Below are 113,018 nucleotides of genomic sequence, written 5' to 3' on the forward strand. Positions count from 1 at the left end.
CCGCGGCTGGCGATCGAGGAACGCCTCAGTCCGCAGGCCATCACCTCGGCGCTGCGCCAGGCGGTGTCCTCCGGGTGGGTGGTGAAGAACCTGCGGTACCCGCGCAGGCTCCGCGCGCTCAACGGCGCGATCGGTACGCGGTTCGCCCTCACCAACCCGGAGGTGGTGGCGGAGGGCACCGGGGCGGGTACCGAGACGTTCCTGCTCGGCGGCCACCAGATGACCGGGCAGGAGGGCAGTGGTATCTCCACGACCGTGCAGGGCGGCGCCCTCGGATCGGAGAACGGCGCCGGCTGGCGGCTGGGCGAGGGTCTGTCGGCCGCCCGGAACCTCGGCCGGAGCGCGGCGACGGCGACGACGCTGAGCGGCACCGTCGAACGCAACGCCCACACTCCGCGCACCCGGCCCCTCTACCTGGTCCACTGCGACCTGGTGGTCCGGATGGTCAGCGAGGTCAAGGTCACGGGAGGCGGCCCGTACGTCGCGAAGGGCGAGCGGACGCTGCCCGCCGCGGCCGCCGTCTGGCTCACCCATGAGCAGCTGGCGGCGGCGGGCCTGCGCGTTCCCGGAGCCGCCGGACAGACGTCCTCGCAGGGGGAATCCGCACGCCTGGGCGCGGAGTCCAAGGGCCCGGAGTCCAAGGGAAAAGAGTCCAAGGGCGAGGGGAAGGCCACCCAGAAGCAGTCCGAGGCGTCCCGGAGCGGGGAATCGTCGAGCACGACCGCCCCGGCGGCGCCCGCCCTCGCCCAGGAGTTGCCGCTCGGCTTCGGCATGATCGAGGAACTGCCCGACTTCGTTCCCCTGCTGGAACGGTTGCGCGCCGACGTCGGGCGGCGTGACCGGTCCCTCGCCGACGAACTGCTGCCGAAGCGGCAACTGGCCGATCCGCACGACAACATGCAGCGGCTGCTGCGCGTCCTGGACCGGGACGGGTCGGCCGGACTGCTCTCCGGGGCCATGGACGGCGGGGTGCCCGTCGAACTGTTCCGCGGCCGCGACGCACCGTACTGGGCCGTGTTCCGCGTGCGCCGCACCCGGCAGGGCACGGCCGAGGGCGAGGCGAGGGACGGCCGCGACATGGAGTACATCACCTCGGCCGCCACGCAGCGGGCGGACACCCGCGAGACGAGCGACACGCGGACCGTCGAGGGGGTCGTGGCCGGTGCGGGCAAGCCGGAGGGCGGCGGTGGTCCGCTCAAGAGCGTCGGCGGCTCCGGCGGCCTCGGTGTCGGCGTCAGCGATGTCACGAAGTCTGCCACCGTGGGGCGCGGTCAGCTCGGCATGAAGACCGTCGCCGAGGCCTCCGCCCGTTCCGTCAGAATGCGGGTGCCGATCGAGGCGACCCTCGAACTGCACTCGTCCCGTGGGCGGGTGGGCCTCGCCACCCTCGGCGGCCAGTCCCTGGTCCACCGCATTCTGGTCAAGGACCTGGAGGCGCTGTCGCGGCTGCGGCCGGTGCCGCGCGCGGAGGCGGGACAGGCGTTCCTGCGGCAGGACGACGCCGAAGCGAGCCGGCTGGGGCCCTGGCACGGCCGCGGGGTGAGCCTGCCGATGGAGGCGCAGGTCAACGGGTTCCGCGGTGCTCCCGGGATCCGCCGAGTGATCGACGACGCGGTGCGGGCGGCGCACGGCGGGGAGCGCTACCGCAGGACGGGCGACGCGGCGGCGTACGCGCAGCGCGAGGCGGTGTCCACCGAGTGGCTGATCTCCGCCCTGCCGCTGCTCACCGTGGCGGGAGCCGACCTGCCGGTCGTGCACGCCTCCGGCGCGCAGGGGCAGGATCTGCGGACCTCACTGCACGCGCGGCTGCGCGCCGGCCGCGTGCTGGGTGTCGGCGACAAGATGACCTTCGAGACGGTGGCGCAGAGTGCCCTGGACGCGCCCCGGCCCACGGGCACGGACCACCAGCAGGCGGTGGAGCACAACAAGTCGGTACGGGGGCTGGGCGGCGCCGGTGTGCTCAACGCGGACGAGTTCCGGATGAACCAGCTCCTCGGCAACGTCGACCAGGTCGGCGGCGCCACCGACACCTCGGCCCACGGGTCCGGCTCGATGCCTCTGCACAAGCCCAAGTCCGAGGCGACGCTGGTGCAGTTCACGCTGGACGTGCGGGTGGTGGCCCGGGTGCGCGACCGGGGCCGCTCCGGCGCTTCCTCCGTCGCCGTACGGGACTTCACCGTCCCCACTCCGGTGGTCGTGCGGATCCCGGCGCCCGTCGCCCGCCGTATGCTCCAGGACCCCTCCAACCACACCAAGCTCCACGACCCGGACGGCCGCCTCACGTCCTGATGTCGGGGGCGTGTCAGCCGCCCGGCTCCTCCACCGGCTCCGCCGGCCGCTCGCCGATCACCGCGGTCAGCTCCGTCCTGCGGCGGATGCCCAGCTTGCGGTAGGCGCTGGTCAGATGGGTCTCGACGGTGCGTCGGGCCAGGTGCAGGAGTTCGGCTATCTCGGCGTTCGTCCGCCCGTCGGCCGCGAGGGCGGCGATCCGGCGTTCACTGCCGGTCAGCGCCTCCCATCCGGTGAGCGCCGTCGCCGAGGTACGGGAGCGGCCTTCGGGGAGGACCTCCTCGGCCAGCGCCCGCATCCGTACCGCGCCCAGCCGTTCGGCGTGCTCGGCCGCCTCGCGCAGCGCCTCGCGGGCCCGGCTCCGGTCTCCCGCCGCGACGAGCTGACGCCCCTGTCCGATCAGGGCGGGGATCAGCTCGGTCTGCGCGGAGGCGTCCCGCAGAATGCGTACGGCACGGTCGGCGAGTTCCAGACCGCGACGGCCTCCGGTCGCGGTGGCGAGCCCGCGCAGCGCCCGGCCCACCAGCCGGGGGGTGTCCCACACCTGGGCGAGCCGCAGTTCTTCACGGGCCAGCGTGAGGGCCTCCTGCGGTCGGCCGAGCGCGCTGCGGCACTCGGCCGCCGCGGTCCGCCAGGGGGTGACCACGGGGCTCACCACGTCCCGTGCCGTCTGCCGGCGACCGCATTCCAGGAAGTCGTCGAGCGCTCCGGCGTGATCCCCCTGCGCGGACCGCAACACGCCCCGGGCGTAGAGGAATCGGTTGAGCTCCCAGGAGTCGTGCGCGTCGCCCAGGGCGAAGCTGTCCGCGAGGCGGGCCGCCTCTTCGGTACGGCCCGTCTCGACCAGGGCGATCACGGCGTGTCCGTGCGCGTTGGCCGGATCGGGCCGGTGCCGGGTGGCTTCGGTGACCTGCCAGTCCGCCGGTTCGGCGAGCAGATCGGCGTACTGTCCGCGCGTCGCGGCGATGTCCGCCCGTACGTTGAGCAGCGCCAGGTGCATGGGGTGCAGCAGGGACGGGCTCTGCCGGTCCAGTCCCCGGCGTACCAGCCCCTCGGCCTCCACCAGTTCGTCGGCCCATTGCGCGACGGCGGCGGCCGTACCCAGCAGGAAGGGTTCGGCGAGCGCGTCGACCGGTTCGTCCAGCAGGGCGTGGATGCGCTTCATGGCCGTGGCGGCGGGGATCAGGCCCGCCGTCGCGTCGTAGCGGACCAGAAGGGCCTGCCCTGCCGTTCCGACCAGGTCCCCGGACCGCTCGGCGGCGCCGTGCAGCCAGCGATACGCCTCCTGACGGATGCTCTGGTCGTGGTCCGACAACAGCGCCGAGGCGGTCTGCAGCAGCCGTATCAGGTCCGGATGGTCGGTCAGTTGCTCGTCCAGGCCCCGCAGGACGTCCATCGCGGCGCGCGCCTTGCCGCGCCGGGCCAGCACGGTGCCCAGGGCCACGGCCGCCCGTACCCGGTCCTGCGGCATGCCCGGCAGCCGGGTCGCCTCGGTCAGCCGCGGTATCCCGGCCGAGGAACGGGCGGCGGCGAACTCCAGGGAGCCCAGCTCGGTGAGGACCATGGTCCGGCGGGCGGGCGTCAGCGGCTCGTCCAGCGCACGACGCAGATACGACACGCCGTCGTCGGGCCTGTCGTCCCGCACCGCCACGGACGCGGCGTCCAGCAGCGTCACGCTGGCCCAGGCCGCGCCCACGGCCGGGGTCCGCAGCAGCTGTCCGGCCACCGCTTCGGCGCGGTCGCCGCGGCCCAGCATCGCTTCGGCCGCCGTACGGTGGGCCGCCTGCCGCCGGACGGTGGGCCAGCCGCTGAGCACCGCGTCCCGCAGCAGCGGGTGGGCGAAGCGCGGCCGCCCGTCGGGATCGGGCCGCAGCAGGCCGAGGCGGGTCATGGCGGTCAGCCAGCCGGGCACCCGGGCAGGGTCCGCGCCCGCCGTCTCGGCGAGCAGTTCGGCGAACTCTTCCGCATGGCCCTCCTCCCACCCGTCCGCGTCCAGCACCGCGAGGGCGCGGGCCACCCCCGCCGTCGCCTCTCCGGCGCTGTCCAGCCACCAGGAGACGGCGGCCGGATAGGCACCCGGGTAGAGGGCGGCACAGGTGTCCGGCACGCTCCTCGGGGGCGCGCCGTCCGGTTCCTGTGCGCGGAGGTCGTCGAGCAGGGCGCGCAGCAGCAGGGGGCTGCCCGCGCCGGCCCGGACGCAGTCGTCCACCCAGGCGGGCGTGGCGGCACCGACGTCCGAACGGACCAGCTGCGCCGCCGCGTTCGCGCTCAGCGGGGCGAGGGTGTGGGTGCGCACCAGGGTGGGCGAGAGCGCGTGCGCCAGACCGGCGGACGGCGGGTCGATGTCGTACTGGCTGCGCTCGGTCGCCACCAGGAGGACGGGCAGTGCGTCGATCCGTCGGGCGGCGTCGACGAGCCAGCGGCGCGAGGATTCGTCGGCGCAGTGGACGTCGTCCACCGCCAGCAGCAGCGGGGCGTCGGCGGCGTAGGAGCGCAGCCGCCTCCACAGGTGTTCGGCGTATGACCAGTGGTGCGGATTGTCGTCGAAAATGTCCGGAAACTGCTTGGTTCCGGCGTCGAATTCGCCGCCCGATGACAGAAGTTGGAGGACCGCCGCGAACTCCCCGGCCTCCCCGTCCGGCGAGCAGCGGGTCCGCAGCACCCGCATGCCACGGGCCGCCGCTCGCTCGGTGACGGCCTCCAGGAGGGCGGTGCGCCCCGTGCCGGTGGCCCCTTTGAGCAGCACCAGACGGCCGGACCCGGCGCAGGCGCGGTCCACCTCGGCGGCCACCAGCTCCAGGGCCTCCCGTCGTTCACGCAGCGCCTCGGTCTCGCCCATCGATGTCTCCTGTCGTGGACGTTTCATGATCCATCTCGTGGTCAGTCTCGTGGTCCTCCACGATTGCGCGAGGCACGCCAAGCACAGAAGTCTGGGACAAGCCCTTCGGCCACTGGCGACACAGGGGCGACCAGCACGTGGATTTGGGAGAAGCGGTTGCGCAGTTCATTACGGACCACTGACGCAGGCGTGTCACAGCGGCCCGCCGACACCGGTGCGGTGGATTCCGGAAACCGCATACCGGTGGTGGTCCAGGCACCCGACCCGATCTCCCGGGCCGGGGTGCGCAGCCAGTTGGGGCAGCACCCGGTGATCGACCTCCTCGACAGCGCGGAGGCCGGGCCCGGCACCGTGGCCGTCCTGGTCAACGAGGGGCCGGACGAGACCACGCTGTCCCGGCTGCGCCGACTCGTACGCAGCGACGGCGCGCGCGCCGTGCTGGTGGTGAACGCGATCCGCGAGGCCGAACTTCTCGACGTCATCGAGTGCGGTGTCGGGGCCATCGTCTGGCGCCACGAGGCCAGTGCGCACCGGTTGGTGCAGGCCGTACTCGCGGCCGCGCGGGGCGACGGGGATCTGCCCGCGGATCTGCTGGGACGCCTCATCACTCAGGTGGGATCGCTCCAGCGCACCGCTTCCGGCCAGCCCGGTGTTCCGCTCTCCGGCCTGGTGCCGCGCGAAATCGATGTGCTGAGGCTCGTAGCCGAGGGGCTGGACACCGGGGAGATAGCGAGCAAGCTCTCCTACTCCGAACGTACCGTCAAGAACGTGATGCACGGCCTGACCACCCGGCTCCATCTGCGCAATCGCGCCCACGCCGTGGCCTATGCGCTCAGGGAAGGCTACATCTGAGGCGGCCGGCCGTTCGCACGGGGCCTGTCGAACGGGGTACCGGGCGGATCACAGCAGACGGGTACGGAGCGGGTACTCAGCCGGCCCAAGGCTGGTACGCGGCAGAACGTGACGGCACGGCGGGAGCACGACGGTGATTCACGAGGTGGACGAGGTCCTCAAAGGGCTTCTCAGGAGCGGAGCGCTGGCCGGTTCCGGCATCGAGGTCGCCTTCGACGCGCCGAGTCGCGAGTGGGCCGCCCGCCGCAACGCGCCCGCCATCAACGCCTACTTGTACGACATCCGCGAGGACGTGCGGCGCCGTGAACGTGGTGCCATGGCTGTGCGGGACGAACGCGGCATCGTGCTGCGCCGCCGCCAGCCGCCCCGCTGGTTCCGGCTGTCGTATCTCGTGACGGCCTGGACCAAGCAGCCGCAGGACGAACACCGACTGCTGTCCGCGGTGTTGGCGACACTGCTCCCCCACGAGATCCTGCCCCCGCACGCACTGCCCGGCGCGCTGGCCGCGCTGGGGCTGTCCGTGCCGCTCTCGGTGGCGAACCTGCACACCGAGTCCCGGTCCCTCGCGGAGATCTGGTCCGCGCTCGGCGGCGAGCTGAAGCCGTCGCTGGACCTGGTGGTGACCGCGCCGTTCCCGTCGTTCCCGGAGTACGACGCCGGGCCGCCGGTCACGGAGGGTGCCGGCGTGCGCGTACGCGGGATGGACGGAACCCTGGAGGGCTCGCCCGAACGGCGCCACCGGGCCCGGCACTTGGCGTCCACGACCGCGGCCGACACGGCCCCGGGCACGGATCTCCCGGCCGGGGACCACCCGGTCGCGGAGGATCGAAACGGAGAGAAGCGAGCGAAGTGACCCCGCACGTCCCGGCGTCGGCCGCCACCGACACCTCGTCATCCACCGACGGCACTTCGTCCGCCATCGCCTTCGAGGGATCGGCCGATGCGCTCCTGGTCCGGCTGTCCCGGCTCCGCGAGCGTGTCGCGTTCCTGGTCGAGCACCGCAGCGCGACCGATCCCACCGCGGCCGATCCGCTGCGCGGCCTGTATCTGTCCGAGGACGCGGTACGGCATCTCCTGGAGCCGGCCGGTCAGGACCCCGCCCCCGAGAGCTGGGGCTCCGAGCGGGGCGACCGGCTGGATCTGCTGGCCGGGCGGCTCGGGCTGAGCGAGCTGGACGTCCGGGTCCTGCTCACCGCGCTGGCCCCGGACCTCGACCGCACCTTCGAGCCGCTGTACGGCTACCTCAACGACGACGTCAGCCGCCGCCGGGCCACCACCGGGCTCGCGCTCGACCTGTGCGGACTTCCGGCACACCGTGCCGAGGCACGGGCCCGGTTCCATCCCTCGGCTCCGCTGGCCGCGATGGGCCTCGTCGTGGTCGAGGAACCCGAACGCCCGTTTCTGAGCAGGTCGTTGCGCGTACCCGACCGGCTGATCGCGCACCTTCTGGGCGACGAGACCCTGGACGCCGCGCTGACCGGCCATGTCCACCGGCTCCGGGCGCCGGCGCGGGGCGAGCAGTACGACGAGGTCTTCCTGCGCAGGCTCGCCGACCGACTGGCGGCCGCCCCGCTCACCGTCTATCTGCGTGAACACCGGGCGGGAGACGGTCTCGCCTGCGCCGCGGGCGCACTGCGCGACGCATCGGGGCAGGAGGCGCTCCACTTCGCTCCGGACCAGACCGCCGGGCAGGAACCGATCGCCGACCTGCTCCGCGAGGCCCGACTGCGTGACTGCGCGATCGTCGTGTCTCCGCTGCCGGAGGATCCCGCCCCGTTGATGCGGGCACTGGCGGTGGACGATGTGTCCGTGCTGTTCACCGATCCGCGTCCGTACGATCCGCACTGGTGCGACCATCGCGATCCGCTCGTCCTGGACGCGCCCCGGCTGCGCTCCGGAGCGGTGGACGCGTGGGCGGTGGCGCTCGGCACCGGGGTCGACACCGGGGCTTGCGCCCGTGTCGCACCCGTACCGGAGGCCGGCCCCGGCTTCGACCTCGCTCCGGTGGTCGCGCCGTACCGGCTCGGTGGCGACCGGATCCTGCGCGCCGCCCGCGCAGCGCAGCGCCTCGCCGCGTTCGACGGTACCGCGCTGACCCCCGCTCATCTGCGGCTGGCCGCCCGGCAGCAGTCCGCCTCCGGGCTGGAGCGGCACGCCCGCCGGATCCGTCCGGACGTCGGCTGGGAGGATCTCGTCCTGCCCGACAAACCGCTGGTGCAACTGCATGAGCTGGCGTTGCGCGCCCGCCACCGTGACCAGGTGCTCGGCGACTGGCGGCTGAGCGCGGGCGGCGGGCGCGGGCGGGGCGTCCTCGGCCTCTTCGCGGGTGATTCGGGCACCGGCAAGACCCTGTCCGCGGAGGTCGTCGCCGCCGAACTCGGCCTCGATCTCTACGTCGTACAACTCTCCTCGATCGTCGACAAGTACGTCGGCGAGACGGAGAAGAACCTGGAGCGCATCTTCACGGAGGCGGACCGCACCGACGCCGTGCTCCTCTTCGACGAGGCGGACTCCGTGTTCGGCAAGCGCTCCGAGGTCAAGGACTCGCACGACAGGTACGCCAATATGGAGAGCTCCTATCTGCTCCAGCGGCTGGAGTCCTTCGACGGCATCGCGCTGCTCACGACCAATCTGCGCGCCAACATCGACGAGGCGTTCACCCGCCGTCTCGACCTCGTGATCGACTTCCCGTTCCCGGACGCCGGCCAGCGGCTGGCCCTGTGGCAGCACGCCCTGACCCATGTGCCGTGCGCCGAGGACACCGATCCGCGGGCCGTCGCCCGTGACTTCGAGCTGGCCGGTGGTTCGATCCGCAGCGCCGTGGTCACGGCCGCCTACGGCGCCGCCGGCCGCGGTGCGCCGGTCGACACGGCCGACCTCCTGGAGGGCGCGCGCCGCGAGTACCGCAAGGCGGGCCGGCTGGTGCCGGGCGAGGGCACCTGGTAACTCCTCGCCGGGCTGCTCGCGCGGACGACCCTGCCCGTCCGACGCCTGTCGGACGGGCAGGGTCGCTTCACACGGTGAACTTGACGGCCTCGAGCCAGAGCAGGTTGCTCAGGGTCCCGCCGAAGATGTAGTTGTCCCCGCCGGGCTCGTCGCAGCCCAGGCCGTGCCAGCCCTCGTTGTGGACGTGCGTGGTCTGGCAGACGACGCTCTTGCTCTGGCCGACGTTCATGGCGAAGCCCAGCATGTAGGGGTCGTCCTTCTTGGTGCTGCCGATGTAGAGGTCGGCGCCGTCGACCACGCCCTTCCACGGCCCGTTGTAGTGCCCCTTGCCGTCGGTCGACTGGGGGTAGTAGACGAAGGCGGTGGCGGCGGTGCCGTCGGTGTCGGACGTGGCGAGGTTGAGCGACTTGATCGGCCGGTTCTGTCCCACCGTGCCGGCCATGGCGCCGTCGCACACCGGTTTGGTCCAGCCCTCGTCCGACAGATAGGCCCGGTAGCAGATGTGCCGTCCGGGGTCCTGTGCGGCCAGTTGCGTGACGGCGGTTGCCGCCGTGTCCTCCTGCGGCTCGGCCGACTCCTTCGGCTTGGCCTCGGACGACGCGCCGCCGCCTGCGGCACCGCTCGTGTTCTGTGACTCGGTCGCCGCAGGCGCGGCCGGGGCCTCGGCACTGGGTGAGGGAGGCGTGGGCGGCGCGACGGAGGCCGAGGGGCTGGGCGGCAGCGTGCTGATGCCGGCTTCCTGGAGCTTCTCCGTGGCCGACGTGCGCACTTGGGGCTTGTACGCGATCCACAACATCACGAACGTGATCGCGAGCGCCATGAACACACCCAGGAACGTGGCAAGCCAACGCGGCAGGAACCCGCGCTGCACATACGTACCCTCCACCGACTGCGGCCCCGTACCCGAACGCTGAATCGCCAGCGCGTACGGCCGCTGCTCCTTCGACCCGAACCAGATGATCTGCCGAGGCTTCAACGTCGCCTTCACGAACACCGCACGACCCGGCTCGATCTGAACATTGCCGGGATGGATGTCATACGACAGATGATCACCGTTGTCACTGCCACTGACCGACGCCGTCAGCTTCGTATTACCCAGATTGTCCACCGCGAGCTTCGGCCGCCCACGAAAACGCCCCTTCACCGTCGGCGGCACCAACTCCGCCCGCACCTCAGTGAACGGCGTGATCGTCAGATTCCCCTCAGGAACCGTCGTGGCCTGCGGATGCTCCGTCGGCGTGATCCGCACCGCAAACGGATTCGGACCCGCCACCGCATCCGGACTCCGCGGCGGCGAGAACGTCAACTCCACCGTCCCCGTCGTCCCGGGATACAACCGCAACGTCTGCGGCTCCACCACCGTCCACGGCGCCACATCACCCACCGGCTCGAACCGGTACTCATCCACCACATCACCGGTGTTGCGCAACCGCAACCGCACCCTGACGCTGCCACCGGGATCCACAGTGCTGGAGGCAGGCTCCAACGAAGTCCAAAGGCTCACCCCATCGACGCTATGGCCGAGGTACCGCTCCCGTCAGCAGGCGTCGGGGCATGACGGCTGCCCAAAGAGCTGCGGCGCACTGCCCTTTGTGGGTCAGGACGGGTGGACGATGTCCCACTCCTGGTCGTCGGTGTTGCTGCAGTAGTAGATGGTGAGCGGGGTGTCGTTGCCGCCGGTGCTGAAGCCGGCGACGTCCAGGCACAGGTGGTTGCTGGAGTAGTTGCGGATCCAGTAGTGGCCGTCGTCCTGCTTGTCCAGCCACCACAGCTGGTTGTCGGCGGTCGTGCCGTCACACTGGAACTCGAACACCCCGGTCTGCGCGGGCTTGGCGCCGTAGTCGGGCAGGTCCATGCACAACTGGTCCTTGACGTTGCGGATCTGGAAGAGGTCCGACTTCTCCGGACCGCCGCCCTTCACACGCACTTCGAGGTTCCAGAGCTGGTTGTCATGGGTGGTGCCGTCGCAGGTGAACTCCCTGACCGGGCCGTTCACCGAACCCTTGTCGTAGCCCGGGATGTCGGCGCACTTCTTGGTCGTGGGGTTCCTGAGCACGATGTCGGTCGCGGGCAGCGGCCCGGTCGCCGTCTTCTTCGTCGCCTTGGGACTGGCCACCGCTCCTCCGCCGCCACTGCCCCCGCCGCTCTCGGGCGACTGCTGCGCCTGGGACGGAGCCGGGACCTCCGCCGGCGGCGAGCTCGGCGCCGCCGACAACGACGGGGTAGGTGCCGGGAGCGTGCTGATGCCGGCTTCCTGGAGCTTCTCCGTGGCCGACGTGCGTACTTGGGGCTTGTACGCGATCCACAACATCACGAACGTGATCGCGAGCGCCATGAACACACCCAGGAACGTGGCAAGCCAACGCGGCAGGAACCCGCGCTGCACATACGTACCCTCCACCGACTGCGGCCCCGTACCCGAACGCTGAATCGCCAGCGCGTACGGCCGCTGCTCCTTCGACCCGAACCAGATGATCTGCCGAGGCTTCAACGTCGCCTTCACGAACACCGCACGACCCGGCTCGATCTGAACATTGCCGGGATGGATGTCATACGACAGATGATCACCGTTGTCACTGCCACTGACCGACGCCGTCAGCTTCGTATTACCCAGATTGTCCACCGCGAGCTTCGGCCGCCCACGAAAACGCCCCTTCACCGTCGGCGGCACCAACTCCGCCCGCACCTCAGTGAACGGCGTGATCGTCAGATTCCCCTCAGGAACCGTCGTGGCCTGCGGATGCTCCGTCGGCGTGATCCGCACCGCAAACGGATTCGGACCCGCCACCGCATCCGGACTCCGCGGCGGCGAGAACGTCAACTCCACCGTCCCCGTCGTCCCGGGATACAACCGCAACGTCTGCGGCTCCACCACCGTCCACGGCGCCACATCACCCACCGGCTCGAACCGGTACTCATCCACCACATCACCGGTGTTGCGCAACCGCAACCGCACCCTGACGCTGCCACCGGGATCCACAGTGCTGGAGGCAGGCTCCAACGAAGTCCAAAGGCTCACCCCATCGACGCTATGACGCGGCGCGAGCCAGGTCAGCGGACCAAGGGGCAGACCTCGGCCCGGAAGAGCCCCGCGCGTTGCCCGAACGGCCGTCCCGCGTACCAGAGAAGGCGGGAGGCGTCCTTCAGGAGGCGTTCACGCCGTGCGACGTGGACGTGCTCTTGCCCGCGCTGCGGTCCACCACCGCGACGATCTCGATCGGAGCGGAGCTCAGGGCGACCCACCCCTCCTCACTCTCCGAACCCCTGGTGAGGTACTTCGTGTTAATGCGCACGACGATGACGCCGCGCGGACCCTGGCGACTGAATTGACGCGAGATGTAGCGGTCCGCGGTGAACTCGGGATACAGACGGCCCCTGCTGACCTGGGCCGCCGCCTGCTCCGCGGTGGGGGCGGGGGTGTTGGCGCTGGGAGCGGCGCCACCGGCGGACCTCGCCGCGACCATCGCGCGGATGTTTCCCATCATGTCACCCCGGTAGAGGACGACCGTCGTGTGCGCGCCCGACTCCACCGCGTGCTCGACGGAGCTGTCGGACGTGGGCGGCGGCAGCTGCTCCTCCTTGGCGGTGAGGTCGTCCTCCGAGCTGTATTCGCTGTCGCTCTCGGTACGCGTGGTGGCGGTGGTGGCGAGTTCCGTGTGCACCCGCTGCACGACCGGGTCCGTCATCCTCTGCACGGCCGGCGCACCCGCGGTGGCCACCGACTCGGTGCGGGCCTCTGGATCCACGGCGCGCTGGGTGGGGACCGCGCCCGACATCACCCGGCGCGAGGTCTCCTCCGCCGCCCTCTCGGCCCAGTCGTTCGGGTCGGACACCTTGACCCCCGAGCCGTTGTCGGTACCGGGTACGGGTCCCGCCAACTGCTGGCGGTAGTGGTCGAGTTCGTGAGCGAGGACGTGCTTGTCCTGGCCGTCCCACACCACGTTGGAGCCGGAGGTGTATGCCTTCGCGCCGATCTCGGCCGCGGAGCGCTGCGCCACCGCGTCCGTGTGCACGCGTACGCCGCTGAAGTCGGCGCCCTCGCCGAACCGGGCTTCCATCTCCGTCTGTAGCGGGGCGTCCAGCGGACGGCCCGGGGAGCGCAGGACCTGGTGCACCGCCGACCTCTGGACCGACGGGCCGTGTCCGCAGTTCGCGTCGTGGGCGTGCTGCTCCTCCGCGACGGCCCGGGCCACTGCCGCGTTGCCCGCCATGCGCTGGAGCGACAAGAGATGATGCGCGGGGCTGTTCACCGCCGCGGACCGGCGGACCCTGTCCTGGTCGCCGGCCCGGCCGACCTCTGATTCCTGTGCGCGCATGATGCTCCCTCCGCGGTTGGCCTCTCAGCGATACTCCCCTACGGCGCACATCGGGAGAGTCGCACGGGCAGCCGCGGAGGCAGCGCGGGTGGCTGTGGGGGCAGACAGTCGGGGCGATTGCCCCTGCGGGCAACAACGGTGCCCGCAAACAGGTACGGCAGGACGTTTCGGGGGCGCGCTTCGCGCGTGAGGGTGAGTGACGTCCCATCTCGTACCCCGAGGAGAGCAGAGCATGCCGTCCTACCTGTCGCCGGGCGTCTACGTCGAGGAGGTGGCCAGCGGCTCGCGTCCGATCGAGGGCGTGGGCACCTCGGTGGCGGCCTTCGTCGGGCTCGCCCCGATCGGCCCCCTGAACGAGCCGACACTGGTGACCAACTGGACGCAGTACGTGGCGGCCTTCGGTGAGTTCACCGACGGGTACTACCTCGCGCACTCCGTCTACGGCTTCTTCAACAACGGTGGCAGCGCCGCCTATGTCGTCCGGGTCGGCGGAACGCCCGGCGGCGCCTCGGGCGACTCCGCGGCCCCCGCCGCGGTGACCGGCTCCGGCGCGCAGGCCGCGCTGCCGCCGGGCGAGCCCAAGCAGCTCGGCACGTTCTCGGTGAGTGCCGTAGCGGGCGGCTCGCTGAGCGTCGAGGTCACCGACCCCGAGGGCGAGGGTCCGGCCGAGCGGTTCAAGCTGATCGTCAAGGACGGCGACAAGGTCGCCGAGACCTTCGACGTGACCGCCAAGAAGGGCGGTCGCAACTACGTGGTCACCCAGGTGAAGGAGCGTTCCAAGCTCATCGCCGTGCAGGAGGCCGCGCCCGCCGCCCAACTGGCCCGCCCCGACAACCAGACGGTGGCGCTCGCCGCCCCGTCCGCCTCCGCCCCCGCCGTCCCGGCCACCACGGACAACGGCCACCCCGGCCCCGCCCAGTACCTCGGCGACTCCGCCGACCGCACCGGCTTCGGCGGCCTGGAGGCCGTGGACGAGGTCTCGATGGTCGCCGTCCCGGACCTGATGGCCGCCTACCAGCGCGGCGCCATCGACCTGGAGGCCGTCAAGGCCGTCCAGCTCGGCCTGATCGCGCACTGCGAGCTGATGGGCGACCGGGTCGCGATCATCGACCCGCCGCCGGGTCTCAACGCCCGTCAGATCCGGGTGTGGCGCCAGGAGACGGCCGGCTACGACTCCAAGTACGCCGCCCTCTACTACCCCTGGGTCAAGGCCTTCGACCCGGCCAGCGGCCAGTCCCGGCTGATCCCGCCGAGCGGCCACGTCGCCGGCATCTGGGCCCGCAACGACTCCGAGCGCGGTGTGCACAAGGCGCCCGCCAACGAGGTTGTACGAGGAGCGGTGGACCTGGAGCTCCAGATCACCCGTGGCGAGCAGGACCTGCTCAACCCCATCGGCGTCAACTGCATCCGCGCCTTCCCGGGCCGCGGCATCCGCGTCTGGGGCGCCCGCACCATGTCCTCCGACCCGGCCTGGCGCTACCTCAACATCCGCCGGTACTTCAACTACCTGGAGGAGTCGATCCTGATCGGCACCCAGTGGGTGGTGTTCGAGCCGAACGACCACGCCCTGTGGGCCCGGATCCGGCGCAATGTCTCCGCCTTCCTGGTCAACGAGTGGCGCAACGGCGCCCTCTTCGGCTCCCGGCCGGAGGAGGCGTACTACGTCAAGTGTGACGAGGAGACCAACCCGCCGGAGTCGGTCGACCTCGGCCGCGTCATCTGTGAGATCGGCATCGCGCCGGTCAAGCCCGCCGAGTTCGTGATCTTCCGGCTGGCCCAGTTCTCCAGCGGCAGCGGCGAGTTGGAGGAGTAGTCCCGCCCTCTCGGCCATCGGCCACCAGCTCCGCCCCGTACGCCCAAGAAACCTAGAAGGACAGAGAACAGATGAGTCTCCAGCCGGGTGACGCCCTTACTTCACACAATTTCGGCCTCCAGATCGACGGTGTGATGGTCGAGTACCTCGCGGAGGTCAGCGGCCTCAGCATCGAGCAGGACGTCATCGAGTACCAGCAGGTCTCCTCTCAGGGCATCCCCGTCACCAAGAAGCTGCCAGGCGTGAAGAAGGCCGGCACCTGCACGGTCGTCCGCGGTATGACGCAGTCGGCGGCCTTCAACCAGTGGATCACCGAGTCCGTCGCCGGTCAGATGAGCACCGCCCGCAAGAACGCCACCATCATGGTGATGGACTACATGAACAACCCGGTCAAGCGGTACAACATGCGCAACGCCTGGTGCAGCAAGATCGACACCAGCACCGTGAAGGCCGGCGAGGCCTCCGCGCTCACCGAGACCGTGACGATCACCTTCGAAGAACTGGTCATCGAGTAATGCGCCGTACGGCTCCCAGGGCGGCGGCTGCGGCCGTCGCCGAACCGGAGCCGGAGCAGACCGCTGCTCCGGCTCCGGCCCCGGCCGCAGCCGTGCAACCGCTGCGCACCGAGTTCGAGTTCGAGCTGCCGCGCGGGTACGTGGACGACTCCGGCACCGTGCACCGGCACGGCGTGATGCGGCTCGCCACCGCTCGCGACGAGCTGGTCCCCTTGCGGGACATGCGGGTGCAGGAGAACCCGGCGTATCTGTCGGTCGTGCTGCTCGGCCGGGTCATCACCCGGCTCGGCACGCTTCCGCTGGTGCACGACGGGGTGGTGGAGAACATGTTCGCCTCGGACCTCGCCTTCCTGCAGGACTTCTACCGTCAGGTCAACGCGGAGGGCCACACCCGTGCCGCCGTGACCTGCCCGCACTGCGAGGAGCCGTTCGAGGTCGAACTCGGCGGGAGCCGCCTGGGGGAATCGTGACGTACGCGACCGACCGCATCCAGGAGGAGATCGCGTACATCGCCTATCACTTCCACTGGAGCCTGGAGACCATCCTGGATCTCGAACACCGCGACCGGCGCGGCTACACGGAACAGATCGCGGCACTCGTCAACCGCGGCGCCGGAGAAGGGTGACACGGCGTGGGGCTTTTTGATCGGCTGCGGGGCGGCCGGGGCGGCGGACCTGAGCGCGGGTCCGGCAACGGTTCCGCCGCCGCGTCCGCTTCCGGACCGGCGGGGGCTTCGGCTCCGGCCGGCGGTACGGAAGCCGGGGCGAGCGATACGTCCACGGCGGGCGGTGCGGGGCAGGCAGCCGGTGCGCGCGTGGTCCGGCCTGCCGCCTGGCCCGCGCTGCCGCCGATCCAGCGGGCCACGGACCGGCCGGGCTCCGTCGCCGACGCCGGGTTCGGCGGCCGGCTGACGACCTGGCAGAACCCCTCCTTCACCGGGACGCTGTCGCACGCAGTCCTCGACGGCGCTCCCGGCGGACTGGTCAAGGACCTTCTCGCCGCCCCAGTGGGACCCGCCTCCGGGCTCGAACTCCCCTCGCTCTCGCTGCCGGTGGCCTCGCCCGTCGAATCGGGCGAGGGGACCGGCGCGCTGCCCGTGCAGCGCATGAGTGCCCCCGTCGCGGCCCTCGGTCCGGCGGGCCCACGCGTGACGCCCGCCGTTCCCCGGGCCACACGGCCGACCTCGCTGACCAAGGCACCGGCCGGGCCCGCCGTACAGCGCCGGGCTCTGCCGGCGATGAAGCCCTCCGCGCCGTTGCCGTCCGTACCGCAGTTGTCCGTACCGCAGCAGTCCGTACCTCAGCAGCACTCCGTACCGCAGCCGCCGTCGGCGCCCGCCGTCACCGACCCGGCCACCGGTGGCGGCGGTAATGACCGTGCCAGTGGTAGGGGTAGCGGCGCTGATAGTGGTCGTGGCGGAACGTCGGCGGGTTCTGCCGCTTCGGTGAGCGCTTCCCGGACATCGGACGCTGCTCCCCGGGCTTCGGCTCCCGCCGCCACGCCCCCAAGTTCCGGAACACCGGCTGCCTCCGCCGGCCCGGTCGCGCCTCCCGTCTCCGTGTCGCGATCGCGCGACGGTGCTGCCGCCGGACCCGATCTTCCGGTCCAGCGGAGTACACGGAGTACGTCGGGCGGTTCCAGACGTACGGGGCTGGGGGCGCCGTCCGTCGGTGACGAGCCGTCGGCCGGGGCATCCGTACCGGCGTCCCCCCTTCCGGCAGTACCGACGGCGTCGGCGGCACCGACCGCTCCGGTGACTCCGGTGACTGCGGGCGGCAGCCCGACTGCGGGGCCGCCGCGTCGACGCTCGGGGCTGGGCGCGCCCTTGTCCACTCCGCCTTCGAACGCGACGCCGGTACAACGTCCGGTGCAGCGAACGACGGGGACCCCAGCGGGACGACCGGGCGCGCCCGGCGGTGCGACGGCTCCGTCCGGGACGCTGTCCCCCGGGCCAGGGACAACACCGGAGATGGCTCCTTCGGGATCGTCGTCATCAGGTGCGGCACCGTCTCGACTGAAGATCCCCGAGGCGGGAGCCCCGTCCGGGGACCTGCCTGTTCAGCGTGCGGTATCGACCCCGCCTCCGGCTCCGGTTCCGGCAAGTTCCGCGGCGTCAGGGACGGCCACGGTGGGCAGTTCTGTCGTACAGCGGGCCGTCGTGGCGGAACCTCGCGCTCAGGAACGTACGAGTGCAGTGGAGGGATCAAGTCCCTCGTCCCTGCCCGTCGCACGGGGCACGGCCAAGAGCCCGGCGGGCAGTGGGCCCGTCGTCCCCCGGCAGGACGGTGGCGGGGAACCAGTCGCTCCCGCCTCCCCGCCGTCGCCACCGCGTCCACCGGTGCGTGCGCTCGCGCCCGCACGCGCACTGACCTCGCTGCTGCCCTCCGCGCCTCCTGCCGTCGCCGTACAGCGCCGTACCGCTCCCGCGGCCGTACCTCTGCGGCGCGCCACATCGGCCGACACCGGCCGCAGCGGGTCCCGTTCCGGCGGCTCCGGTGGCGGCTCTGGTGGTCGCTCGTCGGCGCAGCGTGCCGACGGGCCCGGGTCGGCAGGAGCAGCCGGCCCATCAGCGGGCACGTCCATCGGCCCCGGTGGGGTCATTGCCGGACCGGCTTCGGTCCCGATCCCGGCCGTACAGCGTTCCTCGGCAGCCGGGGCCCCTCCCGTGCCTGGCGGCAGTCTCGTACCCCGTCCGATACGCCGGTCGTCTAAGGCACCGGGAACGGCACCTTCGTCGACCAGGGTGCCCGGGTCGCCCGGCGGCGCCGGTGCCGTGGTGCAGCGGGCGGTGTCGCAACCGTCGGTCGCCGGGTCCGTCGCCGGTGCCCACGGCGGTCCGGCAGCGCGCGGTCCCGAGGCGCCCGGCGCCGGTGCTCCGGTCCTCCGGCGCCTTGCCACCGTCCCCCTTGCTCAACCCCACACCGGTGCGAGCGGCCCGTCAGCGCGACGCAGCCCGGCCTCCGCAGGCCCCGCGAAGCCGTCGACGCCGAGCTCACCGACGGCAACTGTCCCTGCGGTCCAGCGCGTTGCCTCCTCGGCTCCCTCGGCACCGCTGCCCGATGCGAGTCCGTCGCCGGCAACACCCACGGGTGCCACGGGAGCGCTCGCCCCTCACGCATCTGTTCCGGCTTTTGCTCCTGCTCCTGCTCCTGCTCCTGCTCCAGAGCACCCCGGCATCGCCCGTACGAACGTCGCTGTGCCCGTCGAGCCCGTCGTGCCCGTCGTGCAGCGCTCGGCAGCTCAGCAGCCCGAGACCTCGGCACCCGCACCCCGACCCCAGGTGTCCGCGAAGCAGCGCCGCGCTCCTCTCTCCTACGCCACGACCCCACGCCGTCTCGGCCTCGGTGCCCCCGTCGTCCAGCGAGTCGCCTCCGAGCCCGCTCCGCCGCAACAGGCGCCCGCCGGAGGCGTTTCCCCAGGCCTCAGGCCCCCCGCGACGCACAGCGCCACCCCCGTCGTACAGCGTTCATCCACTCCGAGCACGCCCACGCTTCGACCGTCGGACGGGCTCCCCGTTCCGGCAGAGCCGGCGCGACCGACGCAACCGATTCAGCCCACGAACTCGACGGCCCCAGCGCACCACACTCCGCCGCCGCTCCCAGCGCCCCCGACGAATTCCGCGAGCCCCACCCCCCGAGCAGCCGTCCCCCTCAACGCAGCGCCCGCCGCCCCAGCCGTATCCCTGCCGGTACAACGCTCCTCCACCGCCTCCCCCGTACCTCCCGCACCTCCCGCACCTCCCGCACCTCCCGCACTTCCCGTACTCCCCGCACCCGCCACCATCGCACCCGCACACACCACCACCGCCGCCGTGCCCCCAGCCCTCCCCTCAGTCCAGCGGGTCGTCAACCCGATGTCCCCTCCCGCGTACTCACCCGCCTCGCCTCCGCCACCGCCGCCGAGCGGCCCCCCGCCCCCGTACTCCGCGACCGAGCCGCCCCACCGGCCGCTGCCCTCGCACGCCGAGCGCGAAGAGGCCCCACCCACGTACACCCCCGTCGATTTCGATCCCCGGTCACTGACCCAGGGTCAGATCGATGAGCTGACACACAAGTTGGCCGGGCCGATCACCCGCTTGCTGCGGACCGAGCTCCGCCTCGAACGGGAGCGGATCGGCAAGTTGCGCGATCCCCGTCGCTGACCTCCACCACCCGCACGACACCCCAAGAAAGGCCGATCTCCGATGGCCACCGATCGAGACCCGGGCTCCACCATCTTCTTCACCCTGACCATCGACGGCGAGAGCCTCGGTTACTTCAACGGGTGTGAAGGACTCTCGTCGCAGGTGGAGATCGAGCAGCGCCAGGAGGGCGGCAACAACGGGTTCGTGTGGCAGCTTCCGTCCCGCGTGACCTTCTCCAACATCCGGCTGACCCGCCCGCTGACGCCGGACACCGCGAAGGTCGCGGCCTGGGTGTCCTCCGTGACCACGGGGGTCAAGCGGCCGACCGCGCAGATCGCGGCGTTGCGCGCGGACGGCTCGGAGGTGGCCCGCTGGGGTCTGCTGGACGTGCTCCCGGTCAGTTGGCAGGGGCCCTCCCTGGACCCGGCCAGCCCGGCCGTCGCCACGGAGGTGCTGGAAATCACCCACCACGGGTTCACGGACTAGGGAACGGCGAAGAACATGGCAGGCAAGTCAGGAAAGGGCGGCGCGGGCAAGAGTCTTGTGAGGGCCACGCTGGCCATTCACGAGCCGCCCATCGGTCGCAGCACCACTCCGGGCGGGTTGATCAAGACGTTCAACTTCGACTTCAACCCCTCTACGCTCTCGCTGAGCCGTCGCGCCCGTTGGAAGACCACCCCGACCGCGGCCGTGCGGGACGGTTCCCTCCCGGAGTTCATGGGGCCCGAGCCCCGTGAGATGACCGTCGAGATCTTCCTCGATTCGTCCGACGACCCGACCAGCAATTCGGTACTGAAGAAGGTCGAGGCGCTGTTCTCCTGCTGCGAGGTGACGACGAAGAGCATCGCGGCGAAGCAGCCGTCCACGCCGTGGGTGGTGTTCCAGTGGGGGTCGTTCTCGACCGCGCGGTTCACGGCGTACGTCAGCTCGGTGGACGCCAGTTACTCCCTGTTCGGCACGACGGGCGTGCCGATCCGCGCCACCTGTCAGGTGCATCTGCACGAGATTCCCAGCAAGACCAAGGGGCAGAATCCGACGTCGGGCGCGCTCACCGCGCAGCGTGTGCACCGGGTCGTCGCCGGCGACTCGCTGCAGTCGTTGGCGTGGCGGGAGTACGGGAACGCGGCGGCCTGGCGGGCGATCGCCGAGGCGAACGGCATCGACGACCCGAACCGGCTGTCGAACGGCACCGAACTCGTGCTGCCCGCCGCCGAAGAGGTGGGTTTCTGATGGTCCAGCCTTCGTACTCCAACGTCGTCCACGTGACCGTGGACGGCAGTCCGGTCCCGGAGAAGATCGCCTCCGACCTCGTAGGCTGCTGGGTCGACCTCGGGGCGGGGGTGCCGGCCGCGTTCCGGCTGACCTTCCGCGACCCGGACCGGCTGGTGCTCGGTGAACTCGGCATCCAGTGCGGCACGCCGGTGACACTCGCGCCGGTCGCGGACGGCCAGGGCGCGGCCTCCCCGCTGCTCACCGGCGAGGTGACCGGCATGGAGACCGACTACGACGGCACCGGCACCTTCACCGTCATCCGCGGCTACGACATGGGTCACCGCCTGATGCGCCAGCGCAGGGTGGCCGCGTACCGCAATCAGACGGCCGCGGACATCGCGAAGAAGCTGGCCACCATGAACGGCATTCCGATCGGCAGGGGGAAGGGCGGTATCAAGCCCACCACGACGGTCTACGAGTTCATCAGCCAGGCCAACGTGACCGACTGGGACTTCCTCGCCCGGCTCGCCGACGAGAACGACGTGGTCATGTCGCTGGACTCCGAGGGGAAGTTCCAGTTCGCCAAGGCCGACCCCGCCTCCACCGCGCCGCCGACCAGCATGCCCGGCGACAAGAGCCCCTTCGTCCTGCAGGGCGGCGTCGACATACTGCGCTGCCGGGCCGCGGTCACCTCCGCCGACCAGGTCGCCAAGACCGAGGCGCGCGGCTGGAACGTCACGACGAAGAAGAAGCTCACCGCCACGTCGCCCGCCACGTCCAACGACGGCTTCGCCATCGGCACCACCCCACAGAAGACCGCGAAGAAGTTCAAGACCGCCAAGCTGGTCGAGACCGACACACCCTTCGACCGCCTGGCCGAGGTGAAGGTCGCCGCCAAGGCCCTCGCCGAGGACGTGACCTCCTCCTTCGCCGAGCTGGAGGTCATGGTGTTCGGCAACCCCAAGCTGCGGCCCGGTGTTCCGGTCACGCTGACCGACGTGGGCAAACCGTTCGAGGGCAAGTACACGGTGACGTCCGTGCGGCACGTCTTCGGCTATGACGAGCACTACCAGACCTGGATCACCGTCAGCGGCCGCCAGTGGCGCTCTCTGTACGGCCTCACGTCCGGCGGGGGCACGGCCACCGCGCCGAAGCTGCCGAGCGTGGCCAACGCCCTGGTGACGAATGTGCAGGACCCGCTGAAGCAGGGCCGGGTCAAGCTCCAGTTCCCCTGGCTGGACGACGCGTACGAGAGCGACTGGACGCGGACCGTCCAGCTCGGCGGGAAGGGCGGCGGCGGGGTGTTCCCGTTCGACGTCAACGACGAGGTGCTGGTGGCTTTCGACCGCGGTGCCCTGGACCACCCGTTCGTCATCGGCGGCCTCTACAACGGCAAGGACAAGCCGACCGTGGTCAGTGACGTGCCCCTGCACGACGGACTGAAGAAGCAGGCGATCCGGCACACCCTGTCCGACCGGAAGGGCAACCGGGTGGACCTGCTCAGCCAGCAGACCGGTGCCCGCAAGCAGGGGGTGCGGATCGCCTCCGGCAACGACAAGCTGATCATCAATCTCGATCGCACGAAGACCGAGATCACCGTGGACAGCAAGGGGTCCGTCACCATCAAGGGCAGCCGGTCGGTGTCGGTCGAGGCCGGCACCGATCTCACCCTGAGCGCGCGCCGAAGGCTGACCATCAAGAGCGGCGGCCCGCTCGACATCGAGGGCCGCGGGCTGGTCAACCTCAAGTCGCTCGGCGGTGCGGTCACCGTCGACGCGATGGGGGCACTCAGCCTCAAGGCGGTGGGCGCCGCGACGCTCACCGCCGGCGGCAGCGTGCAGGTCAACTCCATCGCGAACGTGGGCATTCGGGCCATCACGCTCGCCCTGCAGGGCGTGGTGCTGGTCAACAACAAGCCGTATCCGCTGCCGTGACGGCCGGGACGTTCTTCAGGAGTAGGCGGGTGGCCCTCTGATGGCCGAGCAGTTCGTTGGATCCGGCTGGGCGTTCCCCATGCGCATCGGTCCCACCGGTGGCATCGCCATGGTCAGCGGGGAGCGGGAGATCGAGGAGGCCATCCGGCTGGTGCTGGCCACCGCGCCGGGCGAGCGGCCGATGCGGCCCGAGTTCGGCTGTGCCATCCACGACCTGGTGTTCGCGCCGGTCAACGAGGCGACGGCGGGCCGGATCCAGCACGAGGTGTACACCACCCTCGACCGCTGGGAGCCGCGGATCGAGGTCAACGACGTCGAGGTGACGGCGGGTCCCGACCAGGGCGTGCTCTTCATCGACGTGCGCTATTCGATCCGCGGCACCAACAACCCGCGGAGCCTTGTCTTTCCGTTCTACGTCATCCCCTCCCACGAGGAGCCCGACGCCCCCGGCGCGGGCAACTCCCTTGAAAGCGACCGCTGATGGCACTGCCCTCCCCGAACCTCGACGACCGCCGCTTCCAGCAGTTCGTCGACGACGCCAAGCGCTACATCCAGCAGCGCGCCCCCGAATGGACCGACCACAACGTGTCGGACCCCGGCGTCACCCTCGTGGAAACGGTCGCCCACATGGCCGACCAGATCGTCTACCGGCTCAACCGCGTCCCCGAGAAGAACCACCTGGCGTTCCTCGACCTCGTCGGCATCACGCTGTTCCCGCCCTCGGCCGCCCGTACGGATCTCACGTTCTGGCTGTCCGCGCCGCACGAGGAGCCCATCGTGCTGCCCGTGGGAACCGAGGCCGCCACCGTGCGCACCGAGAACGAGGAGGCCGTGGTCTTCGCGACCGAGCGCGAACTGACCGTGGTTCCCTCCTCGTTGCGTCGTCTCGTCGTGCAGCAGAGTGGCGGCGCGGTCACCGACCGGACCGCCGATCTCGCCGAGGGCAAGGACGTGCTGTGTTTCGCGGAGTCACCGAACCCCGGTGACTGCATGCTTCTCGGTCTCACCTCCGCCGTACCGCACTGCGCGCTGGGTCTGGAGCTCGACAGCCGGGTCGACGGTGTCGGTGTCGATCCGCGCCAGCCGCCGCTGGTCTGGGAGGCGTGGACCGAGGACGGCTGGGCGGCCTGCGAGGTGGACCGGGACGGCACCGGTGGCCTGAACCGGCCCGGTGAGGTGGTCCTGCACGTCCCGGGCGGCCACACGCTGTCGCGCACCGGAGGTCACGAGGCGGGCTGGCTGCGCTGCCGGGTCACCGAACCGCTGTCCGACCAGCCCTTCTACACCACGTCTCCGACCATCCGGTCCGCGGACGCGTTCACCCTCGGCGGGACCACCTCGGCCATCCACGCCGAGACCGTCCAGGACGAGGCGCTCGGCGAGTCCGCCGGTCTGCCCGGGCAGCGGCTGCGGCTCGCCCACTTCCCCGTCGTGGGCGACACCCCGCCGGTGCTGTTGCAGACCGCCGAGCGCGACGGCTGGGTCGACTGGGACGTCGTCCCGCACTTCGCCGCGTCCGGCCCCAGCGACCGGCACATCACCCTGGACGCGGCGACCGGCGAGATCGCCTTCGGGCCTGCCGTCCGCGAGGCCGACGGCACGATGCGCCAGTACGGGACGGTGGCGCCCAAGGGGGCCGTGATCCGCGCCCGCCGCTACCGCACCGGTGGCGGCCGGGCCGGGAACGTCGCCCGGGGCGCCGTCCAGGTGCTGCGCAGCTCGGTGCCGTACGTGGCCGACGTCGTCAACCGGGAAGCCGCCCGGGGCGGCGTCGAAGGGGAGACGGTCGAGGAGGCGAAAACCCGGGCGCCGATCACGCTGCGCGCCCAGGAGCGGGCCGTGACCCTGCGCGACTACGAGGAACTGGCCCGGCGCGCCGCCCCCGAGACGGCCCGTATCACCTGTCTGGAGGGCGAGGAGGGCGAGCACGGCGCCTACGCGGTCCGTGTCCTGGTCGTCCCGCAGGCCGTGCCCGACCCCGGCGGACGGCTGCGCTTCGAGCAACTCGTCCCCGGCGACGCCCTGTTGCAGCGCATCACGCGGCACCTCGACGAGCGCCGGCTGATCGGCACCCGGCTCGCGGTCGGCCCGCCCTTCTACCAGGGCGTCACCGTCGTCGCGACCGTGCACGCCTTCCGCGGGGTCGACACCGACCGGGTGCGCCGCCAGGCCCACGACGCGCTCTACCGCCATCTGGACCCGCTCACCGGCGGCGCGGACGGCACCGGCTGGCCGTTCGGCCGGCCCGTGCAGGCGGGCGAGGTCTTCGCGGTGCTGCAACGCGTTCCCGGCGTCGAACTCGTCGACGCGGTGCAGCTCCACCCCGCCGACCCGCTGACCGGCAAGCGCGGCGACCCGACCGACCGGATCGACCTGGAGGCCCCCTCGCTGGTGTTCTCCTTCGACCACCGGGTCCGCGTCATCGGAGACGGCTCATGAGGGGCTCCATCGACGGCCTGGAGTCCTCGGCGCCGATCGGCGGCATGCTCCCCGCGGTCTTCGCCGACGACGACCTGGCGCTGCGCTTCGTCGCGGGGCTTGACGAGGTGGTCGCGCCGATCCTGCTGGCCCTCGACTGTCTGCACAGCTACTTCGACCCGGCGCTCGCACCGGCCGACTTCGCCCGCTGGCTGGGCACCTGGGTCGGCGCAGAGGTCGACGGCACGGAACCGGACGCGCGGCTGCGCGCGGCCGTCGCCGCCGCCGCGTACCTGCATCGCGTACGAGGCACCCGCCGCGGCCTGTCCGAGGCGATACGCCTCGCCTTCGGTGTCGAGCCGGAGATCACCGAGAGCGGCGCCGCCGCCTGGGACCCGCGTCCGCTCGGCCCGGTCCCCGGCGACCGCCGCCCCCGCCTGCACGTCACGCTGCGGCTGCCCGAGCCGACCCCGGCGGACGAGTACCGGCTGGAGAACCTCGTGGCGGCCGCCCGTCCCGCCCACATGCCCTACACGGTCCAGGTGACCGCCGCCGAAAGGATCCCCGAGAAATGACCACCCAGACCCCAGGCACCGGCCCCGGGCGTGCCCCGGCCTGTGCCGAGTGCGGCACCCGGGCGGAGCCCGGCCAGTCCTTCTGCGACGCCTGCGGCGCGGTGCTCGACTGGGCCGGGGACCCGGCTCCGGCGGGGGTCGCGGCCCGGACCCGTCGTCCCGCGGCCGCCGGCGACGAGGCGGCGCCTGCGGCCGGCGACCAAGGCTCCCGGGCGGCGGGATCCGCCGGGTCGGCCGAGAGCGAGCCGGGCTGGGACGCGTTCGCACGACCGGGCGCCGGTACGGGAACGGCTCGTACGGCGCACGACACGGCGGGCTCCATCGCGGAGGCGGACACCGTGGGCGCCGACAGGGCGGGCACCGCGCGACCCGCACGCGACCCGCACGAGGACGATGCCGTCGACAGTGGACCGGACGCGTCGGCCCCGAGTACGCCGGTATCCGGTGACGCGGCGGATCCGAGCCCGACGAGCGAGGACACCGCGCGTCCCCACCCGGCCCCCGTCGCCTCCCACGGCTCCGTACCGGCCGCTCCCGCGCGGGCGGACGAGACCGCGGCCACCGAGCCCCTGCCCTCCGCCGCTCCCGAGCGGGACTCCGCGGCCGAGCGGGCCAGGTCCCTGCTGGTGCCGGTGGCGGACCCGGAACCGCGGGTCGCGCCGTCGGTTGCGCCCGTGCTGCCCGGCCGCCCCGCGGCGAGTCGCCCACAGGTCCGTACCCCGGTCGCGGAGCCCGGTGCGGACGGGGGTGTGCCCTGTCCCTGGTGCGCCACTCCCAACCGGCCGGACCGGCACTTCTGCGGGCGTTGCGCGCTGTCCATGGCCGGGGAGCGGCAGGTGCCGGGCCGACTGCCCTGGTGGCGTCGGGTGCTCAACTCCCGCAACGGTGAGGTGCCGTGGGCCGGGGACCGGCCGCGACTGCGGCGGGGCTTCGGACGCGTCATGAACTGGGTGGTCGGCGCGGTGGTACTCGGCCTGCTGGTGTTCGCCGTGACGAACACCGGTACGGCCGTGCAGGCGGTGAAGGACCACTTCGCCAAGCGGGTCCCGGTCGGCCCGGACCACGTGAAGGCGTCCCGTTCCTTCGCCGGTCACGGCGCGGGGCTCGCCTTCGACAAGCTCAACAACACCTGGTGGGGACCCGGCGTCTCAGAGTCCGGGGACGGCGAGTGGCTCGAGGCCAGCTTCGAACAGCCCACCCGGCTGCTGGACGTGATCATCACCTCGGGCACCTCCGCCCGCCCGGACCAGCTCACGAAGTCGGCGCTGCCGCACCGTATCGAGGCCCGGATCACCACGGCGAACGGCAGGACGAGCACCCGCTTCCTCACCCTCGACCAGGTTGCGGGCGGTCAGCAGCGTAAGTTCCGCGTGGGTGATGTCACGTCGGTCCGTTTCATCATCCGCTCGGCCTATGGCACCGCCCGGGACAAGCAGGTCTCCATAGCCGAGATCGAGTTGTTCGGTCCGTCGAGCGCCAATGACTCGTAGGGACACCCACGGCTCCTGGGGGAAGGTGCCATTCCTTGGTCAGGTGCTTCCGGTTCTGGCCGAACTGGGAGGATGAGTCCCGCGGTACCGCCGCGGCCTTACCGTAGAGGGAAGGCACCAGACCCGAGGAGAAGCACCACCTGTGCACGACGCACCGATCTACGCCCAACTGATCTCCGAACGAGGGGACATACCTCTGCAGGTCCGCAACGAGGCCCGCAGGATCCAGCGAGAACTCGAATGGATCCTCAACAGGGATCCCTCGTCGGGCGGTCTCCTCCCGAGACCACCCGGCGCTCCGGTCCCCGGCCCTCGCGCTCTGCCCCCGTCTCTTCCTCCCGGGAACCGCTCCACCGGATGGCTTTCCTGACGGGTCGTCAATACCGCTGTATCGCTCGGGTGGGAGCGTGCCGCCGTCCCCAGGGAACGGCGGCCGCTTCACTCCGTCACTCGTCCACCGCCGCATCGAACCGGGTACCCACGCCGGTGCGGTAGGGGGACTTGCGGTCAGGTCGTCGAGGACGGGCCGCCCTCCGGCTCGTTCCCGTCCCTGTCCTGCTGTTCCGGGGTCCGCCGGTAGCTCTGGAGCTCCAGCAGTCCTTCCGTCTTCTCCGAACGCCCCCCGGACTTCCGGTCGCCCGCGTTCTGGCCGCTCAGGTTCTGGCGGACCGAGTCCAGGATCGTCAGGCCCTGGGCGACCAGCCCCGCGGCGATCTCACCCAGACCGTCCGCGCCGTTCAGGACGTTGACGTTGGCGCCGGCGAGACCGCCCGCGGCCTCCTTCACGATCAGCGGGAGCTGGTCGATCAGCATCCGGTCGAGCGCCACGCGGTCGTGCGAGGCGGCGGCCTCGGCCTGGATCTTCATGCGTTCCGCATCGGCGATGGCGAGCACCTTGATCCGCTCCGCCTCGGCCTCGGCCGGCTTGACGATCTCGGCGACGAGCTGCTGCTGACGCAACTGGGCCGCCCGCTGGGCCAGTTCGGTCTGCGCGGCGAGCACCTCCTGCTGGGCGTGCGCCTGCGCCAGCGGTCCGGCCTGGGCGGCCTGCGCCTGCGCGCGGTCCACCTCGGCCGAGTACTCCGCCTTGACGACCGCGGTCTGCCGGGCGTACTCGGCCTGGTTGCGCGCGGCCACCTGCTCCGCCTCCACGGACGCCTGGGTGGCCTGGGCCTGCGCGATCTGGGCCTGCCGCTGGATGGCGGCCTTGTGCGGTGCGGACATGGCCTCGATGTAACCGACGTCGCCGTCGTCGATCGACTGGATCTGCAACGAGTCCACGATCAGGCCGATCTTGGCCATCTCGACCTTCGAGGTGTCCAGGACCTCCGCGGCGAGCTTCTGCCGCTCGGTGACGATCTCCTCGACGGTCATCGAGCCGATGATGGCGCGCAGATGACCGGCGAAGATCCGGCCGGTCAGCACCGACATCTGGTCCTGGTCCGAGAGGAACCGCTGACCGGCGTTGATGATGCTCTCGTGGTCGTTGCCGACCTTGAACGCGATCACGGCGCGGACGTGCAACGCGATGCCCTGCCGGGTCACACAGGTCTCGGTGACCTCGGCCTCGCACATCGACAAGGTGAGGAAGCGGGTCTTGCGAAAGACGGGGAGCACGAACTTTCCGTGCCCCGTCACCACTCGGAACGGCGCGCCCCCCAGTCCCCGCCTGCCTCCCGAGATCAGCATCGCCTCGTCGGGAGCGGGAACGCGGTAACCGAACATCCTGTTTTCTCCTTAACCGGCGTCGACGGAGTCGCCGTCCAACGCGTCCAGCGGATCGACCCAGCGGATGACGTCGACCTCACGGCATCCCCGGGATTCGACCACGAGCACAGTAGCCCCCACGGGCAGGGGCTCCTGCGACCAGGCGAGGAAGGTCTCGGATCCGCCTCTGACCCGCACAAGGATCTCGCCGGGACCGGCGGTTCCCCGTGTGCCGATGAGCAGCTCCCCGGTACAGCCGATCACGGCCTCGTCCTGCACCACTGTCGGCCGCCTCCCCGTTTTTTCTGGTTCTGCTTCCGACCTTAGACCTCCCCCACCGCGGACGCCTACGCTCCCGTCGCTGCCGGTGTCACGCCCCGGGTACGGACGCTCAGCTCTTGGTGAACCGGTAGGTCTTGCTGTCGGTCAGAACGCAGAAGCCGGGCGACACGACGATCACGCGCAGTGTGCCGGTGCGCCGGTCGTAGTCGATGCCCTCGGCCTCGAAGGTGCCCGAGCAGGAGCTGCGCAGCGGGAGCTGACGCAGGGCGGTGACATGGCCCGTCACGTCGCCGCTGCCACTCGGGGCGGCGGACAGGTCGATCTGCAGCAGCGGCTTGGTGATGCCGAAGAGGGCGCCCGCCGGGTCGTCGGAGGAGCACAGCAGCTGGGTCGCGGTGACGAAGTCACAGCCCTGGACGTCACGGACGGCGTGGTCGAGGTTGATGGTGGAGGCCTGCGGGAGGTTGGCCGAGGGGGAGGTGCTCGCGTTCACGCCCGGGGTCGGGAACACCAGCAGCCGGGTCATCGTGCCCCACTCCCCCGACACCATCCACTGGCCGTCCGGGGAGATGGTGTCGAAGGAGTTGTTCAGCGCCTCGCCGGGGCTCAGCGCGTGGACGTACTCCGACCAGGCGCCGCCGGGCGCCTGCACCCGGAACATCTTGGAGCTGCCGGAGTCGCTCTGGTACGGCTCGACGTAGTAGCCGTTGTAGGAGGCGTCCGGGTCGCCGACGTGGTTCCAGCCGCGGCTGCTGACGCCGATCGGGATGGTGCCGATCCCGGTGTAGTGGTTGGGGCTGCCGGCCGGGACCTCGACCGAGGTCAGGCCCTGGCTCTCGGTCAGCGGGTCGGCACGGTCGGAGCCCACCTCGGTCCAGGTGTCGGCGGCCGCGGCGGGCGTGGTGACGGCTACGGACAGCACGGCGGCCGTGGCGAGGGTGACGAGTCCGGCCAGGGCGGCGTGACAACGTTGCCGGGAGGGTTTGCGCATGAGGTGCTCCTCGGTGGGGGGCGGGTTTCGGCGCACAGTCTGACCCGTCAACTGCCGTCATGTACAGACCAATGAAGGAGCGTTGGCCGTCAACTCACCCACCGGACAACGGCAGTTACCCACCCCGCCCCTACACCTTTGTCACCGCCCCGAGTTCCGTCCGCGTCCGGGACGCCGCGCCGATCGCCACCGCACGGCTCCCCAGCCGGGACCGTACGACCCGGATCGGCTGTCCGCTGACCGGCGGCTCGGCGGCGAGCGCGGCACGGATCGACGGTTCGAGGAGGTCCCAGGCCCGGCTGACCCCGCCGCCGATCACGAAGGTCGTGAGGTCGACCAGGCCCGCCGTGATCAGGATCGCGCGGGCGACGCCCGCCCCCGCGGCCTCGTAGACGGCGAGCGCGTCGGGGTCGCCGTCCACCGCTGCCTCGGCGACGCCCCGGGCGGTCAGGGAGCGCCCCGTCCGCTCGCCGTAGCGGGCCGCGAGGGAGCGGCCGGAGGCGAGCGTCTCCAGGTGGCCACGGCCGCCGCAGGTGCACGGCAGGTCGCCGAAACCGGGGAGGTGGCCGATCTCGCCCGCCGCCCCGTGCGCCCCCTCGAACAGCGCGCCGTCCAGCCACAGGGCGCCTCCGACCCCGGTGCCGAGCGTCATCCCGAGTGCGGCGGACTCGCCCTCGACGGCTCCCTTCGCGACCTCGCCGCGCAGGAAGGCGTTGACGTCGTTGTCGAGGAAGGCCGGTACGCCGAGCGCGTCCTCGACCGTCGCCGTCACCGGGAACCCGGCCCAGGAGTGGAAGGAGTCGCTGGCCACGAGGATGCGGCCGGCCCGGCTGTCGACGACACCTGCCGCGCCGACGCCGACGCCCAGCAGCCGCGCGGCCGCGCGTGAGCGGAGCAGATCCAGGGCGGCGAGCGCGGCACGGACCATCGCCCGTCCGCCCTCGGCCGCCGGTGTCGGCACCTCCACCGAGTCGACGACGGTGAGGTCGGCCGCGCAGAGCACGACCTGGGTGGTCGTACCGCCGATGTCGACACCGGCGTACACCTCGGGCGTCGGGGGGCGGCTCCCGGATGCGGTCACGCCGTGACCCCCGTGGCGGCCCGCCGTTCCGCGCGCCGACGGCGTTGCAGCACCGGGTCCGGCACGGGCACGGCGGCGATGAGCCGTCGCGTGTAGTCCGTGCGCGGATGCAGGAGTGTGGTCGCGGTACTGCCCTCCTCCTCGATGCGCCCGGCCCGCAGGACGACCACGTGCTGGGCGAATTGCTGGACGACGGCGAGGTCGTGGGACACGAACAGACAGGCGAACCCCAGCTCGCTCTGGAGCCCCGCGATGACCTCGAGCACCGACTGCTGCACACTCACGTCGAGCGCGCTCGTCGGCTCGTCCGCGACCAGCAGTCGCGGCTCAAGGACCAGCGCCCGGGCGAGACTCACCCGCTGCCGCTGGCCACCGGACAACTCGCGCGGACCTCGGTTGGCCAACTCCCTCGGCAGACGGACGAGTTCGAGTACGTCGCCCACCCGGGTCCGGCGCTCGGCCGCAGGCATCCCCCGGCGGTGCACGCGCAGCGGCTCGGCGACGCACTCCGCCACGCTCATCCGGGCGTCGAGCGAGGCGACCGGGTCCTGAAGGACCACGCCGACACCGGCCAGCAGCGCGCGCCGGGCCCGCCCCCGGGTCCTGCCGAGGTCGGCGCCGAACAGCGACACCGAGCCGGACGACGGTGGTACGAGGCCTAGCGCGACGCGCGCCGCGGTCGACTTGCCCGAGCCCGACTCCCCCACCAGACCCACGGTCTCACCGGCCCTGACCGTCAGCGAGACACCGTCGAGCGCGGGGACGGCGCGGCGCCCGCGGGCGAACCGCACGCTCACGTCCCGCAGTTCGACCACCGGGTCCGCGGCGGGCCGGTCCCCTTCGGTGCGCCGGGAGTCGGCCCCCGGCTCGGCGACGGCCAGCCGCGGCACCGCCCCGAGGAGGCGCTTGGTGTACTCGTGCGTGGGCCGCAGGAGCACCTCCTCCACCGGCCCCGTCTCCACGATCTCCCCCTGGAGCATGACGGCGACGCGGTCCGCGAAGTCGGCGACCACTCCCATGTTGTGCGTGACCAGCAGTACCCCTGTGCCGAAGTCGGCGGCGAGCGACCGCAGCAGGTCGAGGATCTCGGCCTGCACGGTGACATCGAGCGCGGTGGTCGGTTCGTCGGCGATGAGCAGGCTCGGGGCGTTGGCGATCGCCATGGCGATGACCACGCGCTGCCGCTGTCCCCCGGAGAGCTGGAACGGGAACACGGACGCCCGTGTCCCCGGATCCGGGATGCCGACGCGACGCAGGAGTTCGACCGCCTCCCCGGCGGCCTCCTTGGCCGTGACGGGACGGTGGTTGCGGATGACTTCGGCGATCTGGGCGCCGATCCGGGTGAGCGGATCGAGCGCGGTCGCGGGTTCCTGGAACACCATCGACGCGGTGCGACCCCGTAGACCCGCGAGGTCGGCCTCGGTGGCGCCGATGACGTCGGTGCCGCCGACGACGGCGTGGCCCGTGGCGCGTGCGGTGCCCGGCAGCAGCCCCATCGCGGCGAGCGCGACGGTCGACTTGCCGGAGCCGGACTCGCCGACGAGGGCGAGCGTCTCACCGGGCCGGACCCGCAGCGAGACCTCTCGTACCGCGGCCACCTCACCCGTCTCCGTGGAGAAGGTGACGCCCAGGTTCTCGATCCGCAGGATGTCGGCGGTCATCCGCGTCCCCTCACGTCGAAGGCGTCGCGCAGTCCGTCGCCGATGGCGTTGAAGGCGCAGACGACGAGGATGATGGCGAGGCCGGGCGGCACGATGAGCCACCAGCGTCCCGAGTACGCGGCCGTCAGACCGGCAGAGAGCATGCCGCCCCAGTCGGTCGACGGAGGTTGGACGCCCAGGCCGAGATAGGACACGTAGGCGACGAGGAGGATCGCGTCGGCGACCTGGAAGGTGGCGGCGACCACGACCGTCGAGACGGAGTTCGGCAGGATGTGCCGGCCGATCGCGCGGCCGTGCGTGCCGCCGATGGCGCGCAGTGTCAGCACGTAGTCCCGGCCCTTCAGGGTGAGTGTCTCGGCCCGGACGAGACGGGAGGGGACCAGCCAGGAGACCAGGCCGAGGATGACGACGAGCCCCCAGGTGTCCGGGGTGGTGATGGCGGAGACGACGAGGAGGATGAAGAGCGCCGGGATGGCGATTCCGGCGTCCACGACCCGCATCATCACGGCGTCGATCCAGCCGCCCGCGTAGCCCGCGACCGCACCCCAGAGCGTGCCGATGACGGTCGCGAGGAGGCCGGAGGCGAGGCCGACCAGCAGTGACACCTTGCCGCCGTACATGAGCCGCCCCAGCTCGTCGTGTCCGACGGCGTCGGTGCCGAGCAGGTGCGCGCCGCTCGGCGCCAGGTTCACCTGGGTGAGATGGGTGTGGGTCTGGTCGGTCGAGTGGAGCAGCGGGCCGGCGAAGCAGAAGAGCAGGAACAGGACGACGACCGCCAGACCCGCGACCGCGAGCCTGTTGCGCGCGAACCGGCGCAGGGCGAGGCGGTACCCGGCGGCCGCCTCCACGGTGGGTGTCACCGGCAATACGGCGCTCATGACCGGCCCGCCTTCACTCGGGGATCGACGATCCGCTGGACGATGTCGGCGAGCAGGGTGCCGACGACGGTCGCGACGGAGATGACGAGGACGCAGCCGAGCAGAACCGGATAGTCGGAGGACTGCGCGGCGCTCCAGAACAGCAGGCCCATCCCCGGGTAGTTGAAGAGCTGCTCGACGACCAGGGCGCCACCGAAGAGGACGGGCACGTAGTAGCCGAGCATCGCGACCACGGGGGTCAGCGAGTTGCGGAACACGTGCCGCCACAGGATCGCGCGGGGACGGGAGCCGCCGGCCCGCGCGGTGCGTACGTAGTCCTCGGAGAGGTTCTCCAGGGTCGCGGCGCGCATGTACCGGCTGAAGACGGCGACCATGGACGCGGCTCCCGCGACGACCGGCAGGACCAGCGCGTTCGGCTGGGAGAGCACCTGCCCGAGCGTGTCGCCCTGCGGCGCCTGCGAGGGGAACCAGGGCAGCAGCTGCGTGAAGACCAGCACCAGGACGAGCCCGAGGAAGTACACGGGGGTCGAGTACGCGACGAAGCTCAGCGTCGTGATGACGTAGTCCACCGGCTTGTTGCGCCGGACCGCCTGCCACATGCCGAGCGGGATCGCGAGCGCGAGCCCGACCAGCGCGGACAGCACGGTGAGGACCAGGGTCTTCGGGAGGCGCTGTTCGATGAGCCGGGAGACCGCCTCGTTCAGGGTGTACGAGGTGCCGAGGTCGCCGTGCAGCAGGGTGCGCAGGTAGTAGAGGTACTGGACGGGGAGCGAGCGGTCGAGGCCCTGCTCGTGGTCGAACTGCGCGATCTGCTGGGCCGTCGCCTGCGGGCCGAGGATCCCGCGTGCGGGACCCCCGGGCAGCGCGTGCAGCAGGCAGAAGACCACCACCGTCACGATGAGGATCACCGCGAGGGACTGCAGGACGCGCCGGGTGAGATAGAGGAGGGTGTCCATGCGGTCAGCGGTTCCACTTCCACTGCGCCGGATGGAAGTTGGCGAGTGAGTCCTGTGAGAAGCCGCCGAGGCCGTTCTTGAGGACCGAGATCTGGTAGTCGGGCTCCGGCAGCCAGATGACCGGCAGGTCCTTGGCGAGGGCCGCGCTGTAGTCCCGTACGGCCTGCGCGGAGTTCGACGTGGTGGAGGCGGTGATCAGCCGGTCGGTCTCCGGGTCGGAGTAGTTGCCGAAGTTCGAGCCGCCCTTGCTCTGGAAGAGCGAGTCGCCGGTCGGGAAGGCGTTGAAGTACCAGCTGCCGGCCGTGCCGAAGAACGACAGCTGCCACGCGCAGATCGACTGGCTCGCGGTGCACGGCGGGGTCTGGGACAGCACCGAGTTCACGGGCGCGGTCTTGATCGTGAACTTGATCCCGGTCTTCTCCAGCGAGGACTGGATCGCGCTCATCATGTTGTCGGTGACGGTCGAGCCGGACTGGGACAGCACCTGCATCTGGAACCTGGTGCCCTTGGCGACCCCGTCACCGCACTGCGAAGCACCCGCGCCCGGATCCGTGCACACCATGACTCCGCCCTGTTCGGTCCAACCGTGCTCGGTCAGCAGGGACTTGGCGGCTGAGGTCGAGAAGGGGTACGGATTGCCCTTCTGCGTGGGCGAGAGGAAGTCGCTCGACTGCGCCTGCGGGATCGGGCCGTAGCCGGGGACCGCGGTGCCGTTGAAGATGACCTTCGCCAGGCTGCTCTGGTCGATCGACCGCTGGACCGCCTGACGGGCGTAGAGCTGCTTGAACACGGCGCCCATGGAAGGGTTGTTGAAGTTGTACGGCATGTAGGTGATCGCCCAGCCGGACCAGGGCTTGACCGTGTACCCCTGGGCGGTGAACCGGTCCTTCTGGTCGAGGTCGGTCGCCTCGATGTAGCCGTAGTCGACGCTCCCCGAGCGCAGCGCGTTCTTCTCGGCGTCCGCCGTCGTGAAGGGGAGGAGGTTCACGGTGACGATGTCCGGCTTCTCACCGCCGTCGTACTTCTTGTTGGCGGTGAGCACGACCTTGCCCGCGGTCGAGAAGGACTTGACCGCGTAGGGACCGCTGATGGTCTTCCACAGCGCGTCCTTCTCGTAGCCGGAGATGTTCTTCGCGGCCGTATTGAGGTACGTCCACACCTGCTTGGCGCCGGCGGCCGTCCGGTCGGCGTCCGACACCGTGGCGGACGCGGCCGTCTTGTCCCATGCGTGCTGTGGGAGCGGGTTGATCGCGCTCAGCTCGTTGGCGAGCATCCAGTCGGAGTTGTAGGCCTTGTCGAACGTGAGCGTGAAGTGGTGGTCGTCCACGGTCTTGAACGAGGTCCAGTTGTCCGGCGCCTTGCCGGGGTTGTAGCCCGCCCACTGTTCCTTGTTCGCCTTGATGAGGTTGAACCAGAACTCGACGTCGCGCGAGGTGATCGGCTTGCCGTCGCTCCACCTGCGGTCGCCGAGCGTGAGGGTGACGCTCTTGCCGTCGGAGGCGAAGGCGGCTGCGGTGGCGATGGACCCGCTCTTGTTCCAGGCGATCTTGCCGGTCGAGCCGTCGTACGCGACGAGCGGCTCCCAGAGGCTGTTGGCGATGGAGATGTTGTTGGTGTTGAGATGTGCGGCCGTGCCGATCGGCAGGATCCAGTTCGGGGTGAAGTTCGCGGGCAGCGCGTAGTTGATGGAGTCGGGGGACGTGGACGACGTGCCGCTCGTCCCGGAGCAGCCCGCGAGCAGCAGCGTGCCCGCCGAGACGACGGCACCGGCGACGAGTGTCGCGCGTGCAGGGGACATGACTCTCCTCGGGGTGAACAGGGGTGAACAGGGGTGAACAAAGGGGCAAGGGGCGTGGCGGAGCCAGTCAACGACCCGACTGTTCGAAGAAACAGACGCCCTGCTGTAAAAAGCCTGTTTCTGCTGTTCTGAAAAAAGTGGAGAGGCGGCTTCAGGGACGTACGCTCGGCATCCCGATCCCGTCGTCGGAAGTTACTTCGTCCATGCCTGAAAAAAGTGCGGTACACCGCAGGGGTGCCACGGGCGTCTCGTCCCTGGCCGAGCGCGTCCTCGAACTCCTCGCCTCCGGGCAGGCGACCACGCGCACCGAACTCTCCGATCTGCTCGGGGCCGCGCCCTCGACGATCTCCCTGACGGTCGGTCAGCTCGTGGCCCACGGGCTGGTGGCGGAGCAGGGCACGCGCTCCTCCGCGGGAGGGCGTCCGCGCAAGGTCCTGCGGCTCGGCGGCAGCGACGGGTTCGCGGTCGCGGCCGAACTCGGGGGCAGACACGCGCACGTCGGTGTCGTGCTGCCGGGCGGCGGGCTCACGGACGTGTCGACAGTGCCGTTCCCTACGGCGGAGGGGCCCGAGGCCGCGCTGCCCGGGCTCGCCGGGACGCTGGAGAGCCTCGCCGAGCAGCACGGGCGTGAGCTGCTCAAGGGGGTCGGCCTCTCGCTGCCGGGGCCGGTCGACGTCGCCTCCGGCGTGGTGACACTGCCGTCGCGCATGCCCGGCTGGAACCGGTTCCCCGTCCGGGCCTGGCTGGAGGACCGCTTCGGCGTTCCGGCGGCGATCGAGAACGACGCCAACTGCATGGCCGTCGGCGAGCACAGTGTCCAGCCGGCCGAGCGCCGCCAGTCGATCATGGTGAAGATGGGCTCCGCGATCGGCGCGGGTGTCATCGCCGACGGACGGCTCTACCGGGGCGGGACCGGCGCCGCCGGCGAGATCACCCACGTACGGGTCGAGGCGGGCCACGACATCCCGTGCTCCTGTGGCAACACCGGATGTCTGGAGACCGTCGCGTCGGGCGCGGCGTTGGTGCGCGTCCTGCGTGAGCGGGGGCTCGACGTCGACACGATCGAGGACGTCGTCCGGTTCGCGTCCGACGCCGACCCGGAGGCGACCCGCGCCGTCCGTCAGGCCGGCCGCTACCTCGGCATGGTGCTGGCCGCGAACGTCAACTTCTTCAACCCCGACGCCGTGTACCTCGGCGGCATCCTCTCCACGCTCGAACCGTTCGTCGCCGCCGTCCGCAGTCAGCTGTACGAGGGGTGCCATCCGCTGGTGACCAAGCACCTGGTGATCGAGCGGGCGAGCCTCGGCGCGGACGCGGGGCTGGTCGGCGCGGGGCAGTTCGCGCTCCAGCGGGCGCTGTCCCACGCACTCCACATCGTGACCGGAGCGGCAGCAGGAACAGGGACAGGGACAGGAGCGGGACTCCATTCCGGCCAGCGCATACGAATCGAGGAGCCATGACGCACCCCCGTACCGCCGTCGCCCGGCCCGTCATCGCCATCGCCGGACTCGGCATCGAGTCGTCGACGTTCTCGCCGGCGCGGACCGAGGCGCCCGCATTCCACCCACAGCGCGGCGAGGACGTCCTCACGCGCTATCCCTTCCTCGCGCCCGGGACGCCCCTGCGTGACGCGGCCTCCTGGCAGGGCGCGCTCGTCGGAAAGGCGCTGCCCGGCGGCACGGTGACCGCGGCCGCGTTCGCGGAGCTGTCCGCGGAACTGCTGCGCCGGCTCGGGGAGCTGCCGCGCCTCGACGGGCTCTGGTACGACATCCACGGCGCCATGACGGTGGAGGGCGTCGACGACGCCGAGGCCGTCCTGCTCGCCCGGATCCGCGAGACCGTCGGAACCGATGTCATCGTGTCTACCTCGATGGACCTGCACGGCAACGTCTCGCGCGAGCTCGCCCACATGAGCGACCTCCTCACCTGCTACCGGATGGCTCCGCACGAGGACCACATGGAGACGAAGGAGCGGGCCGCCCGCCATCTCGTGGATCTGCTCACCACCGGCGCTCCCCGGCCGGTCAAGGCCTGGATCCCGGTGCCCGTGCTGCTGGCCGGTGAGCAGACCTCGACGCGCATCGAGCCCGCCAGGAGCGTGTACGCGGCCATCGACGAGGTGGAGGCCACGGACGGCGTGACCGACGCCGCGATCTGGGTCGGGTACGCGTGGGCGGACGAGCCGCGCAACCGCGCCGCGGTCGTGGTCACCGGGCCGTCGGAGGCCGCCGTCGCGCAGGGCGCCGAGCGGCTGGCGCGTGGATTCTGGGAGGCGCGGGGCGCGTTCGCGTTCGTCGCGCCGACCGGGTCACTGGACGAGTGCCTCGACGCGGCGCTGGCCTCCTCCCCCGACGCCCGGCCGTTCTTCGTCAGCGACACCGGTGACAATCCGACGGCGGGCGGCGCGGGCGATGTCACGTGGGGGCTCGAACGCGTCCTCGCCCGTCCGGAGTTCAAGGAACCGTCCGGGCCGACGGTCATCTACGCGTCCGTGCCGGGGCCGGCCGCCGTCGAGGCCGCGGAGAAGGCGGGCGTCGGCGCGAGCGTCACGGTCACGGCCGGTGCCGAGGTGGACGACCGGCACGCGGGGCCGCTCACCATGACCGGGGTGGTCCACGCGGTCCGGCACGGGGACCGGGACGCCGGGACCGAGGTCGTCCTGCGGGTCGGGAGCGTGTACGTGATCATCACGCGGCTCCGCAAGCCGTACCACCACGAGCACGACTTCACCGGCCTGGCGCTCGACCCGCGCGGCGCCGACGTCGTCGTGGTCAAGATCGGCTATCTGGAACCGGAACTGTTCGCCATGTCCGCCGGCTGGAAGATGGCGCTGACCCCGGGCGGCGTCGACCAGGACCTCGCCCGGCTGGGGCACCACCGCATCCACCGCCCCATGTTCCCGTTCGACCCGCACATGCCGGAACCGGACCTCACGGCCCGCATCATCCCCCCGTCGAACGACCCGCTGGGCGGGCCGGACGAGTAGCCCATATGGCCCCACATCCACAACCGACCATCGGGACGAACGGCGGCCCGCCGGGTCTGGTGGCGGCCCGCCGGGATCGATGGCCATCCACCGGACGAGTAGCAGCCCGCCGACACCAGTGGCAGTCCGCCAGGACAGATCCTCCTCGGCCGGAATCCGTGGCTGTCCATCGCGTCCGGCAGCGGTTCGCCAGGACCGGCGACCGTCCGCCAAGACCGGCGATCGTCCGCCAACACCGTCAGCCGTCTACCGTCCGCCGTCGGCCGTCCGCCGTCCGCCGTCCGCCGGTCCGCCATGACCGGTAGCCGTCCGCCGCAGCACGAGACCGTCCGCCTGAGCCGATCTCCGTCCGCCAAGGACACCGTGGCCATCCGCCGGGCAGGGGAAGACCTGCCCGGCGCGGCTCGGCGGTCAGCCGGTTCAGTTGTTCGTGCAGGTGTTCCCCGTGGCCGGGTTCAGCAGACTCAGCAGGTCGAGGGAGTTGCCGCAGAGGTTGAGGCCGAGGTCGAGGGGGATCTGGATGACGTTGCCGGACAGGACTCCAGGACTGTTCGCGGCGACACCGACCGGGTTGGGGTCGGCGGCAGCGGTCCCGGCGGTGGCCAGCAGGGCCACGCCCGCCAGTCCGGCGGCAGCCATCAGACGAATACGCATTACATGCTCCGATCAGTCGCAGGGGTGCGAGTGCTTCCACCATCACCTCCGCGGCCGACGACCGACATCGTTGTACGTCCGAATGGGGCCTGGACGCCCCGGCCCCGCCCTCAGCCGCGTCCGCACGCGGCGTGTCGCGCGGGGTGTGCGGAATGCCCGTAGCGTGAGAACAGGTCAGGTGGAAGAGGGAGAGATCATGCCAACAAGCCAGCCCGATTCGTCCTCACCGTCCGACGACAGGGCGACCCCCGACTCGCTGCTGCACACCGGCTCCGAAGGCCCCGTGACCGCCGAGGACATGGTGCTCGCCGCGGGTCGCGACCTCAGTCCGAAGAACCTCGCCTGGGCCGAGCGCAGGCTGCGGGAGGACGGACCCACAGCCATCGAACGACTGCTTCCCTAGCGCGCCCAGCTCACTGAGCTCGCCGGCTCCACTTGACCGGCTCCGATGCGGCGGAGCCGGTCAAGGTCATGCGGACGGGCCGGAGGTCAGGAGGCGGGGCACTCCTTCCAGGCGAGGTGGTAGATGGTGCTGATGTCACCGTCCGTGGAGTCCATGGTCATGAAACTGCTGCTGCCGGGCGTGGACGTGCCCGCGTTGACACGCAGCTCGGTGTTGATGTTGAAGTTCCGCTGGACACCGCAGGGCGCCCACACCAGTTGGGCCCAGTCGGTGACGTCCGTGGACTGCCAGTTGTCGTTGTAGGGGCCGCGGAAGGGGTGGGTGATGGCCGCCGTGCTCGACGAGCCCTGGAAGTAGTACGAGGCCTTCTCGGTGCTGCTCGCGCCCGACTGGAGTGCGGCGAAGCCGCGGTAGTCCGCGCTGGCGATGGCGTACGTGAAGCCCTGCGGCACGTGGACGATCAGGTTGAGCTGGCAGTTCTTGCGGAAGGCGGTGGGGTCGGAGTTGCCTCCGACCTGGGCGAGGTAGTCGCTGTAGGTGACCGTGAAGGCCGTGTTGTCCGGGGAGACCGCGACAGCGGCGGTGCCCTGCGGACAGCCGGAACCGTTCACGGTGGCGACCTTGATGACGATCTTGTCCGGGGGCGGGTCGACGATCCCGGAGGACGGGTCCGGCCCCGGGAGTGCGGTGGCGAACAGGGCGGCTATCGCGCCACCCAGAAGCAGCCCACCAGCCATGGTGCTCCAATCCGTTGCGTTGGTGTCTACGGCGGCACGGAACGTGTGCCGCCGTGAATTGGGGGGTGCGGGGCCGCACGCGGACGTGCGGCGCCGTCGCAGACCAGTGCGTTGGATCAAGCGCGGATCGTTGAAGCATGGACATGTCAAGCGCATGCCCATGCGACCCCGCCCTGTGAAGGAGCTGTGAAGGCCGGGATCGACCGCATCGTATGTACGCCCGTCACGCTTGGGCAGGGCGATCTCCGGCCATTCAGCCCGTACGTCCGTACCGCCCGACGAGGGTGCCGGAGCCCACGGTGTGACCGGCCAGCGCGCGCCGTACGGCGTCGACCGTGGCGTCCTCGGGAAGGTGCAGCCTCACGTCGGCGGCAAGGACCGAGAAGACGTAGTGGTGGGGTGTGCCGGCGGGCGGGCAGGGACCGCCGTAGCGGCGTTGCCCGAAGCCGTTGCGTCCCTGCACCGCCCCCTTCGGGACGGCGCCCGCGTCCAGCGTCGTCTCGTGCGGATCGACGCCCCACATGAGCCAGTGGACGAAGGTCCCGGACGCGGCGTCCGGGTCCTCGGCCAGCACGACCAGCTCGGCCGCACCACCCGGCACACCGGAGAGACGCAGCGGCGGGGACACGTTCGCGCCGTCGCAGGTGAAACGGCGTGGGACGGTGCCACCGTCCCCGAAGGCCGGGCTTGTCACCCTGATCGCCCCCGAGGCGCCCGATGTCGGTGCCGCGGACGCGGCGGGCGTCTTCGAGGCACCCCCGCAGCCCGCGGCAAGGGTCACCACGGCTGCCGTCATGACGGTTCCGAGCCAGTTCCCACGGCGCATGTCCGCCACGTTAGCGCCGGGCGTGCGGCCCGGGTCGGCAACCCGGCCGCCCCACTCCGCTCCCCCGGCACCGGGCGGCGCACTCGGTGAATCCCGCGCCGCCTCACCGCTCCCTGCGCGCCCCTGCGACACTGAAGGGCATGGAGCCCCGACACCTCAGAATCGGCCGCCGTCGCATCTGGATGCTCAGCGGGGCCTGCCTCCTCGTGCTCGGCCCGATCGGCTACTTCCTCGGTGGCTGGATTCCTCTTACCGCGCTCACCGTCTCCCTTCTCACGGCCACCACCGTGGCCCACTGGAAGGCCGCCGCCTGGCTCGGGCCCGCCATCGCGCGGGGACAGCAGGAGAGCCGCCGGGACGTGGCGACCTTCTGCGTGGTGATCGCGGTCAGCGGCTACGCCCAGCCCCCGGCGCGGCCCGCCCCCTCCGCCGAGGAACTGACGGCGCTGCGCCTGGAGGCGTACCGGGCCGCGGCGCACGACGACCTCGCCGAGGATCTCCGGGGCCTGGCGGCCGACGCGCTGGCCGCCGCCGACACCGCGCACACCGAGGACACCCCGGTGGCCTGGCGGGCGGCACGCGCGAGCGCGGAGCGACTGGCGCACTCCGCACAGGAGGGCAACCCGTACGTGCGCCAGCTCCTCATCCAATGGGTCGAGGGCAACCCGGCCGCGGACCGCTAGGACAGGTCGCACTCTCGTAGAGGGCCGGCGCATGAGCACTATCCTTACGGTCTGACCTTTGTTATGTTTCGCAGATATCAAAGCTGCGGAGGGGTCCAACATCGTGGACTTTGAGCTGACCGAAGATCAGGAAACCATCCGCAAGGCAGTCGTCGGGCTCCTGCGCGACTTCGACGACCGGTACTGGATGGAGAAGGACCGGGACCACCGGTTTCCCGAGGAGTTCTACGCCGCCGTCGCGAACGGCGGTTGGCTGGGGCTCACCATTCCGGAGGAGTACGGCGGCAACGGTCTCGGCATCACCGAGGCCACGCTGCTGCTCGAGGAAGTGGCGCGATCCGGCGGCGGGATGAATGCCGCGAGTTCGATCCATATGTCGATCTTCGGAATGCAGCCCGTGGTGGTGCACGGCTCCGAGGAACTCAAGCGGCGCACGCTTCCCCGTGTCGCCACCGGCGATCTCCACGTCTGTTTCGGGGTGACCGAGCCGGAGGCCGGTCTGGACACGACGAGCATCACGACCTTCGCCCGGCGGGACGGCGACCACTACGTCGTCAACGGCCGCAAGGTGTGGATCTCCAAAGCCGTGGAGTCCGAGAAGATCCTGCTGCTCACCCGCACCACGAAGGTCGGCGAGGTCGCCAAGCGGACCGACGGAATGACGCTGTTCCTCACCGACCTGGACCGCGACAGGATCGACGTCCGCCCCATCCCGAAGATGGGCCGCAACGCCGTGACCTCGAACGAGTTGTTCATCGACGAGTTGCGCGTCCCGGTCGAGGACCGGGTGGGCGAGGAGGGTCAGGGGTTCCGCTACCTCCTCGACGGACTGAATCCGGAGCGCATGCTGATCGCCGCCGAGGCACTCGGGATCGGCAGGGTGGCGCTGGAGAAGGCCGTGAGCTACGGCAACGAGCGCGTGGTGTTCGGCAGGCCGATCGGCATGAACCAGGCCATCCAGTTCCCGCTCGCGGACTCGCTCGCCCGGCTGGACGCGGCCGAGCTGATCCTGCGCAAGGCGACCTGGCTCTACGACAACGGCCGGCCGTGCGGGCGCGAGGCGAACACCGCCAAGTACCTCTGCGCGGACGCCGGATTCACCGCCGCCGACCGGGCCCTGCAGACGCACGGCGGTATGGGCTACTCCGAGGAGTACAACGTGGCCCGCTATTTCCGCGAGGCCCGTCTGATGAAGATCGCGCCGATCAGTCAGGAAATGATCCTGAACTATCTGGGATCGCACACTCTGGGAATGCCGAGGAGCTATTGATGGCCGACAACACCGGTCTGTTCGATCTCAGTGGACGATCGGCCCTGGTCACCGGCGCCGCGGGCGGCATCGGTTCCGCGGTCGCCGTGGCGCTCGCGCACGCCGGGGCGGCCGTTCTCGTCACCGACGTCGACGGGGCGGCGGCCGCGGCGGTCGCCGAGAAGATCTCCGCGACCGGCGAGCGGGCGGACAGTGCGGTGCTGGACGTACGGGACCGTGCGTCCGCCGACGCGGCGGCGGCCCGGGCGGCGGCGCTGACCGGCGGGAAGCTGCACATCCTCGTCAACAACGCCGGAATCATCGCGCCGGACATGTTCGAGAACCTCCAGGAGGAGGCGTTCCGGCGGATCGTCGACATCCACCTGATGGGCGCCTTCCACTGCGCGCAGGCCGCGCTGCCGTTCCTGCCCACGGACGGCACGGGGCGGATCATCAACGTCACCTCGTCGGCCGGCATCGTCGGCACTCTCGGCCAGGTGAACTACTCCGCGGCCAAGGCGGGCATCATCGGCCTGACGAAGTCCCTGGCGCGTGAACTGGCACGCAAGCAGATCAAGGTCAACGCGCTCGCACCGCTGGCCGCGACGCCGATGACGCAGACGATCCGCACCGACAAGAAGTTCTCGGACGCGATGCTCGCCCGGATCCCGCTGGGACGCTGGGCCGAGCCCGAGGAGATCGCCGGAAGCTTCGTCTTCCTCGCCTCGGACGCCGCCTCCTTCGTCACCGGGCAGGTGCTGCCCGTCGACGGCGGCATGGTCATGTGACCCGCGGCCGCGGCTCGCGGTGGCCATGAGCATCCGTACTATGCTGAATGGTTCAACCAAAGCAGTGGCATCGGTCCCAGGAGTACGTACATGCCCGGTAGGTCTCACCCGCGCTTCGACGCCCTGACGGTTCCGAAGGCATCGGACGTCCTGGCGTCGGAGGTACGTGAGCGCATTCTCTCCGGCGAGTTCACCGAGGGCATGGCGCTGCCGCCGGAGCGTCAACTCGTCGAGCAGACGGGGCTGAGCCGCGCCACGGTACGGGAGGCGCTGCGGATTCTCGAGGTCGAGAAGCTGCTCCAGATCCGGCCGGGCCGCGGCGGCGGCGCCTTCGTGCACCGGCCGGGCCGCGAATCACTCGCCAGTACCGTGCAGTTGGTCATCCGGGGGCAGCGGATCCGGCTGGAGGCGCTGCACGAGACGCGGGAGGCCATCGAGCCCACGTGCGCCGCGCTGGCGGCGGTGCGCCGCACCGACCGTGATCTCGCCGAACTGGACGCCGCCCAGCGGGATCTCGTCGAGGCCGGGGACGACATCCCGCGCTTCCTGCGGGCGAACATCGACTGGCACAGCGCGGTGGCGAGGGCCAGCGACAACGAACTCCTGATCGGGTTCATGAGCGCGCTCTCGCAGTCGATCTACGCCGCCACGAACCTCGAACAGTTCATGGACGCCGAGATCCGCTCGATCACCGCCCGCGCGCACGCGAAGATCACCGAGGCGATCCGCGACCAGGACGGCCCGGCGGCGATGCGGCGCATGGCGCGCCATGTGTGCGGATTCGCCGACGCGGCCGCGCGGGTGGACCGGCGGGACCAGGTGGAACTGTCCGGGCCGACGGAGGACTGACTCCCGCGAGCTCAAGGCGGGACCCTCCGGATCATTGCTTGAGGCAGGCCCTTTCGGATCATTGACGGCCATTCGGTCTGACCTTTAATATCATCTGAGGTCGGGGCGACTGCGGCACTGGAGATGGGGTCCCCATGGACGAGGTCAGCTCCGTCATCACCGTCGAGACGGACGGCGACATCCGTATCGTCACGCTCAACAGGCCCGAGCGGCTGAACGGCGTGTCCGAGGAGCTCCACCGCTGGCTGGCCGACGTCTGGCGGGAGTTGGCGGACGATCCCGGCGCACGGGCCGTCGTCCTCACCGGCGCGGGCCGGGCGTTCAGCGCGGGCGGGGACTTCGACCACCTGCGGCGCCACCACAGCGATCCGGAGCTGCGCGAGCGGTCGATCCGGCTCGACCGCAGCATCCAGACGGCGATGATCCGCTTCCCGCTCCCCGTCGTCGCGGCGGTCAACGGCCCCGCGGTCGGGCTGGGTTGCAGCCTGGCGCTGGGCTGCGACCTGGTCCTGATGGCGGAGGACGCCTACCTCGCGGACCCCCATGTCTCGGTCGGCCTGGTGGCGGGCGACGGCGGGGTGACCCTCTGGCCCCTGCTCACCAGCCTGCTCCGCGCGAAGGAGTACCTCTTCACCGGCGACCGCATTCCGGCCGCCACGGCGGTCGAACTGGGCCTGGCGAACCGCACCGTTCCCCCCGAGGACCTTCAGAAGGAGGCCCTCGCGCTGGCCCGGCGGCTGGCCGCCCAGCCGGCCGAGGCGCTGCGCGCCACCAAAATGGCCCTCGCCGTGGTGGTCGAGCAGGTGTCCCGCGGCGGCATGGAGGCGGCGCTGATGGCCGAGCGGGCGACCATGACCAGCCCCGACCACATCCGGATCGTCGAGGAGTTGGCGTCCCGCGCCCGACGGCGGCCGGCCGATACCGAGGCCAAGGAGGACTGACGGTGGAGGCCGAGGAGTTCCTGCTCGTGCGGGACATGTTCCGCACGTTCGCCGCACGGTTCCGGATCGGCTCGGCCGACGAGGTGAAGCCGATCGCACGCACCGCCGCGCAAGAGGCTCTCGGCGAACTGGGCCTCGCCGAACTGCGCCGCTCCTCACCCCCGGCCGCCACCGTCCAGGAGTGCGCCCTGCTCGCCGAGGAACACGGCCGCCAGCCCCTGACCACCTCCCTGGTCGGCACCGTGCTGCTCGCCCCGGAGCTGCTGCGACTCCTCGACCGTGCCGAACCCCCGCCCCATGGCGCGACACCGACGATCGCCCTCGCACACGACCTGCGCTTCCCGGGCTCCGCTCCGGGCTCCTCCCCGTCCCCACTCCTCGCCTGGGACTGCGAGGGGGCGGACAGCGCGCTGTACGTCGCACCCGACGGAACGGTGACCTCGCTCGAACTCGGCCCGACCGCACCGGGCATCGACCTCCTGCGCCGCATTCGCTCGGTGTCGTCCGACTCGACCGCACGCGTCCTCGGCCGGCTCGACGCACACGAGTACCAGCACTGGCAGGCCTACGCGCTCGTCCTGGTGAGCAGTGAACTCGTCGGCGCGGCCGGGTCGTTCGTCAAGCTGAGCGTCGAGTACGCCCGGGAGCGCCGTCAGTACGGGCGGGAGGTCGGCTCGTTCCAGGCGGTCCAGCATCTGCTCGCCGACGCGACGGTCCTCGTCGAGGCCTGCACCAGTGCCACCCGGTACGCCGCGTGGTGCCTGGACAACGAGTCGCCCGCGAGGGCCCTGACGGCCGCGCGCGTCGCCAAGGCCGAGGTGAACGCCTCCGCCCTCGACGCGGTGTACACGGGCATGCAGGTCTTCGGCGGTATCGCCCAGACCTGGGAGCACATCGCGCACCTGTACCTCCGCAAGGTCCGCCTGGGCGCCATGACGCTGGCGACGACGGCCGATCTCCTGACGACGCTGGCCCAGCCGGAGCTGACCCGATGACCGACACCCCCCTGGACTTCGGTGACCCCGCGGACCTCGACCGGCTGCGCCGCCGGTTCCGTGCCTGGATGGCCGAGCACCCGCTGCCCGAACGCCTCCCGGACGAGCCGGTCCCGGTCTTCCTCCACCGGTGGCACCGCCTGTTGTACTCGGGCGGCTGGGTGGGCCTCGACGTTCCCGTCCAGTACGGCGGCCAGGGCCTGAGCGCGCTGCACCAGGTCGCCGTCAGCGATGAACTCGGTGCCTGTCACGCCCCCGGAGTCCCCCGGATCGGCTATCTCGCCCACGCGCTCCTGGAGTTCGGCTCCGAGGAGCAGCGCCGGCGCTGGCTGCCACGCATGCTCGCCGGTGACGACGTGTGGTGTCAGGGCTTCAGCGAGCCGGGAGCCGGATCGGACCTCGCGGGGATGAGCACGGTCGCGACCCCGCACGAGGACCACTACACCGTACGGGGGCAGAAGCTCTGGACCAGCTACGCGCAGTACTCAGGTCTGTGCCTGCTGCTCGCGAGGACCGACCGGTCGGCGCCCGCGCACCAGGCGATCTCGGCGTTCGCCCTGCCGCTGGACCGGCCGGGCGTGACGGTACGGCCGCTCAGGGCGGCGAACGGCGACGACGAGTTCTGCGAGCTGTTCCTCGACGACGTACGCATCGCACGCTCCGAGCGCATCGGCGCCGAGGGCGACGGCTGGCCACTGGCCATGACGACGGTGTCGTACGAGCGCAACGCCCTGGACACCGGTCACCTCTCGAAGTACGGGCTGCTCGTCGAGCGGCTGCGGCGCACCGCCCTGGAACGCCGGGGAGACCTTCCGGACGGGCTGCTGTCCGAGATCGGCCGGTGCTTCGTGGACTACGAGGTCCTGGTGGCGCACGCCCGGCGCCGCACCGCCGAGCGGCTGGGCGGACAGCTCGCAGGACCGGAGTCGTCCATCGACAAGCTGCTGATGACCAGGACCGAGCAGCGGCTCTACGAGACGGCGCTCAAGGTCTTCCCCGAGGAACAACTCCGAGGCGGGGACGGGGAGCACGAGGGGCGAGGAGGGGCGAGCGAGCTCTTCGGGGACTACCTCTATTCCAGAGCGGCGTCCGTGTACGGCGGAACATCGCAGATCCAGCGCAACATCATCGCGAAACGGGTCCTGGGTCTGCCGTCCGGCAACTAGCGCCTGTATCAGCGGGATTTCGTCCGATGGGAGTTCACCCATGCGATACGACCTCGAATACCGGAGTATTCCCCATATGATCAGAGTTGCCGCCAAGCAATTCGCGGACGCGCCGGCCCTCGTCGACGAGAGCCGTCGGTGGAGTTTCCGTGAGCTGGAGCAGCAGATGGTCCGGGCCGTGAAGGCCGCCGTCGCGCTGGGGGTCGAACCGGGGGACCGTGTCGGTCTGTGCGCTCCGAACTCCGCCGAGTGGATCCTGGCCGCGCTCGGCATCCAGGGCGCCGGGGGCATCGTGGTGCCGCTCAACACCAGGTTCAAGGCAGCGGAGATCTCCTATATTCTGCGCAGGTCCGGGGCGAAGGCCGTCTTCGCCTCGTCCTTTCTCGGCAATGACTACATAGCCGAGTTGAGGAACGCCGATCCGGATCTGCCCGCGTTGCGCAGGACGGTGTCGATTCTCGGCCCGCGGGGGGCGGCGGACCTCGCGTGGGAGGACTTCCTTCGCGCGGGAGAGGCCGACTCCTCGTCCACGGCCCACGACTTGATCGACCGGCTCACCCCGGACGACGTGTCCGACGTGATGTTCACCTCCGGCACCACCGGTCATCCCAAGGGCGTCGTCCTGACCCATGGACAGTCCCTGCGCGCCTATGGCTGGATGTCCGAGGAATACACGTTCAGGCATTCCGACAGCTTTCTGATCATCCCGCCGTTCTTCCACTGCTTCGGTTACAAGGCGGGGTGGCTCGCTTCCCTGATCCACGGCGTGACGGTCATTCCCATGCGCACCTTCGACGCGGGGCGGGCGCTCGAGATCATCGACCGGGAACGGGTCAGCATTCTCTTGGGGCCTCCCACCATTTTCCAGGACCTGGTCAACCATCCGGACCGTGCCGCGTTCGATCTTTCCTCGCTGCGGGTGTCCATGACGGGCGGCACCACCATTCCGGAATCGCTGATCCGCGCCATGAAGTCGGAACTGTCCTTCGACATCGTGATGAGCGCGTACGGGCTGACGGAGTCGACCGCGTTGGTGACGACCACCCGGATCGGGGACTCGCAGGAGACGGTCGCACGGACCACGGGACGGACCATCCCGGACGTCGAGGTGAGCATCGTCGACGACCGGGGCCTGGCCGTTCCCACCGGGCAGGACGGCGAAGTCCTGGTACGCGGCTACAACGTCACCCGCGGGTACTGGAACGACCCCGAGGCCACCGCCGCGGCCGTCGACGCCGGGGGCTGGCTGCACACCGGGGACGTCGGGCGCCTCGACGAGAGGGGAAACCTCTCCATCGTCGACCGCAAGAAGGACCTGTACATCGTCGGCGGTTTCAACGCCTATCCGGCCGAGATCGAGAAGCTGCTGCTCGGGAACGAGGCCATCGAGCAGGCCGCTGTCATCGGAGTGCCGCACGAGCGTCTCGGTGAGGTCGGCTGCGCCTTCCTCGTCGTGCGGCCGGGCCACCGGCTCACCGAGGCCGACGTCGTCGCCTGGGCACGCGAGAACATGGCGAACTTCAAGGTCCCCCGGCATGTCCGGTTCGTCGACGCGCTGCCGCGCAACGCCAGTCAGAAGGTGCTGAAGGACGGACTGCGGCGCGATTGGAGCAAGCCGAGTGACAACTGATCGCGTGGACGCGCCAGGACACGGCTCGGCCGGTCCCCTCGCGGGCATCACCGTGGTGACCCTGGAGCAGGCGGTGTCGGCTCCCCTGTGCACCCGCACGCTGGGTGACTTCGGGGCGCGGGTGATCAAGGTCGAGAACCCCCGGGGCGGCGACTTCGCCCGGCACTACGACGACGTGGTGGGCGGCCTCGCGGCCCACTTCGTCTGGCTCAACCGGGGCAAGGAGTCGGTGGCCCTGGACCTCAAGTCCCCGGCCGGGATGGCGGTGCTGCGCCGACTGCTCGACCGCGCCGACGTCCTGGTCTCCAACCTCGCGCCCGGGGCGACCGCGAAACTCGGCATCTCCCCCGCCGACCTGGCCGTGAGCCATCCCGAGCTCATCGCGGTGGAGATCGACGGGTACGGGCCCGGCGGGCCGCTCTCCCACAAGCGCGCCTACGACCTGCTGGTCCAGGCCGAGTCGGGGGCGTGCGCGACCACGGGCCGACCGGGCGCGCCGGCCAAGGCGGGGCCGCCGATGGCCGATGTGAGCACCGGTCTGTACGCCGCCCTGTCGATCATGGCGCTGCTCTGCGGGAAGGAGCGCGGCCGGGTGCAGGGGCCCACCTCAGCCGCGGTCAGCCTGTTCGACACCATGACGGAGTTGATGGGCTACTCGCTGACCTACACCCGGCACACGGGCGTGGACCAGGAGCCGAAGGGCATGGGCTCGCCCGCGGTGGCGCCGTACGGGGCCTATCCCACGGCCGACGGTCACACCGTCGTCCTCGGCACCACCAACGACGGCGAGTGGCAGCGGCTCGCGCGTGAGGTCCTCGGCCGCCCGGACCTGGCGGACGACGAGCGCTTGCGGAGCAACTCCGGCCGGGTCGCGCACAGTGAGGCCCTCGACGCGGAGATCGGCGCCTGGTGCGCGCGTCATGACCTGGCGTACGTCCAGGACCGTGCGGATGCCGCGGGGATAGGGAACTCCCGCTACAACACCCCGAGCGACGTCGTCGCGCACCCGCATCTGACGGCCCGCGACCGCTGGCGCGAGATAGACACGCCGGGCGGTCCGGTGCCGGCGCTGCTGCCGCCGCCGGTCATCTCCGGCTACGAACAGCCGATGGGGCCGATCCCGGCCCTCGGCGAACACACCGCGGCCGTCCTCGCCGAACTGGGGATCGGCGCCGAGGGGGAGTTGCCGTGAGTGAGGAGCCGGTACTGCTCTCCGGCGACTCGGGCGGCGTACGGACGCTGACGCTGAACCGTCCGCACCGCAGGAACGCGATCGACGAGGAGTTGTGGCGCGCGCTGCGGGACGCGCTCACGGACGCCGGGAATGACCGGTCCGTACGGGCACTCGTGCTGACCGGGGCCGGTGGCGCGTTCTGCTCCGGCGCGGACATCTCGGGGGGACTCAGCGCCGCGCACCCCATGTACCGGATGCGCACCCTGAGCGAAGTCACCCTGCTGCTGCACGAGTTGCCGGTCCCGACCGTCGCCATGGTGACCGGGGTGGCGGTCGGCGCGGGATGGAACCTGGCACTCGGGTGCGACCTGGTGGTCGCCACTCCGGAGTCGAGGTTCTCGCAGATCTTCGCGCGGCGCGGGCTGTCCCTCGACTGCGGGGGATCCTGGCTGTTGCCGAGGCTCGTGGGTCTGCAGCAGGCCAAACGGCTCGCGCTGCTCGCCGAGACGATCGACGCCGAGGAGGCGCGGTCGCTGAACCTGGTGACGTGGGTGGTGCGCGCCGAGGAGATCGACGACTTCGTGGCGCGCCTCGGCGCGCGTCTGGTGGCGGGCGCCCCGGTGGCCCTCGCCCAGAACAAGGCGCTGCTGAACGAGGGCGCCGACCGCACACTGCGGGACGCGCTCGCGAACGAGGCACGGGCCCAGGCGGTCAACTTCGCGACGACGGACGTCCCGGAGGCGTACTCCGCGTTCAAGGAGAAGCGGGAGCCGGTCTTCACGGGCCGCTGGGCGGTACCGCGCTCGACGCCATCTCAACGACCGGAAGGGTCGACATGCGGGAAGCAGTGATCGTGGAGGCGGTCCGCACCGCCGTGGGCAAGCGGAACGGCGGGCTGTCGGGCATGCACGCCGCGGACCTCTCCGCTGTCGTGCTGGGCGCGCTCGTCGAGCGGACGGGCATCGATCCGGAGGTCGTCGACGACGTGGTCTGGGGCTGTGTCTCCCAGGTCGGGGAACAGTCCAGCAATATCGGGCGCTATGCGGTGCTGGCCGCGGGCTGGCCCGAGAGCATCCCGGGCACCACGGTCAACCGGGCCTGCGGATCGAGCCAGCAGGCGCTGGACTTCGCCGCGCAGGCGGTCATGTCCGGCCAGCAGGACGTCGTCGTGGCGGGCGGAGTCGAGGTGATGAGCCGGGTCCCGCTCGGGGCAGCGCGCTCCACCGGCATGCCGTACGGGCCCCAGGTCCTCACCCGCTACCAGGACTTCTCCTTCAACCAGGGCATCTCCGCCGAGAAGATCGCGCAGAAGTGGGGCTTGCCACGGGAGCGGCTCGACGCGTTCTCGGCGCTGTCGCACGAGCGGGCCGCGGCGGCGCAGGACGCCGGTGCCTTCGAGGCTCAGATCACCGCCGTGTCGACCGAGGGGGCGACGACCGTGACCCTCGACGAGGGCATCCGGCGCGGTACGAGCGTCGAGACCCTCGCCAAGCTCAGACCGGCGTTCACCGAGGACGGTGTGATCCACGCGGGCAACGCCTCCCAGATCTCCGACGGGGCGGCGGCGCTGCTGGTGACGACACCGGAGAAGGCGCGCGAGCTGGGGCTGACGCCGCTCGTGCGCTACCGCGCGGGTGTGGTCACCGGCTCCGACCCGGTGCTGATGCTCACCGGTCCGATCCCGGCGACCGAGAAGGTGCTGCGGAAGACGGGCGTGAGTCTGCCGGAGGTCGGCGTCTTCGAGGTGAACGAGGCCTTCGCGCCCGTGCCCCTGGCCTGGCTCACCGAGACCGGCGCCGACCCGGCGCTGCTCAATCCGCTGGGCGGCGCGATCGCGCTCGGGCATCCGCTCGGCGCGTCGGGGGCGGTGCTGATGACCCGGATGGTCCACCACATGCGAGACCACGGGATCCGCTACGGCCTGCAGACCATGTGCGAGGGCGGCGGCACCGCCAACGCGACTCTCGTAGAGCTCGTATCCCCCGCATCCTGAGCACCCTCACGGAGGACGTCGTGCGCCGAGAACTCTTCACCGTCGACCACGAGGCGTTCCGGCAGCTCGTCCGGGACTTCGTGGCCAAGGAGGTGGTCCCTCACTACCGGGAGTGGGAGCACGCGGGCCGGCTGCCGCGCGAGCTCTTCGAGAAGCTCGGCTCGCTCGGAGTGCTGGGCATCTCCCTACCGGAGGCGTACGGCGGAGCGGGTCTGCACGACTACCGCTACAACGTCGTACTCCAGGAGGAGGCGGCCCGCGCCCTGGTCACGCTCGGCACCGTACGCACCCAACTCGACGTCGTCCTGCCGTACTTCCTCGCGTACGCCGACGAGGACCAGCGCGAGCGCTGGTTCCCCGGCCTCGCGGCGGGCCGGCTCCTGACCGCCGTCGCCATGACCGAGCCGGGCACGGGCTCCGATCTCGCGGGCATCCGTACCACCGCCGTGCGCGACGGGGACGCCTACGTCCTCAACGGGGCCAAGACGTTCATCACCGGCGGTCTCCTCGCCGACCTGGTGATCGTCGTGGCGCGTACGTCGACCGATCCCGACAACCGCCGGGCGGGCCTGACCCTGCTGGTCGTGGAGGACGGCATGCCCGGGTTCGCGCGCGGCCGGGTGCTCGACAAGATGGGCATCAAGGTGCAGGACACCGTGGAGCTGTCCTTCGACGAGGTGCGGGTCCCGGTCGCCAACCGGCTCGGCGAGGAGGGCGCGGCCTTCGGCTATCTCGGCCACAACCTCCCCCAGGAGCGGATGACGGTGGCGGTCGGATCGGTCGCCCAGGCGAAGGCGGCACTCGACACGACCCTCGAATACGTCAGGGAACGGCAGGTGTTCGGGACTCCGGTCGCCTCCTTCCAGAACACGAAGTTCGAACTCGCCGCGGTGGCCGCCGAGATCGAGGCCGCGCAGATGATGCTCGACCGGGCGGTGCGCGAGCTCGTCGACGGCGAACTCTCCGGAGCGGACGCGGCCAAGGTCAAACTGTTCTGCACGGAGATGCAGGCACGCGCGGTCGACCGCTGTCTGCAACTCTTCGGGGGGTACGGGTACATCCTGGAGTACCCCATCGCCCGGCTGTACGCGGATGCGCGCATCACCCGCATCTACGCCGGCACCAGCGAGGTCATGAAGGTCATCATCGCCAAATCCCTGGGACTGTGAGCATCATGGCGGACTTCTCCAGCAGGACCGGCGTCGCGTTCGTCGCGGGCGGCACCGGCGGCATCGGCGCGGCCGTCGTGCGCATGCTCGCCGAGCGCGGCAGCGACGTGGCGTTCACGTACCGCACCAGCCAGGCCGGGGCCGACGCCCTCGCCGCCGAGGTGAAGGCGTACGGGCGTCAAGTCCTCGCGCTGCGCCTCGACCTGGGCGACGAGTCGGCCACGGCGGAGGCGGTCGCCGAGGCGGCCTGCGCCTTCGGGGGCCTGCACACGCTCGTGTACGCGGCGGGCCCGCATGTGCCGATGGTGCACCTCAGCAAGGTGACGCCGAGTCAGTACCGGGCCCAGCTCGACGCGGACGCGGTGGCGTTCTTCAACCTCGTCCATCCCGCACTGCCCCGGCTGCGGGAGACGCGGGGCTCCATCGTCGCCGTCACCACCGTGGCCACCCGCCGGTTCCCCGTGCGCGACGGGCTGTCGTCGGGCACGAAGGGGGCGGTCGAGGCGGTGGCGCGGGCGCTGGCCGCCGAGGAGGGCCGCTATGGCGTCCGCGTGAACTGCGTCGGCCCCGGCATGCTGACCGACGGCATCGCCGCCCGTCTGATCAGCTCCGGCGAACTCGACACGGCGGCGCTGGAGATCACCCGGCGCAACATCCCGCTGCGCCGTTTCGGCGAGGCGAAGGACATCGCGGAGGCGGTGACGTTCCTGGCCTCGGACCGCGCCGGCTTCATCACCGGGCAGGCGCTGGGGGTGGACGGCGGGTACAGCGTTTAGCGCCCTGGTTCACTCCTGCGGTGTGATCCGCTGTCCGCCGACGAACGTCGCGCGTACGACGTCGGCGGACATGAGGTCGAGCGCTTCTTTCAGCGGTACGTGGAGGAGACACAGGTCGGCGACCGAGCCGACGGTCAACTTTCGTACTCGTGAGGGGTGTTGAGGCTCCCCCGCGAAGAGGTCCAGCGCCGCACGCCGGTGCACCGCCTCCCCGCCGGACCGCTCGACGGCCGCCCGCATCACCGCCCAGGGGTCGGCACTCCCGTACGGCGCGTCGGTCCCGGCGGCGAGCGGAATCCCCGCCTCGGCCAGGGACCGGCAGCGGTACAGGTGGGCCTGGTCGTCCGGGTCCACATCGGTCGCGTACTCCCGGCCCCGCTCCACGGGAAAGTGCGGTTGCGTCACGACCGTCACGCCGAGCCGCGCGAGCCAGGGCATCGTCTCGGCCGGGATCACCGACCCGTGCTCGATCCGGTCACCCGCGACCGGCCCGGCCTCGTCCAGGGCGAGCAGGGTCACGAGCAACTGCACCCGGGTCACGCAGTGCACGGCCACCGGGCGGGGCCGCACCGCCGCCATGGACGCCGCGAGTTCGTCCGGCGTCGGCAGGGTCGCGTCGTCGAGCAGGAACTTCACCGGCGCGTCGCCGAGCCCCATCACGACGAGCCGCTGCGGCAGCACCGAGAGCAGCTCGGCCAGCCCCTCCCCCGGCTGCGGATCCGCGTTGGTGAACCCGGTGATCCCGTACGTCGCGGCCCGGGCCCCCACGCCGCGCAGATCCAGCCCTACGGGCCCAGTGAACCCACGCAGCCGCTCGTCCTCCCGCCAGAACCGCCCCTCGCCCCCGCCGTCCAGCCCGGCGGCCCGCAGCGCGGCGCTGTTCCACACCCACAGGGCCCCGCTGCGGTGCTGGACCCGCACCGGCCGATCGGACGCGAAGTCGTCCAGCATCCACCGGTCGAGCTCCCCCGCGACACTCTCGTGGTAGCCGACGGCGCGCACCCACTCCCCCGGCGCCCCCCGCCGCAGGGCGGCCACCAGTCCCTCCCGGTCGCGCACATCCCCCGGACCGACCCGCACGGACGCGGCCTCGGCCGCCAGTGCCGCCAGGTGTACGTGGTGGTCGTGCAGGCCGACCAGCAACGCGCCGCCCCGGCCGTCGACATCGCCGCGCCCCGCCCGTCGTCGGCCGATCCCGACGACCCGTCCTCCTCCGAGGCGCACGTCCACCCTGCCGTGGCCCTCGACCTCCACGTCCGTGATCAGCATGTCAACGGCTGTCGGCGAGGGCGGCGGCGCAGGCGGCCATGGAGAGGCCGAGAAGCTCGCCTCCGCCGTCGGCCAGCGAGCGGGCGACGGCGTGGGCGGCGAAGACGCCGGTGACGGGGTCGGCGAGCGCGTCGCCCAGAAAGACGGGGGCGCCGGCGCGGTCGATGCCGGTGAGGCCGCCCGCGACGGCCGCGTCGTCGCCGAAGGCGATACGGTCCTCGTCGCGGCCGTAGCCGGTGATGCTCAGCCAGACACGGCCGGGGCGGGCCGCGAGGAACTCCTCGGCGTGGATACCCAGTCGGCGCAGTGCCCTCGGGCGTGACGCCTCGATGACGACGTCCGCCTCGGCGACGACCTCGGCGGGTGCGCCGGAGGCGAAGTCGAGCACCAGGCTCTCGTGTCCGTCGTGCAGCCAGCGGTAGAAGGCGGGCGATCCCCTGCGCGCGCCGTCCGGTCGGGTGGTGCTCTCCACCTTCACGACCCTCGCGCCCGCCGCCCCCAGGAGCCGGGCGCACAGGGGCCCTGCCCACAGCGACGAGAAGTCGACGATCCGCAGCCCGGCCAGGTCACGTGGGCTCGGCGCCCCGCCTCGCTCGGCGCGTACGGGAGCGCGGGTGCCGCGGGCCGAACCGTGGGCGGCGGCCGCGATCCCGAGCAGTTGCGCGTGTGCCGCGACCTCGGCCGCCGCGGCCCGGCGCGCCGCCTCGTGCGGTTCCTGCGTCCCGGCTCTCCCGAGCAGCGCGACGAGAGCGGGCACGGCGGCCAGGTCGTCGGGGCGGGCCAGGTTCACGGCGGCCCAGCCGTCGGCGGTTTCGAGGAGGTGGCAGGAGCCGCCGGCCGAGACCCTGCCGGGGAGGGGGAGGCCGGTGAGGTCGGCGCGGAGGAAGAGGGCGGTCGGTATGTCCACGGGCACGCCGGTGAGGCCGGTGAAGGCCTTCGCCACGTCGTGGAGGGGGCCGAGGAACGGCTCGACGGGTTCCATCCAGCTCCGGAGAGTATCGTTCTCCAATTCATGAACCCCCTTCTCCGCCATGGCGATCCCCTATTACACTCCAGTCGCCGCCGGTTGGGGAGGGGAACGACATGACCTTGGACTCGCCCTTCCACCTGGTCGACCTCGACCGGGAGGCGCCGGTACGGGCCGCCGCGAACGATCGGGTGCTCGTCGGTGTGGCGGCGGAACCGGTCGACGCGGGCCCGGAGTTCGACATCCTGCTCACCGGTGTCGCCGATCCCCCGCGACCGTGGGTGGGGTGCGCGGACCCGTACACCGTCGCCCAGCGCCTCGCGGCGATCGTCGCGGCGCAGCCGGCGGCCTGCGTCGCGCTGACGCAGGTGCTGCGCATGGGCGGCCGGGTCGATCCGCCCGAGCGGCTGGTGCTCGAGTCCCTCGCCTACTCGATGCTGCAGAGCGGCGCGGGCTTCCGTGCCTGGCTGGCCTCGGCGCGCCCGCGCACTCCACGTCCGGCCGCCGAGCCCGTACGGCTGTGTCGTGACGGCGACCGGCTTGCCATCACCTTCGACCGGCCGTGGGTACGGAACGCGTTCGACGCCGGGACCCGGGACGCCCTGTGCGAGGCGCTGCACGTCGCCGTGGCGGATCCGTCGATCGCGCGCGTCGACCTGTACGGGAACGGTGCCGCGTTCTGCAGCGGAGGTGACCTGGCCGAGTTCGGGACGTCCCGCGATCCGGCGCAGGCCCACCTGCTGAGGGTACGGCGCAGTCCGGCCGCGCTGCTCCAGGAGTGCGGCCCCCGGGTGACCGCGCATCTGCACGGCGCCTGTGTCGGCGCCGGGATCGAGCTGGCGGCCTTCGCGGGGCGGGTGCTGGCCGCGCCGGACACGGTGATCCGGCTGCCGGAGGTCGGGATGGGGCTGATCCCGGGCGCGGGCGGCACGGCGAGCCTCCCGGTCCGCATCGGCCGGGAGCGCACCGCGTATCTCGCCCTGTCGGGCGGCACGTTGAGCGCGGCGGAGGCGCTCGGCTGGGGCCTGGTCGACGGGATCGGCGAGGTCACCGTGGCGGGCGCTCCCTCACCGCCCGCCACGGCGTCGGACGCCCCCTCCTCGTCCGGCGCGGCGGCGGGCGGGCGCTGAACCCACCGCGCGGCGCGGCTGCCGGCGCACCGTGCCGACCGGCCCCGACGTCACCCCGTGGTGACGCTCCGGGCGCCGTGGGCACCGTACGGCGGCCGTCGGGGGACGCCGCGCGTCAGCTGCCGGTCCACACCGGCGTTCTGCGCTCCGCGAAGGCGCGGGCGCCCTCCGCCGCGTCCTTGCTGCGGAACACCGACACGACCTCGTCCGGTTCGGCCCAGCGGCGTTCCCGTATCAGCTTCTTGGTCATGGCGACGCCCAGCGGACCGTTGGCGGCGATCCGCCCGGCCAGGGCGAGCGCCTCCTCCCGCACCCGGGCGGCGGGAACGGCGCGGTTCACCAGGCCGGCCCGCTCGGCCTGCGCGGCCGTGACCGGATCGCCGGTCAGGCCCATCTCCAGGGCGATCGCGAGCGGTACCCGGTCGGCGAGCGTCGTACCGCCCCCGGCCGCGAACAGGCCCCGCTTGACCTCGGCGATCCCGAGCCTGGCGTCCTCGGCCGCCACGACCAGGTCGCAGGCCAGCACCATTTCGAAGCCGCCGCCGAGGGCGGAGCCGTTCAGCGCCGCGATCACGGGGGTGCCGATGCCGTCCCGGAAGAACCACACCAGGCCGTCGAACTTGCCGCCGCCCTTCGCGAACGCCTTGAGGTCCATGCCGGCGCAGAACACGGTTCCGGCGCCCGTCAGGACGATCGCCCGGACCCCCGGATCGGCGTCCGCCTCCCGCAGTACGTCCGACAGGTCGTCGATCAGCTCCGGACTCAGGGCGTTGCGGGCCTCGGGCCGGTTCAGGGTCGCGACGAGGACGTTGTCGACCCGCTCGGTCAGGACCAGGTCGCTCATCGGGCGGCACCCGTCGCCGCGCGCGCCCGGGAGCGGTACGCCTCCAGCTTCTCGGCGGGTTCGATCAGACGGTGGCTGCGCGACTGGATGGACACGTCGTGGCCCTCGGCCCGCTTGCGCAGCGCCCCCACCGTGGCCTGCTCGCGCGGCACATGGGTGAAGGGATCGAAGGAGTACCAGCGCATGGCGTTCTCGTGGGTCATCTTGGCGATGTCCGGGTCGGGCACGTCGAAGCGCTCCATCACGCCCATGAGTTCCTCGGGCGCCTCCGGCCACATCGAGTCGCTGTGCGGGTAGTCGCACTCCCAGGCGATGTTGTCGATGCCGATCTCGTGACGGAGTTTCACCCCCATCGGGTCACTGATGAAGCAGGTGAGGAAGTGCTCCCGGAAGACCTCGGACGGCAGCTTCCCGCCGAAGTCCTGGAGAGTCCAGGCCGCGTGCATCTCGAAGGTGCGGTCCACCCGCTCCAGGAAGTAGGGGATCCAGCCCGTGCCGCCCTCCGACAGGGCGATCTTCAGATCGGGGAAGTCCTTGACCGGCTGGGACCACAACAGGTCGGCGGCGGCCGAGACGATGTTCATCGGCTGCAGGGTGATCATGACGTCGGGCGGCGAGTCGACCGCCGGGATCGCCAGCCTGCCCGAGGAGCCGATGTGCACCGACAGGACGGTGTTGGTGTCGGACAGCGCCCGCCAGAGCGGGTTCCAGTACGGGTCGTGAAAGCTCGGGTACCCGAGCACCGCGGGGTTCTCGGTGAAGGTCAGCGAGTGGCAGCCCTTGGCGGCCACCCGGCGGACCTCCGCCGCGCACAGTTCGGCGTCCCAGATGACCGGGATCGCCATCGGGATGAACCGCCCGGGATGCGCCTCGCACCATTCGTCGATGTGCCAGTCGTTGTAGGCCCGTACCAGCGCGAGTGAGAAGTCGGCGTCCTCCGTGGCGAACAGCCTGGCCGCGAAGCCCGGGAAGGACGGGAAGTTCATCTGGGCGAGGATGCCACCCGCGTTCATGTCGGCGACGCGCTCGTTCACGTCGTAGCAACCGGGGCGGATCTCGTCCAGGGCCTGCGGTTCGAGGCCGTACTCCTCCTTGGGCCGGCCGGCCACCGCGTTCAGCGCGGCGGTGCGGATCACCGTCTCCCGGAACGTCCAGGTGTCGGTGCCGTCGTCCTGGTGGACCAGCTGGGGCGCGTCGTCCTGGTACCGCTCGGGGAGGTGGTTCACGAACATGTCGGGGGGTTCGATGATGTGGTCGTCGACGCTGATGAGGATGAGATCGTCTCGATCCATGACGGGTTCCCTTCCGGAAGGGGGAGGCAGGCGGCTCGGGTGGGGGCTTGCGTGCGTACGGCTAGTCGGAGGCGGGCAGCGGCTTGGCCGCCTTGATGGTCATCGGGACGCCGTCGCAGCTCAGTTCGCCGGTGCCGGAGGAGGTGCAGAGCACTTCGAGGGCCCCGCCGGCGTCCACGTACCGCTTGCCGATGAGGGTGACGGCCTCGGCCGCGCCGCCGGGTGCCGGCTTCGCGCCGGTCGCGGGGACCATCGGACTGCCCCCGCAGGAGAGCTGGACCGAGCCGCCCGCGGGGGCGCGGACGACGACCACCCGCGTGCTGCAGACGGCGCTGGCGAGCTGGTCACCGGGGCGCGGCGTCGTTACCGGTGGGGTCATGGTGGATGTCCCTTTCGAGCAGGCGGTCGGCGAGCAGGTCGATGTCGTAGGACTGGCGGGCCATCCAGAAGCGCAGGAAGCCGGTCAGCGAGTACCGAAGGAAGAGCGCGGAGCCCACCACGGTCGCGCAGATGCCCCCCAGTCCGAGTGCGAGTCCGTCGCCCTGGACGAGCGGGTCGACGGTGTTGTGGGACACCAGGTAGCCCGACACGCCGAGCACCAGGCCGCCCACCATCAGCAGGACGCCGAGGCGCAGCCAGAGGGTGGCCCGGGCGGCGGCCGGGTCGGGGATCTTCAGTACCGCCAGTTCTCGGACGAAGCGGTCCGCGCGCGGCTCGGTGGTGGTCATGCGGAACTCCCCAGATAGAGGGCGGACAGTTCGGCGCGCAGCCCGCCGTCGGGGTGGCCCTGCCGTTGGACCCGGCCACGTACGAGGACGGCCGCGTGGTCGGCGATGTCGAGGACGGCGGCCGCGAACTGCTCGACCACCAGGACGGCCACGCCCTGCCGGGCGATCTCGGCGACCTGTTCGTAGAGCCGGCCGACGATCAACGGGGCGAGCCCCATGGAGAGTTCGTCGAGCAGCAGGACGGCGGGGTCGGTGGCGAGGCCGCGGGCGAGGGCGAGCATCTGCTGCTCGCCACCGGAAAGGGTGCCGGCCGCCTGCGAGGCGCGGCGGTGGAGGATCGGGAAGCGCTGGAAGGCGATCTCCTCGATCTCCGCACGGCCCCGGCCGGTGAAGGTCATCATCAGGAGGTTGTCGCGGACGGACAGGTTGGGGAACACTCCGCGGCCCTCGGGGATCAGACAGACCCCGGCGCGGGCCAGGTCTCGGGGGTCGGCTCCGGTCATGTCCCGGCCGCCCAGCCGGAGATGGCCGGATTCGACGGGGTGGACTCCGGAGGCGACGCGCAGGGTGGTGGTCTTGCCCGCCCCGTTCGGGCCCAGCAGGGCCACCACCTGCCCGGCGGCGACCTGGAGGTCGACGCCGTGCAGGACCGTGATCCGGTCGTAGGCGGCACGGACGCCGCTCAGTTCGAGAATGGCGCTCACGCGTCCCCCAGGTAGGCCGCCAGGACGGTCTCGTCGTTCCGGATCACCTCGGGCGGGCCGGAGGCGATGACCTTGCCGAGATCGAGTACGTACACCTCGTCGCACACGCCCATGACGAGGCTCATGTCGTGTTCGACGAGGACCACGGCCGTGCCGTCGTCGGTCAGCGAGCGCAGCAGCGCGGCGAACCGTTCGGTCTCCTCGCTGTCCTGTCCGGCGGCGGGTTCGTCGAGCAGGAGCACCTTGGGCCGGATGACCATCGCGCGGCCGACCTCGACCAGGCGGCCGACTCCGGTGGGCAGTGCGTCGGGCGGGCTGTCGGCGAGATGTGTCAGGCCGAGCCTGGTGAGGGTCTCGGTGACGGCGTGCCGCGCACGGCGCCGGTCGGGGCCGAGTTCGGCCGCGACGAGGAGGTTGTCGCGGACGGTGAGTCGGCCGAAGAGCTCCAGCCGCTGGAAGGTGCGGGCGAGTCCGCGCCGGGCGCGGCCCGCGGGGCTGGTCCGGGTGATGTCCTGTCCGTCGAGGAAGACCTGTCCGGCGGAGGGCCTGCGCAGTCCGGAGGCGACGTCGAACAGGGTGCTCTTGCCGGCTCCGTTGGGGCCGATGAGTCCGGTCACGCGGCCCGGTTCGGCGGTCAGGGCGACGCCGTCCAGAGCCCGGTTGCCGCCGAAGGCGACGGTCACTCCGCTAATCCGCAGCGAGGCCACGGGCGAGCACCTCCCTGTCCTCGGGGCGCCAGGCGCGCCGCAGTCCCCACCATTCGACGGGGACCTCCGGTTCGGTCGGGGCGGCGGTCTGCCGGGCCGTCGCCCAGATCCGCAGCGCCACCCCCGCGGCCACCGAACAGCCCAGGAACGTCCAGCCGTTGATCAGGCCGCCGAGCCGCAGGACCCACAGCAGGGCGAGTACGCAGAGCAGGCCGGGCAGGGCGATCCGGTCCCGGCCGAGCGGCTCCCACTCACGGCGGAACCGGACCACGATGCCGTCGGGGTTGTGGCCGAGCCCGATGCCGGCGAGGCCGGGCAGCAGGGCGACGAGGTTCTGCGCCCAGGGCGCCACGGCGACCAGCGCGTTCGTCGGGCCGATGTAGGCGGTCCCGGCGAACAGTCCGTTGCCGACCGTGCCGAGGCCGCCGACCACCGCGACCAGGAAGATCGGCAGTCCCGCCACCAGGTTGAACTGGTCGGCGGTGATGGACCGCTGCTGCATTCCGTAGAGCGCGCCGCCGAGCCCGGCGATCCCCGAGGAGAGCGCGAACACCAGGACCTTGGCCCGCAGCAGGCTGCCGCCGAGGGTCGCGTAGGCGGCCTCGCTGTCACGCAGTGCGATCAGCCGCCGCCCGAAGCGGCCCCGGCGCACCGCCGCCACGACCAGCGAGGCGAGCGCGAGGCAGACGGCCGCGAACACCAGTTGCTTCGCCGCGGTGTCCAGTTCGAGGCCGAAGAGCCGGGGTCCGGCCACGTCCACCGAGCCCTGGTCGAACAGGGCGATCCGCATCCCGAAGAGGTGGAAGGCCGGCAGGGTGAAGATCCACCGGTCCAGGACGACCGCGAAGGCGGCGGTCCCGAGGGCCAGATACACCCCGGACAGCCGCAGCGCGGGCAGCGCGACGACGGCGCCGGCCACCGCGGAGACCAGGATCGCGGCGCCGAGGGCCCAGAACTCCCCGTGCGCGCCCAGGTGGGCCCATACGACGGCCCCGATCCCGGCCATGCTCAGCTGGCAGAGCGAGATCTGCCCGGCGTACCCGGCCAGGGGTACGTACGACAGGGCCACCACGCCGAGCGAGAAGATGGCGCCGTAGGTGATGAGGTCGGCCTCGCCGAGGACCGAGGCCAGCACCGCGCCGAACGCGACGACACAGACGGCGAACACGGCCGTGCCGCGGGCCGTCGGAACCGGCACCGGGCGCAGCTTGCGGTCCCGGCCGCGCAGCCGTCGGTGCGGGAACGCCAGCAGGGCCACGAACAGCAGCAGTGCGGGGGCGGCCAGCCTGAGGCCGGGCAGGTAGGCGTTCTGCGGGAGATAGCCGGTCAGATAGCTCTCCATGCAGCCGACCACGATCGCGCCGACGAAGGTCAGGGGCACGCTGCGGAGCCGGCCGAAGATGGCCGCGGTGTAGGCGCTGACGATCAGCAGCGAGAGCTGGGCGGCGTCGAGGGTGACGGTCGGGGCGATGAGGATGCCGCCGATCGCGGCGAGTTGGGTGCCGAGGATCCAGGCGGTCTTGTTGGCCCGTACGGGATGGGCTCCCGTCAGCCCGACCAGGGCGCGGTCGTCGACGGTCGCGCGCATCTCGGCGCCGGGGCGGGTGCGGAAGAGCAGGATCCGCAGGCCGACCGCGACGAGCACCGCGACGGCCATGGTGAGGGCCTGGTGCCAGGTGACCACGGCCGAGCCGATGTGGAAGGGTTTGCGGTCGGCGAAGAACGTGGGCAGCGTGCGCGGCACGTTGGGATCCCAGATCCAGCGGGCGACGGCGATCAGGCCGCTGAGCAGCGCCACCGTCATGACCAGCCGTTCGGCCTCGCCCAGCGCCTGGACGGGCCGGAGGACGACCCTCTCGACGAACAGGCCGAAGGCCGGGGCGAGGACGAGCAGGACCACGGCCAGCGCCACCGGTACCGGCCAGCCCCAGCCGCCGGTGAGCTGCCAGTAGGCGAAAGCCGACAGCATGCCCGCCGCGCCGTGCGCGAAGTTGAAGACGCCGGTCGTCGTGTAGGTGAGCACCAGACCGCTGCCGATGACCGCGTAGATCGCGGCGGTGCTCAGGCCGACGATCCCGAAGGTGAGGAACTGCTCCATGACGGGCCGTCACTCACCCTCTCGCCGGGGCCGGCGAGAGCGAACGGTCTCGGCGCCCGGTCGGCCGGGAGGCGGCGGTGCCATCCGCCGCGAGGCGTACTCGGCGACCGCCCCCAGGGCGGCGAAGGGTGTGGGCTGGTTCAAGGGGTCTCCTCCTCGGTGCTGTCCCCGAGCGGCCGGCGGGAACAGGTGATCGCCCCGGCCACCTTGAGCGCGAGGTGGTTCTCCTCCTCTCTATTGGTGGAAACTAGCTTCTCACTAAGAGAGAATCAACCATTCACACAAAGGCAGGAGAGACGATGAGCGGACAGCGCAGGGGAACCGCGATCGCCATGACCGACCCCGAGCGGGACACCTTCCTGCGAACCCAGCCGCTGTGCCGGGTCGCGACCGTCGGACGGAACGGAGATCCCCATGTCAGCGCCCTGTGGTTCGTGTGGGACGGATCCACGCTGTGGCTCAACTCGCTGGTGCGCAGCCAGCGCTGGACCGACCTGGACCGGGATCCGCGGCTCAGCGTGATCGTCGACGACGGGGGCACGGACTTCATGGCCCTGCGCGGCGTCGAACTACGTGGCAGCGTCGAGGTCGTCGGCGAGGCGCCCCGCAAGGGAGACCCCCTGGACGAACTCGTGCACCCCGAACGGCTCTTCGCGGACAAGTACACGGGCGGCGGCGCGTTCCGGTACGACGGGAAGCACGGCTGGCTCCGGCTCACCGCGGAGAAGGTCGCGAGCTGGGACTTCGCGAAGCTCCGCCGCGACCGTTGACGCCACGACCCACACATGGAAACCTGCCACTCGTGAATGAGAATGGCATTCTCGCGAAGGGTGGAAAGGTCCTTGTCCACTGACGACCTGATGGAGATTCAGCAGCTGCTGGGCCGCTACGCGGTCCACATGACCCGGTGCGACATCGACGGGGTGCTCGCGGTCTTCACCCCCGACGGCACCTACAGCGCCTTCGGGGACACCTATGGCCTCGACGAGTTCCCGGCCCTGGTCGCCGCCGCGCCCAAGGGGCTGTTCCTGGTGGGTACGGCGGTGGTCGAACTGCCCCCAGCGGGAGACCGGGAAGGGGACGGGGACACCGCGACCGGCACCCAGCCGCTGTGCTTCATCGACCACGCCACCCACGCCATGCGGATCGGCTACTACAACGACACCTATCTGCGAACCGCCGACGGCTGGCGCCTGCGGACACGGGCGATGACGTTCATCCGCCGCAGCGGGGCGCACGACTCGGGCCGCCCGCACGCCTTCGAACGCCCGGGCGCATGAACGTCACGGAGTTCCGGTCGGATCTGCGCCGCTGGCTCGACCGGAACGACCTCTCCCCCGGACCCGATCACTCCCTCGACGGACAGGTCGCGCAGCTCGCCCGGGTCCGGCGCGCCCTCTACGAGGCGGACTGGATGCGGTACGGCTGGCCCGCCGAGGTGGGGGGTCTCGGCGGGCCGGCCGTACTGCGGGCCGTGCTCGGCGAGGAGGTCGCCACGCGGGGCCTGGCCGAGCCCGGCATCTACTCGATGATCGAAGTGCTCGCCCCGACGATGATCTCGTACGCCCGTCCGGAGCTGGCGGCGAAGATGGTCCCGCTGCTGCTCGGCGGCCGGGAGCAGTGGTGCCAGGGCTTCTCCGAACCCGGCTCGGGCAGCGACCTGGCCTCCCTCACCACCCGGGCCGTCCCCGGGGGCGGGGACTGGGTGGTGACGGGCCAGAAGGTGTGGACGAGCCTCGCGCAGTACGCGGCCCGCTGTGTCCTGCTCACCCGCACCGCGCCGGGCCACGACGGGATCACCGCGTTCTTCGTCGACATGGACACCCCCGGCATCACCGTGCGGCCGCTGCGCACGATGCACGGCGTGGACGAGTTCGCCGAGGTGTTCTTCGACGACGTGGTCGTCCCCGCCGACCGGATGCTCGGCCACCCCGGCGACGGCTGGCGGCTGGCGATGGACCTGCTCCCGCACGAGCGCTCCACCTGCTTCTGGCACCGCGTCGCCCACCTCTACACCCGGCTCGACCGGCTGCTCACGGAGATGCCCGGACCGGAGGACGCCGGGGAGGACCTGGCCCTGGGCGCCGCCTATCTGGCGCTGCACACCGTGCGCTGCCGTTCCCACGGCACCCAGCGGCGACTCGCGGCGGGCGCCCGGCTCGGCCCGGAGACCTCCGTCGACAAGGTGCTGCTGGCCACCGCCGAGCAGCAACTCTTCGACACCGCCCGGGACCTGCTCCCCGGTGTGCTGGAGCTGACGGACACGCCGTGGCGGGAGGAGTACCTGTACTCGCGGGCGGCGACCATCTACGGCGGCACCGCCGAGATCCAGCGCACCATCATCGCCCGTCGGCTGCTGGACCTGGGAAAGGACTGACACACCATGGATGCCGCCGAGCGGGACCTCTTCGCGCAGACGCTCCGCAAGACGATGACGGCGGCGTCGGGCCGCGCCCTCGACACGGCCCTGGCCGACCTCGGCTGGTCCGACCTGCTCACGCAGGCACCGGACGTGGCGGTCCCGCTCGCCTTCGGGCTGCTCGGCGAGACCGGCGCGCACGCACCGCTGCTGAACGACGTCCTGCTGCACGCGGCGGGACGTGCCGTCGGGGGCACGCCGCCCCTGCCGTACACGGGCGGCGCGTGGGTCGTGTGGGAGCGCACGGACGAGACCGGCGGCGCGCTGGACGGCGAGCTGCCGCTGCGCACCGTCGCGGCCGGGGATCCCGTCCCCCTCGCCGCGGGACGCCGGGCGCTCGGCTGGTGGCTCCTGGGCACCGGCCGGGCGATGCTCGCGCTCGCCCGCTCGCACGTGCTCGACCGGACCCAGTTCGGCCGTCCCCTGGCCTCCTTCCAGGCCGTACGGCACCGGCTCGCCGAGACCCTCGTCGCGCTCGACGGCGCCGAGGCGACCCTCGTGGCCGCCGAGGACGACCTCGGCTGCCTGCTCGCCAAGGCGGCGGCCGGACAGGCGGCGCTGACGGCCGCCCGGCACTGTCAGCAGGTCCTCGGCGGGATCGGCTTCACCGCCGAGCACGATCTGCACCGGCACGTCCGGCGCGCCCTCGTGCTGGACGGACTGCTGGGCAGCGCACGGGAGTTGACGCGGGAGGCCGGGCAGCTCGTAAGGGAGGGCCGCTCGGCGCCGCGACTCGTTCAGCTGTGACGCGGACCCGTGAAGTCGTCGTTCAACTGTGTTCCGGACCCGTGAAGTCGTCGTTCAGCTCTGGCTCTCACCCGCGATGCCGTCCAGGGTCCACCACGTGCCCGACTGCCACACGCGGCCGTCCCAGACGGCGCGTTGGGCGCCACGGGGGTCGTCGACGGTGTGGGCCCCTGCCGCGTCGAAGACCATGGTGGTCCGCCGGGCGACGCCATAGGCGGGCCAGCTCGGCAGGCCTTCGGCGGTGGGGACGCCGGTCGTGACGAACGCCGCCCAGGCCTCGTGCAGCCGCTGGTTCACGCCCTGCCCGCCGAGCCAGACGGCGTCGCCGTCCGTGCCGTGCATCGCGGGCAGGGCACCGGAGGGGGCGACGGCGGGCGGCAGGCCGGTCAGCGGCACGTCGTAGCGGGAGCGCCAGACGGGGGCGTGCGCGGACTGGGCGTCGGCGAGGCGGGCCGAGGGGATGCCGTACCGTTCGTCGGTCATGAGGTCGACCCGCAACTGGACCGGATCATGGGCGAGTTCGGGACGCGCCGCGATGTACGCGGCGAGGATCCGGTCGCGTGCGGCGGTACCGAAGTACTCCTCCAGCACGCGGTCGGCCTGCTCGGCCGCGTCGGGATCCAGCAGCTGGTAGAGGGCGCATTCGTTGACGCACGTCTGCACCAGCAGTGGGATCCGCGCGGCGGCGCCCGCCTCGATGGCGTCCAGCGGCCTGGCGGTGAGGGCGAGACCGTCGAGGGACGGGCGCCACAGCCAGCCGGCCCGCGTGCCCTCGCCCAGCGCGGTCTGCGCGTCGAGGATCTCCTCGGCGCTCACCTTCCTGAGGTGCCGTGTTCCGGCTCCCAGTGCGCGCAGGAACCGCCGGGTGATCGCGGCGTCCTGGTCCCGGTCGGCGATGTGGTCCGCCCCGCCGCTCGACGAGGCGGCCCCGTGGATCATGCCCCGGGTGAGAGGTGAGGTGAGCAGGTTGGCGACGGACTTGGCGCCGGCGGACAGTCCGTAGAGCGTGATCCGCTCCGGGTCGCCGCCGAAGCCGGCGATGTTCTCGCGGACCCAGCGCAGCGCGGCGATCTGATCGTGCAGACCGAAGGCGCCGGTGTGCTCCTCGCCGTCCACGGCGAGGAACCCGAGCGCGCCCAGCCGGTAGTTGAACGTCACGACGACCACGCCGTGACGGCGTGCGAAGGTACGGCCGTCCCCGGCGATGTCGCTCCCGGTGCCGACCTGGTACCCGCCGCCGTGGATCCACAGCAGGACGGGGAGGCCCGCCGCGCCGGCCGGGGCCGTCACATTGACGTACAGGCAGTCCTCGGACGGTTCCGGCAGCACGGGAGCGTCGGTGGGGCCTGCCGTACCGGCGGGGACCGGCATCGGCGGTTGCGGGGCGGGCGCCCCGTACGCCGTCGCGTCGCGCACCCCGCTCCACGGCTCGGCCCGACGCGGCAGTCGCAGGCGTGACGGGCCCACGGGCGGAGCCGCGTAGGGGATACCGCGCCAGGCGAGGACGCCCTCGTCGATCTCGGCGCCCCGCACCTTGCCGCCGGTCGTGTCCACGACGTACGCCGTCATACCGTCCGTGCCCTCCTGCCGTGACGTCAGGACCGGGCCTGCGTCCGTCCCCGCGCGGTGACGTCGGCGCGCCGGGCGGCGACCTCGCTCGTGCCCGGCTGCCAGGTCTCGGCCATGTACCCCTCGATGAGGTGCGCCTCGTCGAGGGTGGCCGCGCCCGCGATCTGGCGGTGGTGCCGCAGCAACCGGCGGACACCGCGCTGGTCGTTGTTCACGATGTCGGCGGCCAGCCTACGGGTGAAGGGGAGCAACTCCTCGTGCGGCACGACATGGTTGACCAGTCCGAGGCCGAGCGCCTCCTCGGCGGTCAGGAAGTTGCCGGTGAGCGACATCTCGACGGCCCGCCGGTGCCCGACGGCCTGGGCGAGGAGTACGGTCGCGCCGCCGCCCGGCATGATGCCGAGCCGGGCGTGGGTGTCGGCGAACCGGGCGCGCCGCGACGCCACCAGGAACGTGCACTGCAGGGCCACTTCGAGCCCGCCGGTCACCGCGACGCCGTTGACCGCCCCGATGACGGGCTTGCCGATCACCGGCAGGAAGCGGAAGAGGCCGTTGGCGTCGCGCTCCGGCCCTTGACCGGGCGCCCGGGGGACGGCGCTCGGCGGCGACTCCCCCGACACCTCCTTGAGGTCGACCCCGGCGCAGAACGCGGGATCCGCGCCGGTCAGGATCACGGCATCGACGTCGAGGGCCTTCCCCGCGGCCGTGACCGCGTCCCACAGCGCGAAGGTGACCTCCCGGCTCAGCGCGTTGCGCGCCTCGGGCCGGTTGAGCGTCACCGTCGCGATCCGCTCCTCGACGTCTACAAGGACGACAGGCTCCCGCCCGGCCAAAGCGCCACCTCCACCCACCCGGGAGAACCTCACGGCGACTCAACCTCACAGCCGCAAGAACCTCGTTCTCAGAATATGCATACCTTACTATCGTCACATGAAAATCGACGGTACGGTACGCGGGTTGTCGGACGCCGCGGAACGGGCCCGCACCCTCGAGGAGCACGGCTACGACGCCGCGTGGGCCGGAGAGGTCAATCAGGACCCCTTCCTCCCCCTGGCCGTCGCCGCCGGGGCAACCGGGCGCATCGCCCTGGGCACGTCCATCGCGGTGGCGCTCGCCCGCTCGCCGATGACCCTCGCCCACACCGCCGACGACCTCCAACGGCACAGCCGCGGCCGGTTCATGCTCGGAATCGGCTCGCAGGTGAAGGCCCATGTCGTACGCCGGTTCTCCATGCCGTGGGGCAGACCGGCCGCGCAGATGCGCGAGTACGTCCTCGCCCTGCGGGCGATCTGGTCGGCGTGGCACGACGGCACCCCTCTGGACTTCCAGGGCGAGTACTACCGCCACACCCTGATGCCCCCGGACTTCGTGCCGCCCCCGCACGACTTCGGGCCGCCGCGGGTGCTGCTCGCCGGCGTCGGCGACCTCATGACCCGGGTCGCGGGTGAGGTCGCGGACGGTTTCCTCTGCCACGGCTACACCACCGCCCGCTGGATCCGCGAACGGACGCTGCCCGCCCTGCGCGAGGGGCGCGCACGCGCGGGCGTGTCCCTCGACGACTTCGAGGTGCTGGGCACCCCGTTCATCGTCACGGGCACCGACAAGGAGATCGAGACGACCCTCCCGGTGCTCCGCGGCCGTATCGCCTTCTACGCCTCCACACCGGCGTACCGGGGCGTCTTCGCGCTGCACGGCTGGGACGGCGCGAGCGAGGAGCTGACCGCGCTGTCGAAGGCGGGGCGCTGGCCGGACATGGCCGGGCTGATCACGGACGAGATGGTCGACGCGTTCGCGATCGTCGCCCCTGCCGACGAGTTGCCCGCCCGGGTCGCCGACCGCTTCGGCGGGCTGCTGACCCGTCTCTCGTTCACCCCACCGCCGAGCCTGGACCGTGAAGCCGCCATGGACCTCGTCGCGCGCCTGCGCGCCTGCTGACGCACGCACTGAACGCCGCACCACAGCCACCACAGCCACCACAGCCACCACAACCCACCGCAACCCGTCGCATCCCACCGAACCGCACCGGGAGTGCCTGTGACCGACCTCTGGAACGACCTGCTCGCCTGCCTGGAGCTGCGCCCCGATCCGTCGGCACCCGAGCCCGTCACGGGCTTCGAAGGATCCAACCAACACCTCAGCTATCACCGGCTGTTCGGCGGGCAACTGCTCGCCCAGTTCGTCCGGGCCGCCGCTCTCGCCTGCCCGGACAAGGCCGTCAAGTCCCTGCACGCCCAGTTCCCGCGTGAGGGCCTGACCGACGAACCCGTGCGCTACGAAGTGACGCGTCATCGCGAGGGCGGCACCTTCGCGACGCTGACGATCGTCGCCCGGCAGACGCCGGGCGTCATCGCCACCGCCTCGGCGTCCCTGCACGCCGAGGAGGACGGACTCGACCAGCAGAGCGACTTCAAGGTCCCCTCCGTGCCCGGCGCGGAGCACGACGTCGACCTCGGCCTCATCCCCTGGACGACCCGGTCGGTCGCCGATCTGGAGTCCCCGAAGGCGGAACCGCCCGATTACGACCTGTGGATGCGCACGCCGGTGGTCGCCCCCGAACTCGCCCCGGCGCTCATCGCCTACGCCACCGACCTGACGCTCATCGGCACCGCCGTGCGCCGCCTCGACGGAATCTCGCAGCGGGACTCGCGTACGGCGTTCACCTCCGCCGTCACCTCGCACAGTCTCTGGTTCCACCGGCCGCTGCGCACCGAGGACTGGCTGCTGCTGCACCAGCACAGCCCGATCCTGGCCCACGGCCGCTGTTTCGGCCGGGGGGACGTCCTGACCGAGGACGGCTCTCTCGTCGCCTCGTACGCCCAGGAGGCGCTGCTTCGCTTCCGGAACTGATCCACCGGCGGCTTCCGGAGCCGACCCACCGGCGCGCCGGGGTGCGTCCGGGGCGTCGGCCGGCGGGGCGCCCCGGCGCGGGCACGCGCCATGCGCCGGGGCGCGCCGTCAGGTCAGGGCGCCGGGACCTCGATGACGGTCGCCGACCCCATACCGCCGCCCGCGCACAGGGCGGCCACGCCGATGCCACCGCCGCGCCTGCGCAGTTCGTGGACGAGCGTGACCAGCATGCGGGCCCCGGTGGCGGCGACCGGGTGGCCGAGGGAGCAGCCACTGCCGCTGAAGTTCACCGTGTCCGGGTCGAGTTCGAGCAGCCGGACGGCGGCCACGGGTACCGAGGCGAACGCCTCGTTGATCTCGAACAGGTCCACGTCGGCGATCGACAGGCCGGCGCGGGCCAGGGCCTTGGGGATCGCCTTCACCGGGGCCAGGCCCATCTCGGCGGGGTCGACACCGACGGACGCCCAGGACCGTACGGTGCCCAGGACCGTCAGCCCCTCACGGACCGCCGTCGTGTCACTGGCGACGACCAGGGCGACGGCAGCGTCGTTGGCGCCTCCGGCATTGCCCGCCGTGATGCTGAACCCGTCGATCTCCGGGTGCAGCGGCTTCAGCTTGGCCAGCTTCTCGGCGCTGGTGTCCCGGCGCGGGTGCTCGTCGACGGAGAACAGACCGTGGGGGGTCTCGATCGGGACGATCTCCTCCTTGAAACGGCCCTCGTCGATGGCCGCCACGGCGTTGCGGTGCGAGCGCAGCGCCCAGGCGTCCAGTTCGGCGCGGGTGAGGCCCGCCGCGACGGCGGTGTTCCAGCCCACCGTGATCGACATGTCCTTGTTGGGGGCGTCGGGGCGGTCGGGGTGGGTGGGCGACATCCAGGGTTCCCACTCCCCGTTGATCCGGAAGAGCGCCTTCGGGGAGGTGGAGGCCGAGTTGACGCCGCCGGCGATGACGAGTTCGTCCATGCCCGCCATCACGCTCGCGGCGGCGCTCTGGACGGCGGCCATGCCCGCAGCGCAGTGCCGGTTGTTGGCGAGCCCCGCGACCGAGGTGAGCCCCGCGGTGACCGCGGCGTGCCGGGCCAGGACGCCACCGCCGTAGAGGCCCTCGCCGAGGATCACGTCGTCGATGAGGGCCGGATCGAGGCCCTCGGCCGCCGCGGTGACGATGTGGTGGGCCAGGTCGAACGCGGTCGTGTCGCGCAGGGTGCCCTTGACGGCGGTGCCGATGGGGGTGCGCAGGGCGGACGCGATGACTGCTTCAGGCATGGGTGGTCTCCAACTCGGCCAGGAGGGTGCGGCGCAGCAGTTTTCCGGTCTCGGTCTTGGGGAGTTCGGCTCGGAACACGATGGCGTCCGGCGTCTTGGACGAGCGGAGCCGGTCCTTGACCCACTGCCGGATCTCGGCCGGTTCGCCCGCGCCGACGACGATGGCGACGATCCGCTGCCCCCACTCGGGGTCGGGCAGCCCGACGACGGCCGCCTCGACGATGCCGGGGTGGGCGAGGAGTACGTCCTCGATCTCGGCCGGGGCGATGTTCTCGCCGCCGCGGATGATGGTGTCGTCGGCGCGCCCCTCGATGAAGAGGTAGCCCTCGGCGTCGAGCCGTCCCCGGTCCCGGGTGGCGAACCAGCCCTCCGCGTCCAGGGCGCTGCGGCCGCCGTACTCACCGGAGATCTGCTCCCCCCGCACGAAGACCAGCCCGGTCTCCCCCGCCTGGGCCGGCTTGTCGTCGTCCGTGCGGATCCGGATCTCGATTCCGGGCAGCGCCCGGCCCACCGAGCCGAGGCGGTCGCGGACCGCGGGGTCGTCCGACACGGACGCCTGCCAGTGGTCGTCGGGTCCCAGTACGGCGATGGAGGAGGCGGTCTCGGTCAGGCCGTAGGCGTTGACGAAGCCGGTCTGCGGGAAGAGGCGCAACGCCCGTTCCACGATGGGCCCCGGGGTGCGGGCGCCGCCGTAGGCGAGGCTGCGCAACAGGGGGGTCCCGGCGTCTTCGCCGGGCACTTCGGCGACGATCCGGGCGAGCATGGTGGGGACCACGAGGGCGTGGGTGATCCGCTCCCCGCGTACGGTCTCCAGCCACTGCCGCGGTTCGAACGTCTGCAGGTACACGATCCGGCGGCCGGAGTAGAGGTTCGTCAGCAGATTCATCAGTCCCGCGACGTGGTAGGGCGGTACCGCCACCAGCGACGCGTCGCCCTCCTCGGCCGACGCGAACTCCTGGGTGTTCAGCACGTAGGCGAGCAGATGGCGGTGCCGGAGCACGGCCGCCTTGGGCTCCGCGGTCGTGCCGCTGGTGTAGAGCAGCACGGCGACGGAGTCCTGGTCCTGCGGCGGGTCCAGGAACTCCACGTCCGGCTGTTCGTCGAGAAGGGCGTCGAGGTCGGCCGGGCGCAGGACCACGGCGCCGGGATGACGGTCCAGCAGGGCGTTCAACTGCTGCTCACCGAGCCGGTAGTTGACCGGGACGAAGGGAACTCCCGCCAGAGCTGCTCCGAACAGGGCTACGGGGTAAGCGAGTTGGTTGGCGCCGAGATGGATGACGGCCTGATGGCCTCGGAAGCGGTGGGCGGCGGCATGGGCGCGGCGCAGCAGTTCGGCGGCGGTCAGCGAACGGCCGCCCGCCGTTATCACCGCCCGATCGCCGGCCGAAGCCGCCATCTCAAGGATCATGGTGATATTCATGAGAATGCTATTCTCATATACACAGAGCCCTGCTCGCAAGAGAGGATAACCTTGATGCAGATCAGTGGGAGTTCCGCGGTCGTGGTCGGTGGGGCGGGGGGCCTGGGCGAGGCCACGGTCCGTCGCCTCCACGCGGCGGGAGCGAAGGTGGTCGTGGCCGACCTCGCCGACGAGAAGGGCAAGGCGCTCGAGGCGGAGTTGGGGGTGCGTTACGTACGCACGGACGCCACCGACGAGAACGACGTCAAGGCGGCGATGGCCGAGGCCGAGGCGGCGGGACCGCTCAGGATCTCGGTGGACGCGCACGGCGGCCCGGCCAGTGGCGGCCGGCTGGTCGGCAAGGACGGCGAACCCCTGGACCTCGCGGGCTTCCGGAAGACCATCGACTTCTACCTCACGGCCGTCTTCAACGTCATGCGCCTGGCGGCCGCGGCCATCGCGCGGCAGGAGGCGGTCGACGGTGACCGGGGCGTCATCGTCAACACCGCGTCGATCGCCGCGTACGAGGGGCAGATCGGGCAGATCCCGTACGCCGCCGCAAAGGGCGGGGTGGTCGGCATGACCCTCGTCGCCGCGCGCGACCTCTCGCCGCTCGGCATCCGGGTCGTCACGATCGCCCCTGGCACCTTCCTCACCCCGGCCTACGGCGCGGCCGGCGACCAACTGGAGGCCTACTGGGGGCCCAAGGTCCCGCATCCCAAACGCATGGGCCGCTCCCCCGAGTACGCGGCTCTCGTGGAGCACATCTGCGCGAACGACTATCTCAACGGCGAGGTCATCCGCCTCGACGGCGCCCTCCGGTTCCCGCCGAAGTGACCGGCCCAGTGAACGGCCGAGTGAACGGCCGAGTGGACGTGAGCGGCGAGCTGAAGGGGAAGGTGGCGTTCGTCGCTGGAGCGAGCCGGGGCATCGGCCGGAACATCGCGCGGGGGCTCGCGGAGGCCGGAGCCGCGGTCGCGGTCGCCGCGCGCTCCGAGGAGGAGGGCCGGATACCCGGCACGATCCACGCCGTCGCCGAACGGATCACGTCGGCGGGTGGCCGCGCCCTCGCGGTCGCGTGCGACGTGACCTCCGAGGCGTCGGTCGAGGCCGCCGTGGCCGCGACCGTCGCGGAGTTCGGCGGGATCGACATCCTGATCGCCAACGCCGGGGTCATGTGGCTCGGCCCGGTCGAGTCCACCCCGCTCAAGCGCTGGCAGCTGTGCCTGGACGTCAATCTCACCGGGGTCTTCCTCGTCACCAAGGCCGTCATCCCGCACATCAGGGCACGCGGCGGGGGCTCGCTGGTGGCGGTGACGACCAACGGGGTCGGCATGACCGACAAGGGCGCCAACGCGTACTGGGTCTCCAAGGCGGGCGTCGAGCGCCTCTATCTCGGGCTCGCCGCCACCCTCAAGTCCGACAACATCGCGGTCAACTGCCTGGCCCCGTCGCGTGTCGTCGTCACCGAGGGCTGGCAGGCCGGGGGCGGCGGACGCGAGATCCCACCGGAGATGATCGAACCCCCGGAGGCGATGGCCCACGCCGCGGTACGCCTGGCCGGCCAGGACGCGAGCGGTATCACCGGCACGGTGCAGAAGTCGGAGTCGACGCCGGGGTGAACGGAAAGGGCCCCGGGAGTCGAACTCCCGGGACCCCTGCACACCACATGGCCACTGCGAACGGCCCACGCTCCACGATCACGTGACCGCTCCGAACGCCGCTCCGAACGGCCCACGCGCTACGAGCCGTGCTCGCCCAGGCGGGGCGGGGGCCCGTACGCGGGCTCGTACCCCGCCACCCGCACGGGACCGCGTACCAGCCGGAAGTCCCCGGCCGTCACGATCGCCTCCGGTGTCGCCGCCAGCGCCTGCGGCAACGTCCGTACGGCCGCCGCGGGTACACCCAGCGGACGCAGGCGCGCCTCCCAGGCGGTCGCGGTGTCGCTCGCCAGGGCCTTCGTCACCACGTCGAGCACCTCCTCGCGACGCGCCGCGCGTTCGGCCATCGTCGGGAAGCCCTCGATGCCCGCCTCCGTGGCGAAGGACTTCCAGAAGCTGTCGTGGGTGATGAACAGGGCCAAGTGGCCGTCCGACGTGGGGAAGAGCTGTGCCGGGACGTAGTAGGAGTGCGCGCCCAGCGGCAGACGGCGCGGCTCGACTCCTTCGTTGAGGTAGGCGGACGCCCGGTAGTTGAGCTGGGAGAGCATCACGTCCCGCAGCGACACCTCGACCTGCCCGCCCCGGCCCGAGACGATCTGCGCGAGCAGACCGAGTGCCGCGGTGAGGCCGGAGGAGTTGTCGGCCGAGGAGTAGCCGGGCAGCGTCGGCGGCCCTGCCGGGTCACCGGTGAGCGCCGCGACGCCGGTGGCCGCCTGGACGACGTAGTCGAAGGCCGGGTCGTCGCCCGCGTCCAGGCCGAAGCCCGTGAGCGCGACGCAGACGATCCGTTCGTTCCACTTCTTCATCGCCTCGTAGGTGAGCCCGAACCGGTGGATCGCCGACGGCTTGAGGTTGACCAGCAACGCGTGGGCGTCCGAGACGAGTTCACCGAGTCGTTCCTGACCGCTCGGCGTGGTCAGGTCGAGACGGACACTGCGCTTGCCCCGGTTGAGGCTGGCGAAGTACGCGTCGCTCACCTGCCGGGAGATGTCCCCGCCCGGCGGCTCGATCTTGACGACCTCGGCACCGAGGTCGGCGAGCATCATCGTGGCGTACGGGCCCGCCAGCATGTGGCCGACCTCCAGGACGCGGATGCCGGCCAGCGGCCCGGCGGTCGCGGGGGTGGCGGTCATCGGAAGTCCGCCGCGATCCCGGCGAGCACCTCACGGGTCCGGCGCTTGGAGGCGATCAGTTCCTCGCGGCCCTCGCCGATCGGCAGCAGCCGTACCGACAGGTCGGTGACCCCGGCGTCGGCGAAGCGCCGGAAGCGGGCCGCGATGGCCGTCTCGTCACCGGCCGCGCACAGGTCGCCGATGTCCCGGGCGTCGCCGTAGTCAAGCAGCCGCTGGTAGTTGGGCGAGATCTCGGCCTCCCCGAGGATGCGGTTGGCCCGCTCGCGCGCCGCGTCGACCTCGGCGGGCCGGCACAGACACACCGGGATGCCCGCGACGATCCGCGGCGCCGGACGCCCCGCGCCGTCCGCCGCCTTGGTGATGCGGGGCACGACGTGGTCGGCGACCGCGCGTTCGTCGGCCATCCACAGGACGGTCCCGTCCGCCCGTTCGCCCGCGAGTGCCAGCATGACCGGGCCGAGCGCGGCGAGCAGCACCGGAAGCGGGGCCACGGGGCCGAGGTCGAGCGGGTTGTGCACGGTGAACGTGCCGTTCTCGACGTCGACCGGGCCCGGGCCGTGCAGCGCCGCGTCCAGGACCTCCAGATAGTCACGGGTGAAGGCGGCGGGCCGCTCGTAGGGCAGTCCGAGCATGTCCTGGACGATCCAGTGGTGGGAGGGCCCGAGACCCAGGGCGAGCCGTCCGTTCGCGGCGCCCTGTGCGGACAGCGCCTGGCGCGCGAGGGCGATCGGGTGCTGTGTCTGGAGGGGGACGACCGCGGTCCCGATCTCGATCCGCTCGGTCCGCGCGCCCATCAGGGCCACGGCCGTCAACGCGTCGAAGTCCGTGGGGATCTGGGGCACCCAGGCGGTGTCGAGGCCCGCCCGCTCCGCCCATGTCACGTCGTCGATCATCCGCGCGACCTTGCGCGCGGAGTCCCCACGCTCCGGCCCGATCATCACACCGACCCGCACAGTGCCTCCCGGCTTTCGATGTTTCGTGGATCCGACGTTTCGAGTGGTCGACCTTCCGTGCCCTTCGGCAGGGACAGGTCGCGGCGTCAGGGCGAGGCGGGGACGACCGCCGTCAGGGCGCGCATCTCCGCGACGATGGCGTCGAGGGGTGTTCCGGTCGGGAAGACGGCCGCCGCACCCGCCGCCTTCATCCGGGGCACGTCGGCCAGGGGGATGGTGCCGCCCACGACGACGGCGATGTCCTCGGCCCCGGCGGCCCCCAGCCCCGCCACGACCCGTGTCGTCAGCGCCAGGTGCGCGCCGGAGAGGATGCTGAGGCCGACGACGGCGACGTCCTCCTGGAGCGCGGTCGCGACGATGGTGTCGACGCGCTGGCGGATGCCGGTGAAGACCACCTCGAAGCCGGCGTCGCGCAGCGTCCGCGCGACGATCTTGGCCCCGCGGTCGTGTCCGTCCAGACCGGGTTTGGCGATGAGCACACGGGTCGACATCAGAACACCACCGGTTGCCGGAACTCGCCCCAGACCGCCTTGAGGGCGGCGACCATCTCGCCGACCGTGCAGTAGGCCTTCGCGCAGTCGATGAGCAGGGGCATGAGGTTGTCGGTGCCCTCGGCGCCGCGGGCGAGGGCGGCGAGGCGGTCCCGTACGGCCGCGGCGTCGCGGGTGGCCTTCACGTCGGCGAGCCGCTTCAGCTGCCGGTCGCGGCCTTCCCCGTCGAGCTCGTACGTCTCCAGCCGGGGCGGCGGCTCGGGCGTGGCGAAGCGGTTGACGCCGACGACCGGCCGGGTGCCCGCCTCGACGTCCTGGTGGAGGCGGTAGGCCTCGTCCGCGATGAGGCCCTGGAGGTAGCCGTCCTCGATCGCCCGGACCATTCCTCCGTGGTGTTCCAGGTCCGCCATGATTTCGACGATGCGTTCCTCGGTGGCATCCGTGAGGGCTTCCACGAAGTACGAGCCGCCGAGCGGGTCCGCGACCCGGGCGACGCCGGTCTCGTGGGCGAGGATCTGCTGGGTGCGCAGAGCGAGCGTCGCCGACTCCTCGCTGGGCAGCGCGAACGGCTCGTCCCAGGCCGCAGTGAACATCGACTGCACGCCGCCCAGCACCGAGGCCATCGCCTCGTACGCCACCCGGACCGTGTTGTTCTGCGCCTGCGGTGCGTACAGGGAGGCCCCACCGGCCACACAGCCGAAGCGGAACATCGACGCCTTGTCGGTGCTCGCGCCGTACCGCTCGCGGACGATCGTCGCCCAACGCCTGCGGCCCGCACGGTACTTGGCGATCTCCTCGAAGAAGTCGCCGTGGGTGTAGAAGAAGAAGGAGATCTGCGGGGCGAACCGGTCGATCGTCATCCGGCCACGTGCCAGCACCGTGTCGCAGTAGGTGACCCCGTCGGCGAGCGTGAACGCCATCTCCTGCACGGCGTTGGCGCCGGCGTCGCGGAAGTGCGCGCCGGCCACCGAGATCGCGTTGAACCGCGGCACCTCGGCCGCGCAGAACTCGATGGTGTCGGCGATCAGCCGCAGCGACGGCTCGGGCGGCCAGATCCAGGTGCCCCGGGAGGCGTACTCCTTGAGGATGTCGTTCTGGATCGTCCCGGTGAGCTTCGCCCGGGGCACTCCGCCGCGCTCGGCGGCGGCCACGTAGAACGCCAGCAGGATGGCCGCCGTGCCGTTGATGGTGAAGCTGGTGCTGATCCGGTCGAGGGGGATGTCCTCGAAGAGCACCTCGGCGTCGGCGAGCGTGTCGAGGGCGACACCGACCCGGCCGACCTCCTCGCTCACCTCCGGGTCGTCGGAGTCGTAACCGCACTGGGTGGGCAGGTCGAGCGCCACGGACAGTCCGGTGCCGCCCTGTTCGAGGAGGTAGCGGTAGCGCCGGTTGGACTCCTCGGCGGTGCCGAAGCCGGAGTACTGGCGCAGCGTCCACAGCCGCCCCCGGTAGCCGGAGGAGTAGTTGCCGCGGGTGAAGGGGAAGCGCCCTGGCGCGGGCGGCTCCACAGGCCGGTCCGCGGGCCCGTAGACCGCCTTCAGGGGAATCCCGGAGGCCGTGTGGGAGAAGTCGTCCTTCTCCGGCGGCTTCACGGAACTCTTCTCCGGCGGCTTCGCTTCAGACGTCATCGCAATTGGTCCTTCATCACCTTGCCGGTGGCGTTCAGCGGCAGCTCTTCGAGGAACTCCACATACCTGGGCACCTTGAACCCGGCCATCCGCTCCCGGCTCCAGGCGATCAGCTCGTCCGCCGCGAGGGCCCCGCGAGGGACCACGAAGGCCTTGCCCACCTGGCCGAGCCGCTCGTCCGGTACGCCGATCACGGCGGCCTGGGCGACGGCCGGATGCTCCATCAGGAAGCCCTCGATCTCGGCCGGGTAGGCGTTGAAGCCGCCCACGATGAACATGTCCTTCTTGCGACCCACGATCCGCAGCCGGCCCCGGTCGTCGAGCGTCCCGAGGTCCCCGGTGTGCAGCCAGCCGTCCGGGTCGATCGCCTCGGCGGTCGCGGCCGGGTCGTCGAGGTAGCCGCGCATGACGCTGTACCCGCGCACCAGGACCTCTCCGTCCTCCGCGATCCGGATCTCGACGCCGTCGCAGGGGGTGCCGACGGTCGTCGCGATGTCCTCGAAGGAGTCACCGGGCCGCGAGGCCGTGGCCGTACCCGCCTCGGTCAGGCCGTAGCCCGTCATCACGGAGCGGAAGGGCAGGTCGCTGACGATCCTGCGGACGAGGTCGACCGGGATGTCGGCGGCTCCGGTGACGGCCACCCGCAGCGAGGACAGGTCGTGGCCGGCCTGTGCGGCCAGCAGTGAGTGGTAGAGGGTGGGCGGGCCCGGCAGGACCGTCACCTTCTCGCGCTCGACCAGTTCGAGGACCCGGTCCACGTCGAAGACCGGCACCGGGAGGATGGTCGCGCCCCGGATCAGGGACGTGATGCAGCCCGCCTTGTAGCCGAAGATGTGGAAGAACGGGTTGACGATCAGATAGCGGTCGCCCTCCCTGAGGTCCGCCAGGTCGCACCACTCCGCGTACAGCCGGAGCGTCTGGGCGTGTGTCATCAGCACGCCCTTGGGCCGCCCGGTGGTCCCCGAGGTGAACACGATGTCGCACACGTCGTCGCCGCTCACCTCGGCCTCGTACGGCGAACCGCTCACGAGGAAGTCCGACTTGATGTCGATCACGGGCACGCCGGCCGGCACCTCGAAGTCCAGACCGAGGAATCCCTTCTCGACCAGGACGACCTTGGCCCCGCTGCGGCGGATGATGTCGCCCGCCTCGTCCGCCTTGAACCGGGTGTTGACCGGGACCAGGACACCGCCGGCGGTCAGCAGCCCGAAGGCCGCGATGATCCACTCGGCGGAGTTGGGCGCCCAGATCGCCGCCCGGTCGCCCCTGCCGACGCCTGCCGCCGCGAAAGCTCCCGCGGCGGTGCGCACGCGGTCGGCCAACTCCTTGAAGGTGACCCGGAGTTGGCCGTCCACGACCGCTTCGGCGTCACCGAAGCGGTCGGCCGCGCTCAGCACCATCCGCGGGATGGTCTCCCCTTTCATACGCCGATCAACCGGGCCAGGTTGCCACCCATGATCTTGGCCTGGTCGGCCTCCTTCATGCCCTGGATCGCGTCGATGTAGGTGACCGGGTCGGCCAGACCCTCGGGGTGGGGGTAGTCGGAGCCGAACAGCACGCGCTCGACACCGATGATCCCGGCCAGCTCGGCCATGTCCTCCTCCCAGAACGGGCTGATGTGGATCCGGTTCTTGACCTCTTCGACCGGGTCGCCCAGGAAGCCCTGCGGCTGCTTCTTGTAGACGTCGGCCAACTGGTCGAGGAGCGGCACCAGCCAGGAGGATCCGTTCTCGATGACCGAGACCTTGAGCTCGGGGAAGCGGAACAGCGCGCCGTGGCAGACCCAGGAGGCCACGGAGTCGGTGACCGGCCGCCATTCGCCCAGCATCCGGAAGGTCTGCGCCTGGAACGGCGTCATCTCCTGGCTCCTGCCCTCCCAGTCGCTGGAGTAGCGCGAGTAGCCGCTGTCGGAGGAGTGCATCGACACCAGCACCCCCGCCTCCTCGACCCGCTTCCAGAAGGGGTCGAACTCCGGCAGCGCGAAGGACCGCGAGCCGCCGAACCCGGGGACCGGGGCGGGCCGGACCAGGATCGAGCGCGCTCCGCGCTCCAGGCACCACTCCAGCTCGGCGATCGCCTTGTCCAGGATCGGCAGGCTGATCACGGGCGTGGTGAAGATCCGGTCCTTGTAGTTGAACTTCCAGGTGTCGTAAAGCCACTCGTTCAGCGAGTGGACGACCGCGTGGATGAGCTCCGGGTCGTCCCGCATCCGCTCCTCGATCAGGCTGGCCAGAGTCGGGAAGTTCAGCGCCTGCCGGATCCCCATCTCGTCCATGAGCTCAAGTCGCGGCCCGGGCTCACGGAAGGCGGGAATCGACTTCATCGGCTCACCGAACAGCTCACGGTGCGACTTGCCCTCCGGATTGCCCTCCCGGAAGTACTGCTCCCACGCCCCCGGCCTGGCGACCACCGAGAACGTGGGGTTGGGGATGTAGTCGCTGATCTGACCACGGATCGCGATCTTCGTACGCCCCTTCACCTGCACGTACTGGATGGCGCCCTCGTACTGCTTCGGCAGGTACCGGGTGAGGGCGTCCTCCGTCTCGTACAGGTGGTTGTCGGCGTCGAACAACGGATACGGCAACACGCGCGACGGCATGAGATCCTCCTTCGCTGATTACGAGAATCCTATTCTCAACTTGCTCGTGCGGCAATGTCCCGACGGAGAACGAACTTCTGCACCTTGCCGCTCGCCGTCCGCGGGAACTCCCGCACGATGCGCAGTTCCTCCGGCCACTTCTGCCGGGCCAGTCCCGCCTCTTCGAGGTGGGCGCGCATGTCGTCGAGCGTGGGCGCGGGGTGACCGGGCCTCAGCCGCAGGACCGCCGCCGCGTGTTCGCCGAGGCGGGCGTCGGGGGCGGCCACCACGGCGGCCTCGGCGACGGCCGGCAGGGCGAGCAGCGCCTCCTCGACCTCCAGGGCACTGATGTTCTCGCCGCCACGGATGATGATGTCGGCCTTGCGGTCGGTGATGGTGAGGTAGCCGTCCTCGTCGATCACCCCGATGTCACCGGTGCGGTACCAGCCCTCACCGTCGAAGGCGCGCTCGGTCAGGGCCGGATCGGTGTAGCCGAGGCACAGGTCGGGTCCGCGGCTGAGGATCTCGCCGTCCTCGGCCAGCCGGATCTCCGTGCCGGGCAGGGCGTCGCCGTCCGTGTAGAGCCGCTTCGCCTCGGGAGCGGTGTACCGGGAGCCGGTGATCGAGGGGTGTTCCGTGCTGCCGTACGAGCGGAAGACCGTCATGCCGAGTTCCGTGAGGCGGGTGGTGACCGCGACCGGGACCGCCGCCCCGCCGAGTCCCGCGTACTTCATGGCGGCCAGGTGCCGGGGGGTGAAGTCGGGGTGGTCGAGCAGGCTCGTCATGAAGTACGCCGCCCCGCCGCCCACGGTGAGCCCGTCGCTCTCCATCAACTCCAGCACCCGCCCGGGGTCCCAGACGTCGGCGAGGTTCACCGGTGAGCCGTCGAGAACGGGGATCAGAAAGGAGTTCACCATCCCGATGAAGTGCCCGACCGGAGCGGCGGTGAGCTGACGGCGGCGGTCGGGCGGGTAGAGCCCGGCGAGCTGGCGCGTCTCGAAGCCCAGTGTCCGATGGGAGTGGACGACGCCCTTGGGATCGCGGGTGGTGCCGGAGGTGAACGCGATCAGGGCGGGCGCGGCCGGGTCCGTCGCGATGACACCGGACAGCGGCTCGTCGGCGAGCAGGTCGTCGAAGTCCCGCCCCACGACACCGACGACGGGGACGGCGGCGCTCAGGTCCGGCTGGTGCTCCATCCGGCCGAAGCGGTCGGCCGTGACGAAGACGCGCGGCGCGACGGCGTCGAGGATGTAGCCGACCTCCTTGCGCCCGTAGAAGTGGACGATGGGCACCACGACCGCCCCGAGGAAGGCCGAGGCCCAGAACACCGCCGCGGCTTCCATCCAGTTGGGCAGCTGGAAGGCGACGACGTCACCGGGGCCGACTCCTCGGGCACGCAGCCCCGCGGCGAGCCTGCGGGCCGTCCGTTCGACGTCGGCGAAGGTCCCTTCCCAGGGCCGGACGGCCGAGTGCACCCGGAACTCGACATCGGGGGCGGCGTCGAGGCCGTACGCCAGCAGGTCCCCGATCGTCTCCCGAGTCCACCAGCCTTCCGCTTCATACCGTTCGATCAGCTCGGCGGGCATCGTTCGCATGGCGGTTCGCATGGCGAGAGCTCCCTCCTCGGCGCGAGAATTGCACTCTCGCAGAGAGAGAAGCTAAATTCCATACATGGTACGAGACCACGGCTTCCACCCGGTCCGGATCAAGCGGATCGTCCAGGAGACAGCCGACACGCGCACATACGTGCTCGACGCCCCGTTCCCCTACCGGGCCGGGCAGTTTCTGACGGTCAGGGCCTGTGGCGCCCTGCGCAGTTACTCGATGTCGAGTTCTCCGGAGACCGACGACGAGTTGATGACGACGGTGAAGCGCGTGCCGGGCGGCCTGGTGTCGAACTGGATGCACGAACATCTCGCACCCGGCGACGTCATAGAGACCACGGCGCCCGCCGGGGTCTTCTGCCTGCGGGAGACCGACGAGCCCCTGGTGGCCTACTGCGGGGGCAGCGGCATCACGCCGGTCCTCTCGCTCGTCAAGACCGCGCTGGCGACGACGAGCCGGCGCGTCCGCGTCCTGTCGGCCAACAGGGACGCCGACTCGATCATCTTCGGGTCCGCGTTGACCGAACTGGCCGAGCGGCACCCGGACCGGTTCGAGATCAGCCATCATCTCGACGACCAGGGCGGTTTCATCACGGATCGTCAGGTGCGCGAGTTCGCCGGCGTCGACCTGGACGCGGACTTCTATCTCTGCGGCCCCGTGCCCTTCATGGACCTGGCGGAGCGCGCCCTGCTCGTGCACGGCGTCGACGCCGGGCAGATCTTCGCCGAGCGCTTCGCCCCGGCGGCCGACGAGACTCCGAGCGGCCCGGGAAACGCAGGCGCGGCGGAGAAGGAGGGCACGGTCAGCATCGTCCTCGCCGGCAGGCGGCGATCGGTGCCGCGGCACTCCGGCGAGACCTTGCTGGAGAGCGCGCGCCGGGCCGGCCTCATGCCGCCCTTCTCCTGCGAGTCGGGCAACTGCGGCACCTGCATCGCCCAGGTCACCGAGGGCGAGGCCAAGATGCGGGTCAACAACGCGCTCGACGACGACGAGGTCACGGAGGGCTGGGTGCTGACCTGTCAGGGCGAGCCGGTGACCCCGGACATCACCGTCGTCTACGAGGACTGACGTGCACCGCACGACGAGAGGGGGCGGCGACGGTCTGGACTGCCACCCTGGCCAAGAATATGATATTCACATAGCGAGAATGTCACTCTCTCCACGGAGAAGCCTGCATGGTTGATCTTGAATTGGACCAGGGGCTCGCGGTCATCACCATCGACCGTCCGCACGCCCGCAACGCCATCGCGCCGGCCACCATGGACCAGTTGGACAAGGCCCTCGACGCGGCCGCGGACGCCCTGGCCCTGGTCGTCAGGGGCGCGGGCGACCGGGCGTTCGTCTCGGGCGGCGACCTGAAGGAACTGGCCGCGATCCGCACCGAGGACGAGGCGACGGCCATGGCCCTGCGGATGCGCGGGATCTGCGACCGGCTCGCGCACTTCCCCGGCCCGGTGATCGCCGCCCTGAACGGCCATGCCCTGGGCGGCGGCGCCGAGTTCGCCATGGCCGCCGACATCCGGGTGGCCGCGGACGACATCAGGATCGGCTTCACCCAGGTGAACCTCGCGATCATGCCCGCGTGGGGCGGCGCCGAGCGGCTCGCGGAACTGGTCGGCAGGGGGCGGGCGTTGATGCTCGCCGCCTCCGGAACCGTGCTCGGCGCCGAGGAGGCCCAGCGGCTCGGGGTGATCGACCGGGTGCTGCCGCGGGCCGAGTTCGACCAGGGCTGGCGCACCCTGGCCCGCTCCCTCGCCTCCGTCCCGGCGCGGGAGATCAAGCACGTCATGAGCGGCGCCGTACCCGCGACCGAGGCGGCGCGCGCCTTCGCCCGCCTGTGGGTGGCCGACGAACACTGGCAGGCAGCGGAGAAGGTGATGTCCCGTGGCAAGTGAGGTCCAGGTGGAGACGAGCCCCGTCGGTCCGGTCGTACGGCCGCCCGGCGGCACCGAACTGGTCGTGCTCTATCTGCACGGCGACCGGCACCTCTCGTGCACCCCGGAGGCCGCGCTCGACCTGGCCGGCCGTCTCGCCCTGTGGACGGACGCCGTCGTGGTCTGCGCCCGCTACGGGGGCACCTTCCCGGACGCGCTGGACGACGTGCACGCCGCGTACGACTACTGCGAGTCCAAGGGCCCGGTGGCGGTCGCGGGCGAGCGGCTGGGGGCCGGGCTCGCGGCCTCCCTGCTGGTGCGGCTGCGCGACCTCGGGGCCCCGCCGCCCCTGTGCGGGGTGCTCGACTCGGCGCTGCTCGACCTGACCCTGGACTCCCCGAGCCTGTTGCTCAACGCGGCGGCCGACCCGGCCTTCGACGTCTCCGACCTGCGGCGCCGCTGCGCGCACTACGCCGCGGGCACCTCGCCGACCGATCCGCTGCTGAGCCCGCTGCACGCCAACCTCCACGGGCTGCCCCCCGTCCAGTTGCTCGCGGCGGGCACCGATCCCCTGCTGGACGACTCGCTGGGGTTCGCCGCCCGCGCGGCGCACTCCGGTGTCACGGTGGACCTGCGGATCCGGCCCGACGCGACGAGCCCGCACCTGGAGACCGTGACCGCCATGGGCGACTTCATACGGGCGTGGACCCCAGCAGCACGGACAGCACATCCCGCATGATCTCGGGGTAGTCGTCCTGCTCGCCGTCCAGCAGCCACTGCTGCTGCATGCCGTCGAGCATCGCCAGCATGGCCCGGGCCGCGGCCCGCGGGGTCAGACCGCTGGGAAGGCGCTCGCCGTACCGCTCGGTGAGCCGGGCCATCATCAGCGCCTGCATGGTCTCGTAGTGGTCGTGCAGGTACTGCTGCGCCGGGTCGGCTCCCGTGACGCCCTCGGCCAGCATCACGCTGTGGACCTGGGCCAGACAGGGATAGGTGTGGTCGTAGGCGACGACCTCGGCGAAGAGGGCCGGCCAGTCGTCCTGGTGGTCATGGCCGACGAGATGCTCGCGGTTGAGGTCCTCCCGGAAGCGCAGGAGCGCCATGAAGAGCTTCTTCTTGCTCGGGAAGTAGTGCAGCACGCCCTGCCGGGTCAGTCCCGCCCGCTCGGCGACCGCGTCGATCGAGGTCCCCCGGTAGCCCCGCTCCGCGAACACCCGCAGGGCCGCATCGAGGATCTCCTCGCGCCGGGTCTCTTTCATCCGGTACCCCTCCCGCGACGGACCGTGCCGACGTAACACTACGTTTGCCGTCGCCGTCAGGGGACCCCTCGAACACGTACCGTCCGGCGCCGGGCGTCGTACGGTCGGGGCTCAGCGCTCGTGCTCGATCAGGGCGAGGGTGGCGTCCGCCGCGTCCAGCACGATGCCGGTCGAGACCTTCGCCTCGCCTGCCAGATCGGCCACCAGCCGGACGTCCTTGCGCAGCAGCGCTCCGGCCTGGGACGCGATGCGGTCGAGCGTCCCGCCGGCCGCCGCGATCCGGCCCAGCGCGAAGCTCGATCCGCTGCCGTGGGCCATCACCTCGGCGAGAGCGGCGGGATCGACGTCGAACTCCCGGCCGAGCGCGAGGGCGCCGGCCGCGGTCGCGAGATTGGCCGTGAACAGCACGTTGTTGAGGAGTTTGGTGAGCTGCCCGGAGCCCAGCGGGCCCATGTGGACCACGGGATCGCCGTATGTCTCGAACACCTTGCGGCAGAACCGGACGGTGCCGGACTCGCCCCCGACCATCACCAGCAGACGGCCCTCGGCCGCCGCCGGGCCGCCGCCGCTCACCGGCGCGTCGATCAGCGTGACCCCGTGAGCGCGGGCCCGGTCGGCGAGACGGTGGCAGGTGTCGGGGTGGACGGTGCTGTGCACGGCGATCACCCCTCCCTGCCGAAGGCCCGCCAGCACCCCGCGGTCCCCCGCGACGACCTCCTCGACGTCCGCGTCGTCGACGACACACACGCACACGAGGTCGCTGGCGGCGGCCAGTTCGGCGGGGGACACGGCGCGCTTCGCGGGCGTGTCGTCGAAGGCGGCGAGCGAGGCGGGACGCCTCGCCCACAGGGTCGTCTCGAAGCCCGCGTCCACGATCCGGCGTGCCATGGGGGCGCCCTGGCTGCCCAGGCCTATGAATCCGACACGCATCAGCGGGCCTCCTGCTCGGCCGGTTGCCCGGGCACGGCGGGAGCTTCCGCCGTGCCGGTCGGCTTCGGTTCGGTCGAGTCGGGTTCGGTCGACTTCGGTGCCGGGCGCCAGAACACGCCGAGCAGACCGGCCGTCGCCGCCACGGCCACGCCGAGGGCGATGCCGCCGCCGGCCCAGCCGGTCACCTCGATGTCCCCGGCATGGTCCACGGAGAGCCGGCCGGGGCCCAGTACCGCCAGGGCCAGCGAGACCACCGCGAGGACGAGGACGTACTCGTAGCCCTCCTTGAAGACGAAGAAGCCGTTGGGCCGGTGCGCGAGGACGCCCGCGACCAGCATCACCGAGATGACCGCGGCGCAGGCCAGCGGGGTGAGCAGCCCGGCGATCAGCAGGACGCCCGCGCCGACTTCGGTGACCACGCTCATCCACGCCTGAAGCGTGCCGCTGCGCAGGCCGAGGCCGGTGAACCAGCGGGCCGTGCCCTCGATCCGGCCGCCGCCCCGCCAGTGGTTGAGTCCGTGCGCGATCATCACGATCCCCAGGACCACCCGTACCAGCAGCAGCGCTGCCACGTCCGCGTCGCTCAACTCGCCCTCCCGGGCCGCTCTTGTGCCGCGCTCGCGCGAGCCAGCACACACTCCTCGACGAACGACAGGATCTTGAGGTGGTACGCCATCGCCGTCAGCCCGATGCTCAGGTTGTGGCCGCCGTCCGCCTGTTCGTCGACGACGACGCGTGGCGAGGCGGTGAACAGGGACGCGATGTCGGCCAGCGCCGCGGGCCCGGACCGCCACACCCGCTCGTGCTCGCCGAGGCTGTAGTGCACGGGGACGCGCACCTGCGGGGCGAGTTCGGGAAGGACCAGCGGCCAGCTCCTGGCCACGACTCCCTCGTAGGAGGGCGAGGGCGAGGCGAACCGGGCGCCGCCGACGACATCGTCCTCGTAGAGGTGCGAGGGATTCCACAGCAGGTCCCGCACACTGCCGCCCGAGGGCCTCGGCCACGACTCGTTGTGCCGCACACCCAGGATGTCCACCGCGTCGTCGTGGTGGTGGCGTCCGGTGCCGGCGATCTCCACGCCCAGCAGGTCGCTCCCCCGCTCGTCGGCCGCCATGCGCAGCGCCAGCTCGCAGCCGATCGAGTGCGCGAGCACGAAGACGCCGGCCCCGCGCGGACGCGAGGCGAGCAGCCGGTCCACCGCCGCGTAGGCGATATCGACCCGCCGCTCCACCGGGGCCAGCTCCCCTCCGTGCGGGGCGGAGCTGCCGTATCCCGGCCGGTCCAGCGCGAGGACGGTGAACCCGAGCGCCGTACCGGTGCGCAGCAGCGACAGGTGGGGCCTGCCCGGGTAGTCGAAGTACCCCGAGTGCGCCGCCCCGCCGTGCAGCGCCAGGACGACGGCCCGGGGCCTGCGCGCCTCCTGGAGCAGCGCCGATACGGGGATGCCGTCGACGTCGACGACACGGGAGGCGCCGGTCATGTGTCCGCCCGTAGCAGGATGACGCCGCTCGGAGTGAGACCGCCGGTGCTCGTCACGGCGACCCGGGCGCCGTCGACTTGGCGCGCTCCGGCCTCGCCGCGCACCTGGGTGACGGCCTCGTGGACGAGCCCCAGGCCGTGGGTGCGGCCGTGCGAGAGCTGGCCGCCGTGGGTGTTCAGCGGGAGCAGTCCGTCCCTGGCGATGTTCTTGCCTCCGTCGAGGAAGTCCTTGGCCTCACCGATGCCGCACAAGCCGAGCCCCTCGATCCAGGAGAGGCAGTTGAAGGTGAAGCCGTCGTAGAGCTGGGCCACGTCGACGTCCGAGGGACGCAGTGACGTGCGCGTCCACAGGTGGGCGGACTGGCCGAGCACCTGTGGTTCATGGGTGAGGGAGCTCTGGTCCCATGCGAGCCGCTCCATGATCTGGGTGCCGACGGCCTCCACCAGGACGGGTGGCTTGGCCAGGTCCCGTGCGGCGTCCACGGCCGACACGATGACGGCCACCGATCCGTCGCAGGGCACGTCGCAGTCGTACAGCCCGAAGGGGGTGGTGACCGTCCTGGCCGACAGGTAGTCGTCCATGGTCATCGGATCGCGGTAGATCGCGGTCGGGTTGAGCGCGGCGTTCGCTCGCTGGTTGAGCGCGATCCAGCCGAGCGTCTCGCGCGAGGTGCCGTAGCGGTGGAAGTGCCGCTGGGCGTTCTGGGCCAGGGTGTGGGCCGCGGAGACCGCCCCGAAGGGCTTCTGCCAGCCCGTGACCCTGCGACCGGCTTCCTGGGTGATCCGGCCGCGCCGGATCAGCTCGCCGTAGGAGGCCTCCCAGACCGTACGGAAGCACAGCACATGCCGGGCGAGTCCGCCCGCGATCGCCAGCATCGCGGCGATGAGCGAGCCGCCCGGACCGAAGGTCTCGGCGCCGCCGTTGTACCAGGTCGGCCTGATGCCGAGGGCGTCCTCCAGCGCGGTGATGCCGCCCTCGGCGAAGCCGCCGAAGGCGCCCGCGCCCGGGTAGGTGGCCAGGCCGTCGATGTCGTCGAGGGTCAGGCCCGCGTCCGCGACGGCGCGTTCGCAGGCCCGCACGGTCAGCGACAGCGGCGGGACCATCAGCCGGCGCCCGATCTCGGACATCCCGATGCCGCTGATCGCGACCTTGTCCTCGAATTTCTCGGGCGTGGCCATGGGGCGTATGTGACGCCGCATCTGCTCGGGTTCCACCTCGTCCGAGGGCAGCGGAGCCGGGGGCCCCTGCTCGGCCGCGGGGCGGAAGAGCGGGAGCCATACGTCCTCGACCTGTTCGAAGACGACCTCAAGGCGCATGCCCAGTTCGAGCTCGTCGGGGTCGCATGCGACGAGGTTGGTGGTGAGCCGGACCCGGGTGTCCTCCTCGACGGCGACCTGCGCCACCACGTAGGGCGCGGGCATTGCGGGCGCGCTGAAGCGGTGGTTGACGGTGAAGCCGATCAGCGTCGCGTACCCGGAGACGGCCCGCACCCCGGTCTCGCGCCCCCGGCAGTAACGGCAGACGGGCTGGGGTGGATGCAGCAGGGCCGAGCAGGACTCACACTCCGTCAGGCGCAACCGGCCGTCCGCGCCGGAGGTCCAGAAGAACTCGTTCTCCTGTGTGATCACCGGCAGCGGACGTCCCGTGGGTCCGGCCACATCGTCTCCTCACCGTGCCACCGCTCCGGTGGCACACGTACTCCTGACGGGCCGCCGAAGATCAGCGATCGATCTTCGCCTGCCCCTTGCGTACCGTGACCGGCTCGGCGAGCCTTTGTTCGTCGACGACCCTCTGGAGGGTCTCCAGGGTTTCGTCGAGCCCGGCACCGATCCGGGGGCCATGCGTGAAGGTCGCCGGAAGGTGGCGCATGCCCTGGATGACGCCGATGGTTTCGTAGTGCTCCGCGCCCTCGGGGTCGCAGCGGAAGTCCGGCATCCGGTCGAGGACCTGGGTGACCATCCGCTTGAACACCGTGCGTGCCACGTTGGAGCCGATGCAGCGGTGGATGCCGAGGCCGAAGCTGCTGTGCCGGTTGCCCTTGCGTTCCATGTCGATGGAGTCGGGTTCCGGGAACACCTGCGGGTCCCGGTTCGCCATCGCCCAGGACAGCCAGAGCCGTTCACCCTCCTTGAACCGGGTGCCGGCGATCTCGCAGTCCGCGGAGAAGGTCCGTCCGTCCCCGGGCGCGGGGGCGTAGAAGCGCAGGAACTCCTCGGTCGCGGAGTCCAGCAGTGCCTTGCGGTCCCGGCTGAGGCGGTCCCGTTCGGCCGGGTGCTCCGAGAGCCACTCCAGCGCGTGTGCGGTGAGCGCCGTGGTGGTGTCGAAGCCGCCGCCGATCAACAGGGCGAGCACGCCGAGGAGTTCGTCGTCGGGCGGGGTCTGGCCGTTGATCTCCGCGTGGACCAGGGCGTCGACCAGGCCCGGTCGCGGTGTCTGCCGGATCTCCGCGATGGTCATGGCCAGGTCCGTGCCCATCGCCTTCTGCAGTTCGACGACGCGGGCCTGGTCGGGCGAGTTCGGCGGTGTGTAGACCGAGGCGTGGGCCGCCTCGTTGTAGATGGTCCACTTCCTGACCGGGATGCCCATCATGGCGAGGGTGAGCACGGCCGGCACGACGTTGGCGAGGTCGTCGACGAAGTCGATGCGCCCCGACTCGATCCTCTCGTCGATGCAGGCGCGCGCCACCTCGTCGATCAGCGGAATCCAGCGGCTGATGGCGGCGGGCGACAGATAGGGGTTGAGCGTCTGGCGGTAGTAGCGCTGCTCGGGCGGATCCATCTCCAGGAACCCGCCCCTGACGGCCTTCGCCCGGGGCGGCGGCGGGATGGTGATGCCCTGGTACCCGCGGCGCTCACCCTTGACGTCATGGTCGTTGGAGAGGAACTCGGCGGACCGGGCCAGCTCGAAGACCTCGCGGTTGCCACTGGCGACCCAATGGCCGCCGTAGGTCTCCGACCAGGCGATGGGGCACTTGGACTGCAACTCCTGGGTGACCGCCTGGAATTCGTGGCGGTACTCGGGAGTGTGCCGGTCGAAGTGCACCGGGTTCCTCTTGGGGTCGTCGTTGACGGTGTCGTCCGTGGTCATCGGATTGTTCTCCCCTCAGGAGATGGAGATCGCTCGCTCGGGGCAGGACCTGACGGCCTCGACGGCCTCGTCCTGCTGGTCGTCCGAGACCTCTTCCTTGATCACCGATGAGTGACCGTCGATCTCGCTGAGCTCGAAGATGTCCGGAGCACGCATGGCGCAGAGCGTGTGACCCTGGCAGCGCTCCGGGTCTACCCGTACCTTCACGTCGCTTCCTTCCTGCCGCGGGGGTAGCTACTTGAGGTCGGCCAACGACTTGCCGACATCGGCCAGGGTCATGGGCTTGGTGTAGGTGCCCTTGAACTTGTAGGGGGTCACGTTGCAGCGATAGGCGCCGGTGTCCGGCTTGAAGTCGGCGGCCACCCAGCCCTTGGCGGTGGCCTTGACCGGGTCGAAGCACTTGGGAGGCACGGTGGGGGACGACAGGTCCATCGGGGCCTGCAGGCCACCGCCGGTCCACGCGGTCTGCCCCCGCGCGTTGTCGTACACGCACGTGCGGGTGAGCTCGGCGCAGTCGCCCGCGGCCGTGGCGAACAGCAGCCAGCTGGAGAAGGCCTTCAGCGCCGGCAGGGTGACCTGGGCGTCGGGCGCGTACTTCTTGTAGAGGTCCTCGACCATCTTGGTCGCCGGGTTGGCGGAGGCGTCCTCCAGCGGGGAGAAGCCGCCGAGGTCGGCGAAGTTGGCCTGCTTCGCCAGCGCGGGACCGGCCAGCTGGATGAAGGCGGGGCCGTAGGCGTTGCTGTTGGCGTCGATCCAGTCGGGTGCGTAGCCGATGTTGGTGAGGACCTGCTCCAGCTTGGCCAGACTGGCGAAGTCGCCGAGGAAGACCAGTCCCTTGACCTTCTTGTTCTTGATGGCCTGGGCGTACGGCGTCCAGTCGGACACGCCCTGGGCCGGATACAGGTCCGAGTAGGTGATCTTGCCGCCCGCCGCGGTCAGCGTCTCCTTGTCCTGTGCGGTGATGTCCTTGACGACCGGGGAGTCACCGGCGATGACGCCGACGCTGCTCGCCGATGCCGGGTACGCCTCCTTGAGCAGCCAGGAGAAGTAGCCGCCGTAGGGTGAGTAGCCGGTCGCGGCGCCCTGGACGGTCACCTGGAGGTCCGATCCGATGGCCTGGCTGGTCTGGGCGGGGAAGTCGGGGAGCAGGCAGTTCAGCCGGTCCTTGACGCCCATGCCGTCGAGCGCGGCGCCGCCGCCGGCGAGCGCGAAGTCCGAGCGACAGGCCTCGATCATCCGCTGGCGGACCTCGACGAGCTTGGAGTCGTGGGTGACGGGAACGAGTTTGCGCCCGTTGATGCCGCCCGCGTCGTTGCACCAGGAGGTGAACACCTTGGCCGCGTCGACGAACTCCGGGTTCTTGGTGAAGCCGACGTCGCTGAAGACGCCGACCTTGATCTCGGAGTTGGTGACTCCCTGGGAGGTGGAGGCCTTGGCGGTGCCGGAGTGGCAGACGTGTCTGAGCGTGCCGAAGTCGGCCGCCGCGGCGGAGTCGGACGCCGAAGCGGAGGGCTTGTCGCCGCTCGGCGACGTGGTGGAGCGGGCGGAACACCCGGCCAGGGCCAGGACGGCCACAGCGATGAGCAAGCGTCTCATCGGTTCTCCTTGATTTCGTTCCCCGAAAAAAGGGTGGTCAGGTGACCGCGCCCGCTTCTTTCAGCTCGATGATGCGGGGCCAGTCCAGTCCCAGTTCCCTGAGGATTTCCTCGGTCTGGGCAGCGAACTCGGGCGCAGGCCCGAGTGCGGGTGCGGTGGTGTCGAACTGCACGGGGCTGGCGGCCAGATCGATCTCGCCGACCCGGAGCAGGTACTCGTTCGCCCGGATCTGCGCGTCGGCGCCCACCTGGAGGGTGTCCTGCACCGGGGCCCACGGCCCGGCGAGGGTGGCGAAGCGTTCGGTCCACTCGGCGAGGGTGCGGCCGGCCAGCACCGTCCGCAGGATCTTGACGGCCTCTTCGGTGTGGGCGGCGAGTTGCTCCGCCGTGGCGAAGCGGGGGTCGTCGGCCAGCTCCGGGTGGTCGATGTGCCGGCACACGTCGGCCCAGAACTTGCCGGGCTGGAGCATGACGAAGGCCAGGTAGCGGTCGTCGGCCGTGGCGTAGATGCCGGACAGCGGGTTGATCGGCGAGCCGTGGGCACCGGGCACCGGTGCCACCCAGGACTTGTCGAGGTGCAGCGAGACCGCGGTGGCCTGGCCGTTGGCCCATACGCCGCTGCCGAGCAGGGAGACGTCCACGACCGACGGTTCGCCGGTGCGCTCGCGCCGCAGCAGTGCCGCCGCGATGCCTCCGGCGAGGTTCGTGCCGGAGATGGTGTCCCCGTAGGCGGGCGTGGGGCTGATCATGCCCTCGACACCGGGCGGGGTGATGCTGGCGGCGGTGCCGCCCCGGGCCCAGAAGGCGGTCATGTCGTACCCGCCCTTCTCGGATTCCGGTCCGCGCGGCCCGAGCGCGCTGCCGCGGGCGTAGATGATGCGGGGGTTCACCGCGCGGATGTCGTCCACGTCGATGCCGAACCGCCGCCGGTGTCCGGGCAGGAAGCTGGTGAGGAACACGTCGGAGCGGCGGGCCAGGTCTTGGAGGACTTCCTTGCCCTCGGGCCGGGTCATGTCGAGGCCGAGGCTGCGCTTGCCCCGGTTGGCGTGCTCGATGTTGGGGTTCGGGTCGCCCTCGACGCGCAGCGTGCCGGTCTGCCGCAGACCGCGCTGCGGATCGCCGGTCACGGCGTGCTCGACCTTGATGACGTCGGCGCCCCAGTCGGCGAGCACGGCTCCCGCCGAGGGGACGAAGCCGTACATGGCGACTTCGAGGACGCGGATGCCTTCGAGCGGACGCATTACGGGACCACCACCGCGAAGGACTTGGTCTCCAGGAACTCCTCCAGTCCGGCGACCCCGCTCTCCCGGCCGACGCCCGACTGCTTGTAGCCGCCGAAGGGGACTTCCTGGGAGAAGTAGTTGCCGCCGTTGATGCTGAAGGTGCCGGTACGGATCCGGCGCGCCACGGCGATGGCCCGCTGCGCGTCGGCGCTGTGCACCGCGCCCGACAGACCGAAGATCGAGTCGTTGGCGATGCGTACGGCGTCGTCCTCGCCGTCGTACGGGATGACCGCGAGCACCGGTCCGAAGACCTCGTCCTGCGCGATCTCGCCGGCCGGGTCGACGTCGGCGAGCAGGGTGGGCGTGTAGAAGAAGCCCGGGTCGACCCGCTTGCCACCGGTGACCAGGGTGGCGCCGGCCGCGACGGCCCGCTGGACCATGCCGTCGACCTTGTCGCGCTGGCGCTCGCTGATGAGCGGCCCCATGAAGGTCTTGGGATCGGCCGGATCGCCGTACGACACGCGTTCGAGGCCGGCCGCGACCATGGCGACGATCTCGTCGTGGTGCTCCCTCGGCACGAGCAGCCGGGAGGTGAGGGCGCAGCCCTGTCCCGAGTGGGAGCAGATGGTGAAGGCCGCGAACATGGCGGCGGCGCGGAAGTCGGCGTCGTCGAGCACGATCATGGCGGACTTGCCGCCGAGTTCCAGGAAGACCTTCTTCACGGTGGCGCTCGCGGCCTCCATGATCCGGCGGCCGGTCGCGGTGGAGCCGGTGAAGGTGATCATGTCGACGTCGGGGTGCTTGGTGAGCACCTCGCCGGCCTCGACCCCGGAGGAGACGATGACGTTGACCACGCCGGGCGGGATGTCCGTGTGCTCGGCGATCAGTTCGCCCAGGTACAGCGTGGTCAGCGGGGTGTCCGGGGCGCCCTTGAGGACGACCGTGCAGCCGGCGGCGAGCGCGGGGACCAGCTTGGCGAGCGCGAGCTGGTTCGGGTAGTTGTACGGGATGATCGCGGCGACGACCCCGGCCGCCTCCTTCTCCACCCAGCGGCGGTGGCGCTGTCCGCGGATCTCGGTCTCGCCGAGCTCCTCGGTCAGCGGGTACTTCTCCAGCAGGTCGGTGTAGTACGAGACCAGCTTGATCGGCTCGTCCAACTGGGGGCCGTGGGTGAGCATGCGGGGCGCGCCGACCTCGGCGATCGTCAGGTCGCGCAGCTCTTCCTGATGGTCGGTCAGCGCCTGGTGCAGCTGGCGGAGGCAGCGCAGGCGCTGGGCGGTGTCGGTCGCCCAGCTCGTGGTGTCGAAGGCGCGGCGGGCGGCCGATACGGCGGCTTCGGCCTCGGCCGGCGTGGCGTCGGGGGCCTGGTCGAGCACCTCGCCGGTCGCGGGATTGAGCGAGGGGAAGGTCCGGTCGGTCGCGACGAGCCGGCCGTCGATGAGCAGGCGCTTCACAGCCGGACCACCTGTCCGCCGTCGACGCTGACGACCTGACCGGTCAGCCAGCGTGCCTCGTCGGAGAGCAGGAACAGGACGGTGGGTGCCAGGTCTTCGGGGGTGCCCATCCGCTTGATGGCCAGACTGTTCGTCATCTGCTCCTGGTACTCCTTGGGCACGATGCTCCGGGTGGCCTCGGTGTCCGTGGGGCCCGGCGCGATCCCGTTGACCCGGATGTTCCTGCCGCCGAGCTCGGCGGCGAGCGAGGCGGTCAGGCTGTTGATCCCGGCCTTGGCCAGCCCGTAGTAACCGCCGCCGATCCAGGCCGCGGTGGACGACTGGTTGACGATCGACCCGCCCTCGGTCATGTGCGGGACGACCGCACGCGTGCAGTGCAGCGCGCCGAGCATGTTCACCTGGAGGAAGCGGTTGAGGTAGTCGAGGGGAACCGTGGTGAGGCCGTCGCGCCTCATGCTGTGGAAGATGGCCGCGTTGTTGACCAGGTGGTCGATGCGTCCGAACTCCGCCATCACGGCGGCCGCCATCGCCTCCGTCGACGCCGGGTCGGCCACGTCCACCTTGACGAACAGAGCCGCGTCGCCGATCTCCTTGGCGACCCGCTCGCCCTGTGCCTCGTTGAGTTCGGCGACCACCACGCGTGCGCCCTCGGCCGCCAGTGCCCGGGCATAGCCCTCGCCGATCCCCTGGCCCGCGCCGGTGACGATCGCAACCTTGTCCTGGAACCGCATCCTGCCTCCTTGCTCGGATGTGGTGGAAACTACATTCTCGGTCTGCGCAAATCAATATTCCGGAAACGAGAACGTCATGCCAGATCACAGAAGGCGACGACCGGCCAAACCTGACCATCATTCAGGATCGAAGACTCATCTCGCCGGACGACGGGAGGCGAGAGGCCCGCCGTCCCGGGCCTTCCGGTAGACCAACCGGCGAGAATACTATTCTCGCATCCGGAAGGGAGATTTTCATGATCGCAACGAAGGCCCTCAGCCCGAGCCTGGGCGTAGAGGTCACCGGTGTCGGCAATCTGCTCGACGATCAACTGATCAGCCGGTGCGCGGAGGCGCTCCAGTGGCGCGGCATCCTTCTCATCCGCGGGCTGCGCCTCGACGACGAAGGCCAACTGGCCTTCAGCCGCAAGCTGGGCAAGGTCTTCGCGGTGCGGGGAAAGGAGATCTTCACCGTCTCGCTCGACCCGGCCAGGAACCCGACGGCCGAGTATCTCAAGGGGACGTTCCACTGGCACATCGACGGCACCACCGACCCCGTACCGACCAGGACGACCACGCTGACCGCCCGGCACGTGGCCTTGACCGGCGGCGGAACCGAGTTCGCCAGTACCTACGCGGCGTACGAGAACCTTCCGGAGGCGGACCGCAAGCAGTACGACGACCTGCGCGTGGTGCACAGTTTCGAGGCGGCCCAGCGGCTGGTGACGCCCGACCCAGGACCCGAGGTGCTCGCGGGCTGGCGCGAAGTCCCCACCCACGAGACGCCGTTGGTGTGGAAGCGCCGTGACGGCCGCCGCTCCCTGGTGATCGGGGCGACGGCGGACCACATCGTCGGCATGGCGGCCGCCGAAAGCCGGGCCCTGCTGGACCGGCTGCTGGAGTGGACCACCCAGGAGAGGTTCCGCTACACCCACGACTGGCGGGTCGGCGACCTGGTGGTGTGGGACAACACCGGGATGCTGCACCGGGCACTGCCGTACAGCGCCGACTCGGAGCGGACACTCCAGCGCACCACCGTCGTCGGCGACGAGGAGCTGTCATGAGGACGGCGGTCGTCACCGGCGGCGCTTCCGGTATCGGTCTGGCCATCGCGGAGCGGCTGGCCAAGGACGGCTACCAGGTCGCCGCGCTCGACCTCAATCCGTCGGACACGAGTGTCGTTCCGGCCACCGACGTCGCCGACCGGACCCAGGTGGATGCGGCGCTGGCCGCGGTCAGAGAGCGGCTGGGACCGGTCACGATCCTGGTCAACGCGGCGGGAACGGACGGCTTCAAGCGCTTCTCCGACCTCACCTTCGAGGCCTGGCACCGGGTGATCAACGTCAATCTGAACGGGGTCTTCCACTGCGTGCAGGCCGCGCTTCCGGACATGAAGGAGGCGGGCTGGGGACGGATCGTCAACATCTCCTCCTCCAGCGCCCAGTCGGGCCAGCCGTTCATGACGCACTACGTGGCGTCCAAGTCGGCGGTCAACGGCCTGACGAAGGCGCTGGCCCTGGAACTGGGCCCGTTCGGCGTGACCGTCAACGCGGTGCCGCCCGGTTTCATCGACACCCCGATGCTGCGCAAGGCGGAAGCGCGCGAACTGCTCGGCGGGACGGTCGAGGAGCACATCCAGCGCACTCCGGTACGGCGGGTCGGCCGCCCGGAGGACATCGCCGCTGCCTGCGCGTTCCTCGTGTCGGAGGAGGCGGGCTACATCACGGGCCAGATCCTGGGCGTGAACGGGGGCCGCAACACATGAACCGTATCCCGCCGCTCCCCTACGACGAGTGGGACACCGAGGCGCTGGCGTCCCTCGCGCCGGGGCGCAAACTGCCGCCGTCCAACGTCCTGGGCCTCTTCGCGCAGCACCCGGAACTGGCCACGGCCTTCCTCGGCTACAACCGGTATCTGCTGGGCGGCGGTTCCACACTGTCTCCGCGCACCCGCGAGCTGGCCATCCTGCGGGTGGCCTGGCGCAGGCGCTGCCAGTACGAGTGGGTCCAGCACGTGCTGATCGCGCGGAAGGCCGGCGTCACGGACGAGGAGATCGACGCGATCCGCGCCGGCAAGCCGACCCCGATCACCCGGGCGGTGGACGAACTGGAGGCGGATTCGGGCCTGTCCGACGACACCTACCGGGCGCTCGCCGCCGAGCTGGACGACCGGCAGCTGATGGATCTGGTCTTCACCGTCGGCACGTACGGCCTGCTGGCCATGGTCCTCAACACCTTCGAGGTGGAGCTCGATCCCGGCCTACCTGCGGAGAACTTCACTATCGCTGAGTGAGAATGCTATTCTCACTCCGGAAAGGGGAGCAGCCATGCCACACTTCAGCAAGCCTGAGGCCGGGAGCTGGACCGAGCAGTACCCCGAACTGGGCACGAGTCCCGTGAACTACGAGGACTCGATCGATCCCGCCTACTACGAGGCCGAGCGCGAGGCCATCTTCAAGCGGACCTGGCTCAACGTCGGCCGCGTCGAACAGGTCCCCAAGCCCGGCCACTACTTCACCAAGGAACTCGCCGCCGCCGACACCTCACTGATCATCGTCCGCGGCCGCGACCAGCAGATCCGCGCCTTCCACAACGTCTGCCGCCACCGCGGCAACAAGCTCGTCTGGAACGACTTCCCGGGCGAGGAGGTCAAGGGCACCTGCCGCCAGTTCACCTGCAAGTACCACGCCTGGCGCTACGACCTCACCGGCAAGCTCACCTTCGTCCAGCAGGAGGGCGAGTTCTTCGACCTCGACAAGGACGACTACGGTCTCAAGGAAGTCGCCTGCGACATCTGGGAAGGCTTCGTCTTCGTCAACCTCGACCCCCAGCAGAGCCTGCGGGAGTACCTCGGGGACATGGCCAAGGGCCTGGAGGGTTACCCCTTCCACGAGATGACCGACGTCTTCACCTACAAGGCCGAGGTCGGCAGCAACTGGAAGCTGTTCATCGACGCCTTCGCGGAGTTCTACCACGCGCCCGTCCTGCACCAGAAGCAGGCCACCAAGGAGGAGGCGGAGAAGCTCCTGGGCTACGGCTTCGAGGCGCTCCACTACGAGCTGCACAGCCCCCACTCGATGATCTCGTCCTGGGGCGGCATGGCGCCGCCGAAGGACCCCTCGATGGTCAAGCCGATCGAACGGGAGCTGCGCAGCGGCCTGTTCGGCCCCTGGGACCGGCCCGACATCGCGGGCCTCGACCCGCTGCCGGCCGGTGTCAACCCGGCCCGCCACCGCTCCTGGGGCACCGACTCCTTCGTGCTGTTCCCCAACTTCATGCTGCTCCTGTGGGCACCGGGCTGGTATCTGACGTACCACTACTGGCCGACAGCCGTGGACAAGCACCTGTTCGAGGCGAATCTCTACTTCGTCCCCGCGAAGACGGCCCGCGACCGCCTCGCCCAGGAACTCACCGCCGTCACCTTCAAGGAGTACGCCCTCCAGGACGGCAACACCCTCGAGGCCACCCAGACCATGCTCAAGGGCCGCTACGTCACCGACTTCCCCCTCAACGACCAGGAGATCCTCCTGCGCCACCTCCACAAGGTCGTGAGGGACTACGTGAAGGAGCACGCCGATGCTGCCGAGTGACTTCGCCGAACTCGAGCCCTACAGCGACTGGGTCCTCGGCAGCGAACGCGAACGCTACGCCAAGCGCCTCGCCAGCGGCATGGCGGACATGCAGGCGTTCTACGACGCGGCGTTCCCCCTGCTGGACCGCGCGACGACACACCTCGACAAGTTCCCGCTCGACGACCTGCCCGAGCCCGAACGCAATCTGATGCTGCTCATGTTCTCCCTCGTCATGGTGTCGTTCCCCATCGAGGTCTGGAAGCAGCCCCGCGTCCCCGACTCGGGCGCCGCCTACCTCGACGTCATCGCCGAGCCGCAGGTCTGAACATGGTCACGATCAAGGCCGCCCGCGTCCTGCACGTCGAGACGGGGCAGATCGAGGAACCGGGCCTGGTCACCGTCGACGGCGACCGCATCGCAAGCGGCGACGGCGGAGAAGGCGGCGAGGGGGACGTCCTGGATCTGGGCGACGTCACCCTGCTGCCCGGCCTGATGGACATGGAGGTCAACCTCCTCATGGGAGGCCGGGGCGAGGTCCCGGGCCTCTCCCCCGTCCAGGACGACCCGCCGCTGCGCATGCTCCGCGGGGTCGCCAACGCACGCCGGACACTGCGCTCGGGGTTCACCACCGTCAGGAACCTCGGCCTGTTCGTGAAGACCGGCGGCTATCTGCTGGACGTCGCGCTGGCCAAGGCCATCGACGCCGGCTGGATCGACGGCCCCCGCATCGTCCCCGCGGGGCACGCGATCACCCCGACCGGGGGACATCTGGACCCCACGATGTTCGCCGCGTACGCCCCCGGCATCATGCCCCTCTCCCTGGAGGAGGGCATCGCCAACGGCGTCGACGAGGTGCGCAAGGCCGTCCGCTACCAGATCAAGTACGGCGCCCAGCTGATCAAGGTCTGTGCGTCGGGCGGGGTCATGTCCCACACGGGCACCGCGGGCGCGCAGCACTACTCCGACGAGGAGTTGCGGGCCATCGTGGACGAGGCCCACCGGCGCGGACTCAAGGTGGCGGCGCACACCCACGGTGCCGCCGCCGTCCGGTCGGCCGTGGAGGCCGGCATCGACTGCATCGAGCACGGCTTCCTGCTGGACGACGAGACCATCGAGTTGATGGCCGAGCGCGGCACCTTCCTCGTCGCCACGACCGCCCTGATCGACGGAATGGACCTGTCCAGGGCCCCGGCCGAACTCAAGGCGAAGGCCGGCGAGATCTTCCCACACGCCAGGACGGTCGTCGCCCGGGCCCTCAAGGCGGGCGTGAAGATCGCGGTCGGCACCGACGCGCCGGCGATCCCGCACGGCCGCGGCGCCCAGGAACTGGTCGCCCTCGTCGAGCGCGGGATGTCCCCGCTGGAGGTGCTCAGGGCGGCGACGGTCAACGCGGCCGAACTGATCGACGCCGAGGACCGCGGACGGATCGCCGAGGGACTCCTCGCGGACCTGATCGCCGTACCCGGCAATCCGCTGGAGGACATCTCGGTGATGGCCGACGTCCGCTTCGTGATGAAGGGAGGGAAGGTCTTCCGTCACGAGCGCGGCTGAACAAGGTCTGTCCGCGGGGTTGTTCTCAGGGGCGGGGCGCGTGCTGCGCCCCGCCCCTCAAGACGTCATCTTCGAGCCGCCCGCGTTCACTGCGCCTTGATGTGGTCCTTCATCTCCTCGAGCCGCGTGAGGATCGGGTAGCCGCCCACGCTCAGCGCGTTCCCGTGCCCGGTCTCATGGATGTCGAACACCGACTGGACGGCCGCGTAGAAGCCCTGCACGTCCAGGGTCTGGTTGACGGCCCGCTTGGCCTGGCGGAGCGCGAAGGGGTGCATCCGCGCGATCTGCCCGGCCAACTCCATGGTCGCGGCGTCCAGTTCGTCGAGCGGTACGACACGGTTGACCATGCCGACCTTCTCCGCCTCCTCGGCGGTGACGGCCCGTCCGGTGAAGAGGATCTCCTTGGCCTTGCGCGGTCCGAGCTCCCAGGTGTGACCGTGGTACTCCACTCCCCCGATGCCCATGTGCACCACGGGATCGGAGAACTCGGCGTTCTCGGCGGCCACGATCAGATCGCAGGGCCAGCACAGCATCAGGCCGCCCGCGATGCACTTGCCCTGGACCGCGGCGATCGACGGCTTGGGCACATTGCGCCAGCGCAGGGTGTACTCCAGGTACCTGCGCGCCTCGGCGGTGTAGATCCACTCAAGGGTGATCTTGTCGGGGCTCGGCCAACGGTCCTTCAGGTCGTGGCCGGCCGAGAAGTGCCGTCCGTTGCCCCGCAGCACGATCACTCGTACGTCCTCGTCGGCCGCGGCGCGGGTCCAGGCCGCGTCCAGGTCGTCGAGGAGACCCATGGTCTGGGCGTTGGCGACCTCGGGCCGGTTGAGGCTGATGACCGCGACCCGGTCCTCGACCTCGTACAGAATCTGGTCCATCCACGTCCTCCTGGGTTATCTCGGCAGGCCGAGGATGCGCTCGGCGATGATGTTGCGCTGGATCTCCGAGGTGCCGCCCGCGATCGTCCCGGCGAAGCTGCGCGCGTACCGCTCGAACCAGCTGGAGATGAAGTTGTCGATGCTCATATGGTTCGGCGGGCCCGTCACTTCGGGATGGACCAGGCCCTCCGGGCCGCGTTCCTCCAGTGCGTTGAGGCTCGCGACCTGGATCGCCTCGGAGCCGAGCAGCTTGAGGACCGACAGCTCCGCCGGGTCGTGGTCGCCGCCCAGTTGGCGGTAGCCGAGCAGTCTGAGCGCCTGGGCGTCCATGAGGAGCGTCGCGTACCACTCCTCGTCGCTGGGCGCGTCCCGGATCAGGTCGTCGAGGCGCTCGGCGAAGCTCAGCCACAGCATGGTCCGCTCGTGCCCGAGCGAGCCGTGCGCCACCGACCAGCCCTTGTTCAGGGGGCCGACGAGGTTCTCGCGCGGGACCCGGACGTCGGTGAAGAACACCTCGTTGAAGTCGAGGTCGTCCCGCGCGGCCATGGACGCGAACGGCCTGCGCACCACGCCCTCGGTGTCGGTGGGGATGAGCAGCACGCTGATGCCCTGGTGCTTGGGCGCGGCCGGGTCGGTGCGGACGAACGTCAGCAGGACGTCCGCGTCGTGCGCGCCCGAGGTCCACACCTTCTGCCCGTTGACGACGAAGTGGTCGCCGTCCAGGACCGCGCGGGTGCGCAGCCCGGCGAGGTCGGATCCGGCGCCCGGCTCGCTCATGCCGAGCGCCGCCGTGATCTCGGTGCGCAGGAGGGGAATCGCCCACCGCTGCTTCTGCTCCTCGGTCCCGAAGGTGAGGATCGAGGCCGCGATGATGCCGATGCCCTGGGGGTTGAAACTGTGGTAGATCCGCCGCCTCGACAGCTCCTCCAGGTGGGCGAGTTGCTGCGGCAGGGTGGCGTTCCGGCCGCCGTACTCGGGGGGTTTGCCGGGCAGCAGCCAGCCCGCGTCGAACAGTGTGCGCTGCCAGCGGCGCGCCCAGGCGGGGACGTCGGCGCTCGACCGCGACGTGGGGTGGGCCTCGTCCGGGGTGGGCAGATGGGCGTCGAGGAAGGCGGCGAACTCGGCGCGGAACTCCTCCACTTCGGAGCCGGATTCCAGCTTCATCCCGCCACCACCCCTTCCTGCCCGCTCGTCTCCCGATCCGGCCCGAACCTCCGTCGCTGCGGCCCGGACCTCTCCCGTTCCTGCCGCGCCTTCTCCTGAACCTGCCGCGTCTTCTCCAGCAACGCCCTGCGGTGTACGGCCGCCGTCCCCAGCAGCAGATCGCCGGCCTTGGCCCTCTTGAGGTGGATCTGCAGTTCGTTCTCCCAGGTGAAGCCCATCGCTCCGAAGAGCTGGAAGCCGTTACGGAAGACGACCCGCTGGCACTCCCCCGCGGCGGCCTTGGCCATCGAGGCCGCCCTGCCGCGCCGTGGGTCGTCCTCGGCGATGGTCAGCGCGGAGAAGTAGGCGAGGGCCCGGGCCCGTTCGATGGCGACGTACATGTCCGCCGCCTTGTGCTTGACGGCCTGGAAGGAGCCGATGGGCACGTCGAACTGGACGCGTTCCTTCACATGGGCCACCGCCAGGTCCAGGATGCGCCGGCAGCTGCCGACCGTGGAGATCGCCAGACCCATCAGGGCGAGGTCCGGGATCCCGGGGACCAGGTCGGGGACCTCGACATGGGCCGCGTGGAGGGTGGGGTCGAAGATGTCGACGCGTGCCGCGCCGAGCTCCGGGCCCGCCACGATCCGTACGCCGTCGCGGGTGAGCAGGGCGATCTCGTCCGCCCGGTCGGCGTCGAGGACGAACCGGCCGGTGCCGTCGAACACTCCGGTTCCCGAGCCGCTCGGCAGCCGCCCGGCGAGCGGAGCGAACCAGGTGGCCGTGGCCAGGAAGGGGGTCGGATCGGCGGCGTACCCCAACTCCTCCAGGACGATGGCGAGTTCCACCGCAGGGGCCTCCAGCCACCCCAGTTCCAGATACGTCGCCCAAAGCTGGTCCGGTGGCTGTGAGCGGGACTTGGCGACCGTCTCCCGTACCAGCCGTTGCAGCAGCCGTTGGTCCTCGTCGAACTCAAACTCCACGGCCCACCTCCAGAAGGGTCTTGCCGATGGCGCGGCGGTCGAGGTCCAGGGCGGTCGCCACCTCGTCGAGCGGGTGGACGGCGTGGACCCGGGGGTGGATCAGACCCTCGGCGAACATGCGGTTCAGCTCGGCGCGGGTGAGGGCCAGCTGCTCCCGGCCGTGCCGCGCCCAGCCGCCGAAGTCGAAGCCGTGGATCGTGACGCCCTTGAGCATCGCCAGATTGAGCGGGAGCCGGGGCACCTCGCCGCTGGCGAAGCCGACGTTCACGAACCGGCCGCCCCAGCGCATGGCCCGCAGCGCCTGTTCGGAGTGCGGTCCGCCGACCGGGTCGATCACGAGGTCGGCGCCGCCCGCATCCCGCAGGCGCCGCTTGAGGTCGTCGTACGGGAGCACTTCATGGGCGCCCTGTTTGAGGCAGGCCGCCCGCTTCTCCTCGGTGGAGGCCACGGCGACCACCTCCGCGCCGAGCAGCGCGGCCAGTTCCACGGCCGCGAGACCGACCCCGCCGGCCGCGCCGAGCACCGCCACCCGCTCCCCCTCCTGGAGGCGGCCGATCAGCGTCAGCGCGTTGTACGCGGTGGCGTGCGAGACCCCGAAGGCCGCCGCGCGCCGGGTCGGGATCGTGTCGGGGATCCGGTACAGGCTGGCCGCCCGGACGGCGACCCGCTCGGCGAAGGCACCGACGAAGACGGACCCGAAGACCCGCTCGCCCTTCTCGAACCCGTGCCCCGACTCGGCGACCACCCCGGCGAACTCGCTGCCCGGAGTGAACGGCAGGTCCGCCTTCACCTGGTAGGTGCCCCGGATCACCAGGACGTCGGCGAAGTTCACCGCCGCGTAGTGCACGTCGACGGGTACCTCACCGTCCGGGTCGGGGACCTCCTCGACGACCACCGGGCCGCCGACGGCATGGCATCGGGCCGCCCTCATAGCCGTGTCGTCGCGGCCAGTTCGGCCGCCTGGGCCGCCATCCGCAGGACCGCGTCCCCGTAGTAGGCCATCTTCGGGTTGCCGCCGTCGCCCTTCACATGGCGGGCGTAGCCGCCCTCCAGCACGATCGCCATCTTGAACCGGGCCAGGATCACGTAGTAGTCGATGTCGGCGACGTCCCGGCCGCTGACCTTGGCGTAGTGCTCGATGATGTCGGCCCGGTCCGGCATGCCCGTGTAGTCGGCGTACCGGCCCGCCGCGTCCCGGTCCTCGTCGGCGTTCGGCCAGCCCATGACGACCCAGCCGAGGTCGAGCAGCGGGTCGCCGACGGTCGCCATCTCGAAGTCGACCAGGGCGGCGAGCTCGGCGGGCGCCCCGTGCTTGAACATCACGTTGGCGAACTGGTAGTCGCCGTGGATGATGCCCGGCTCCCAGTGCCGGGGCCGGTGCGTGCGCAGCCACGCGGCCGCCGCGTCCAGTCCCGGTATCTCGCGGAACCTGAACTTCGCCAGGTGCGCCTGCCAGCGGTCCACCTGGCGGTCGTGGAAGCCGTCAGGGCGGCCGAACCCTTCGAGTCCCCGGGCCCGCCAGTCGACGTTCCCGAGCTTGGCGATGCCCTCCACCAGCTCGTAGGCGAGACCGGGGCGCAGGGACAGGTCGCTCTTGAAGGGCTCGGGCCAGCCGTCGGTGTTCATCGGCGACCAGCCGTTCACATGGCCCATGAGGTAGAAGCACGAGCCGATCACGTCGGTGTCGTCGCAGACCGCGATGGCCTCCGGGTGCGGCACCTCCGTCCCGCCCAGCGCGTTCAGTACCCGGAACTCCCGCAGCATGGTCTCGTTGCGGCCCGGCGGGACCTTCTCCGGGGGCTTGCGCAGCACCATCCGCCGCTCGCCGCGCCGGATGTCGAAGATGTCGTTGGAGGTGCCCCCGGAAATGAGGGACACCTCGACCGGTTCCCCCGGAGCGATGTCCTGACCGTCCAGCCAGCGGGCGAGCGACTCGATGTTCACATGTTCTCCAGCTGCTTGCGGGCCCACTCCCGGCGAGCGGGCAGATGCTGTGAGGGCCAGGGCCCCGACGCGGCCTCGTAGCCGCGCAGGAGGTCCTTGGCCACCGTGACCTTGTGGATCTCCGAGGGCCCGTCGACGACCGCCATGACGGCCGCGCCGGTCCACATGTCGGCGAAGGGCATCTCGTTGGACACGCCCAGGGCGCCGTGCAGGTGCATGGAGCGGTACACGATGTCGTGCAGCACCTTCGGCGTCAGGAACTTGATGGCGGAGATGTCCTTGCGGACCCGCTTGTAGTCCTGGTACCGGTCGATCTGCCAGGCCGTGTGCAGCACGAACAGCCGGAACTGCTGCAACTGCGCGTAGGAGTCGGCCAGGTCGGCCTGGACGAGCTGCTTGTCGGCCAGCCTGCTGCCCTGGGTCTCCCGGGACAGGGCGCGCTCGGCCATCATGTCCAGCGCCTTCTGACACTGGCCCACGACCCGCATCGCATGGTGGACCCGCCCGCCGCCGAGCCGGGTCTGCGCGATGGCGAAGGCCTGGCCCTCGCCGCCGAGCAGCGCGTCACCGGGGACGCGGACGCCGTCGTACTCGATGAGCGCGTGCATGCCCTCGTCCGGGGCCTCACTCATCAGACCGAGGTGGCGCTCCATCCGGATGCCGGGGGTGTCGCTGGGCACCAGGAACATCGACATGCCCCGGTACGCGCTGACGTCCGGGTCGGTCACCGCCATCACGATGACGAACTTGGAGGTGCGCGCGTTGGAGGAGAAGAACTTGCGGCCCGTGATGACCCAGTCGTCGCCGTCCCGTTCGGCGCGTGTGGTGAACATCTTCGGGTCGGCGCCGGCCTGCGGCTCGGTCATGGAGAAACAGGAGAAGCACTCGCCTTCGAGCAGCGGCTTGAGATAGCGCTCCTTCTGCTCCTCGGTGCCGTAGCGGGCGATGATCTCGGCGTTGCCGGTGTCCGGCGCGGCCGTGCCGAAGATGACGGGGGCCCAACTGGACTCGCCCAGGATCTCGTTGATGAGGGCCAGCTTGAGCTGTCCGAAGCCGCGTCCACCGAGCTCCGGGCCGAGATGGGGCGCCCACAGGCCCTGGTCGCGCACCTGCTGCTTGAGGGCCCGGACGATCGGGCCGGTCTCCTCGTCGAGGGGGTGGAAGGCCCGGTCCGGGTGGACCAGGTCCAGCGGGTCCACGCGCTCGGCGCGGAACCACCTGATCCACTCCAGTTTCTTCTCGAACTCCGGCTCGGTGGAAAAGTCCCATGCCATGTCAGACGATCCTCGTTTCGTGGTTCCGCCAGTACGTCTCCCGGAGCAGGCCCTTGCGCAACTTGCCGCTGGGGTCCCTGGGCAGAGTGAGGACGAAGTCGACGGCGCGCGGGCACTTGTACGGGGCGAGACGCTCCCGGCAGTACGCGAGCAGCTCGTCGGCGGTCACGTCGGCGGCGGCCGGCTGGACCACCGCGAGGACCCGTTCGCCCCTCTCGGGGTCCGGGACCCCGATCACCGCGACGTCGGCCACCCCGGGGTGCATGACCAGGACGTCCTCGGCCTCCTGCGGATAGATGTTGACCCCGCCGGACACGATCGTGTGCGCGACCCGGTCGGTCAGATACAGATAGCCGTCCTCGTCGAGGTACCCGATGTCACCCAGGGTGTTCTCGCCGAAGTGGACGACGCCGTCGACGATGCGGACGTCGTCACCCGCCCTGCCCACCGATCCCGGGTGCGCCAGCCACTCCTGCGGACCGATGACCGTGAAGCCGTACGCCTCGGTCCCGGAGTAGAACTCGTGGATGATCGGGCCGAACCAGTCGAGCATCCGCCGCTTGACCTCCATCGGGCAGGGCGCGGCGCCGTGCAGGACCACGCGCAGGCTGCTCAGGTCACGGGCGCGCCGCGCGTCGGGCAGCTTCAGCATGCGGACGAACATGGTGGGGACGAACTGTGCGTGCGTGACCCGGTGACGCTCGATCAGCTCCAGGCACTCGGCCGCGTCGAAGCGGTCCATGACCACGAGGGTCGCGCCGAGCCGGAGCAGCGACATGCAGTGGACGAGCGGTGAGGCGTGGTGGAACGGGGCCGTCGAGAGGTACACGGCGTCGGGGCCGAAGCCGTAGTGGGCCAGCCCCTGGGCCACTTGTACGCACTCGGCCGCGGGGTCGCCCATCGGGCCCGCGGTGAGCTGCTTGCGCACGGCCTTGGGACGCCCGGTGGTCCCTCCCGAGAAGGGGAGCTCCCGCCCCTCGCACTCCTCGAACTCCCCCGTGCCGGGCGCCGCGAGCAGGCGCTCGTAGACCTCCTCGGTGATGAGCAGTTTGCCCTCCGCCATCTCCTCGACCTCGGCGGGGAGGAGATGGGTGTTGACCGGCGTATAGAGGAGGCCGGAACGCTGGGCGGCCCAGGCGACTTCGAGGAAGGCCGCGCCACTGGGCATACGGATCGCGATGGCGTCCCCCGGCCTGAGGCCGAAGGCCGCCGCCAGCTGCCGGGACCGTGCGTCGAGCTCGGCGTATGTGACGGTCCTGCCGCCGCTCTCGATGACCGCGATCGCGTCGGGGCGCTGCTTCGCCTGCCATCCCAGATGCATGCGGTGAGAATATCATTCTCAGTGAACGCAAGTAAGAGTCTCGTAACCTGTGATGCGCGATTCGGTAGGGCGCCGCAACTTATTCCCGCTGAAGTGGAGTATCGTTCTGCAAGTGACCGCAGTCCCCGAAGAACCAGCGTGGCGCCAGCGCGCCGTAGAGCGATCGACCCGTGCCGCGAAGCTTCGCGCCGAGCAACGCGTGCAGCGCTTCCTGGACTCGGCACAGGAGTTGATCGTCGAGAAGGGCACGACCGACTTCACCGTGCAGGAGGTCGTCGACCGCTCGAAGCAGTCCCTGCGCAGCTTCTACCAGCACTTCGACGGCAAGCACGAACTGCTCCTCGCCCTGTTCGAGGACGCGCTCTCGATGGGCGCCGCCAAGGTCCGCGAGGCGGCCGCCACCGAGAGCGATCCACTGCAGCGCCTGCGGATCGCCGTCGAGACGCTCTACGAGCAGTCGCACCCCAGCCCCGGCGTCCAGCGCCCGCTGTTCAACGACTTCGCGCTGCAACTGCTGGTCAAGCACCCCGAGCAGGTGGCGACCGCCCACATCCCGCTGCTCACGGTCTTCACGGAGATCATCGAGCAGGCCGCCGAGGCCGGTCTCATCGCCGGCGGGAAGCCCCGCCGTCAGGCCGCCCTCGTCATGCAGACCGTCATGTTCGCCTCGCAGGCCCACGGCGTCCCCGCCGACAGCCACGCCCACCCGGTGACCTCCGAGGAGGTCTGGCAGTTCTGCCTGGGCGGCATCTCGGGCGTTCCGGCCACGGCGGGCAGGTCCGCCTCCGCGTGACACGGGTCCCGACCCCCTGACCCACCCGCACAGGGAGTTCCATTCTCCATTTCGGAGAGTATGGTTCTCACCATGGTGCCGGAGGATCAGGGGGTTCCCATGACCGTACGGACGGACGCCAGGCCTCACTACCGGGTCGTCCAATGGGCCAGCGGCAACATCGGCTCCCGCGCGCTGCGGGCGGTCCTCGAACATGCGGACCTGACGCTGGCCGGACTG

Annotated in this window: 104 protein-coding genes (2 of these 104 running past the window's edge); 51 read left to right on the forward strand and 53 right to left on the reverse strand. The window is 71.0% G+C overall.

Features of this window, described 5'->3' with window-relative positions; all coding sequences use genetic code 11:
• Positions 1–2,289: the 3' portion of a hypothetical protein gene (locus tag ACFZDJ_RS37650; protein ID WP_391065775.1), read on the forward strand. It extends 2,640 nt beyond the left edge of the window; 2,289 of the gene's 4,929 nt are visible here — the last part of the coding sequence; its start codon lies beyond the left edge, outside the window; it ends in the stop codon at positions 2,287–2,289.
• 13 nt (positions 2,290–2,302) lie between these two features.
• On the opposite strand, the gene ACFZDJ_RS37655 is transcribed toward ACFZDJ_RS37650, so the two are convergent.
• The gene (locus ACFZDJ_RS37655) at positions 2,303–5,128 is read right to left on the reverse strand and encodes an AAA family ATPase (protein ID WP_391065778.1); all 2,826 of its coding nucleotides are present in this window, start codon (positions 5,126–5,128) and stop codon (positions 2,303–2,305) included.
• Positions 5,129–5,317: 189 nt separating this feature from the next.
• Here ACFZDJ_RS37655 and ACFZDJ_RS37660 point away from each other — a divergent pair, with 189 nt between their 5' ends.
• The 3 genes from ACFZDJ_RS37660 to ACFZDJ_RS37670 all read left to right on the forward strand — a co-directional run bounded on the left by ACFZDJ_RS37660 (position 5,318) and on the right by ACFZDJ_RS37670 (position 8,926).
• Positions 5,318–5,980, forward strand: coding sequence for a LuxR C-terminal-related transcriptional regulator (locus ACFZDJ_RS37660; protein ID WP_384909047.1), 663 nt, complete (start codon positions 5,318–5,320; stop codon positions 5,978–5,980).
• A gap of 133 nt (positions 5,981–6,113) precedes the next feature.
• Complete coding sequence (locus tag ACFZDJ_RS37665) at positions 6,114–6,833, forward strand: DUF4255 domain-containing protein (RefSeq protein ID WP_101406870.1); 720 nt, start codon at positions 6,114–6,116, stop codon at positions 6,831–6,833.
• Between the two features lie 65 nt (positions 6,834–6,898).
• On the forward strand, positions 6,899–8,926 hold the full coding sequence (locus ACFZDJ_RS37670; RefSeq protein WP_391065991.1) for an AAA family ATPase: 2,028 nt from the start codon (positions 6,899–6,901) through the stop codon (positions 8,924–8,926).
• A 67-nt stretch (positions 8,927–8,993) separates the two neighbouring features.
• Here the strand turns inward: ACFZDJ_RS37670 and ACFZDJ_RS37675 are convergent, their stop codons facing one another.
• From ACFZDJ_RS37675 to ACFZDJ_RS37685, 3 genes are all read right to left on the reverse strand, one after another.
• Entirely contained in the window at positions 8,994–10,430 is a 1,437-nt protein-coding gene (locus tag ACFZDJ_RS37675) for a hydrolase (RefSeq protein WP_391065781.1), read from the reverse strand.
• A gap of 93 nt (positions 10,431–10,523) precedes the next feature.
• The gene (locus tag ACFZDJ_RS37680; RefSeq protein WP_391065783.1) at positions 10,524–11,945 is read right to left on the reverse strand and encodes an RICIN domain-containing protein; all 1,422 of its coding nucleotides are present in this window, start codon (positions 11,943–11,945) and stop codon (positions 10,524–10,526) included.
• A gap of 124 nt (positions 11,946–12,069) precedes the next feature.
• Positions 12,070–13,242 (reverse strand): DUF4765 family protein, encoded by a 1,173-nt coding sequence (locus ACFZDJ_RS37685; RefSeq protein ID WP_391065785.1) that lies wholly within the window; start codon positions 13,240–13,242, stop codon positions 12,070–12,072.
• Positions 13,243–13,474: 232 nt separating this feature from the next.
• On the opposite strand from ACFZDJ_RS37685, the gene ACFZDJ_RS37690 reads away from it, so the two are divergent.
• From ACFZDJ_RS37690 to ACFZDJ_RS37740, 11 genes are all read left to right on the forward strand, one after another.
• Complete coding sequence (locus tag ACFZDJ_RS37690) at positions 13,475–15,055, forward strand: phage tail sheath subtilisin-like domain-containing protein (protein ID WP_391065788.1); 1,581 nt, start codon at positions 13,475–13,477, stop codon at positions 15,053–15,055.
• Positions 15,056–15,126: 71 nt separating this feature from the next.
• Positions 15,127–15,570, forward strand: coding sequence for a phage tail protein (locus ACFZDJ_RS37695; RefSeq protein ID WP_054230236.1), 444 nt, complete (start codon positions 15,127–15,129; stop codon positions 15,568–15,570).
• A complete protein-coding gene (locus ACFZDJ_RS37700; protein WP_390933804.1) occupies positions 15,570–16,040 on the forward strand; it encodes a hypothetical protein in 471 nt (156 codons plus the stop codon). Before ACFZDJ_RS37695 ends, ACFZDJ_RS37700 begins: the two co-directional genes overlap by 1 nt.
• Positions 16,037–16,195, forward strand: a complete 159-nt coding sequence (locus ACFZDJ_RS37705) for a DUF6760 family protein (RefSeq protein ID WP_095856654.1) — start codon at positions 16,037–16,039, stop codon at positions 16,193–16,195. Before ACFZDJ_RS37700 ends, ACFZDJ_RS37705 begins: the two co-directional genes overlap by 4 nt.
• Before the next feature lie 3,558 nt (positions 16,196–19,753).
• Positions 19,754–20,179: a phage tail protein gene (locus tag ACFZDJ_RS37710; RefSeq protein ID WP_054235291.1), complete on the forward strand. Its 426-nt coding sequence runs from the start codon at positions 19,754–19,756 to the stop codon at positions 20,177–20,179.
• Positions 20,180–20,194: 15 nt separating this feature from the next.
• Positions 20,195–20,923, forward strand: coding sequence for a LysM peptidoglycan-binding domain-containing protein (locus ACFZDJ_RS37715; protein ID WP_168505282.1), 729 nt, complete (start codon positions 20,195–20,197; stop codon positions 20,921–20,923).
• Complete coding sequence (locus tag ACFZDJ_RS37720) at positions 20,923–22,839, forward strand: VgrG-related protein (protein WP_391065791.1); 1,917 nt, start codon at positions 20,923–20,925, stop codon at positions 22,837–22,839. The genes ACFZDJ_RS37715 and ACFZDJ_RS37720 overlap by 1 nt, the downstream gene beginning before the upstream one ends.
• 40 nt (positions 22,840–22,879) lie before the next feature.
• Positions 22,880–23,320, forward strand: a complete 441-nt coding sequence (locus ACFZDJ_RS37725) for a GPW/gp25 family protein (RefSeq protein ID WP_075029396.1) — start codon at positions 22,880–22,882, stop codon at positions 23,318–23,320.
• Positions 23,320–25,278 (forward strand): putative baseplate assembly protein, encoded by a 1,959-nt coding sequence (locus tag ACFZDJ_RS37730; protein ID WP_391065794.1) that lies wholly within the window; start codon positions 23,320–23,322, stop codon positions 25,276–25,278. The genes ACFZDJ_RS37725 and ACFZDJ_RS37730 overlap by 1 nt, the downstream gene beginning before the upstream one ends.
• Positions 25,275–25,832: a phage tail protein gene (locus tag ACFZDJ_RS37735; RefSeq protein WP_391065797.1), complete on the forward strand. Its 558-nt coding sequence runs from the start codon at positions 25,275–25,277 to the stop codon at positions 25,830–25,832. The genes ACFZDJ_RS37730 and ACFZDJ_RS37735 overlap by 4 nt, the downstream gene beginning before the upstream one ends.
• Positions 25,829–27,322, forward strand: a complete 1,494-nt coding sequence (locus ACFZDJ_RS37740; protein ID WP_391065799.1) for an NADase-type glycan-binding domain-containing protein — start codon at positions 25,829–25,831, stop codon at positions 27,320–27,322. Before ACFZDJ_RS37735 ends, ACFZDJ_RS37740 begins: the two co-directional genes overlap by 4 nt.
• A 507-nt stretch (positions 27,323–27,829) precedes the next feature.
• Here ACFZDJ_RS37740 and ACFZDJ_RS37745 read toward each other — a convergent pair.
• The 8 genes from ACFZDJ_RS37745 to ACFZDJ_RS37780 form a co-directional block, all read right to left on the reverse strand.
• Positions 27,830–29,047, reverse strand: a complete 1,218-nt coding sequence (locus ACFZDJ_RS37745) for an SPFH domain-containing protein (RefSeq protein ID WP_384909069.1) — start codon at positions 29,045–29,047, stop codon at positions 27,830–27,832.
• A gap of 12 nt (positions 29,048–29,059) precedes the next feature.
• The gene (locus tag ACFZDJ_RS37750) at positions 29,060–29,311 is read right to left on the reverse strand and encodes a hypothetical protein (RefSeq protein WP_067374690.1); all 252 of its coding nucleotides are present in this window, start codon (positions 29,309–29,311) and stop codon (positions 29,060–29,062) included.
• Between the two features lie 109 nt (positions 29,312–29,420).
• Positions 29,421–30,302 (reverse strand): hypothetical protein, encoded by an 882-nt coding sequence (locus ACFZDJ_RS37755; protein ID WP_391065802.1) that lies wholly within the window; start codon positions 30,300–30,302, stop codon positions 29,421–29,423.
• A 130-nt stretch (positions 30,303–30,432) separates the two neighbouring features.
• On the reverse strand, positions 30,433–31,347 hold the full coding sequence (locus tag ACFZDJ_RS37760) for an ROK family protein (protein ID WP_391065994.1): 915 nt from the start codon (positions 31,345–31,347) through the stop codon (positions 30,433–30,435).
• A gap of 32 nt (positions 31,348–31,379) precedes the next feature.
• Positions 31,380–33,044: a dipeptide ABC transporter ATP-binding protein gene (locus ACFZDJ_RS37765; RefSeq protein WP_391065805.1), complete on the reverse strand. Its 1,665-nt coding sequence runs from the start codon at positions 33,042–33,044 to the stop codon at positions 31,380–31,382.
• The gene (locus ACFZDJ_RS37770; RefSeq protein WP_385376012.1) at positions 33,041–33,922 is read right to left on the reverse strand and encodes an ABC transporter permease; all 882 of its coding nucleotides are present in this window, start codon (positions 33,920–33,922) and stop codon (positions 33,041–33,043) included. Before ACFZDJ_RS37770 ends, ACFZDJ_RS37765 begins: the two co-directional genes overlap by 4 nt.
• Entirely contained in the window at positions 33,919–34,878 is a 960-nt protein-coding gene (locus tag ACFZDJ_RS37775) for an ABC transporter permease (RefSeq protein ID WP_101406887.1), read from the reverse strand. The genes ACFZDJ_RS37770 and ACFZDJ_RS37775 overlap by 4 nt, the downstream gene beginning before the upstream one ends.
• Positions 34,879–34,882: 4 nt before the next feature.
• Complete coding sequence (locus tag ACFZDJ_RS37780; protein WP_391065808.1) at positions 34,883–36,676, reverse strand: ABC transporter substrate-binding protein; 1,794 nt, start codon at positions 36,674–36,676, stop codon at positions 34,883–34,885.
• A gap of 203 nt (positions 36,677–36,879) precedes the next feature.
• Between ACFZDJ_RS37780 and ACFZDJ_RS37785 the strand changes: the two genes are divergently transcribed.
• Positions 36,880–38,136 carry an ROK family protein gene (locus ACFZDJ_RS37785; protein ID WP_391065811.1) on the forward strand — a complete coding sequence of 419 codons (1,257 nt, stop codon included), beginning with the start codon at positions 36,880–36,882 and terminating at the stop codon, positions 38,134–38,136.
• Positions 38,133–39,662, forward strand: coding sequence for a M81 family metallopeptidase (locus ACFZDJ_RS37790; RefSeq protein ID WP_391065814.1), 1,530 nt, complete (start codon positions 38,133–38,135; stop codon positions 39,660–39,662). Before ACFZDJ_RS37785 ends, ACFZDJ_RS37790 begins: the two co-directional genes overlap by 4 nt.
• 420 nt (positions 39,663–40,082) lie before the next feature.
• Here the strand turns inward: ACFZDJ_RS37790 and ACFZDJ_RS37795 are convergent, their stop codons facing one another.
• The gene (locus ACFZDJ_RS37795; RefSeq protein ID WP_168505296.1) at positions 40,083–40,316 is read right to left on the reverse strand and encodes a chaplin; all 234 of its coding nucleotides are present in this window, start codon (positions 40,314–40,316) and stop codon (positions 40,083–40,085) included.
• 196 nt (positions 40,317–40,512) lie between these two features.
• On the opposite strand from ACFZDJ_RS37795, the gene ACFZDJ_RS37800 reads away from it, so the two are divergent.
• Positions 40,513–40,719, forward strand: a complete 207-nt coding sequence (locus tag ACFZDJ_RS37800) for a hypothetical protein (protein ID WP_075029382.1) — start codon at positions 40,513–40,515, stop codon at positions 40,717–40,719.
• An 86-nt stretch (positions 40,720–40,805) separates the two neighbouring features.
• Here ACFZDJ_RS37800 and ACFZDJ_RS37805 read toward each other — a convergent pair whose 3' ends face one another.
• Positions 40,806–41,456 carry a DUF4360 domain-containing protein gene (locus ACFZDJ_RS37805; protein WP_099924705.1) on the reverse strand — a complete coding sequence of 217 codons (651 nt, stop codon included), beginning with the start codon at positions 41,454–41,456 and terminating at the stop codon, positions 40,806–40,808.
• Between the two features lie 253 nt (positions 41,457–41,709).
• A complete protein-coding gene (locus ACFZDJ_RS37810) occupies positions 41,710–42,282 on the reverse strand; it encodes a YbhB/YbcL family Raf kinase inhibitor-like protein (protein WP_390933790.1) in 573 nt (190 codons plus the stop codon).
• A gap of 140 nt (positions 42,283–42,422) precedes the next feature.
• On the opposite strand from ACFZDJ_RS37810, the gene ACFZDJ_RS37815 reads away from it, so the two are divergent.
• The 13 genes from ACFZDJ_RS37815 to ACFZDJ_RS37875 all read left to right on the forward strand — a co-directional run bounded on the left by ACFZDJ_RS37815 (position 42,423) and on the right by ACFZDJ_RS37875 (position 55,695).
• A complete protein-coding gene (locus ACFZDJ_RS37815; protein ID WP_390933789.1) occupies positions 42,423–42,965 on the forward strand; it encodes a hypothetical protein in 543 nt (180 codons plus the stop codon).
• A 103-nt stretch (positions 42,966–43,068) separates the two neighbouring features.
• Complete coding sequence (locus tag ACFZDJ_RS37820; protein WP_391065817.1) at positions 43,069–44,235, forward strand: acyl-CoA dehydrogenase family protein; 1,167 nt, start codon at positions 43,069–43,071, stop codon at positions 44,233–44,235.
• A complete protein-coding gene (locus ACFZDJ_RS37825) occupies positions 44,235–45,002 on the forward strand; it encodes a 3-oxoacyl-ACP reductase FabG (RefSeq protein WP_390933788.1) in 768 nt (255 codons plus the stop codon). The genes ACFZDJ_RS37820 and ACFZDJ_RS37825 overlap by 1 nt, the downstream gene beginning before the upstream one ends.
• A gap of 90 nt (positions 45,003–45,092) precedes the next feature.
• Positions 45,093–45,851, forward strand: a complete 759-nt coding sequence (locus tag ACFZDJ_RS37830; protein ID WP_391065820.1) for an FCD domain-containing protein — start codon at positions 45,093–45,095, stop codon at positions 45,849–45,851.
• A gap of 134 nt (positions 45,852–45,985) precedes the next feature.
• Complete coding sequence (locus ACFZDJ_RS37835; protein ID WP_391065822.1) at positions 45,986–46,792, forward strand: enoyl-CoA hydratase-related protein; 807 nt, start codon at positions 45,986–45,988, stop codon at positions 46,790–46,792.
• A gap of 2 nt (positions 46,793–46,794) precedes the next feature.
• Entirely contained in the window at positions 46,795–47,787 is a 993-nt protein-coding gene (locus ACFZDJ_RS37840) for an acyl-CoA dehydrogenase family protein (protein WP_391065825.1), read from the forward strand.
• Positions 47,784–48,953 carry an acyl-CoA dehydrogenase family protein gene (locus tag ACFZDJ_RS37845; protein WP_391065828.1) on the forward strand — a complete coding sequence of 390 codons (1,170 nt, stop codon included), beginning with the start codon at positions 47,784–47,786 and terminating at the stop codon, positions 48,951–48,953. The genes ACFZDJ_RS37840 and ACFZDJ_RS37845 overlap by 4 nt, the downstream gene beginning before the upstream one ends.
• A gap of 76 nt (positions 48,954–49,029) precedes the next feature.
• Positions 49,030–50,583, forward strand: coding sequence for a FadD3 family acyl-CoA ligase (locus ACFZDJ_RS37850; RefSeq protein WP_391065831.1), 1,554 nt, complete (start codon positions 49,030–49,032; stop codon positions 50,581–50,583).
• A 4-nt stretch (positions 50,584–50,587) separates the two neighbouring features.
• Positions 50,588–51,775: a CoA transferase gene (locus ACFZDJ_RS37855; RefSeq protein ID WP_391065834.1), complete on the forward strand. Its 1,188-nt coding sequence runs from the start codon at positions 50,588–50,590 to the stop codon at positions 51,773–51,775.
• The gene (locus tag ACFZDJ_RS37860) at positions 51,772–52,608 is read left to right on the forward strand and encodes an enoyl-CoA hydratase-related protein (protein ID WP_391065837.1); all 837 of its coding nucleotides are present in this window, start codon (positions 51,772–51,774) and stop codon (positions 52,606–52,608) included. The genes ACFZDJ_RS37855 and ACFZDJ_RS37860 overlap by 4 nt, the downstream gene beginning before the upstream one ends.
• On the forward strand, positions 52,593–53,750 hold the full coding sequence (locus ACFZDJ_RS37865; protein WP_391065840.1) for an acetyl-CoA C-acyltransferase: 1,158 nt from the start codon (positions 52,593–52,595) through the stop codon (positions 53,748–53,750). The genes ACFZDJ_RS37860 and ACFZDJ_RS37865 overlap by 16 nt, the downstream gene beginning before the upstream one ends.
• 20 nt (positions 53,751–53,770) lie before the next feature.
• Entirely contained in the window at positions 53,771–54,919 is a 1,149-nt protein-coding gene (locus tag ACFZDJ_RS37870) for an acyl-CoA dehydrogenase family protein (RefSeq protein WP_390933780.1), read from the forward strand.
• A 5-nt stretch (positions 54,920–54,924) separates the two neighbouring features.
• A complete protein-coding gene (locus ACFZDJ_RS37875; protein WP_391065843.1) occupies positions 54,925–55,695 on the forward strand; it encodes an SDR family oxidoreductase in 771 nt (256 codons plus the stop codon).
• A 9-nt stretch (positions 55,696–55,704) separates the two neighbouring features.
• On the opposite strand, the gene ACFZDJ_RS37880 is transcribed toward ACFZDJ_RS37875, so the two are convergent.
• Both ACFZDJ_RS37880 and ACFZDJ_RS37885 read right to left on the reverse strand, forming a co-directional pair.
• On the reverse strand, positions 55,705–56,964 hold the full coding sequence (locus ACFZDJ_RS37880; RefSeq protein ID WP_391065846.1) for an amidohydrolase family protein: 1,260 nt from the start codon (positions 56,962–56,964) through the stop codon (positions 55,705–55,707).
• Position 56,965: 1 nt separating this feature from the next.
• Complete coding sequence (locus tag ACFZDJ_RS37885; protein WP_390933777.1) at positions 56,966–57,946, reverse strand: CoA transferase; 981 nt, start codon at positions 57,944–57,946, stop codon at positions 56,966–56,968.
• 101 nt (positions 57,947–58,047) lie between these two features.
• Here ACFZDJ_RS37885 and ACFZDJ_RS37890 point away from each other — a divergent pair, with 101 nt between their 5' ends.
• A complete protein-coding gene (locus tag ACFZDJ_RS37890) occupies positions 58,048–59,061 on the forward strand; it encodes an enoyl-CoA hydratase-related protein (protein WP_391065848.1) in 1,014 nt (337 codons plus the stop codon).
• 115 nt (positions 59,062–59,176) lie between these two features.
• Here ACFZDJ_RS37890 and ACFZDJ_RS37895 read toward each other — a convergent pair whose 3' ends face one another.
• The 7 genes from ACFZDJ_RS37895 to ACFZDJ_RS37925 form a co-directional block, all read right to left on the reverse strand.
• Positions 59,177–59,905 (reverse strand): enoyl-CoA hydratase-related protein, encoded by a 729-nt coding sequence (locus ACFZDJ_RS37895; protein ID WP_391065851.1) that lies wholly within the window; start codon positions 59,903–59,905, stop codon positions 59,177–59,179.
• Positions 59,902–61,197, reverse strand: coding sequence for an amidohydrolase family protein (locus tag ACFZDJ_RS37900; RefSeq protein WP_391065853.1), 1,296 nt, complete (start codon positions 61,195–61,197; stop codon positions 59,902–59,904). The genes ACFZDJ_RS37895 and ACFZDJ_RS37900 overlap by 4 nt, the downstream gene beginning before the upstream one ends.
• A 61-nt stretch (positions 61,198–61,258) precedes the next feature.
• Positions 61,259–61,576 (reverse strand): hypothetical protein, encoded by a 318-nt coding sequence (locus ACFZDJ_RS37905; protein ID WP_168505327.1) that lies wholly within the window; start codon positions 61,574–61,576, stop codon positions 61,259–61,261.
• The gene (locus ACFZDJ_RS37910; protein WP_384909117.1) at positions 61,542–61,925 is read right to left on the reverse strand and encodes a hypothetical protein; all 384 of its coding nucleotides are present in this window, start codon (positions 61,923–61,925) and stop codon (positions 61,542–61,544) included. Before ACFZDJ_RS37910 ends, ACFZDJ_RS37905 begins: the two co-directional genes overlap by 35 nt.
• Positions 61,922–62,629 carry an ABC transporter ATP-binding protein gene (locus tag ACFZDJ_RS37915; RefSeq protein WP_384909119.1) on the reverse strand — a complete coding sequence of 236 codons (708 nt, stop codon included), beginning with the start codon at positions 62,627–62,629 and terminating at the stop codon, positions 61,922–61,924. The genes ACFZDJ_RS37910 and ACFZDJ_RS37915 overlap by 4 nt, the downstream gene beginning before the upstream one ends.
• Positions 62,626–63,336 carry an ATP-binding cassette domain-containing protein gene (locus ACFZDJ_RS37920; protein WP_390933773.1) on the reverse strand — a complete coding sequence of 237 codons (711 nt, stop codon included), beginning with the start codon at positions 63,334–63,336 and terminating at the stop codon, positions 62,626–62,628. Before ACFZDJ_RS37920 ends, ACFZDJ_RS37915 begins: the two co-directional genes overlap by 4 nt.
• On the reverse strand, positions 63,317–65,434 hold the full coding sequence (locus tag ACFZDJ_RS37925; protein WP_391065856.1) for an ABC transporter permease: 2,118 nt from the start codon (positions 65,432–65,434) through the stop codon (positions 63,317–63,319). The genes ACFZDJ_RS37920 and ACFZDJ_RS37925 overlap by 20 nt, the downstream gene beginning before the upstream one ends.
• Before the next feature lie 299 nt (positions 65,435–65,733).
• Between ACFZDJ_RS37925 and ACFZDJ_RS37930 the strand changes: the two genes are divergently transcribed.
• From ACFZDJ_RS37930 to ACFZDJ_RS37945, 4 genes are all read left to right on the forward strand, one after another.
• Positions 65,734–66,204, forward strand: a complete 471-nt coding sequence (locus ACFZDJ_RS37930) for a pyridoxamine 5'-phosphate oxidase family protein (protein ID WP_391065859.1) — start codon at positions 65,734–65,736, stop codon at positions 66,202–66,204.
• A 72-nt stretch (positions 66,205–66,276) separates the two neighbouring features.
• Complete coding sequence (locus ACFZDJ_RS37935; protein ID WP_391065861.1) at positions 66,277–66,714, forward strand: nuclear transport factor 2 family protein; 438 nt, start codon at positions 66,277–66,279, stop codon at positions 66,712–66,714.
• Positions 66,711–67,811, forward strand: a complete 1,101-nt coding sequence (locus tag ACFZDJ_RS37940; RefSeq protein WP_391065864.1) for an acyl-CoA dehydrogenase family protein — start codon at positions 66,711–66,713, stop codon at positions 67,809–67,811. The genes ACFZDJ_RS37935 and ACFZDJ_RS37940 overlap by 4 nt, the downstream gene beginning before the upstream one ends.
• Before the next feature lie 6 nt (positions 67,812–67,817).
• Positions 67,818–68,600, forward strand: a complete 783-nt coding sequence (locus ACFZDJ_RS37945; protein WP_391065867.1) for an acyl-CoA dehydrogenase family protein — start codon at positions 67,818–67,820, stop codon at positions 68,598–68,600.
• 54 nt (positions 68,601–68,654) lie between these two features.
• On the opposite strand, the gene ACFZDJ_RS37950 is transcribed toward ACFZDJ_RS37945, so the two are convergent.
• Together ACFZDJ_RS37950 and ACFZDJ_RS37955 are read right to left on the reverse strand one after the other, a co-directional pair.
• Positions 68,655–70,169 carry a carboxylesterase family protein gene (locus tag ACFZDJ_RS37950; protein WP_391065870.1) on the reverse strand — a complete coding sequence of 505 codons (1,515 nt, stop codon included), beginning with the start codon at positions 70,167–70,169 and terminating at the stop codon, positions 68,655–68,657.
• Between the two features lie 26 nt (positions 70,170–70,195).
• The gene (locus tag ACFZDJ_RS37955; protein ID WP_391065873.1) at positions 70,196–71,002 is read right to left on the reverse strand and encodes an enoyl-CoA hydratase; all 807 of its coding nucleotides are present in this window, start codon (positions 71,000–71,002) and stop codon (positions 70,196–70,198) included.
• A 97-nt stretch (positions 71,003–71,099) separates the two neighbouring features.
• Between ACFZDJ_RS37955 and ACFZDJ_RS37960 the strand changes: the two genes are divergently transcribed.
• Positions 71,100–72,104, forward strand: coding sequence for a TIGR03617 family F420-dependent LLM class oxidoreductase (locus ACFZDJ_RS37960; protein WP_391065876.1), 1,005 nt, complete (start codon positions 71,100–71,102; stop codon positions 72,102–72,104).
• Positions 72,105–72,203: 99 nt separating this feature from the next.
• The gene (locus tag ACFZDJ_RS37965; protein ID WP_391065878.1) at positions 72,204–73,016 is read left to right on the forward strand and encodes an acyl-CoA thioesterase domain-containing protein; all 813 of its coding nucleotides are present in this window, start codon (positions 72,204–72,206) and stop codon (positions 73,014–73,016) included.
• A 113-nt stretch (positions 73,017–73,129) separates the two neighbouring features.
• Here ACFZDJ_RS37965 and ACFZDJ_RS37970 read toward each other — a convergent pair whose 3' ends face one another.
• Positions 73,130–74,281 (reverse strand): thiolase family protein, encoded by a 1,152-nt coding sequence (locus ACFZDJ_RS37970; protein WP_384909140.1) that lies wholly within the window; start codon positions 74,279–74,281, stop codon positions 73,130–73,132.
• On the reverse strand, positions 74,274–75,701 hold the full coding sequence (locus tag ACFZDJ_RS37975) for an AMP-binding protein (RefSeq protein WP_391065880.1): 1,428 nt from the start codon (positions 75,699–75,701) through the stop codon (positions 74,274–74,276). The genes ACFZDJ_RS37970 and ACFZDJ_RS37975 overlap by 8 nt, the downstream gene beginning before the upstream one ends.
• A 54-nt stretch (positions 75,702–75,755) precedes the next feature.
• Between ACFZDJ_RS37975 and ACFZDJ_RS37980 the strand changes: the two genes are divergently transcribed.
• Both ACFZDJ_RS37980 and ACFZDJ_RS37985 read left to right on the forward strand, forming a co-directional pair.
• Positions 75,756–76,517 (forward strand): SDR family NAD(P)-dependent oxidoreductase, encoded by a 762-nt coding sequence (locus ACFZDJ_RS37980; RefSeq protein WP_101406923.1) that lies wholly within the window; start codon positions 75,756–75,758, stop codon positions 76,515–76,517.
• 20 nt (positions 76,518–76,537) lie between these two features.
• Positions 76,538–77,302, forward strand: a complete 765-nt coding sequence (locus tag ACFZDJ_RS37985; RefSeq protein WP_390933762.1) for an SDR family NAD(P)-dependent oxidoreductase — start codon at positions 76,538–76,540, stop codon at positions 77,300–77,302.
• A 119-nt stretch (positions 77,303–77,421) separates the two neighbouring features.
• Here the strand turns inward: ACFZDJ_RS37985 and ACFZDJ_RS37990 are convergent, their stop codons facing one another.
• From ACFZDJ_RS37990 to ACFZDJ_RS38020, 7 genes are all read right to left on the reverse strand, one after another.
• Positions 77,422–78,474 (reverse strand): CoA transferase, encoded by a 1,053-nt coding sequence (locus ACFZDJ_RS37990; RefSeq protein ID WP_391065881.1) that lies wholly within the window; start codon positions 78,472–78,474, stop codon positions 77,422–77,424.
• Positions 78,471–79,427 carry a TIGR03564 family F420-dependent LLM class oxidoreductase gene (locus ACFZDJ_RS37995; RefSeq protein ID WP_390933760.1) on the reverse strand — a complete coding sequence of 319 codons (957 nt, stop codon included), beginning with the start codon at positions 79,425–79,427 and terminating at the stop codon, positions 78,471–78,473. Before ACFZDJ_RS37995 ends, ACFZDJ_RS37990 begins: the two co-directional genes overlap by 4 nt.
• 86 nt (positions 79,428–79,513) lie before the next feature.
• Positions 79,514–79,918, reverse strand: coding sequence for a cobalamin-dependent protein (locus ACFZDJ_RS38000; protein WP_390933759.1), 405 nt, complete (start codon positions 79,916–79,918; stop codon positions 79,514–79,516).
• Positions 79,918–81,546 carry a methylmalonyl-CoA mutase family protein gene (locus tag ACFZDJ_RS38005; RefSeq protein ID WP_391065883.1) on the reverse strand — a complete coding sequence of 543 codons (1,629 nt, stop codon included), beginning with the start codon at positions 81,544–81,546 and terminating at the stop codon, positions 79,918–79,920. Before ACFZDJ_RS38005 ends, ACFZDJ_RS38000 begins: the two co-directional genes overlap by 1 nt.
• Positions 81,543–82,970: a FadD3 family acyl-CoA ligase gene (locus tag ACFZDJ_RS38010; RefSeq protein WP_391065885.1), complete on the reverse strand. Its 1,428-nt coding sequence runs from the start codon at positions 82,968–82,970 to the stop codon at positions 81,543–81,545. Before ACFZDJ_RS38010 ends, ACFZDJ_RS38005 begins: the two co-directional genes overlap by 4 nt.
• Complete coding sequence (locus ACFZDJ_RS38015; protein WP_168505361.1) at positions 82,967–84,145, reverse strand: amidohydrolase family protein; 1,179 nt, start codon at positions 84,143–84,145, stop codon at positions 82,967–82,969. The genes ACFZDJ_RS38010 and ACFZDJ_RS38015 overlap by 4 nt, the downstream gene beginning before the upstream one ends.
• A 35-nt stretch (positions 84,146–84,180) precedes the next feature.
• Positions 84,181–85,731, reverse strand: a complete 1,551-nt coding sequence (locus tag ACFZDJ_RS38020) for an AMP-binding protein (RefSeq protein WP_391065888.1) — start codon at positions 85,729–85,731, stop codon at positions 84,181–84,183.
• Between the two features lie 64 nt (positions 85,732–85,795).
• Here ACFZDJ_RS38020 and ACFZDJ_RS38025 point away from each other — a divergent pair, with 64 nt between their 5' ends.
• From ACFZDJ_RS38025 to ACFZDJ_RS38035, 3 genes are all read left to right on the forward strand, one after another.
• Positions 85,796–86,797, forward strand: coding sequence for a 2Fe-2S iron-sulfur cluster-binding protein (locus tag ACFZDJ_RS38025; protein ID WP_391065891.1), 1,002 nt, complete (start codon positions 85,796–85,798; stop codon positions 86,795–86,797).
• A 107-nt stretch (positions 86,798–86,904) separates the two neighbouring features.
• Complete coding sequence (locus tag ACFZDJ_RS38030; protein ID WP_391065894.1) at positions 86,905–87,624, forward strand: enoyl-CoA hydratase-related protein; 720 nt, start codon at positions 86,905–86,907, stop codon at positions 87,622–87,624.
• Positions 87,614–88,342, forward strand: coding sequence for an alpha/beta hydrolase fold domain-containing protein (locus ACFZDJ_RS38035; RefSeq protein WP_391065897.1), 729 nt, complete (start codon positions 87,614–87,616; stop codon positions 88,340–88,342). The genes ACFZDJ_RS38030 and ACFZDJ_RS38035 overlap by 11 nt, the downstream gene beginning before the upstream one ends.
• Here the strand turns inward: ACFZDJ_RS38035 and ACFZDJ_RS38040 are convergent.
• The 11 genes from ACFZDJ_RS38040 to ACFZDJ_RS38090 all read right to left on the reverse strand — a co-directional run bounded on the left by ACFZDJ_RS38040 (position 88,296) and on the right by ACFZDJ_RS38090 (position 99,362).
• Positions 88,296–88,862, reverse strand: a complete 567-nt coding sequence (locus ACFZDJ_RS38040) for a TetR/AcrR family transcriptional regulator (RefSeq protein WP_168505367.1) — start codon at positions 88,860–88,862, stop codon at positions 88,296–88,298. The two genes, ACFZDJ_RS38035 and ACFZDJ_RS38040, sit on opposite strands and share 47 nt — an antisense overlap.
• A gap of 111 nt (positions 88,863–88,973) precedes the next feature.
• Positions 88,974–89,792 (reverse strand): NAD(P)-binding domain-containing protein, encoded by an 819-nt coding sequence (locus ACFZDJ_RS38045; RefSeq protein WP_390933752.1) that lies wholly within the window; start codon positions 89,790–89,792, stop codon positions 88,974–88,976.
• The gene (locus ACFZDJ_RS38050) at positions 89,792–90,379 is read right to left on the reverse strand and encodes a DoxX family membrane protein (protein ID WP_391065900.1); all 588 of its coding nucleotides are present in this window, start codon (positions 90,377–90,379) and stop codon (positions 89,792–89,794) included. The genes ACFZDJ_RS38045 and ACFZDJ_RS38050 overlap by 1 nt, the downstream gene beginning before the upstream one ends.
• The gene (locus ACFZDJ_RS38055) at positions 90,376–91,272 is read right to left on the reverse strand and encodes an alpha/beta fold hydrolase (protein ID WP_391065902.1); all 897 of its coding nucleotides are present in this window, start codon (positions 91,270–91,272) and stop codon (positions 90,376–90,378) included. Before ACFZDJ_RS38055 ends, ACFZDJ_RS38050 begins: the two co-directional genes overlap by 4 nt.
• Entirely contained in the window at positions 91,269–92,930 is a 1,662-nt protein-coding gene (locus ACFZDJ_RS38060; protein ID WP_391065906.1) for an OB-fold domain-containing protein, read from the reverse strand. Before ACFZDJ_RS38060 ends, ACFZDJ_RS38055 begins: the two co-directional genes overlap by 4 nt.
• Before the next feature lie 61 nt (positions 92,931–92,991).
• Complete coding sequence (locus ACFZDJ_RS38065) at positions 92,992–94,359, reverse strand: cytochrome P450 (protein ID WP_391065909.1); 1,368 nt, start codon at positions 94,357–94,359, stop codon at positions 92,992–92,994.
• Between the two features lie 15 nt (positions 94,360–94,374).
• Positions 94,375–94,566: a ferredoxin gene (locus ACFZDJ_RS38070; RefSeq protein ID WP_168505377.1), complete on the reverse strand. Its 192-nt coding sequence runs from the start codon at positions 94,564–94,566 to the stop codon at positions 94,375–94,377.
• Positions 94,567–94,593: 27 nt separating this feature from the next.
• Positions 94,594–95,955 (reverse strand): ABC transporter substrate-binding protein, encoded by a 1,362-nt coding sequence (locus tag ACFZDJ_RS38075; RefSeq protein ID WP_391065911.1) that lies wholly within the window; start codon positions 95,953–95,955, stop codon positions 94,594–94,596.
• A gap of 37 nt (positions 95,956–95,992) precedes the next feature.
• A complete protein-coding gene (locus tag ACFZDJ_RS38080; protein WP_391065914.1) occupies positions 95,993–97,195 on the reverse strand; it encodes a CoA transferase in 1,203 nt (400 codons plus the stop codon).
• Positions 97,195–98,631, reverse strand: coding sequence for an aldehyde dehydrogenase family protein (locus tag ACFZDJ_RS38085; RefSeq protein ID WP_390933745.1), 1,437 nt, complete (start codon positions 98,629–98,631; stop codon positions 97,195–97,197). Before ACFZDJ_RS38085 ends, ACFZDJ_RS38080 begins: the two co-directional genes overlap by 1 nt.
• Positions 98,628–99,362 carry an SDR family oxidoreductase gene (locus ACFZDJ_RS38090; RefSeq protein WP_266589541.1) on the reverse strand — a complete coding sequence of 245 codons (735 nt, stop codon included), beginning with the start codon at positions 99,360–99,362 and terminating at the stop codon, positions 98,628–98,630. The genes ACFZDJ_RS38085 and ACFZDJ_RS38090 overlap by 4 nt, the downstream gene beginning before the upstream one ends.
• 236 nt (positions 99,363–99,598) lie before the next feature.
• Between ACFZDJ_RS38090 and ACFZDJ_RS38095 the strand changes: the two genes are divergently transcribed.
• Genes ACFZDJ_RS38095 through ACFZDJ_RS38120 form a run of 6 tightly spaced genes read left to right on the forward strand, consistent with a single transcriptional unit; the run spans position 99,599 to position 104,463 of the window.
• Complete coding sequence (locus tag ACFZDJ_RS38095; RefSeq protein ID WP_391065917.1) at positions 99,599–100,405, forward strand: TauD/TfdA family dioxygenase; 807 nt, start codon at positions 99,599–99,601, stop codon at positions 100,403–100,405.
• Positions 100,402–101,106, forward strand: coding sequence for a 3-oxoacyl-ACP reductase FabG (locus ACFZDJ_RS38100; protein WP_391065920.1), 705 nt, complete (start codon positions 100,402–100,404; stop codon positions 101,104–101,106). Before ACFZDJ_RS38095 ends, ACFZDJ_RS38100 begins: the two co-directional genes overlap by 4 nt.
• Entirely contained in the window at positions 101,103–101,633 is a 531-nt protein-coding gene (locus tag ACFZDJ_RS38105; RefSeq protein WP_390933741.1) for a carboxymuconolactone decarboxylase family protein, read from the forward strand. Before ACFZDJ_RS38100 ends, ACFZDJ_RS38105 begins: the two co-directional genes overlap by 4 nt.
• A gap of 34 nt (positions 101,634–101,667) precedes the next feature.
• Positions 101,668–102,930, forward strand: a complete 1,263-nt coding sequence (locus tag ACFZDJ_RS38110) for an SRPBCC family protein (protein ID WP_391065922.1) — start codon at positions 101,668–101,670, stop codon at positions 102,928–102,930.
• Positions 102,917–103,237 carry a hypothetical protein gene (locus tag ACFZDJ_RS38115; RefSeq protein WP_168505394.1) on the forward strand — a complete coding sequence of 107 codons (321 nt, stop codon included), beginning with the start codon at positions 102,917–102,919 and terminating at the stop codon, positions 103,235–103,237. The genes ACFZDJ_RS38110 and ACFZDJ_RS38115 overlap by 14 nt, the downstream gene beginning before the upstream one ends.
• 2 nt (positions 103,238–103,239) lie before the next feature.
• Positions 103,240–104,463: an amidohydrolase family protein gene (locus tag ACFZDJ_RS38120; RefSeq protein WP_391065925.1), complete on the forward strand. Its 1,224-nt coding sequence runs from the start codon at positions 103,240–103,242 to the stop codon at positions 104,461–104,463.
• Between the two features lie 86 nt (positions 104,464–104,549).
• Here ACFZDJ_RS38120 and ACFZDJ_RS38125 read toward each other — a convergent pair whose 3' ends face one another.
• From ACFZDJ_RS38125 to ACFZDJ_RS38155, 7 genes are read right to left on the reverse strand one after another with little or no spacing between them, the layout of a single operon-like run.
• A complete protein-coding gene (locus ACFZDJ_RS38125; protein WP_168505398.1) occupies positions 104,550–105,341 on the reverse strand; it encodes an enoyl-CoA hydratase in 792 nt (263 codons plus the stop codon).
• Positions 105,342–105,356: 15 nt separating this feature from the next.
• Positions 105,357–106,505 carry an acyl-CoA dehydrogenase family protein gene (locus ACFZDJ_RS38130; protein ID WP_391065928.1) on the reverse strand — a complete coding sequence of 383 codons (1,149 nt, stop codon included), beginning with the start codon at positions 106,503–106,505 and terminating at the stop codon, positions 105,357–105,359.
• Positions 106,502–107,467 (reverse strand): acyl-CoA dehydrogenase family protein, encoded by a 966-nt coding sequence (locus ACFZDJ_RS38135; RefSeq protein ID WP_391065931.1) that lies wholly within the window; start codon positions 107,465–107,467, stop codon positions 106,502–106,504. The genes ACFZDJ_RS38130 and ACFZDJ_RS38135 overlap by 4 nt, the downstream gene beginning before the upstream one ends.
• A complete protein-coding gene (locus ACFZDJ_RS38140) occupies positions 107,457–108,398 on the reverse strand; it encodes a zinc-binding dehydrogenase (RefSeq protein ID WP_391065934.1) in 942 nt (313 codons plus the stop codon). Before ACFZDJ_RS38140 ends, ACFZDJ_RS38135 begins: the two co-directional genes overlap by 11 nt.
• On the reverse strand, positions 108,395–109,411 hold the full coding sequence (locus ACFZDJ_RS38145; protein WP_390933735.1) for a phosphotransferase: 1,017 nt from the start codon (positions 109,409–109,411) through the stop codon (positions 108,395–108,397). The genes ACFZDJ_RS38140 and ACFZDJ_RS38145 overlap by 4 nt, the downstream gene beginning before the upstream one ends.
• Positions 109,408–110,685, reverse strand: coding sequence for an acyl-CoA dehydrogenase family protein (locus ACFZDJ_RS38150; RefSeq protein WP_390933734.1), 1,278 nt, complete (start codon positions 110,683–110,685; stop codon positions 109,408–109,410). The genes ACFZDJ_RS38145 and ACFZDJ_RS38150 overlap by 4 nt, the downstream gene beginning before the upstream one ends.
• Position 110,686: 1 nt before the next feature.
• The gene (locus ACFZDJ_RS38155) at positions 110,687–112,006 is read right to left on the reverse strand and encodes an AMP-binding protein (protein WP_391065936.1); all 1,320 of its coding nucleotides are present in this window, start codon (positions 112,004–112,006) and stop codon (positions 110,687–110,689) included.
• A gap of 112 nt (positions 112,007–112,118) precedes the next feature.
• Between ACFZDJ_RS38155 and ACFZDJ_RS38160 the strand changes: the two genes are divergently transcribed.
• Positions 112,119–112,799 (forward strand): TetR/AcrR family transcriptional regulator, encoded by a 681-nt coding sequence (locus ACFZDJ_RS38160; protein WP_079174160.1) that lies wholly within the window; start codon positions 112,119–112,121, stop codon positions 112,797–112,799.
• A gap of 99 nt (positions 112,800–112,898) precedes the next feature.
• A protein-coding gene (locus ACFZDJ_RS38165) for a dihydrodipicolinate reductase (protein ID WP_391065940.1) crosses the window boundary here: on the forward strand, positions 112,899–113,018 show its start. Its footprint extends 933 nt past the window's final position; 120 of the gene's 1,053 nt are visible here — the first part of the coding sequence; its start codon is at positions 112,899–112,901; its stop codon lies beyond the right edge, outside the window.

Origin of the sequence: Streptomyces sp. NPDC007896 (assembly GCF_042959425.1) — a bacterium.
Lineage (GTDB): Bacteria > Actinomycetota > Actinomycetes > Streptomycetales > Streptomycetaceae > Streptomyces.

Excerpts from the sequence above, each read along its gene's own strand:
- ACFZDJ_RS38040 (WP_168505367.1), bottom strand. The coding sequence starts at position 88,862 with ATGAAAGAGACCCGGCGCGAGGAGATCCTCGATGCGGCCCTGCGGGTG.
- ACFZDJ_RS37810 (WP_390933790.1), bottom strand. The coding sequence starts at position 42,282 with ATGCGCCGTGGGAACTGGCTCGGAACCGTCATGACGGCAGCCGTGGTG.
- ACFZDJ_RS37790 (WP_391065814.1), top strand. The coding sequence starts at position 38,133 with ATGACGCACCCCCGTACCGCCGTCGCCCGGCCCGTCATCGCCATCGCC.
- ACFZDJ_RS38100 (WP_391065920.1), top strand. The coding sequence starts at position 100,402 with ATGAGGACGGCGGTCGTCACCGGCGGCGCTTCCGGTATCGGTCTGGCC.
- ACFZDJ_RS37930 (WP_391065859.1), top strand. The coding sequence starts at position 65,734 with ATGAGCGGACAGCGCAGGGGAACCGCGATCGCCATGACCGACCCCGAG.
- ACFZDJ_RS37835 (WP_391065822.1), top strand. The coding sequence starts at position 45,986 with ATGGACGAGGTCAGCTCCGTCATCACCGTCGAGACGGACGGCGACATC.
- ACFZDJ_RS37795 (WP_168505296.1), bottom strand. The coding sequence starts at position 40,316 with ATGCGTATTCGTCTGATGGCTGCCGCCGGACTGGCGGGCGTGGCCCTG.
- ACFZDJ_RS37700 (WP_390933804.1), top strand. The coding sequence starts at position 15,570 with ATGCGCCGTACGGCTCCCAGGGCGGCGGCTGCGGCCGTCGCCGAACCG.
- ACFZDJ_RS38015 (WP_168505361.1), bottom strand. The coding sequence starts at position 84,145 with ATGCCGTCGCGCGTGTTGCCGTATCCGTTGTTCGACGCCGACAACCAC.
- ACFZDJ_RS37770 (WP_385376012.1), bottom strand. The coding sequence starts at position 33,922 with ATGAGCGCCGTATTGCCGGTGACACCCACCGTGGAGGCGGCCGCCGGG.
- ACFZDJ_RS37850 (WP_391065831.1), top strand. The coding sequence starts at position 49,030 with ATGATCAGAGTTGCCGCCAAGCAATTCGCGGACGCGCCGGCCCTCGTC.
- ACFZDJ_RS37950 (WP_391065870.1), bottom strand. The coding sequence starts at position 70,169 with ATGACGGCGTACGTCGTGGACACGACCGGCGGCAAGGTGCGGGGCGCC.
- ACFZDJ_RS37845 (WP_391065828.1), top strand. The coding sequence starts at position 47,784 with ATGACCGACACCCCCCTGGACTTCGGTGACCCCGCGGACCTCGACCGG.
- ACFZDJ_RS38080 (WP_391065914.1), bottom strand. The coding sequence starts at position 97,195 with ATGCGTCCGCTCGAAGGCATCCGCGTCCTCGAAGTCGCCATGTACGGC.
- ACFZDJ_RS37865 (WP_391065840.1), top strand. The coding sequence starts at position 52,593 with ATGCGGGAAGCAGTGATCGTGGAGGCGGTCCGCACCGCCGTGGGCAAG.
- ACFZDJ_RS37710 (WP_054235291.1), top strand. The coding sequence starts at position 19,754 with ATGGCCACCGATCGAGACCCGGGCTCCACCATCTTCTTCACCCTGACC.
- ACFZDJ_RS37910 (WP_384909117.1), bottom strand. The coding sequence starts at position 61,925 with ATGACCACCACCGAGCCGCGCGCGGACCGCTTCGTCCGAGAACTGGCG.
- ACFZDJ_RS37900 (WP_391065853.1), bottom strand. The coding sequence starts at position 61,197 with ATGGATCGAGACGATCTCATCCTCATCAGCGTCGACGACCACATCATC.
- ACFZDJ_RS38130 (WP_391065928.1), bottom strand. The coding sequence starts at position 106,505 with ATGAAGCTGGAATCCGGCTCCGAAGTGGAGGAGTTCCGCGCCGAGTTC.
- ACFZDJ_RS37905 (WP_168505327.1), bottom strand. The coding sequence starts at position 61,576 with ATGACCCCACCGGTAACGACGCCGCGCCCCGGTGACCAGCTCGCCAGC.
- ACFZDJ_RS38125 (WP_168505398.1), bottom strand. The coding sequence starts at position 105,341 with ATGGACCAGATTCTGTACGAGGTCGAGGACCGGGTCGCGGTCATCAGC.
- ACFZDJ_RS37740 (WP_391065799.1), top strand. The coding sequence starts at position 25,829 with ATGACCACCCAGACCCCAGGCACCGGCCCCGGGCGTGCCCCGGCCTGT.
- ACFZDJ_RS38115 (WP_168505394.1), top strand. The coding sequence starts at position 102,917 with ATGCTGCCGAGTGACTTCGCCGAACTCGAGCCCTACAGCGACTGGGTC.
- ACFZDJ_RS37800 (WP_075029382.1), top strand. The coding sequence starts at position 40,513 with ATGCCAACAAGCCAGCCCGATTCGTCCTCACCGTCCGACGACAGGGCG.
- ACFZDJ_RS37785 (WP_391065811.1), top strand. The coding sequence starts at position 36,880 with ATGCCTGAAAAAAGTGCGGTACACCGCAGGGGTGCCACGGGCGTCTCG.
- ACFZDJ_RS38105 (WP_390933741.1), top strand. The coding sequence starts at position 101,103 with ATGAACCGTATCCCGCCGCTCCCCTACGACGAGTGGGACACCGAGGCG.
- ACFZDJ_RS37745 (WP_384909069.1), bottom strand. The coding sequence starts at position 29,047 with ATGTTCGGTTACCGCGTTCCCGCTCCCGACGAGGCGATGCTGATCTCG.
- ACFZDJ_RS38030 (WP_391065894.1), top strand. The coding sequence starts at position 86,905 with ATGGTTGATCTTGAATTGGACCAGGGGCTCGCGGTCATCACCATCGAC.
- ACFZDJ_RS37990 (WP_391065881.1), bottom strand. The coding sequence starts at position 78,474 with ATGACCGCCACCCCCGCGACCGCCGGGCCGCTGGCCGGCATCCGCGTC.
- ACFZDJ_RS38055 (WP_391065902.1), bottom strand. The coding sequence starts at position 91,272 with ATGACCGGCGCCTCCCGTGTCGTCGACGTCGACGGCATCCCCGTATCG.
- ACFZDJ_RS38120 (WP_391065925.1), top strand. The coding sequence starts at position 103,240 with ATGGTCACGATCAAGGCCGCCCGCGTCCTGCACGTCGAGACGGGGCAG.
- ACFZDJ_RS37925 (WP_391065856.1), bottom strand. The coding sequence starts at position 65,434 with ATGGAGCAGTTCCTCACCTTCGGGATCGTCGGCCTGAGCACCGCCGCG.
- ACFZDJ_RS37945 (WP_391065867.1), top strand. The coding sequence starts at position 67,818 with ATGGATGCCGCCGAGCGGGACCTCTTCGCGCAGACGCTCCGCAAGACG.
- ACFZDJ_RS38000 (WP_390933759.1), bottom strand. The coding sequence starts at position 79,918 with ATGTCGACCCGTGTGCTCATCGCCAAACCCGGTCTGGACGGACACGAC.
- ACFZDJ_RS37755 (WP_391065802.1), bottom strand. The coding sequence starts at position 30,302 with ATGCGCAAACCCTCCCGGCAACGTTGTCACGCCGCCCTGGCCGGACTC.
- ACFZDJ_RS37655 (WP_391065778.1), bottom strand. The coding sequence starts at position 5,128 with ATGGGCGAGACCGAGGCGCTGCGTGAACGACGGGAGGCCCTGGAGCTG.
- ACFZDJ_RS37825 (WP_390933788.1), top strand. The coding sequence starts at position 44,235 with ATGGCCGACAACACCGGTCTGTTCGATCTCAGTGGACGATCGGCCCTG.
- ACFZDJ_RS37725 (WP_075029396.1), top strand. The coding sequence starts at position 22,880 with ATGGCCGAGCAGTTCGTTGGATCCGGCTGGGCGTTCCCCATGCGCATC.
- ACFZDJ_RS37875 (WP_391065843.1), top strand. The coding sequence starts at position 54,925 with ATGGCGGACTTCTCCAGCAGGACCGGCGTCGCGTTCGTCGCGGGCGGC.
- ACFZDJ_RS38090 (WP_266589541.1), bottom strand. The coding sequence starts at position 99,362 with ATGCGGTTCCAGGACAAGGTTGCGATCGTCACCGGCGCGGGCCAGGGG.
- ACFZDJ_RS37815 (WP_390933789.1), top strand. The coding sequence starts at position 42,423 with ATGGAGCCCCGACACCTCAGAATCGGCCGCCGTCGCATCTGGATGCTC.
- ACFZDJ_RS38010 (WP_391065885.1), bottom strand. The coding sequence starts at position 82,970 with ATGAAAGGGGAGACCATCCCGCGGATGGTGCTGAGCGCGGCCGACCGC.
- ACFZDJ_RS37975 (WP_391065880.1), bottom strand. The coding sequence starts at position 75,701 with ATGAATATCACCATGATCCTTGAGATGGCGGCTTCGGCCGGCGATCGG.
- ACFZDJ_RS37880 (WP_391065846.1), bottom strand. The coding sequence starts at position 56,964 with ATGCTGATCACGGACGTGGAGGTCGAGGGCCACGGCAGGGTGGACGTG.
- ACFZDJ_RS37780 (WP_391065808.1), bottom strand. The coding sequence starts at position 36,676 with ATGTCCCCTGCACGCGCGACACTCGTCGCCGGTGCCGTCGTCTCGGCG.
- ACFZDJ_RS37980 (WP_101406923.1), top strand. The coding sequence starts at position 75,756 with ATGCAGATCAGTGGGAGTTCCGCGGTCGTGGTCGGTGGGGCGGGGGGC.
- ACFZDJ_RS37775 (WP_101406887.1), bottom strand. The coding sequence starts at position 34,878 with ATGGACACCCTCCTCTATCTCACCCGGCGCGTCCTGCAGTCCCTCGCG.
- ACFZDJ_RS37830 (WP_391065820.1), top strand. The coding sequence starts at position 45,093 with ATGCCCGGTAGGTCTCACCCGCGCTTCGACGCCCTGACGGTTCCGAAG.
- ACFZDJ_RS38155 (WP_391065936.1), bottom strand. The coding sequence starts at position 112,006 with ATGCATCTGGGATGGCAGGCGAAGCAGCGCCCCGACGCGATCGCGGTC.
- ACFZDJ_RS37690 (WP_391065788.1), top strand. The coding sequence starts at position 13,475 with ATGCCGTCCTACCTGTCGCCGGGCGTCTACGTCGAGGAGGTGGCCAGC.
- ACFZDJ_RS37695 (WP_054230236.1), top strand. The coding sequence starts at position 15,127 with ATGAGTCTCCAGCCGGGTGACGCCCTTACTTCACACAATTTCGGCCTC.
- ACFZDJ_RS38140 (WP_391065934.1), bottom strand. The coding sequence starts at position 108,398 with ATGAGGGCGGCCCGATGCCATGCCGTCGGCGGCCCGGTGGTCGTCGAG.
- ACFZDJ_RS37735 (WP_391065797.1), top strand. The coding sequence starts at position 25,275 with ATGAGGGGCTCCATCGACGGCCTGGAGTCCTCGGCGCCGATCGGCGGC.
- ACFZDJ_RS37715 (WP_168505282.1), top strand. The coding sequence starts at position 20,195 with ATGGCAGGCAAGTCAGGAAAGGGCGGCGCGGGCAAGAGTCTTGTGAGG.
- ACFZDJ_RS37885 (WP_390933777.1), bottom strand. The coding sequence starts at position 57,946 with ATGGAACCCGTCGAGCCGTTCCTCGGCCCCCTCCACGACGTGGCGAAG.
- ACFZDJ_RS38150 (WP_390933734.1), bottom strand. The coding sequence starts at position 110,685 with ATGGCATGGGACTTTTCCACCGAGCCGGAGTTCGAGAAGAAACTGGAG.
- ACFZDJ_RS38020 (WP_391065888.1), bottom strand. The coding sequence starts at position 85,731 with ATGCGAACCGCCATGCGAACGATGCCCGCCGAGCTGATCGAACGGTAT.
- ACFZDJ_RS37730 (WP_391065794.1), top strand. The coding sequence starts at position 23,320 with ATGGCACTGCCCTCCCCGAACCTCGACGACCGCCGCTTCCAGCAGTTC.
- ACFZDJ_RS37805 (WP_099924705.1), bottom strand. The coding sequence starts at position 41,456 with ATGGCTGGTGGGCTGCTTCTGGGTGGCGCGATAGCCGCCCTGTTCGCC.
- ACFZDJ_RS37890 (WP_391065848.1), top strand. The coding sequence starts at position 58,048 with ATGACCTTGGACTCGCCCTTCCACCTGGTCGACCTCGACCGGGAGGCG.
- ACFZDJ_RS38045 (WP_390933752.1), bottom strand. The coding sequence starts at position 89,792 with ATGCGTGTCGGATTCATAGGCCTGGGCAGCCAGGGCGCCCCCATGGCA.
- ACFZDJ_RS37960 (WP_391065876.1), top strand. The coding sequence starts at position 71,100 with ATGAAAATCGACGGTACGGTACGCGGGTTGTCGGACGCCGCGGAACGG.
- ACFZDJ_RS37720 (WP_391065791.1), top strand. The coding sequence starts at position 20,923 with ATGGTCCAGCCTTCGTACTCCAACGTCGTCCACGTGACCGTGGACGGC.
- ACFZDJ_RS38095 (WP_391065917.1), top strand. The coding sequence starts at position 99,599 with ATGATCGCAACGAAGGCCCTCAGCCCGAGCCTGGGCGTAGAGGTCACC.
- ACFZDJ_RS37685 (WP_391065785.1), bottom strand. The coding sequence starts at position 13,242 with ATGCGCGCACAGGAATCAGAGGTCGGCCGGGCCGGCGACCAGGACAGG.
- ACFZDJ_RS38025 (WP_391065891.1), top strand. The coding sequence starts at position 85,796 with ATGGTACGAGACCACGGCTTCCACCCGGTCCGGATCAAGCGGATCGTC.
- ACFZDJ_RS37970 (WP_384909140.1), bottom strand. The coding sequence starts at position 74,281 with ATGCCTGAAGCAGTCATCGCGTCCGCCCTGCGCACCCCCATCGGCACC.
- ACFZDJ_RS38110 (WP_391065922.1), top strand. The coding sequence starts at position 101,668 with ATGCCACACTTCAGCAAGCCTGAGGCCGGGAGCTGGACCGAGCAGTAC.
- ACFZDJ_RS38065 (WP_391065909.1), bottom strand. The coding sequence starts at position 94,359 with ATGACCACGGACGACACCGTCAACGACGACCCCAAGAGGAACCCGGTG.
- ACFZDJ_RS38075 (WP_391065911.1), bottom strand. The coding sequence starts at position 95,955 with ATGAGACGCTTGCTCATCGCTGTGGCCGTCCTGGCCCTGGCCGGGTGT.
- ACFZDJ_RS38005 (WP_391065883.1), bottom strand. The coding sequence starts at position 81,546 with ATGACGTCTGAAGCGAAGCCGCCGGAGAAGAGTTCCGTGAAGCCGCCG.
- ACFZDJ_RS37940 (WP_391065864.1), top strand. The coding sequence starts at position 66,711 with ATGAACGTCACGGAGTTCCGGTCGGATCTGCGCCGCTGGCTCGACCGG.
- ACFZDJ_RS37895 (WP_391065851.1), bottom strand. The coding sequence starts at position 59,905 with ATGAGCGACCTGGTCCTGACCGAGCGGGTCGACAACGTCCTCGTCGCG.
- ACFZDJ_RS37765 (WP_391065805.1), bottom strand. The coding sequence starts at position 33,044 with ATGACCGCCGACATCCTGCGGATCGAGAACCTGGGCGTCACCTTCTCC.